Source organism: Azonexus caeni, assembly GCF_048146105.1.
Taxonomy (GTDB): domain Bacteria; phylum Pseudomonadota; class Gammaproteobacteria; order Burkholderiales; family Rhodocyclaceae; genus Azonexus; species Azonexus aromaticus_B.
On sequence record NZ_JBKJAD010000012.1, the window covers coordinates 1 to 108,866 of the forward strand.

Sequence of the window (108,866 nt, forward strand, 5' to 3'; positions counted from 1 at the left end):
CCGCATATTCCAGTTCAGAAAAGCTCGCTTGCTTTGTCATCTCGCCTACCCGCTGTCACGCTTTCAGCATTTTCTCATCCCAACGCTATCGTCGTTCCGAAAATCGGAATAAATCAGCGTCTCCTTAGAGCACCGCCAGCGCAGCGGCGTAGTCCGGTTCCTGCTTGATCTCCGGCACCAGTTCGGCGTGCAGCACGCGATCGTTCTCGTCGAGAACGACGACGGCGCGGGCGGCGAGACCGGCGAGCGGGCCGCTGCCGATGGCGACGCCGTAGGCTTCGAGGAATTCACGACCGCGCAGCGTGGACAGCGTTTTCACCTGGTCGAGGCCTTCGGCGCCGCAAAAGCGGCCTTGCGCGAACGGCAGGTCGGCCGAGATGCAGAGGACGACGGTGTTGGGCAGCGACGACGCCTGGGCGTTGAAGCGGCGGACCGAGGTGGCGCAGGTCGGCGTGTCGATGCTCGGGAAGATGTTGAGGATCTTGCGCTGGCCGCTGAACTGCGCCAGCGCCATGTCGGCGAGGTCGGCACCGACCAGGGTGAAGGCGGGCGCGGTTTCGCCGGCTTGCGGGAAATGGCCGGCAACGGCGATCGGGTTGCCGGCGAGGGTGACGGTCTGGCTCATGCGTTTTTCCTGGCGTTGTTGTGGAGCGGGTCAGACGCCGCAGCTGCCGATTGGTTCAGCGCGGCACGCTCAGAAGTTGTCGGGCAGCGTGGCCAGCACGTCGATGCCCGATTCCCAGTTGACGAATTCCTCGAACCAGCGATCGATGAAACGCGAAATCATGATGACCTCCCGCAAACGCGATTGAGCCGCCAGGGCCCGATGGCTGCAGTCTAGGCGGTGGCCGGCGGGCGATCCAATCGGCAAGATTGATCGCGACGATGCGGGCTGGCTATCGTCAGGCTTTCTTCTTGCTGCCGATCTTCGATTCCTGGCCGGCCATCAGGCGTTGCAGATTGGGCCAGTGCTTGGCGATGAGGGCCAGGGCGATGGCCATGATGACGGCGAAGTGGCCGTCGGCGCCGTGCAGCAGCACCATGTAGAGCGGCGCCGAAACGGCGGCGATCAAGGCCGCCAGCGACGAATAGCGCGAGACGTAGGCAACCAGCAACCAGGTGGCGAGCACCGCCAGGCCGAGCAGCGGGTCGAGCGCGAGCAGCACGCCGGCGGCGGTGGCGACGCCCTTGCCGCCCTTGAAGCCGAGGAAGACCGGGAACAGGTGGCCGAAGAAGACGGCCAGCGCGACCAGGCCGACCGCCAGCGGGGAAAGCCCCGCCTGCTGGGCGACGAAAACGGCGACCCAGCCCTTGAGCGCATCGCCGATCAGCGTGAACAGCGCCGCCTTCTTGTTGCCGGTGCGCAGCACGTTGGTCGCGCCCGGATTGCCCGAGCCGAAGGTGCGCGGGTCGGCCAGCCCGAACAGCTTGGCGGCGATCATCGCGAAAGGAACGGAGCCGAGCAGGTAGGCGGCGACGATGGCGGACAGGATGAGCATGGGCGTGGACGGTCTCAAAGGGTACAATCGCGGCGGATTTTAACCCCGGGCCGGGCTTGGCTGCCAAATGGACATCATATTCATCGAAGAACTGCGCGCCGCAACCTGGATTGGCATCTATCCGCGCGAGAAGGCGGTGGCGCAGACGGTCGAGATTTCGCTGCAGATCGGCGTGTCGACCACGTCCGCCGGAGCCAGCGACGACATCCGCGACACCGTGGACTACGCAGTCGTCGTCGAGCGGCTGCGCGCCGACCTGGCCGCCAGCCACTTCAACCTGCTGGAAAAGCTGACCGAGCACATCGCCACCTTCCTGCTCGAGAACTTCGCCGCGCAATGGGTCCGCGTTTCGGTCGCCAAGCTCGGCATGATGCCTGGCGTCAAACGCGTCGGCGTCGTCATCGAACGCTCGATCTAAGTTTCAGCGACGGCGCCATAGGCCGCCAGCGCCCGGGCGCCGGCCGGCGACAGATTTTCCTCGCGCGGTCGGCGTAGCGCTTCCGGCGCGGCGGAGGCGGCTTCGACGACGACCTCGTCGCTCAGGCTGACCCGGTACGACTCCTGGATTTCCGGGCGGTCGATGCGTTCGTCGCGGGCCGGCCGCTCGCCGCGCAGCATCGCTTCGCGCAGGTAGTCGGGGCGCGTCAGGCGGCCAGCGGGCGGCAGTGGCAGGAAGCTGATCGGCATCCGGATTCTCCTCGGGCGGTCTCCCTGCCGGATGAGACCGGCCGGCCGCCGCCCGGTTCGTTACCGTTGGTATCAGATTGCGACGGCGAGCGTCGTCATCACCGCGAAACCGGCGAGCAGGCCGGCGGTGCCGGCGGCTTCGCGGCCCGCCCGGTGCGAGGCCGGGATCAGTTCGTGGCTGACCACCCAGAGCATGGCGCCGGTCGCAGCGGCGAGCGCGAGCGGCAGGGTGGCGCCGGCGAGGCTGCTGGCAATCACCCCGAACAGGCCGCCGACCGGCTCGACGAGACCGGTCGCCAAGGCCATCAGCGCGGCGCGCCAGGGGCCGGCGCCAAGCACGAGCATGGCGCTGGCGACGATCCAGCCTTCCGGCACGTTCTGGATGGCAATGCCGAGCGACATTCCGTGATCGACGCCGGACGCCGCAGCAACGCCGACGGCGAGGCCCTCCGGGACGTTGTGCAGGGCGATCGCGGCGACCACCAGGCCGATCCGCGGCAAGTCCTGGCGACTGTCGATGTCCTCGACATGGGCGTGCGCGGTGCGCCGGTCGATGCCATGCATGATGGCGGCGCCGGCAAGCAGGGCGAGCGCGGTGAGGCAGCCGAGCGTCCACGGCGCGCCACTGGCGGCGACCGTCTCGACCGCCGGCACGAGCAGCGAAAAGAGGCTGGCGGCTAGCATCATGCCGGCAGCGAGGCCGAGCATTGGCGCCATCAGGCCTTCGTTCGGGCGGCGCAGGAAGAGTACCGGCAGCGCCCCGATTCCGGTGGCGAGACCGGCCAGCAGGCTGGCCTGAAGGCCGTGCCAGGCCATCGGGTGGGCGGCAAACCAGGTGATGGCCTGATCGATGCCGAACGCCAGGGCGCCAGCGGCGAGCGCGACGCCGGCCAACCAGCGGCGGCGGAGGCCGGGATGGGCAAGGTGACGGGCGACGAGTTGGGCCATGGCAGTTCTCCGGTGGCTGACGGAAGAACTTTATGGCCGGCGCGACTATAGTTCCAATCGATTGCTTAAATCGTTTTGATAGCTAGGGCGTGTTCACAGTAATCTGCGGGACGGCGTTTGCCGTGGCGGGAAGGGCGCCAAGGCGCGAGGCGCTGGGAATGGTTGTTCCATTCCCGAGCCGAGTAACGCCGGCGACCGCCCGCCACGGCAAACCCGAAGGGCAAGGGGTTGGCGGGGCGCATTGCCGCGTTGCCGCTCGCTTGTGCAGATCACTGCACGGCGCGACCGGCGCCTTGCACTGCCTCCCCGCCAACCCCTTGCGCCGCCCGCTGCTTACTGTGAACACGCCCTAAAAATCAATCGACGAGGGCGGCCTCGACGCACTTCGGGTGCAGCGTGCGCAGGATCTCCCGCGGGTCGAGGGCAACCAGGAAGCCGCGGCGACCGCCGTTGATGTAGATCAGCGGCAGGTCGAGGATGCTCTTCTCGATGAACACCGGCATCGCCTTCTTGGTGCCGAAAGGGCTGGTGCCGCCGACCAGGAAACCGGTGTGGCGGTTGGCCACCTCGGGCTTGCACGGCTCGACCTTCTTGCACGGAATCTGCCGTGCCAGTTCCTTGGTCGATACCTTGCAGTCGCCGTGCATCAGCACGATCAGCGGCTTGCCGTTCTCGTCCTCGAAGATCAGCGTCTTCACCACGGCGTGCTCGTCGACGCCGAGTTCGCGGGCCGAGACGCGGGTGCCGCCGTGTTCCTCGTAGGCGTAGAGATGTGGCGCGTAGGCCACCTTGTTCGCCTTGAGGAACTGAGTGGCCTGGGTTTCGGGGGCGTGGGCGGCTTTGCTCATCGGATTGCGCTTCGGGTCGGGAGGCGCAATTTTAGCGCGGCCGGCGGGCCGGCGCTCTTTACCCGCTTTTACCCGCCGATGGCACAAGCTGCGCTCGCCGGTGCCGTAAATGTAGACAGGAAAATGACACAGGGAGAACATCATGGCATCGATCAGTGCGGTCGGCGGCACGACGGCTGTCAGCGCCAGCGTCGCCAGTTCGGGGAATGCTTCGGCGTCGCGCATCGCAGCGCTGCAGAAACAGTTGTCGGCGCTGCAGAAGGAATTGAGTCAGTTGCTCAAGGATCCGTCCGAGGAAACCGAAAAGCAGGCCGAAATCCTGCAGGCGCAGATCGCCGCCCTGCAAGCGCAGATCGCCCAGTTGCAGGCGCAGGAGGCGCGGGAAGCCGCCGAGGCCCAGAGCGAACAAGCGAAGAGCGAACCGGCTGGCGCGGAAACGGGGGCGGCGGCGAGTAGCGACGACATCCTCGGCACGCAGGTCGATCTCTACGTCTGAGGCGGCGTTTCTGCGTCTTCCGGCAGCCAGCGCAGCAGCGTGGCGAACAGCCGGTCGGGGTCGATCGGCTTGCTGATGTGGTCGTTCATGCCGGCGGCCAGGCAGGTCTGGCGATCCTCGTCGAAGGCGTTGGCGGTCATCGCCAGGATCGGTGTCTGCGCGTGCTGCGGCAAGCGGCGGATGGCGCGGGTGGCGTCGAGGCCATTCATTTTTGGCATCTGGATGTCCATCAGGATCAGCGCGTAGGCGTTCTTGCCGGCCAGGGCCAGCGCCTGTTCGCCGTCCTCAGCGACATCGACGGCGAGCGCGGCGTCTTCGAGCAGCGCCAGCGAGACCTCGCGGTTGATCGGTTCATCCTCGGCGAGCAGGATGCGGGCGCGCTGGTGCCGCTGTCGAAGTTTTTCCTCGGGAGCTTCAAGCGCCTTGGGGGCGGCGTCCACTCCTGGCGCCCCCGTTTCGAGGTCGACGCTGAACCAGAAGGTGCTGCCGACGCCCGGCGTGCTGTCCACCCCGAACTGGCCGTCCATCATTTCGATCAGCCGCTTGCTGATCGCCAGGCCGAGTCCGGTGCCGCCGTACTTGCGGGTGGTCGAGTTGTCGGCCTGCTCGAAGGCGGTGAACAGGCGCTGCTGCGCCTCGGGCGAGATGCCGATGCCGGTGTCGATGACGGCGAAGCGCAGTCTGGCCATGTCGTCCCGCGCGGCGAGGGCTTCGACTTTGATCCGGACTTCGCCGTGTTCGGTGAATTTGACGGCATTGCCGGCGAAATTGAGCAGGATCTGTTCGAGGCGCAGGGCATCGCCCAGGAATTCGCGGCGGGTCAGTTCCGGCGCCGCCTCGCTGACCAGGCGCAGCCCCTTGCTGGCGGCGCGCTGGCCGATCAGGCTGCAGACGTTTTCCAGCACGCCGCCCAGACGGAACGGCGCACGGGCGATTTCCAGACGGTTGGCCTCGATCTTGGAGAGATCGAGGATGTCGTTGATGACGTGCAGCAGGTGGCGCGACGCCTGATCGATCTTGCCCAGTTGCTCCTTGAGCGCCGGGTCGTGGCTGCGGCGCAGGAGGACGCCGGTCATGCCCATGATCGCGTTCATCGGCGTCCGCAGTTCGTGGCTCATGTTGGCCAGGAAGGTACTCTTGGCGCGGCTCGCCGCTTCCGCCGCATCGCGCGCCTGCGAGAGGTCGAAGGTGCGCTGCCGGACTTCCGCTTCGAGGGTTTCCTTGTGGCGGGCGAGCAGCAGTTCGGCCTGCTTGCGTTCGCTGATGTCGGTGGAAATGCCGCACAGCGCGTAGATGTTTCCCCGTTCGTCGCGCAGCGGCAGTTTGACCGTCCAGTAGATGGTGTGCCGCCCGCTCAGCAGGTCGACATTGTCCTCTTCGGTACGAATCGTCTCGCCGTCGCGCAGGGCACGGGCATCGTTCTGCCTGATCTGTTCGACGGTCGCGGCATCGAAGAATCGGCTGTCGTCGTTGCCGACCAGTTCGTCGAGCGAGCACTTGAACAGTTCGCGGACCGGGCGGTTGGCGTAGAGGTAGCGGCCCTCGATGTCTTTCAGGTAGATGCAGGCGCTGACGTTGTCGAGGATGGTCGCGTGGCGCGTTTCGCTGCCGCGCAACTCCTCGGCGCGGCTGGCCAGCGCGTCGAGCATGGCATTGACGGCGTCGCCCAGGCGAGCCGCTTCGTCGCTGCCGGCGAGTTCGACGCGGGTTTGCGTGTCGCCGCGCTGGACGGCATCGGCGACCCGCTGGATGGCGTGCAGACGGCGGGTCAGGTAGCGCGCGCCGAGGGTTGCGAAGGCGCTGGCGAGAAGGATGGCGAACAGCGTATAGAGCAGACCGTCGCGCCGGATGCGGGAGATTTCGCCGGCCAGCGCCGGATCGCTGATGCCCAGGCGCAGCCAGCCGACGCTCTTGTCCTGGAGCAGGATCGGCGTTGCCAGGTCGACGGCGAGGCGGGTCTGGCGCAGCACGGCGGCGGCGGGCCGGGGCGGCAGGTCGTCAAGGTAGAGGCCGCGTTTGTCGGGTTCGTTGTGGGCGAGGATCTGTCCGCGCAGGTCGACGATGATGGCGTGCTGCAGCCCGGGATAATCGGCCAGGCCGTCTACGATCTCCTGCAGGCCGGCGAAGTCGCGAGCCGCCACCCAGAGCGCCGCCGAGGCGGCGATGCTGCGCGCCAGCGCAACACTCCGCACCCGGTGCTGCTCGATCGCGAAATTCTCCTGGCGACTGCTCGTTTCGAGGATGAACAGGGTCATGATCAGGGCGACCAGGACGGCGACGCCGACCGCCAGTTGCCGGCGCAAGTTGCCGAGCAGCCGATGGCGAAGCTGCTTCATCGCTGTTCCACCGGACGCACTTCCTGCTCGAAACGCCGGATGTAGGCATCAACCACCTGATAAGTCGTGTCATCCGCGAAATGGAAGCGGGCGGTGGCCATTGCCGCCAGGACCAGTTGGCCGCTGTCGCTGTCCTCCAGCTTGAGCAGGATGTTACGTACCGCCTGGACGATGGGCTCGGGGACATTGTTACGCACCATGACCGAATTGTTGAGCAGCGGTTCGGTTTCCCAAAGCACGCGCAGTTGCGCGGCCTCGGCCGGATGGTCGCGCAGGAACAGGCGCCAGGGCGGCGGCCAGGTGGCGGCGACCGCGGTATGGCCGAGATAGGCGCTCATGATCGCCGACTCCTGCGAGCCGACGTAGCTGTTTTCGATGTCATGATTGATGTCGATGCCGTTCTCGTGCAGGAAGTACTGCGGCATGATGCAGGCGGCGAGCGCGGTCGGCGACGGATAGCCGACGCGCTTGTCCTTGAGGTCCGCCGGATGGCGGATCGGGCTGTCGCGACGGACGATGAAGAGGCCGCGAAAATCCTCGGCGTCGCCGGCCATGGCGATGACGCGGTAGCCCAGTTTCATCGCCTGCAGCGACTGCCAGGGGTTGGGGAGCAGGAATTCCGGGCCGCGGGCGCGGTATTTCGCCTCGTAGGCCTGGTAGTCACGCGATGCCTCGAGTTCGAAGCGGGCTTCCGGAATGCTGGCGTTGAGCAGGTCGATCAGCGGCTGGTAGGCTTCGGCGAGCTTGTTCGGGTTATGCAGCGGATGCACCGCAAAGCGGTAGAGCGGGGTGGTTTCGGCCGTTGGCGTCGTCCGGTAGTCCAGCGGCAGGGCGGCGTCTTGCGGGCGATCGCAGGCGGCGAGCAGCGCGCACAGCGTCAGTGCCAGCAGGCGAAGCAGGCCCATCGATCTCCCTCCGTGTTTTTCTGCCAGTCAAGGTAGCGCCAAACGTCGGACCCGGCAAGCCCGGCAAAACCCCGGTGCTGCCTACTCGATGGCGTATTCGATGGTGACGACGACGCGCGCCTTCTTGTCCACCGTCGTCTTGTCATAGACCCCGCCGTAATCGCTGGCCTCCTCTTCGCTGCCGTTGGCCGGCAGGATGTAGAAAGCGCCCTGCGACGCCGAGCGCATGGCGCCGACCCGGGCGTCGCCGACCTTGGCGAATTCTTCGGCACGCTGCCGGGCGTTGCGGGTCGCCGCGCCGATCAAGGACATCTTGACGCTTTCCAGGTCGTTGATCAGGTAGCGCGGATCGTCATAGACGATGGGCTTGCCCTGCGCCTTGAGTTCGATGATCGCGCTGTGCGCCTTGGCGATGGTATCGAGCGCGGTGGAACGGACGACGAACAGTTGCTTGCCGTCGAAGCCGCGCTGCACCTGGCGCGAGCCGCCTTGCGGCAGGGGTTCGTACTCGTGGTGCGGGCTCACCGATTCCGGGCCGGCGCTGGTGCTGTCGGCGGCGAAACCCTGCTCCGTGAGGAAGCCGTCGATGATCGGCCGCGCCAGACGTAGCGCGTTCAGGGTGGCGGCGAAATCGGCGCCGTGCACGGCAATGCCGATGCTCCATTCGGCGGAGTCGGCCTTGACCGGTTTCTCGGCCAGCCCCTTGACCGAAATGCTCTGCTTGGGCGCGCCCAGGGTCTTGAAATGCTTCGCCAGCACCGTCGCGCCGCCGATCAGGCCAAAGGCGAGGAGGAGGCCAAGGCCGAGCAGCGGCCAGGAATTGCGATTGTCCATGAGCTTCGTTCTCGAGAGGAAAAACGGCATCGTAGCGGCGGATGCTGTCCATGCCAATGGCAATCCGGCTTTCAGCCACGCGGATGATGGATGGCGTGCAGCGCTTTCAGGCGTTCGCGGGCGACATGGGTGTAGATCTGCGTCGTCGAGATGTCGGCATGGCCGAGCAGCAACTGGACCACACGCAGGTCGGCGCCGTGGTTGAGCAGGTGGGTGGCGAAGGCGTGGCGCAGCACGTGCGGCGACAGCTTCGCCGGGTCGATGCCGGCCAGCAGCGCGTAGCGCTTGATCAGGTGCCAGAAGGCGTGACGGGTCATGGCGCCGCCGCGGGCGGTGACGAACAAGGCGTCGCTCTGCCGGGCGCCGAGGATGTCGGCGCGGCTTTCGCGCAGGTAGCGGGCAATCCAGTCGATCGCCTGCTCGCCGAGCGGCACCAGGCGTTCCTTGCTGCCCTTGCCGAAGGCGCGCAGCACGCCGTCGTTGAGGCTGATCGAATGCAGTTGCAGGCCAACCAGTTCGGAAACGCGCAGGCCGGTCGCGTACAGCGTCTCCAGCATGGCGCGGTCGCGCAAGCCGAGCGGCGTCTCCAGGTCAGGGGCGGCGAGCAGGGCGCCGACCTGGGCTTCCGACATCACCTTGGGCAGGCGGGCGGGCAGGCTGGGGTTCGCTAGCTGCAGCGTTGGATCGACGACGATGCGGCCGCGGCTGACCTGCCAGCGATAGAAGCGACGCAAGGTGGAAAGATAACGCGCCTGCGAACTGGCGCGCGTGCTGCGCGACAATTCGGCGACGAAGCCGGCCAGCGTGCTCTCGCGCAGGTCGAGCAGGGCCTCGTGGCCGTGTCCGGCGAGCCAGCCAGCGAGCCGGCCGAGGTCGCTGCGGTAGCTGGCGAGCGTCGCCTTGGCCAGGCCGTCTTCCAGCCACAGCGCGTCGCAGAACTGGTCGATTTCGGCGAGGTCGGCCGTTCTAGCGGCCAAAACCGGCGTTTTCATGCTGCAACAGCCAGCGTTTGATCGAGAGCAGGAAACCGCCGCGCTCGCGGGCGAAGCCGCCGAGTCCGCCATGGCTGGCGACGACCCGGTGACAGGGCACGACCAGCGGGTAGGGATTGGCGCCGCAGGCCTGGCCGACGGCGCGCGGCGCGTTGTGCAGCGCTCGCGCCAGCTCGCCGTAGGTCTGCGTGCGGCCGCCGGGAATTGCCGCGATCTGCGCCCACACCCGGCGCTGGAACGCGGTGCCGGCCGGGCGTAGCGGCAGGCCGAAAACAAAATTCGGGTCGGCCAGGTAGGCTTCCAGCTGGCGCACCGCCTCGGCGGCGAGCGGCGTTGCCGGCGCTTGCGCCGCCCGTGGTTCGAGGAAGTCGATGGCGGTGATCTCGTCGTCGCTGCAGCGGATGCCGAGCGCGAAGCCGGGGGCGGCGACGATGGCTTGATGGTCGGACATGCGGGTTCCTGGTCGGCGGGTCGGCGAAGTGTATAACGTGCCGTGCGCGGTGTGCTCATTGCGAAGCGGGCGGCGGTTTTGGGGGATAATTGCCGGCTATTCGAAAAATCACCTTTTCCAGGAGTTCACGCATGCATCCGCGCCTTTCCTCCCTGTTCGCCGCGCTCGCCGCCACCACCCTGATCGCCGCCTGCGGCCAGCAGGAAGCGCCGTCGGCGCAGAGCGCCGCGCCGGCGCCGGCCGCCAAGATCGTCGTCGGCCTCGACGACAACTTCCCGCCGATGGGTTTCCGCGACGCCAAGAACGAACTGGTCGGTTTCGACATCGACCTCGCCCGCGAAGCGGCCAAGCGCCTCGGCGTCGAAGTCGAGTTCAAGCCGATCGACTGGAACGCCAAGGAAGCCGAACTGAGCGGCAAGCGCGTTGACGTGTTGTGGAACGGCCTGACCATCACCGAACAGCGCAAGCAGCAGATCGCCTTCACCGCGCCCTACCTGGAAAACCACCAGATCGTCGTCGTCGCCGCCAATTCGCCGGTCAAGGCCAAGGCCGATCTGGCGGGCAAGGTGGTCGGCGTCCAGGAAGGCAGCAGCGCCGTCGAAGCCATCGAGAAGGATGCGTCCGCCAAGACCTTCAAGGAACTGAAGAAGTTCGGCGACAACGTTGCCGCGCTGATGGACCTGAGCACCGGCCGCCTCGACGCCGTCGTCCTCGACGAGATCGTCGGCCGCTATTACGTGGCCAAGAAGCCGGGCGATTACGTCATCCTCGACGACAACTTCGGTACCGAGGAATACGGCGTCGGCGTGCGCAAGGACGACGCCGAGCTGCTCGGCAAGCTGCAGCAGGCGATGGATGAAATGAAGAAGGACGGCGCCGCCGCCCGTATCTCGACGCAATGGTTCGGCAAGGACATCGTCAAGTAAGCCCTGCTTGAACCCGGGCCGGCCTGCCGGCCCGTTCTTTCATCACTCCCATGGCGCCCGCCTGACGGGCTGACAGCATGGACTATTTCTTCCAGATTCTCGGCCCGCTGCTCGATGGCACCGCGGTGACGCTGCAGGTCTTCCTGCTCACCCTGGTCCTCGCCGTGCCGCTCGGGCTGGCGCTGGCCCTGGTCCGCGTCTCGCACTTCCGCACCGCCGCCGGCCTGGTCGGCGGCTACATCTGGCTGATGCGCGGCACGCCGCTGATGCTGCAGATGCTCTTCATCTACTTTGCGCTGCCCTTCGTGCCGGTGATCGGCGTCCGCCTGCCCGACTTTCCGGCGGCCATCGTCGCCTTCACGCTGAACTACGCCGCCTATTTCGCCGAGATCTTCCGCTCCGGCATCCAGTCGGTCGGCCGCGGCCAGTACGAGGCGGCGCGCGTGCTCGGCATGAGCTACGGCCAGACCATGCGGCGCATCATCCTGCCGCAGGTGGTCAAGCGCATCCTGCCGCCGATGAGCAACGAGACCATCACCCTGGTCAAGGACACCTCGCTGATCTACGTGCTGGCCATGAACGACCTGCTGCGCGCGGCGCGCGGCATCGTCCAGCGCGATTTCACGACCATGCCCTTCGCCGTCGCCGCCGCCTTCTACCTGATCATGACCCTGGTCCTGACCTGGGGCTTCATGCGCCTGGAAAAACGCTATGCCGTCTATGAAGACTGAAGCCGTGCCGATGATCGCGGCGCGCGACATCCGCAAGCACTTCCATGGCACCGAGGTGCTCAAGGGCGTCTCGCTCGACATCGGCAAGGGCGAGGTGATCGCCGTGATCGGCCCGTCCGGTTCCGGCAAGAGCACCTTTTTGCGCTGTCTCAACCACCTGGAAACGATCGACGCCGGCAGCATCGTCATCGAGGGCGAGACGCTGGTCGAAACGGACGCCGCCGGCCATTGCCGCTACGCGCCGGAAGCCGAGGCGCGGCGCATCTGCCGCAAGATGGGCATGGTCTTCCAGCAGTTCAACCTGTTTCCGCACCTGACCGTGCTGCAGAACGTCATCGAGGCGCCGCTCACGGTCAAGGGGCTGAGCCGCGACGCGATCGTGCCGCGCGCCGAGGAGTTGCTGCGCAAGGTCGGCCTGCTCGCCAAGTGCGGCGCCTATCCGTCGCAGCTATCGGGCGGCCAGAAGCAGCGCGTGGCAATCGCCCGGGCGTTGGCGATGGAGCCGGACATCATGCTGTTCGACGAACCGACCTCGGCGCTCGATCCCGAACTGACCGGCGAAGTCCTGCGCACGATGCGCCAGTTGGCCGAGGAGCACATGACCATGCTCGTCGTCACGCACGAGATGAGCTTCGCCCGCGACGTATCGACCGAAGTCATTTTCATGGATCACGGCGAGATCGTCGAGGCGCGGCCGGCCGCCGAAATGTTCGCCGACCCGCGCCAGCCGCGCACCCGCGCCTTCCTCGATCACATGCTCTGAGCTGCCGGCTCAGAAGGCCGAAATGCCGGTCTGGGCGCGGCCGAGGATCAGCGCGTGGATGTCGTGCGTGCCCTCGTAGGTGTTGACCACTTCCAGATTGACCAGGTGGCGGATGACGCCGAACTCGTCGGAAATGCCGTTGCCGCCCAGCATGTCGCGCGCCGTGCGGGCGATGTCGAGGGCCTTGCCGCAGGAGTTGCGCTTCATCAGCGAAACGATTTCCGGCGTCGCGCTGCCGTCGTCCATCATCCGGCCGAGGCGTAGTGCGCCCTGGATGCCCAGCGCGATCTCGGTCTGCATGTCGGCGAGCTTTTTCTGGATCAACTGGTTGGCGGCGAGCGGCCGGTCGAACTGCTTGCGCTCCAGCGTGTATTGCCGCGCCGTGTGCCAGCAGGCTTCGGCAGCGCCCAGCGCGCCCCAGGCGATGCCGTAGCGCGCCGAGTTGAGGCAGGTGAACGGACCTTTCAGGCCGCCGACGTCAAGGCGGTTTTCGCTCGGCACGAAGACCTCGTCCATGACGATGTCGCCGGTGACCGAGGCGCGCAGCCCGACCTTGCCGGCAATCGTCGGCGCGCTCAGGCCGGCCATACCCTTTTCCAGGACGAAACCGCGCAGCACGCCTTCGTCGTCCTTGGCCCAGACGACGAAGACGTCGGCGATCGGCGCGTTGCTGATCCAGCGCTTGACGCCGGACAGCCGCCAGCCGCCGGCGACGGCTCGCGCCCGGCTACGCGCGCTGGCCGGGTCGGAACCGGAGTCCGGCTCGGTCAGCCCGAAACAGCCGATCAGTTCGCCGCGCCCCAGTCCCTTCAGGTATTTCTCTTTCTGCGTTTCGCTGCCGAAGGCGAAGATCGGCAGCATGACCAGCGACGACTGCACGCTGAGCATCGTCCGGTAGGCCGAATCGACCGCTTCGATTTCCCGGGCGATCAGGCCGTAGGAAACGTAGTTCAGCCCGGCGCCGCCGTACTGCGGCGGCAGCGTGGCGCCGAGCAGACCCATTTCGCCCATCTCGCGAAACACCGCGCGATCGACCGTCTCCTGGCGGAAGGCGTCGCGGATGCGCGGCGCCAGCGCCTGGCGGGCGAAGGTCTGCGCCGCGTTGCGCACCTGCCGCTCGTCGGCGGCGAGCTGGCTGTCGAGACGGAAAGGATCGTCCCAGGCGAAACCGCTCATCGGCCGAACAAGCGGCTCAGCCAGCCGCCCGCCTTCTTTTCCTCGACCGGGGCCGCCGCCACCGGCGTCATGCTGGCGCGCACCGAGGCGACGTAGTCGGCGTCGTCGCGCTTGATGTGGTTGACCAGCCAGCGGGCGAGCATGCCGTGCAGTTCCTCGGCGATGTCGTCGCCCAGCTCCATGCGTTGCTGGTACTCGGCGACCTTGCGCGTGAACAGTTCATGCACCTTCTTGTGCGGTTTGCAGTAGGGGTAGCCGGCCTCTTCCTGCATGCTCTCCTCGAAGGCGAAGTGCGACAGCGTGTAGTCAATGCAGTCGTAGATCACCTGCTTGATCTTCTCCTGATTGCCGAGCACCTGCGCCGCTTCGAGATCGTTGATGAAATCGACGATGCGACGGTGTTGCTGGTCGATGACCGGAATGCCGGTGTCGAGGTCCGAAGTCCAGTTGATGGGCATGCTGTTGACTCCCCGTGATGGTATTTGTTGTTCAGCCGCGGACGTGGCCGTCGCCGAGCACGACCCACTTCTGGCTGGTCAGCCCTTCGAGGCCGACCGGGCCGCGGGCGTGGATCTTGTCGGTCGAGATGCCGATCTCGGCACCCAGGCCATATTCGAAGCCGTCGGCGAAGCGGGTCGAGGCGTTGACCATGACCGACGCCGAATCAACTTCGCGCAGGAAGCGCATCGCCTTCGGATGGTTGTCGGTGACGATGGCCTCGGTGTGCTTCGACGAATACTGGTTGATGTGGGCGATCGCCTCGTCGATGCCGGACACCACCTTGACCGAGATGATCGGCGCGAGGAATTCGGCGTAGTAGTCGTCTTCGCTGGCGGGCACGGCGTTCGGGACGATGGCGCAGGTTTCGGCGCAGCCGCGGATCTCGACGCCCTTGGCGGTTAGCATGTGGGCGATCGGCGGCAGCAGCATGGCGGCCACCGAGCGGTCGACGAGCAGCGATTCGGCGGTGTTGCAGGTGCCGTAGCGCTGGGTCTTGGCGTTCTCGACGATTTTCAGCGCCTTGTTCGGATCGGCGTCCTCGTCCAGGTAGACGTGGCAGTTGCCGTCCAGGTGCTGGATCATCGGCACCCGGGATTCGGCGAGCAGGCGGGCGATCAGCCCCTTGCCACCGCGCGGCACGATGACGTCGACGAACTCGCGCATGGTGATCAGCTCGCCGACCGCGGCGCGGTCGGTGGTCTCGATCACCTGCACGCAGTCGCCGGGCAGTCCGGCGACTTCAAGGCCTTCCTTGACCAGCGCGGCAATCGCCTGGTTGCAGCGGATCGCCTCCGAGCCGCCGCGCAGGATCGCCGCGTTGCCGGATTTCAGGCAGAGGGCGGCGGCGTCGGCGGTGACGTTGGGGCGCGCCTCGTAGATGATGCCGATGACGCCGAGCGGCACGCGCATCTTGCCGACCTGGATGCCGGACGGCCGGAACTTGAACTCGCCCATCTCGCCGATCGGATCGGGCAGCTTGGCGACCTGTTCGACGCCTTCGGCCATGTTGTCCACGCCCTTCTCGGTCAGCGTCAGGCGGTCGAGCATCGCCGGCTCCAGCCCGGCGGCGCGGGCGGCCGCGACATCCGCGGCGTTGGCGGTGAGCAGCGCCGCTTTTTCCCGGCGGATGGCGTCGGCGATCGCCTGCAGGGCGGCGTTCTTTTCGGCGGTGCTGGCGGTGGCGAGGCGGCGCGAGGCGGCGCGCGCCCGGCGGCCGATCGCCTGCATGGTTTCCTTGATGTCCATGATGCGTGTCGTTCGAAGCAAAAGGCCATTATAGCCAGACAAATCACAGGGAACTTCCGGAAGCGGGTAAACTCTTACCCGCATTGATTACGGGGCTTTCCATCGAGGACATGATGGGCGAAAAACTGATACTACCGGCCGAGGTCAAGGTCTGCGCGACTTGCAGCTACTGGGACGGCGAACGCCAGGTGGACGAAGAGATGAAACTGGTGGTGGTCGCCGATGAGTGCAAGGGCCAGTGCCTGGTCCAGGAGACCGACAAGCCGGCCCTGCACGACGTGCGCCGGGAGTGCGACTGCATCTGGGAAGACCTCGGGCCCGACGAGTTGCCGCCGACCGCCGACAAGGCCTGAACGGCCCCCGGGGCGCATCGCGCCAAGCCCCGATCAGTTTTCCTGCCAGACCACCCGGTTGCGCCCCTCGCGTTTGGCGACGTAAAGGGCAGCGTCCGCACCGTCGAACAGTTCAGGCAGGACCTGCCCGCCCTTCGGAACCAGGGTCATGCCGCCGATGCTGACCGTGACCACCGGTGCCACCGGGGAGTGCGGATGGGGAATGTGCAGGTCCTCGATTCGGCCGCGCAGTTCTTCCGCCATCAGCCGCGCCGCATGGCGCTCGGTCAGCGGCAGCAGGACGGCGAATTCCTCGCCGCCGTAACGGGCGACCAGGTCGCCCGGGCGGCCGACCTGGCCGCTCATGGTGAGGGCGATACTGCGCAGGATCTGGTCGCCGGCGGCGTGGCCGAAATTGTCGTTGTAGGCCTTGAAATGATCGACGTCGATGATCATCAGCGACAACGGCGAGCCGCTGCGCGCGCAGCGCCGCCATTCGCTTTCGAGTTGCGTATCGTAGCGGCGGCGATTGGCGATCTCGGTCAGGCTGTCGATCATCGCCAGGTTTTCCAGCAGGCGCCGGTGGTGTACCGAAAGCAGGTGGTTGCGCACGCGCTTGCGGACGATCGGCGGATGGAAGGGCTTGGCGATGTAATCGACGGCACCCAGGTCGAGTCCGCGTTCCTCGTCGCTCGGCGAATCGAGCGCCGAAACGAAGATCACCGGGATATGGCGGGTGCGGTCGTCGTTCTTCAGCCGCTGGATGACCTCGAAGCCGTTCATGTCCGGCATCAACACGTCGAGCAGGATCAGGTCGGGTTGCTGTTCGCTGGCGCGTTCCAGTGCCTGGAATCCGTTCTTGGCCAGGATGACGCGGCACTCGTCGTGCAGCAGTTCGGTGAGCAGTTCGCGATTCTGTTTTTCGTCGTCGACGACGAGAACGCAGTGCGGTGCGGTCATGCGAGCGATTTCCTCCACGCTTCGCGCAGGCCTTGCAGCCTGACGCAAGCCGTATCGTATTCGACATCGTCGATCAGCCAGCCGATTTCTTCAAGCAACTTCGCCATGTCGATGTCCTGGCCCGGCAAGTGCTCCGGCAGCGCCGCTGCCAGATGATCGAAACAGCTTCGGCTGCCGGCCTCGCCGGCCTTCAGGCTGTCGTGCAGTCGGCAAAACAGCGCTTCCAGCGTGGCCGGCGCCAGCTTTGCAGTCTGCTTCCGCGACTCGGGGAGAGGCGGCAGGCCGGACAGCGCCGCCAGCAGGCGCTGGTGTTCGCGGGCCAGCGCGGCGAAGTTCCCCGCCGTGGCGGGGGCCGGCATATCGCCGCTAAGCGTTTGCTCGAGCGCCCGCGCCACTTCCGCCAGTTCCCGGGCGCCGAGCGAGGCGGCGACCGATTTCAGCGAGTGCGCCAGGCGCCGCGCACTCGCCTGGTCGCCGGCCTGCAGCGCGGCATCGATCTGCTGGTCGAAATTGGCGAAATCCTGGCGGAAGGCGTGCAGCGACTTCAGGTAGAAGTCGTTGCGCTGCAGGTGCAGGGCCATCCCCTGCGCCGTGTCGATGCCGGGGATGGCCGCCAGCGCCGGCCCCGCGCTGCCCGTTTCGGTCGCTGCCTCGGCGCTCCCCGAGGGGGGCAGCCAGCGGGCGATTGCCTCGTACAGCACGGCGGGGATGATCGGTTTGGTGAGATGGGCGTTGATCCCGGCGGCGCGCGACTGCTCGCTGTCCTCGCGCGTCGCGTGAGCGGTCATCGCCAGTACCGGCAGGTCGCGCAGGCGGGGATCGGCGCGGATCAGGCGGGTCGCGGTCAGGCCGTCCATCACCGGCATCTGGATGTCCATCAGGACCAGCCGGTAATCCTCGCGCGCCAGGGCGTCGAGTGCCTGCTGGCCGTCGCCGGCGATGTCGACCTGGAGGCCGACCTTCTGCAGCAGGGCGATGGCGATCTTGCGATTGAGCGGGATGTCCTCGACCAACAGGATTTTCTCGCCCTGCCAGCGCGGCGTGACGCGCGGGCCGGCCGGGGCCGGCGCGGGTGGGCTGGCGGGAGCGGTTTCCAGGCTGGCGGTGAAGCGGAACACGCTACCCTGGCCCGGGGTGCTGGCGACATCGATTTCGCCGTCCATCAGGGTGACCAGCTGGCGGCAGATCGACAGGCCCAGCCCGGTGCCGCCAAAGCGCCGGGTGATGCTGCTGTCGGCCTGGGTGAAGGGCGAGAACAGGCGTTCGAGTTGCTCGCGCTCGATCCCCATGCCGCTGTCGGCGACCGTGAATTCCAGGCGCACCCGCTCGGTGCTGCCGGCCAGCCGGCGTACGCCGACCCGGATGCTGCCACGTTCGGTGAACTTGATGGCGTTGCCGACCAGGTTGATCAGGATCTGGCTCAGGCGCAGGGCGTCGCCGAGCAGGCGTTCGGGAATCGCTTCGGCACCGCTGAATTGCAGCGTCAGTCCCTTGTCGCGCGCTTTCAGGGCGAAGAGGGCGGCGACCGAGTGGAAGACGCCGGCGATTTCCAGGGGTTGCCGCTCGAGCGTCAGGCTGCCGGCTTCGATCTTCGAGTAGTCGAGGATGTCGTTGATGATGCCGAGCAGGGCTTCCGAGGACTGCACGATCTGCTCGAGGAATTCCCGTTGCTCGCGTGCCAGCGGCGTTTCGCTGAGCATGTGGCCGAGGCCGATGATGGCATTCATCGGGGTGCGAATCTCGTGGCTCATGCGGGCGAGGAAGTCCGACTTGGCGCGGTTGGCGTCGCGGGCTTCGGCAATCGCCTGCTGCAGTTCGGCAGTGCGCTGCGACACCATGCTTTCCAACGATTCGCGGTAACGCGCCAGTTCCCGGTCGCGCGCCTGCAGCGAGTCGAGCATGCGGTCGAAGCTCTGACCAAGGCTGCCGATCTCGTCGTTGCGCCGGGTGGCGATGCGTTCGTCGAGCTGGGCGTCTTGCGAAATGCGGTTGGCCAGGCGGTCGAGTTTTTCCAGCGGTGCCATCAGGCGGCCGACGACGAAGCGGGTCAGCGCCAGCGCCAGCACCAAGGCGACGCAGAGCGCCAGCGAGGTTTCGCGGATCGTCCGTTGCAGCGTCAGGTGGTACTGCTCCAGTGAAACCAGCAGTTCGACGTGGGCCGCCGCCGGTTGGTCTTCGTCAAGGAGGATCGGCGTGCGCACGACCAGGACGTCGTCGAGGAAGCGGGAGCCGCCGGCGTTTTCCGGGAAGGCTGGGATGCTGCGGTTGGCGGCCCGGTAAGCGCCGAGCTGTTTGCCGTCGGCGAGGACCAGGCGGGCGGCAAGCACCGTCGGATTGACCGCCAGCGAGTCGAGCAGGCGGCTGGCCTCCCGGTCGTCGGCGAAAGCGACCGCCGCCTGCAGGTTGCTGGCCAGCAGGCGGGCTTGCGCGGTCATCGAATCGTTCCATTGCGCCTGCAGTTGCTGGCGCTGCTGGGTGAAGACGAGGAGGAAGACGAGGCCGACGGCGAACAGCAGGAAGGCGAAGGACAGCGCAACCAGCTTGTTGCGGATGGTCGGCGCCGGCAGCAGGCGATTCAGGGGCGACCGGCTCATGGTTCGACCACCCGCGCCAGGCGCAGCAACTGGGCGTTGAATTCAAAGCCGCGGGCGAGGGCGGCGCGCCGGTTGACGACGATGCCGATGCGGCTGCCTTCGAGCGGCAGTTCGACCATGCCGCCGCCGCGGGCAAAGCCGGCGATGTCGGAAACCGTCAGCAGCGGCCGGTTGGCGGTGCGCGCCAGCCAGACCGGCAGGGCCGCCGCCTCGGCGCGGGGAATGAAGAGCAGGTGGCAGCCGGCGAGGTCGCCGCTGGTGGTACGCATCTCGACCGTCGGGTTGCCCTTGTCGATCTGGGCGAGCGCGTCGCCGAACGGATTGTCGTCACCGGCGACGCAGAACACGGTCGGTTTCGGTACGCCGTTCTGGCCGGGCCAGTAGACGAATTGCGACAGACGGAAAAACAGCACTGCCTTCATCCCGTATTCGGAGACCGGCTGCTGCGCCATGGCGGCGGCGCAGCACAGCGCAAGCAGCAGCGCCCAGCAGCGACGGTGGGGGGCGGGGCGAAGGTGCGGGAAGCGCGGCACGCCGGGCTCAGAAGCGGTATTCGACCGTTGCCATCACGGTTCGTGGTTGCTGCGGCACGGCCTGCATGACGGCGCTCGACGACGAGGTGTGGGCGGCGTAGTAACGCTTGTCGAAGAGGTTGTAGATGTCCAGATAGAGCGACAGGCGGTCGTCGGCCAGCTTGTGGATGCCGAGGTGCAGGCTGGCCACCGTATAGGCGTCGGTCTTGCGCACCCGGTCGTTGGTCGGCCGGTTGATCGCGCCGGTCGTCGTCTCGCCGATCCATTGCAGGCGCGGCGTGATCGTCAGCCAGTCCTGGTAGCGCAGGGTGACGCCGAGCTTGAGCTTGTGCTGGGCGATGTTGATCTGCTTCAGGCTGGGGCCGTCGTCGGTTTCGCGGAAGTGGCCGTCGACGTAGCTGTAGCTGCCCCAGGCGTCGGCGCTCCAGGCGCCGCCCAGATGGACCTGCCATTGCGGCATCAGGTCGAAGCCGCTGTAACGGTCGCTGCCGCTGTTCTGCTTCGATTCCGTGGCGCTGAGGACGACGCCGGGAATGTACTGGATCGGCACGTCGTTGCGGCGGGTCAGGATGACGTTGTCGACCTCGGTCAGGTAGGCATTGGCGACCAGGTTGAAGCGCCGGGTCGGCCGCCAGTCCCAGGTCAGCGACCAGGTCTTCGATTTTTCCGGGAGCAGGTTGGCGTTGGGGGCGCGGAAAGTGCCGATCGGGTTGCCGGCGTTGTTGAAGCTGCCGAAGGCGCTATAGCTCTCTTCCGGCGATGGCGCGCGGAAGGCCTCGCCATAGGCGAGTTTCAGGAAATGCCCGGGTAGCGCCTGCCAGACGGCGCCGAGGCGCGGATTGGTGGTGTTGCCGTAGGTCGAATACCAGTCGTGGCGCAAGCCGGCGACCGTCGAGAAGCGCGGGTTCCATTGCGCCTGCCACTGCAGGTAGCCCGACCAGGCGCGGTAGTTGGCCTCGTAGACCTGCAGCGGCAGACTGGTGTTGGGATAGCTCATGCCCTGATTGCCGGGCGACTTCGAGGTGTCGTAGGGATGCGGCAGGTCGGGCGTCTCGATCGCCCGGTAGTCGCGGTAACCGAGACCGGCGAGGACGGTGTGGCGGTCGTTCGGGCGCCAGGCGAGGTTCTGCTCGATGCCGGTGCGACGGCCGTAGGCGTAGTCGTAGCCGTGATCCTCGAAGTTGGTGAAGGTGTTGATGTAGCGGCTTTGCGGATCGACTTCGTAGCGTGAGTGGTCGATCAGGGTTTCGCTGCTCAGGGTCGGCGACAGCTCGAACTTGTAGCGCGCCTGCCAGGTTTCGATGGTGGTGTCCCAGTAGGCGTCATCGAGGAAGTAGACGGCGCTGGAGCGGTCGCCGGTACTGCTCAGGCTGCGGAAGCGGTTCTGGTAGTAGCCGACGCTGAGGCGCTCGCCGACATCGAGGCGGGCATAGAAACTGCGGCTGCCGATGTCGCCGACGTAATCCTCGCGTTCGGCGGCAGTCTTGGCGCCGGCCGCCACTTTCGGGAAATCCTTGCGGTAGTACTCGTCGAGCGGGGCGCGGTCGCTTTTCTGGTAGTGGGCGCCGGCGGTCAGGCCGATGCCTTCGCCGAAGCGGCCGCTGGCCAGGAAATTGCCCTCGAGCGAGCCATAGCTGCCGGCGCCGGCGGAGATCTTGCTGCCGGCTTCGCCGCCGCGGTCGGTGATGATGTTGATGACGCCGGCGACGGCATCGGCGCCGTAGAGGGCGGCAGCGGGGCCATAGAGGATTTCGACCTGACGCGCGAAGTAGAGCGAGAAATTCTCGGCGACCGGAATCTTGCCGCCGGCCGGGTGATCGATGCGGACGCCGTCGAGCAGGATCAAGAGCTTGTTGTTGCTTACGTTGCCCTGGAAGACGAAATGGTTGAACTGCGTTGACCGTGTGCCGCGCTGGAAGTCTACGCCGGGCAGATCCTCGAGCAGGTCGGCGAGGTTCTTGTAGCGGCGGTCGCGCATCTGCTCGCGGGTGATGACGATGATGTGGGCGGGCGTCCGTTCACGTGCTTCGGCGTGGCGTGAGGCGGTGGTGACCGGGGTTGCCAGCAGTTCGTCGAGCGACAGCGGCAGCAGTGGCAACACGTTGTCGTCGGCCTGGGCCGCGCTGCCCGCCAGGAGCAGGGCGAGCGCGATGGCGCCATGGGCGGCGTGTGGCATGGAATTCCCCCGAAACATGTGGTTTCGTGGAAGCTTAACCGGGAATCCTTGCGTCGAGCTTACCCTGGCCGCAGATGCGCAGGCCTAGGCGCAGGCATTCCTCCCACAGGTTGCCCTGGCCGATGCCCTTGATCAGCGCGTCGATGCGTCCGGCGTGGCGCAGCGCCGCCTCGAGCGCGCCGCTGTCCAGGCGTTGCACGGCCCGCCTGACGGCGTTCTGGCGCGCTCCCCAGACCTTGGCTTCCTTGAGCAATTGGTCGACCGGGCGGCCGCTGTCGAGGCCGGCGCGGATCGCCGTCAGGCTGCGGATTTCCTCGCTCATCGCCCAGAGCACCAGTGGCGGCGCCTCGCCCTCCTGCATCAGGCCGTCGAGGGTGCGGGCCAGACGGCCGACATCGCCGGCGAGCAGGGCTTCACGCAGGCCGTCGATGTCGTAGCGGGCGACGTTGAGCACGGCGTCGCGGATCTGTGCATCACTCAGCTTGCCGGCCGGGTAAAGCAGGGCCAGTTTCTGGATTTCCTGGTGCGCGGCAAGCAGGTTGCCCTCGACGCGTTCGGCGATGAACTTCAGGCTTTCCGGATCGGCGCTCTGCTGCTGCCGGCGCAGCCGGCCGGCGATCCAGCCGGGCAGTTCGGCGAGCGGCGGGGCGTTGAGCTTGACGGCGACGCCGGCGTTGGCGAGCGTCGTGAACCAGGCTGCCTTCTCCTCGCGCCAGTCGAGTTCGGGCAGGGTGGCCAGCAGCAGGTTGTCGGGCGACAGGTGCTGGCACCACTGCTGCAGCGCGGCGCCGCCTTCCTTGCCCGGCTTGCCGGTGGGGATGCGCAGGTCGATCAGTTTCTTGTCGCCGAACAGCGAGAGGTTGCCGCCGGCAGCGAGTAACTGGCCCCAGTCGAACTGCGGCAGGACGGTCAGTACCTCTCGCTCGCTGTAACCGGCGCCGCGCGCCCGGGCGCGGATGGCGTCGGCGGCTTCCAGCACGAGCAGCGGCTCGTCGCCGTAGAGGACGTAGAGCGGGCGCAGTTCGCGTTCGAGATGGGCGGCCAGTTGTTCGGCCTTGAGCAGCATCAGTCGGTTTCCCGGCTCGGGTCCCTGGGCTTGACGATGCTCAGGCGGCGCATGATCTGGTTCACCAGATCGCTGCTCATGTCGCGCCAGAGCAGGCGTTCTTCGACATCCTTGGCGAGCACCTGCGAGTCGTCAAAACTGAAATCGCGGCTCAGGCTGAGTTCGTTCGGAGCGACGATCTCGTCGCCCTTGGCGTTGACCAGCCGGAAACGGTAGGTCAGCTGCAGGCGGTATTCACGCACCCGGCCCTGGGCGTTGACGCTGAGGATGGTTTTCTGGCGGTTGTCCTCAAGTTGCTGGAAGACCGCCTCCGCCGCTTTCGGATCGGCGACGATTTCGGTGCCGCTACCGCGGATGTGGCGTTCGAGCCAGATCCGGACATCGGCGGTTTCCGGCAGCGCGATGGCCATCGTCTTGTAGGGTAGCGTGTTGCCGCCCGCGCCGCGCAGATGGAAGCCGCAGCCGGCGAGGGCGGCGACGAGGATCAGGGCGAACAGCGGGCGCAGCAGGCGCATGGCGTTTTCCTCAAGCGACGATGTTGACCAGGCGGCCGGGGACGACGATGACCTTCTTCGCCGGCTTGCCTTCCATGAATTTGACGGCGCCCTCGCAAGCCAGCGCGGCGGCTTCGATGCTCGCCTTGTCGGCTGTGGCGGCGACGCGGATCGAACCGCGCAGCTTGCCGTTGACCTGCACCATCAGCTCGATCTCGTCCTGCTTCAGCGCCGCCGGGTCGGCCTTCGGGAAAGCGGCAAGGCCGGCGTCGGCACCCGGCTTCAGTTCGGCGTAGAGCGCCTGGCCGATGTGCGGGACGATGGGGAAGAGCAGCAGCACGGCGCTTTCCAGGACTTCCTGGGCGAGCGCGCGGCCGGCGGCGTCGGCGAGATCGCACTTGTCGTAGGCGTTGAGCAACTCCATCACCGCGGCGATGGCGGTGTTGAACTGCTTGCGCCGGCCGTAGTCGTCGGCGACCTTGCCCATGGTCTGGTGCAGCTTGCGCCGCAGGTCGGCCTGCGCGGAAGAGAGGCCGTCGTTGCCGGTGCAGGCGGCGACGAGGCCGGTCTGCACGTGGTCATAAACGGTTTTCCACAGGCGGCGCAGGAAGCGGAAGGCGCCTTCGACGCCGGCATCCGACCATTCCAGCGACTGATCGGGCGGCGAAGCGAACATGATGAACAGGCGCGCCGTGTCGGCGCCGTACTGGTCGATCAGCGCTTGCGGATCGACGCCATTGTTCTTCGACTTCGACATCTTCTCGGTGCCTCCGATCACCACCGGCAGGCCGTCGGCCTTCAGCGTGGCGCCGGTCGGGCGGCCGCGTTCGTCGGTGACGACATCGACGTCGGCCGGGTTGATCCACTGCTTCTTGCCGCCGTCGAGCTCACGGTAGAAGGTCGGCGCGACGACCATGCCCTGGGTCAGCAGGTTGGCGAAGGGCTCGCCAAGGTCGCCGATCAGGCCGACGTCGCGCATCAGCTTGGTGAAGAAGCGCGAATAGAGCAAATGCAGGATGGCGTGCTCGATGCCGCCGATGTACTGGTCGATGCCGCCCTTGCACCAGTAGGCGACGCGCTCGTCGACCATGGCCGTGGCGTTGTCCGGGCAGGCGTAGCGCAGGAAATACCAGGACGACTCGAAGAAGGTGTCCATGGTGTCGGTTTCGCGGCGGGCAGCACCGCCGCACTTCGGACACTTGCACTCGTAGAATTCGGGCATCTTGGCCAGCGGCGAACCGGCGCCGGTGATCTCGACGTTTTCCGGCAGCACCACCGGCAACTGCTCGTCGGGCACCGGCACGTCGCCGCAGCTCGGGCAGTGGATGATCGGGATCGGGCAGCCCCAGTAGCGCTGGCGGGAAATGCCCCAGTCGCGCAGGCGGAACTGGGTTTTCTTCTCGCCCAGGTCCTTGGCGGCGAGGTCGGCGGCGATGGCGTCGACCGCGGCTTCGTAGCCGAGGCCGTCGTATTTGCCGGAATTGACCAGCTTGCCCTTGACCTTGTCGGCGTACCACTCGGCCCATTGCTGGTTGCTGAAGCTTTCTCCGTCGACGGTGACGACCTGCTTGATCGGCAAGTTGTATTTCAGCGCAAACGCGAAATCGCGCTCGTCGTGCGCCGGCACGGCCATCACGGCGCCGTCGCCATAGCTCATCAGCACGTAGTTGCCGACCCAGACTTCGACTTGGTCGCCGGTCAGCGGATGGCTGACGTAGATGCCGGTCGGCATCCCCTTCTTTTCCATGGTTGCCAGATCGGCCTCGGCGACGCCGCCCTGCTTGCATTCCTCGATGAAGGCGGCGAGTGCCGGGTTGTTGGCGGCGGCGCGGCTGGCCAGCGGGTGTTCGGCGGCGACGGCAACGAAGGTGACGCCCATGATGGTGTCGGCGCGGGTAGTGAACACCCACAGCTTTTCGTCGGCGTTATCCGCCAGCGGGAAGGCGAAGCGCACGCCGGTGCTCTTGCCGATCCAGTTCTTCTGCATCAGGCGCACCTGTTCCGGCCAGCCCGGCAGGTTGTCGAGCTCGGCGAGCAGCTCTTCGGCGTAGGCGGTGATCTTCATGTAGTACATGGGGATCTCGCGCTTTTCGACGACGGCGCCGGAGCGCCAGCCCTTGCCGTCGATGACCTGTTCGTTGGCGAGCACGGTGTGGTCGACCGGGTCCCAGTTCACGGTGCCGAGCTTCTTGTACACCAGGCCCTTTTCGTAGAGGCGGGTGAACAGCCACTGCTCCCAGCGGTAGTACTCGGGCGTGCAGGTGGCGAATTCGCGCTGCCAGTCGATGGCGAAGCCGAGCGACTTGAGCTGCGAACGCATGTAATCGATGTTGGAGTAGGTCCACCCGGCCGGCGCGACGTTGTTCTGCATGGCCGCGTTTTCCGCCGGCATGCCGAAGGCGTCCCAGCCCATCGGTTGCAGCACGTTGTAGCCCTGCATCTTGTGGAAGCGGGTCAGCACGTCGCCGATCGTGTAGTTGCGCACATGGCCCATGTGCAGTTTCCCGGACGGATACGGGAACATCGACAGGCAGTAGTACTTGGGTTTGCTGGCGTCTTCGACGGCGCGGGCGGCGCCGGTTTCATCCCAGTGTTGCTGGGCGGCGCGTTCGAGGTCGGCCGGGGTGTATTTTTCCTGCATGGGCGTGTGAGCTGAATGAGCGTCGATCAAACCGCGAATTATAGCGGTTGCGCGCCCCGGTATCGGCGCCGGTTTTCAGCATTTCCCGCGCGCGCAGGGCGTGACGTGCCGGGCGGTCCCCCGTCACGCCGCCGGCTCGCGGCGCAACGGGCCGAACGTCAGCGACGTCCGGTCAGGCGGCTTTTTTTTGGCCGACCATGTCGTTCCAGGTGTTCTGCCAGAACTGGTAGGTATTCTGCGCGGCCATCAGCGACAGCAGCGACATCCGGGTCTGGTGACGCCAGAGCCAGCTCAGTTGCGGGGCCGGCGACAGCTTGGCGGCGGACTGGGTGTCGGCTTCGTCTTCGACGATGGCCAGGAAGCGCTCGATGGCCAGGCCGGAGAACTCGGCGCCGGACGATTGGCCGGTCAGGGTTTCGGCTTCGCCGACGGCGCGACGCCACAGCTTGAGCGCCAGTTCTTCACTGATGCCGGCGCGCTTGGCGATCCAGGGGAGGATTTTCGGTGATTGCATGTTGTTCATTTGCTGCTCCTTGTCGGTCACGGTGGTGACCCCATTCCATTCGACTGCCTCGTGGGCAAATAGTTTTGTGCACTGCAATATATTTGCTGCCAGTATACTTTTGGCACCCCGGCTGGCGTGTAACAAATTGTCGGGTTTGTGTTGTTGCGTTGCACAATTGCAACAAAGTGGTTTGACCACTTGCCCAACAAAGCGCGGCCGGCATTGTACACTGTCCGCCCCTCTCCGTAATCCCCTGCCGCCATGTCCGACCTGCTCGCCAACCTCAATCCTCCCCAACTGCAGGCCGTGACGCTGCCGCCGGTGCATGCGCTGATCCTGGCCGGCGCCGGCAGCGGCAAGACGCGGGTACTGACGACGCGCATCGCCTGGTTGATCTCGACCGGTCAGGTCGGACCACATGGGGTGATGGCGGTGACCTTCACCAACAAGGCGGCCAAGGAAATGACTGCGCGCCTGTCGGCGCTGGTGCCGATCAACGTGCGCGGGATGTGGATCGGCACCTTCCACGGCCTGTGCAACCGGCTGCTGCGCGCGCACTACCGCGAGGCCGGCCTGCCGCAGACCTTCCAGATCCTCGATTCGGCCGACCAGTTGGCGATGGTCAAGCGCCTCCTGAAGAACCTCAACATCGACGACGAGAAGTACCCGCCGCGCGAGCTCTGTCATTTCATCAACGCGCACAAGGAGCAGGGCGTGCGTGCCGGTCAGGCCGAGGTGTACGACCACTACACGCAGAAGCGCGTCGAGATTTATGCCGAGTACGAAACCCAGTGCAATCGCGAGGGCGTCTGCGATTTCGCCGAGCTGCTGCTGCGCTGTTTCGAGCTGCTGCAGCGCAACGAGCCGCTGCGCACGCATTACCAGCAGCGTTTCCGGCACATCCTGGTCGATGAGTTCCAGGATACCAACAAGTTGCAGTACGCCTGGCTGCAATTGCTCGCTGGCGGTGGCGCCAAGCTCTTCGCGGTCGGCGACGACGATCAGTCGATCTACCGCTTTCGTGGCGCCGAGGTCGGCAACATGCGCGACTTCGAACGCGACTACTGCGCCGACAACATCATCCGCCTCGAGCAGAACTACCGCTCGCACGGCAACATCCTGGCCGCTGCCAACGCGATCATCAAGTACAACCGCGAGCGCCTCGGCAAGAACCTGTGGACCGACGCCGGCGACGGCGAGCCGATCCGCGCCTTCGAAGCCTATTCGGACATCGACGAGGCGCGCTTCATCGTCGACGAGATCCGCGAACTGGTCCGCGACGGCGTGCCGGCGACGCAATGCGCCATCCTCTACCGTTCGAACGCCCAGTCGCGCGTGCTCGAACACGAGCTGTTCACCAAGGGCGTGCCGTACAAGGTCTATGGTGGCCTGCGCTTCTTCGAGCGCCAGGAAGTCAAGCACGCGCTCGCCTACCTGCGCCTGCTGGGCAACCCGGACGACGACACCGCCTTCCTGCGCGTCGTGAACTTCCCGACCCGCGGCATCGGCGCCCGCTCGCTGGAAAACCTGCAGGCCGCCGCGCACCAGATGAACTCCAGCCTCTACAACGCCGCCGCCTCGCTGACCGGCAAGGCCGGCCAGGCGGTCGGCGCCTTCATCCGGCTGATCGAGACGCTGCGCCAGGAAACCGAGAAGCTGCCGCTGCCCGAGATCATCGAGCATGTCGTCGAGAAGTCCGGCCTCGCCCAGCATTACCGGCTGGAGAAGGAAGGCCAGGAGCGCCTGGAGAACCTCGACGAACTGATCAACGCCGCTGCCAGCTTCGTCGATGACGAAGGGGCGGTCGGCGAGGGCGGGGCGCTCGCTTCCTTCCTCGCCCACGCCTCGCTCGAATCCGGCGAGCACCAGGCCGGTGAGGGCCAGGAAGCGGTCCAGCTGATGTCGGTGCACGCGGCCAAGGGGCTGGAGTTCGACGTCGTCTTCATCAGCGGCCTCGAGCAGGGCCTGTTCCCGCACGAGAACGCGGTTAACGAAGGGCGCGACGGCCTGGAGGAAGAGCGCCGGCTGATGTACGTCGCCGTCACCCGCGCCCGTCAACGGCTTTACCTGTCCTGCGCGCAGACGCGGATGCTGCACGGGCAGACGCGCTATTGCACGGCCTCGTCCTTTTTCGACGAGATTCCGGAGGAACTGCTGCTCAAGCTCAACAAGAAGGCCGCGGCACCGGCGCCGACCTGGGGCGGCTACGCCGCCGCCAGCAGCGAGCCGGTCGCTGGCGGCCTGCGCATCGGGCAGAACGTCGAGCATGCCAAGTTCGGTTTCGGCGTCATCGTCGCCACCGAAGGGCGCGGTGCCGATGCGCGGGTCCAGGTCAACTTCGGCGGCGGCGCCGGCATGAAATGGCTGGCGCTGGAGTACGCCAAGCTGACGCCGGTATGACGTCGTCAGCGCCGGCCGCGCGCTAGATCGCAAGCGCTGCTGGTGTTACCCTCGCAGTCTCGACGACGACAGGGTTTTCCCGAGCACGCATGATGGCGAAAATCAAGGCTGGACTTATCTCGCTGCGCGACCTGTTCGCGACGGCCTGGTGGATCTTTTTGATCGCCGGCATCGGTTTCGTCGTCGCCTTCCAGTTCGTCGAGCCGGCGCCGCCGCGCCACGTGGTGATGACCAGCGGCGGCGAGAGCGGCGCCTACTACCAGTTTGCCAAGCGCTACGCGGCGATCCTGGCGCGCTCGGGGATCACGCTTGAGGTGCGGACCTCCGAGGGCTCGGTGCAGAACCTCGAAAGGCTCAGGAGCGGCGAAGCGCAGATCGGCTTCGTCCAGGGCGGCGTCATCGAACCGGTGGACGAGAGCCGGATCGACGAGGAACCGGAAAACTGGGGCCTGCTGTCGCTCGGCAGCATGTTCTACGAGCCGGTCTGGGTCTTCTATCAGGGTGAGACGATCGAGCGCCTGAGCGAGTTGCGCGGCAAGCGCATCGCCATCGGCCAGGAAGGCTCCGGCATCCGGCAACTGGCGCAGCGCCTGCTGGAGGACAACGATGTCGATTTTCGCCAGAACACGCTGCCGATTTCCGGGCTGGATGCCGCCGAGGAGTTGCAGCAAGGGCGCATCGATGCCGCCTTCATCATCGCCGCCGAGCATGCGCCGGTGGTCCAGGTGCTGTTGCGTTCGCCCGGCATCAAGCTGATGAATTTTTCCCAGTCCTTCGCCTACGAGCGGCGTTATCCCTTCCTGACCCGGCTGACCATGCCGCAGGGCGTGGCCGATCTGGTCCTCGACATCCCTCCGGCCGACACCCGGGTGCTGGCGCCGACCGCCAGCCTGGTGGTGCGCGACGACCTGCATCCGGCACTGCAGAACCTGCTGCTGCAGGCGGCGCGGCAGATTCACGGCAAGCCGGGTTTCTTCCAGACAGCCAACGAGTTTCCCTCGTACATGGACGGCATGCTGCCGCTGTCGTCGGAGGCCGAGCGTTTCTTCAAATCCGGTCCGCCTTTCCTGCAGCGCTACCTGCCTTTCTGGCTGGCCGTTCTGGTCGACCGGCTGATCGTCCTGCTGGTGCCGGTGATCGCTCTGCTCATCCCGCTGTTGCGGGTGGCGCCGGCGCTCTATAGCTGGCGGGTGAAATCCAAGGTCTTCCGTTGCTACGGCGAGCTGAAGTTCCTCGAGGACGACCTGAAGAACCATTACGACCCGGCGCGTCTGGCGGAATACCGGCAGCGGCTCGACGCGCTCGACGAAGAGGCGGCCGAACTGCATGTGCCGCTCGGTTTCACCGATCTGGTCTATACGCTGCGCGAGCACGTCAACCTGGTACGCAGCATCCTCGACAAGAAGGAAAGGGAATGAAAGGCTTCCTCGTCGCCAATCCCAAGGGCGGTTCCGGCAAGAGCACGCTGGCCACCAACCTGGCCGGCTATTTCGCCAGTCGCGGCCATGATGTGATGCTCGGCGACATCGACCGCCAGCAGTCGGCGCGCGAATGGCTGGCGACGCGCCCGTTCGCATTGCCGACGATCGAAACCTGGGAAATCGGTCCCGATCGCATCGCGCGGCCGCCCAAGGGCACCTCGCACGTCGTCCTCGATACCCCGGCCGGCCTGCACGGCAAACAGCTCGACAAGGTGCTGAAGCTGTCGACGCGGGTGATCGTGCCGGTCCAGCCCTCGCTGTTCGACATGCGCGCCACCCGCCACTTCCTCGAAGCCCTGCTCGACGAGAAGGCCGTGCGCAAGGGCAAGGCCGACGTCGCCGTGATCGGCATGCGGGTCGATGGACGGACGCGCGCCGCCGCCGAACTGGAACGTTTCTTCGCCAGCTTCGAGCTGCCGGTGCTGGCCTACCTGCGCGACACCCAGGTCTATGTCCAGGCCGCGGCCGCCGGGCTGACCCTGTTCGACCTGCCGCGCTCGCGCGCCGAGCGCGACCTCGAGCAATGGCAGGCGATCATCGACTGGGTCGAAAAGCCCGGCCAGGCCGGGTGAAATGCTGAAATACCTTCTGCTGCTCGCGCTCGGCGCGCTTCTCTGGTGGCACTGGCGCAAGGGCCGGGATGGCGCCGTGCCGCCATCGGAGACGCCACGGCCGGTCGAGCGCATGGTGCGTTGCGCCCATTGCGGCGTACATCTGCCGGAAAGCGACGCTCTGGCCGACGGTGCTCGTCACTACTGCAACGCGGCGCATCGCGACGCCGCCCGGCGCGCCGGGGGCTGAGGTGCAGGGCTGGCTGAACGACACCTGGGTGCCGAACTGGCGCTCCTTCCAGTATTTCGTCCTCTATCGCCTGCTGCTCGGCAGTCTGGCGCTGCTGGCGCTGCTTTTTCCCGGCGACTGGAACCTGCGCCTCAACATGATGCCCTCGCTGCTCACCTTCTCGCTGGTCGGCGCGCATCTGGTATGTACCGCCGGCGGTCTGGCGCTGGCGCGCTTCTGGCAGCAACACTTCAACTTCCAGCTTTCGTTCCAGGTCATCGTCGACATCGTCGTCCTCGCCGCCTTGATGCTGATCGCCGGCGGCGTCAGCAGCGGCTTCGGCTTGATCCTGCTGATCTCTCTGGCGGCGGCCAGTCTGGTCGGCCAGGGGCGCCTGGTTCTCCTGTACGCGGCGCTGGCGACCTTGGCGGCGCTGGTGTCGCAGACGCTGGGGGTTTTTCTGCTCGATTTCGAGCAGAGCGGCCTGGTCCAGGCCGGCTTCATCTCGGCCGGTTATTTCGCGACGGCAATTCTTGCCCGTCTGCTCGGCCAGCGAGTGATGGTCAACGAAGACCTCGCCCGTCGGCGCGGCATCGCCCTCAACAACCAGATTCGCATCAACCAGCGCGTCGTCGAGCGGATGCAGGATGGCGTCTTGATCGTCACCCGCGACGGCGAGATTGTCCGCCACAACCCGATGGCGATGCGTCTGCTCGGTCTGCCGCCAAGTGGCGGCAACCTGGCGGTGCATGCGCCGACCCTGGGCGCGGCGCTGACCCATTGGCTGGCCGGCAGCAGCAACGACAGCGTGCTGCTTTCCGGTGTCGGCAACGCCGAACTGGGCGCGCGTTTCGAATCGACTGCCAGTTCCGACGGCGAGGTGCTGGTCTTCATCGAGGATGTCGGCCGCATCAAGGAACAGGCCAAGCAGCTCAAGCTGGCGGCGCTCGGGCGGCTGACGGCGAGCATCGCCCATGAAATCCGCAACCCGCTGTCGGCGATCAGCCACGCCTCGGAACTGCTGCGCGAGGAGCGGCGCGGCGACCTCTACGAGCGCCTGCTGCGCATCATCGGCGACAATACCGCGCGCCTCGACCGCATCGTCGGCGACGTGCTCGAACTCGGCCGGCAGAAGCAAGCGCAGGTCGAGGTGATCTCGCTGCGCGAGTTCCTTGGCAATTTCGCGGTAGACCTGCTGAGCAACGAAAACCTGCCGCCGACCACCATCGCCCTCGACTTGCCGGCCGGGCTGGTGATCTGCTTCGATCGTTCGCACCTGCACCAGGTGCTGTGGAACCTGGTTGGCAACGCGCTGCGTCATTCGACGCGCGGCAGTGCGGCGGTTCGGGTTCAGGCGATTTCCGCCGCTGGTCAGGGCTGGGTAGAATTGCACGTCATCGACGATGGTCCCGGCGTGCCGCCAGAATTGCGCGACCAGGTGTTCGAACCCTTTTTCACCACCCATACCCTGGGTACCGGCCTCGGCCTGTTCATCGCCCGCGAGTTGTGCGTCGCCAACGGCGGCGCGCTGACCCTGAAGGCCGATGCCGGCGGTGGCCATTTCATTGTTTCCGGGAGGAGTGATTCGTGTCCGTTACCCGTAGCGAGCGACGCCCGCGCGGCGAGTTGAACCGGGTCCTCGTCGTCGACGACGAGGCCGACATCCGTGAACTGATCGACCTGACCCTGGCCCGCATGGGCTTGGCGGCCGAGTGCGCCGGGTCGGTCGGCGAGGCGAAGGCGGCGCTGGCGGCCGGCGATTTCCAGTTGTGTCTGACCGACATGCGCCTGCCCGACGGCGAGGGGCTGGAAATCGTCCGCTACATCGCCGAGAACCACCCGCGTTTGCCGGTTGCCGTGATCACCGCCTGGGGCAGCGCCGAGAACGCCGTCGCGGCGCTCAAGGCCGGCGCCTTCGATTACCTGTCGAAGCCGGTCGGCCTCGAGCAATTGCGGGCGCTGATCCGTTCCGCTTTGCGCCTGCCCGGCAACGGTGCCGAGAACGACGCGCTGCGCGCGCTCACCGGCGAATCGGCGAGCATGCAGCAGGTGCGGGCGATGATCGAGAAGATGGCGCGCAGCCAGGCGCCGATCTACATCTCCGGCGAGTCCGGCTCCGGCAAGGAACTGGCGGCGCGCCTGATCCACGCCCGCAGCGCGCGCAGCGCCGGCCCCTTCGTCCCGGTCAACTGCGGGGCGATCCCCGAGAACCTGATGGAGAGCGAGTTCTTCGGCTATCGCAAGGGCGCCTTCACCGGTGCCGACAGCGACCGCGACGGCTTCTTCCAGGCCGCCAGCGGCGGCACGCTGTTCCTCGACGAGGTCGCCGACCTGCCGCTGGCGATGCAGGTCAAGCTGCTGCGGGCGATCCAGGAAAAACGCGTGCGCAAGGTCGGCTGCGTCACCGAAGAGTCGGTCGACCTGCGCATCATCTGCGCTACCCACCGCAATCTGCGCGAGCGGGTCGATCAGGGCAGCTTCCGTCAGGATCTCTATTACCGGCTGAACGTCATCGAACTGCGCATGCCGCCCCTGCGCGAGCGCATGGAAGACATTGCGCCGCTGGTCGACAGCATCCTCAACAAACTGTGCGGCGAGGCGCATCCGCGGCTGTCGCCGGCGGCGATCAAGGCGCTGCAGCTCTACTCCTTCCCCGGCAACGTGCGCGAACTGGAGAACATCCTCGAGCGGGCGACCGCGCTCTGCGCCGGCGAGCTGATCGAGCCCGACGATCTTCACCTCGAGCCCGAGGAAGGCGCCGGCAGCGATCTCCAGGGACGCGGCAGCGAGACGCTCGACGACTACCTCAACCGCCTCGAACGTCAGGCCATCCTCGAAGCGCTGCAGAAGACCGAGGGCAACCGCACGGCGGCGGCGCGCCTGCTCGGCGTCACCTTCCGTTCGCTGCGCTACCGGCTGGAACGGCTGGGCATCGAATGAACTGGCTGGCCGATGGCTGGCTGGACACGGCCGAACACCGGGAATCGCCGAACTTCGGCGAACGCCCGGCCGGCGCCGCGGTCTCGCTGGTGGTCGTGCATAACATCAGCCTGCCGCCCGGCGAGTTCGGCGGCGACTGGGTCGAGGATTTCTTCCTCAACCGGCTCGATCCCGCGGCCCACCCCTATTTTGCAGAAATCGCCGACATGCAGGTTTCGGCGCATTTCTACGTCCGCCGCGATGGCCACGTCGTCCAGTTCGTCGGCTGCGACCGGCGCGCCTGGCATGCCGGCCGATCAACCTGGTGCGGACGCGACAACTGCAACGACTACTCGGTCGGTATCGAACTCGAGGGCTGCGACGAGCAAGCCTTCACCGACGCCCAGTATGCGGCGCTGTGGCGCCTGATCGACGCCTTGCGCCAGCGCTATCCGATCGCCGCCATTGCTGGGCACAGCGACATCGCGCCCGGGCGCAAGAGCGATCCCGGGCCGTATTTCGACTGGGCGGCGCTCGCCGCCCGCTACCCCGACCTCGGCTTACCGCCCGCAGTGACGGCGTAGGCGCTCGACCGCCTCGGCCAGCCGGTCGACACCGGTGGTGTAGGCGAAACGGATGTACTTCTCCGGCGCGTTGGCGCCGAAATCCAGACCCGGCGTTGCCGCGACGCCGGCGTCTTCGAGCAGTTTGCGCGCCAGTGCAAAGCTGTCGGCAGCGACCGCCGAGCAGTTGCAGTACAGGTAGAAGGCGCCTTCCGGGCGGGCGACGACGGAGAGGCCGATGGCTTCCAGTGCCGGTGCGAGAAAGTCGCGGCGGCGGCGGAACTCGGCCCGCCGTTCCTCGAGGATGGCGATGGTTTCCGGCCGGAAGGCGGCGAGCGCCGCGTACTGCGCCGGTGTCGACGGGCAGAGGACGAGGTTCTGCGCCAGCTTTTCGACGTCGCGCACGAAGGCTTCCGGAATCACCATCCAGCCCAGCCGCCAGCCGGTCATCTGGAAATACTTGGAAAAGCTGTTGATCACCCAGATGTCGTCGCCGGCTGCGCAGGCGGTCGGCGCGTCGCATTCGTAGGTGAGGCCGTGGTAGATCTCATCGACCAGGAAATGGCCGTCGCGGGCGCGGCAGACCTCGGCCAGCGCGGCGATCTCGGGCAGCGTCAACAAGGTGCCGGTCGGGTTGGCTGGCGAGGCGACGAGCAGCCCGGCGGTGTGCTCGTTCCAGGCCGCGCCGACCTGCGCCGGGGTCGGCTGGAAATTGCTCTCGGGTCCGACCGGAATGGAAACCGGCCGCCCTTCGTAGGTGCGCAGGATGTGCCGGTTGCACGGGTAGCCGGGATCGGCGAGCAACCATTCGCGGCCGGGATCGGCAAGGCAGGCAAAGGCCAGGTTGAGCGCGCCGGACGCGCCGTTGGTGACGGCGATGCGCGATGCCGGCACGGCGACGCCGTAGCGGTGGCGGTAGAAATCGCTGATTGCCTGGCGCAACTCGGGCAGTCCGAGCGCCTGGGTGTACAGCGTTTTTCCGCTATTTAGCGCGTCGACCGCAGCCGCGACAATCGGTGCCGGCGTCGCGAAATCCGGCTCGCCGACTTCCATGTGGATGATGTCACGCCCCGCCGCTTCAAGCTCGCGGGCACGGGTCAGCAGTTCGACGACGTGGAAGGGAGCAATGTCGGCGAGACGGGCAGCGGAACGGGGCATTTCATACTCCAGAAAGACGAAGGCCACCGAAATGATCGGTGGCCGTCGCAGGTTCAGTTCATTCCATGGTCAGGAATGGCCCGAAAACCGTAGCGAGCGGTTCGAGGCCGGTCCGAGAAGCGCAGCCGTACTTTGGTACGGTGAGCATCGCAGGGCCGGGATCGGACCGCGCAGTAGGTTTGCGGGCTATTGCTTAGGCGGCGTCCTTGAAGATGCCCATTTCGAACAGTTCGCGCTTCAACACCAGTTCGCGCGGCATCTTCTCGCCCATCTTGTCGAACCACTCCTTGTGGCCGGCCAGTTCGGCCTTCCAGGCGTCGGCGTCGATCGTCGTCAGGGCTTCGAAGTCTTCGGGCTTGATGTCGAGGCCGGTCCAGTCGATGTCCTCGAACTTCGGCATCCAGCCGAGCGTGGTTTCCTTGGCGGCAACCTTGCCCTTGCAGCGGTCGACGATCCACTTCAGGACGCGCATGTTGTCGCCGAAGCCCGGCCACATGAAGTTGCCGTCCTTGTCCATGCGGAACCAGTTGACGCAGAAGATCTTCGGCGTTGCATCGACGGCCTTGCCCATGCGCAGCCAGTGGTTGAAGTAGTCGCCCATGTGGTAGCCGCAGAAGGGCAGCATGGCGAACGGGTCGCGGCGCACGACGCCCTGCTGGCCGAAGGCGGCAGCGGTGGTTTCGGAACCGAGGGTGGCGGCCATGTAGACGCCGTAGTTCCAGTTGAAGGCCTGGTAGACCAGCGGCACGGTGGTGGCGCGACGGCCGCCGAAGATGAAGGCCGAGATCGGCACGCCGGCGGGATCTTCCCAGGCCGGGTCAACCGACGGGCACTGGTTGGCCGGGGCGGTGAAGCGCGAGTTGGCGTGCGCCGCCTTGCGACCGTTCTTGCCGTCTTCCGGCGTCCAGTCCTTGCCTTGCCAGTCGATCAGGTGGGCCGGGGCTTCCTTGGTCATGCCTTCCCACCAGACGTCACCGTCGTCGGTCAGCGCGACATTGGTGAAGATGATGTTTTCCTTCAGCGTGGCCAAGGCGTTGTAGTTGGTCTTTTCCGAGGTGCCCGGGGCGACGCCGAAGAAGCCGGCTTCCGGGTTGATGGCGTAGAAGCGGGTGACGCCGTCGGCATCGACGCGCGGCTTGATCCAGGCGATGTCGTCGCCGATGGTGGTGATTTTCCAGCCGCCCAGGGTCTTCGGCGGGATCAGCATGGCGAAGTTGGTCTTGCCGCAAGCCGACGGGAAAGCGGCGGCGACGTAGGTCTTTTCCCCTTCCGGCGATTCGACGCCGAGGATCAGCATGTGTTCGGCCAGCCAGCCTTGTTCGCGCGCCATGTTGGAAGCGATGCGCAGGGCGAAGCACTTCTTGCCGAGCAGGGCGTTGCCGCCGTAACCGGAACCGTAGGACCAGATTTCGCGGGTTTCCGGGTAATGCACGATGTACTTGACGGTCGGGTTGCACGGCCAGGCGACATCCTTCTGGCCAGCTTCGAGCGGGGCGCCGACGGTGTGGATGCAGGGGACGAATTCGCCATCGCTGCCGAGTACGTCAAAGACGGCCTTGCCCATGCGGGTCATCGTCTTCATGTTGGTGACGACGTAGGCGGAGTCGGTGATTTCGAAACCGATGTGGGCGATCGGCGAACCGAGCGGGCCCATCGAGAACGGGATGACGTACATCGTACGACCCTTCATGCAGCCCTTGAACAGGCCGTTCAGGGTCTCGCGCATCTTGGCCGGTTCTTCCCAGTTGTTGGTCGGGCCGGCGTCTTCCTTCTTTTCGGAGCAGATGTAGGTGCGGTCTTCGACGCGGGCGACGTCGGACGGGTCGGAGAAGGCGAGGTAGGAGTTCGGGCGCTTTTCCGGATTGAGCTTGATCAGCGTGCCGGCTGCAACCATTTCCGCGCACAGACGGTCGTATTCTTCCTGCGAGCCGTCACACCAGTGGATCTGGTCGGGTTGAGTCAGTTCGGCAATCTCGGCGACCCACTTCTTGAGGGCTTCGTGGTTGACGTACTCTGGTGCGTTCAGCGCTACGGTCATGGCGGTGTCTCTCTAATAAGTTACTGAAATAACTGATTTTTCACGCCAGTCGCCGGGTGCTGCCACCAAGACATCTGCGCGGCGAGGGGCCGTCGGCTGGGAAGCCCGTAATTATGCCTCAGGCAGGGGGAAATATCTACTTGACTTTGCCTGCTAAGTGATGTCCGAAATATCGCTGTCAAATGTTGTGTGCTATAGTTTTCCGCATCTCAAAAACAATTTTCATAATATAAAACGGAGGCGACATGGATCCCAGGCAATTGCGCGAAGCCGCGCTGTTCTATCACCGTAGTCCGAAACCCGGCAAGATCGCGGTCACGCCGATCAAGCAGCTCACCAACCAGTACGACCTGTCGATGGCTTATTCGCCGGGCGTTGCCTTCGCCTGCGAGGAAATCGTCGCCGATCCGGCCGAGGCGAGCACGCTGACCGCCCGCGCCAACCTGGTCGGTGTCATCACCAACGGCACCGCCGTCCTCGGTCTTGGGCCGATCGGCCCGCTCGCCGCCAAGCCGGTGATGGAAGGCAAGGGCGTGCTGTTCAAGAAGTTCGCCAACATCGACGTCTTCGACCTCGAGATCGACGAGCGCGATCCGGACAAGCTGATCGAGACGATCGCCTCGCTGGAGCCGACTTTCGGCGGCATCAACCTCGAAGACATCAAGGCGCCCGAGTGCTTCTACATCGAGAAGAAGCTGCGCGAGCGGATGAAGATCCCGGTCTTCCACGATGACCAGCACGGCACGGCGATTGTCGTCGGCGCCGCCATCCTCAACGGTCTGCACCTGATCGGCAAGGATCTGTCCAAGGTCAAGATCGTCACTTCCGGTGCTGGTGCCGCCGCGCTCGCCTGTCTCGACCTGCTGGTCATGCTCGGCGCGCCGGTGGAGAACATCTGGGTCACCGACATCAAGGGCCTGGTCTATGAAGGCCGGGTCGAGGAAATGGACGAGATCAAGGCGCGCTACGCCAAGAAGACCGAGCAGCGCACGCTCGGCGAGGCGATTGCCGATGCCGACGTTTTCCTGGGGCTCTCGGCCGGCGGCGTACTGAAGCCGGAAATGGTCGCCAAGATGGCCGCCAGGCCGCTGATCATGGCGCTCGCCAACCCGACGCCGGAAATCACGCCCGAGCTGGTCAAGTCGGTACGCGACGACGCCATCATGTGCACTGGCCGTTCGGATTACCCGAACCAGGTCAATAACGTGCTCTGCTTTCCTTTCATTTTCCGTGGCGCGCTCGATGTCGGCGCGACGACGATTACCGAGGAAATGAAAATGGCGGCGGTGAAAGCGATCGCCGAGCTGGCCCGCGCCGAGCAGTCGGAAGTCGTCGCTTCCGCCTATGGTGAGCGGATTTCCGGCTTTGGTCCGGAATACCTGATTCCGAAACCCTTCGATCCGCGGCTGATCGTCAAGATTGCGCCGGCAGTGGCGCAGGCAGGCATGGATTCGGGCGTCGCGACGCGGCCGATTCAGGACTGGGACGCCTATCTGCAGGGCTTGAACGAATTCGTCTATCACTCCGGCCTGATCATGAAGCCGGTGTTCTCGCAGGCCAGGCTGGCGCCCAAGCGCATCGTCTTCGCCGAGGGCGAGGACGAGCGCGTGCTGCGCGCGGTGCAGGTGGTGCGCGACGAGGGCATCGCCTGGCCGATCCTGATCGGCCGCCACGCCGAGATCAAGCGCCGGATCGAGGCGGCCGGCCTGCGCATCCGCGAGGGCGAGGACTTCGAGGTCATCCACTCCGACAACAGCGCCTTCTTCGACGAGCATTACGAGGAATTCTGGACCACCTACCACCGCATCATGGAGCGCAAGGGCGTGTCGCCCGACTACGCGCGCCGGGAGGTGCGCCGCCGCAACACGCTGTACGGTGCGCTGATGGTCCGTCTCGGCTACGCCGACGGCCTGATCTGCGGTACCTTCGGTCGCCATGAGACGCATCGTGAATACGTGCAGAGCGTCATCGGCACCCGTGCCGAGCATGACCGCTACTACGCGATGAACCTGTTGCTGCTGCCGGGGCGCACCGTCTTCATTGCCGACACCTACGTCAATTACGACCCGAGCGCCGAACAGCTGGTCGATATGACGCTGATGGCGGCCGAGGAAATCCGCAATTTCGGCATCGTGCCGAAGGTCGCGCTGCTCTCGCACTCCACTTTCGGGACCGAGAACACGCCGACGGCGATCAAGATGCGCGAGGTGCTGGCCGAACTCAACCGGCGCGCGCCGGAGCTCGAGGTCGAAGGCGAAATGCACGGCGACGCGGCGCTCGACGAGAAGATCCGCCAGACCGCCTTCCCGAATTCGCGGCTCAAGGGGCAGGCCAACCTGTTGGTCATGCCGACCCTGGATGCGGCGAACATCTCGTTCAATCTGCTCAAGGTGGCGGCCGGCGACAACCTGACGGTCGGGCCGATCCTGCTCGGCGCGGCGAAGCCGGTCAATATCCTGACGCCGACGGCGACGGTGCGCCGCATCGTCAACATGACGGCGCTCACCGTTGTCGACGCTTCCTGAGTAAGTGCCTGAATATCCGGTTCTATCTTGCTGCTTTGATTGTAATTTTGGATTTGAATCATAAACTCGGATAGAATCGGCGCTTGCTTCGGGAGTGCCTCCATGCGTCGAAAATTACTTGTCCTGCTCGCGTCCTTGTCGCTGATCGTCGGCGTGTCGCCGGTCGAGGCAGCAAAACGGGAAGCGACAACCAAGAAGCCGGTGTCGCATAAATCGGCGAAGAAAACGCATAAGGCACAGAAGAAGTTGGTGGCGGCGCGCAGCACCAAACCGGTGAAGCGTGTCGCCCTCAACGAAGATCCGGCGCAACTGGCGATCCGTTCGTCGGCTGCGCTGGTCATCGACCAGAGCAGCAATCGCGTGGTGATCGAGAAACAGCCGGACGCCGTGCTGCCGATCGCCTCGATATCCAAGCTGATGACGGCGATGGTCGTGCTCGATGCCGGGCTCGACATGCATGAGGTGATCAGCATCGGTGCCGAGGACATCGACGACCTGAAGGGGACGCGCTCGCGTCTGCCGGTGGGGACGACGATGACCCGTGAGACGGCGATGCTGCTGGCGCTGATGTCTTCCGAGAATCGGGCGGCGCACGCCCTCGGGCGCCACTATCCTGGCGGCATGCGCGCCTTCGTCGACGCGATGAACCGCAAGTCGCGCGCGCTCGGCATGTTCGACACCCGTTTCGAGGAGCCGACCGGCCTCTCCAGCAACAACGTTTCCACCGCCCACGACCTGGCGCGCATGGTCGCCGCCGCGGTCCGTTACCCGCAGATTCGCATGTTCTCGACGACGGCCGAGGCCAAGGTTGAACTGAACGGTCGCATCCAGCAGTTCGGTAACACCAATTCGCTGGTGCGCAGCGACAACTGGCAGATCGGTCTGTCGAAGACCGGTTACATCTCGGAAGCCGGGCGCTGTCTGGTGATGCAGGCCTGGGTTGCCGGCAAGCCGGTGGTCATCGTGCTGCTCGATTCGCAGGGCAAGGCGACCCGGGTTGGCGACGCCAACCGGATCAAGCGCTGGATGGAAAGCGCCTGAGCTTTTATTCTCCGGGATAAGCAGAAAGGCGGCCGCTGGCCGCCTTTTTCATTGGCGCGGCTTGATGTAGCCGAGAGCGCGCGAGACCTCCTCGGCCGTCTCCTTGACCTGCCGGCCCCATTCCGGGTCGTGGCGGTCGGCCGGGGCCGATACCGAGAGGGCTGCGACGACGTTGCCCTCGTCGTCGTGGATCGGCGCCGCGACGCATTTCAGCCCGAGTTCGGCTTCCTCGTCGTCGTAGGCGATGCCGTGCCGGCGCACCTTGTCGAGTTCCTTCTCGAGGGCGAGCAAGGTGGTCAGCGAGTGCGGCGTCTTGCCAGGGAGGCCGGTGCGGCGGGCGTAGTCGCGAACTTTCTGGGCGCTTTCGGCGGCCAGGAAGAGCTTGCCGAGCGAGGTCAGGTGCAGGGGGGCGCGACCGCCAACCAAGTAGACGACGCGGACCAGCGAGCGGCCGGACGAGGTGCGTTCGAGGTAGACGATGTCGTCGTCGTGGCGGGCGCCGAGGTTGATCGCTTCGCCGATTTTCTCATGCAATGCCTGCATGAAAGGCAGGGCGACCTCGCGCAGGTTGATGCGCGACTTGACGATGTTGCCAAGTTCGAGCAGCCGGATGCCGAGGCGGTAGTTGCCGGCATCCTGGCGTTCGACGAAGCGGGCGTTGCACATCGCGGCGAGGATGCGATGCGCCGTCGATGGGTGCAGTTCGGTAACGGCGGCCAGGTGTTTCAGACTGGCGGCGTCCGGGGCTTCGGCAAGCGCGTCAAGCAAGGACATCATGCGCTCGATGACCTGGATCGAACCAGGCGTCCGGGTGGCGCCGTCGGCAACTTCTGACAACTGGATTCCTTTATTCGCGGGGTTTGAGTAGCATTGGCCACTTTGCCTTGTGGTGCGGCGCAATATTAACATGCGGATCGCCTTATACGTTACTTGCCTGGTGGACCTGATGCGTCCGGCGGTGGGCTTTGCCGCCCTGCGCCTGCTCGAAGCAACCGGCAACGACGTCGTCGTGCCGCCAGCGCAGACCTGCTGCGGTCAACCGGCCTGGAGTGCCGGTAACCGGCCGCTTGCAGCGGTGCTGGCGCAGAAGGCGATTGCCGAACTGGAGAATTACGACGTCGTCGTCGTTCCTTCCGGTTCCTGTGCCGAGCAGATTCGCCTGAGCTATCCCAAGCTGTTCGCCGATGACGCCGTCTGGGGCTCGCGCGCCCGGGCGCTTGCGGCGCGTACCCAGGAACTGAGCGAGTTCCTCGCCGCGCAGGGCGAGTCCTTCGCAGCGCTCGGCGAGTTCGCCGGCAGCGTCACCTATCACGATTCCTGCAAGGGCCTGCGCGGTCTCGGCATCAAGGCGCAGCCGCGCGCCCTGCTTGGCCGTGTGCGCGGGCTGAACCTGAAGGAAATGGCCGACTGCGAGGAATGCTGCGGCTTCGGCGGCGCCTTCGCCGAGAACTACGCCGACGTCTCGGCGCGCATCGTCGACCGCAAGTGCGAGTCGATAGCCGCTGCCGGCGCCGATGCGGTGGTTGGGGGCGATCTCGGCTGCCTCCTCAACATCGAGGGCCGGCTGCGCCGACGTGGCGACGAGACGACGCGGGTGCTGCACTTCGCCGAAGTGCTGGCCGGGGAAACGAAGCCATGAACGGCAATGCCCGTCACTCGCAGGCGATGCATTTCACCGCCCGCGCCGCCGACAAGGTGCGCAATCCGGTGCTGCAGCAAGCGCTGCAGAAGGCCAAGCCGCTGTTTTCCGGCAAGCGCGCCAAGGCCATGGCGGCGCTGCCCGACGACGGCCTCGAATTCGAAGCCTTGCGCGAAGCCTGCGCCGGCATCCGCGACCGGGTGCTCAACGACCTCGACGTGTGGCTGGAAATCTTCGAGGAAAACGCCCGCGCGCGCGGTGCCGAAGTGTTGTGGGCGCGCGACGGCAGCGAAATCTGCGATCTGGTGATCGACGTCGCCCGCCGTCATGGCGTGAAGAAGGTGACCAAGTCGAAGTCGATGCTGTCCGAAGAGGCGCAGCTCAACGACGCGCTGGCCGCTGCCGGCATCGAGCCGGTCGAGACCGACCTCGGCGAGTACATCATCCAGCTCGCCGGCGAGGCGCCGTCGCACATCATCGCGCCGGCGGTGCACAAGACCTTGCAGGAAGTCGAGGCGCTGTTCGCCGAAAAGCATGGACGGCCGCTCGAAGCGCGGACTTCCGCCGACATCCCGGCGCTCGCCCGCGAGGCGCGCGGCGTCTTGCGCCAACACTTCCTGTCGGCCGACATGGGCATTTCCGGCGCCAATTTCCTGATCGCCGAAACCGGTACCGCGGCGCTGGTCACCAACGAGGGCAACGGCCGCATGGTGACGACGCTGCCGCGCGTCCATGTGGTGATCACCGGCATCGAAAAGGTGGTGCCGACGCTGCAGGATTTCGCGACCTTGATGCGCCTGCTGCCGCGTTCGGCGACCGGCCAGACGATCTCCAACTACGTCTCGCTGCTGACCGGCACGCGCGCCGACGACGAAAGCGAAGGACCGACCAAGACCGTCTTCATCCTCGTCGATAACGGCCGCGCCGACGTCGTCGGATCGCACTACCAGGACATCCTGCGCTGCATCCGTTGCGGCGCCTGCATGAACCACTGCCCGGTGTATTTCTCGCTCGGCGGCCATGCCTACGGCTGGGTCTATCCCGGGCCGATGGGTTCGGTGCTGACGCCGCTCTACACCGGCATCGAGAACGCGCTCGACCTGCCGCACGCGTCGACCGGCTGCCGCCAGTGTTCGAGCGTCTGTCCGGTGCGCATTCCGCTGCCCGAGCTGATGCACGGCCTGCGCCAGGAGCAGTGGCGGCGCGGCCTGCGCCCCTGGGGCGAGCGCCTCGGCCTGCGCGCCTGGGCCTGGGTCGCCGGCCGGCCGAAACTGTACCGGGCGCTGACCCGGATCGCCGCGCGCTACCTGAACTGGCTGGCCGACGGCGCGGGCCGCATCCGCATCTTCGGGGTCGCCCCGGGCTGGACGACGGCGCGCGATCTGCCGGTGGCGGCCGGCGGCAAGACCTTTTTCGAACAATACGCAGCAAGAAAGCGAGACTGACGATGGAATTCGCACCCGAAGGCCCGATGGCCATTCCCCTCTGGATCAACGGCCGCCCCTATCTGACGGTGGGCGACAGTTTCTTCGACGTGGTCAATCCGGCGACCGGGCAGGCGCACCACCGGGTGCCGATGTGCGGCGCCGAGGAAGCGGCCGAGGCGGTGGCGGCGGCGCGCGACGCGCAGGCCGCCTGGGCGGGGCTCGGCCTGGCCGGGCGCCAGGAATGTCTGGCCAGGCTCGCCGACGCCCTGGACAAGTACGCTGGCCATTTTGCCAAGTTGCTGGTGCAGGAGAGCGCCTGCCCGGAAGCTCAGGCGGAAGCCGAGGTGGCGGCCGCGATTGCCGCGTTGCGCGAGGCGAGCGTTGGCGAAACCGGCGTCGCCGCGCTGGTCGTCGCCGCCGGCCAGCCGCTGGCGGGCCTGGCGGCAGCAGCGGCGCCCGCCTTGCTGGCGGGAGCGACGCTGGTCGTCAAACCGAGCCCGCAAGCGCCGGCGGCTGCCTTCGCGCTGTGCGAACTGGCAACGCGCAGCGACTGGCCGGCCGGGGTGCTCAACCTGGTGCATGGCGACGGGCCGGCGATCGAAGGCCTGTGCTCGGCCGGCGTCGATCGCCTGATCTACAGCGGTGACGCTGCGCTTGGCGCCAAGGTTGGCGAGCTGGCGGCGGCGCACGGCACGCCTTTCGTCAGCGCGCCTTGATGCAGCGCATCGTCCATCTCGATCGGGCGTCGGTGGTCGCCGACTTCCGCCGGCCGGCCTTCGCCCACGACTGGATCGATTACCCGCAGACCGCACCGCAGCAGGTCGTCGAACGCCTGCGCGGCGCCAGCATCGCCATCGTCAACAAGGTGCCGCTGCCGGCTGCCGTGATCGACGCGCTGCCCGAACTGCGGATGATCGCAGTTGCCGCCACCGGCACCAACATCGTCGACCTAGACGCCTGTCGGCGGCGCGGCATCGTCGTCAGCAACATCCGCGGCTACGCCCAACATACCGTGCCCGAGCATGTCTTCGCGCTGCTGCTGGCGCTGTCGCGCAACCTCTTCGCCTGGCGCGCGACGATCCAGGCCGGCGCCTGGCAGGCCGCCGAACAGTTCTGCCTGTTCGACCACCCGATCCGCGACCTGCACGGCGCGACGCTCGGCGTCATCGGCGCCGGCAGCCTCGGCAACGGTGTCGTCCGCCTCGGCGCAGCCTTCGGCATGCGCGTGCTGCGCGCCGAACGCAAGGATGCCGCCAGCGTGCGCCCCGGTTACACCGCTTTCGCCGAGGTGCTGGCGGCGGCCGACGCGATCAGCCTGCATTGCCCGCTCAGCGACGCCACCCGCCACCTGATCGGCGAGGCCGAACTGCGGGCGATGAAATCTTCGGCGCTGCTGATCAACACGGCGCGCGGCGGCATCGTCGACGAAGCCGCGCTGGCCCGGGCGCTGCGCGAAGGCTGGATCGCCGGCGCCGGCTTCGACGTGCTGAGCGTCGAACCGCCGCCGGACGATCAGCCACTGCTCGATCCGGCCTTGCTGGCGCAACCCAATTTCCTGCTGACGCCGCATGTCGCTTGGTCGAGCCGGCCGGCGATGCAGATGCTGGCCGACCAGTTGGTGGACAACCTTGAAGCCTTCGTCGCCGGCGCGCCGAGGAATGTCGTGACATGAGCGCGCGCGACGAGATCCTCGCCCGCGTCCGTGCCGGGCTCGCCAAAGGCGATGCCGGTGCGCGCCGCACCGCCGCCCTGGCCTACCTGCAGGCGGCGCCGCCGGGGCCGCAGCCGACGCTGGCCGGCGACCTGCTGACGCGCTTCAGTGACAAGGCGGGTAGCCTGGCGAGCACGGTCGAGCGGGTCGCCGACTATGCCGCGGTACCGGCGCGCGTTGCCGCCTACCTGGCCGCACATGATCTGCCGGCGCGGGCGGTGACCGCGCTCGACGTCGCCGGCCTCGACTGGGCCGCCGCCGGTATCGTCAGCCACAGCGGCAGTGCGGTGGATGCCGATCCGGTCGGCATCACCGGCTGCTTCTGCGCCATCGCCGAAACCGGCACCTTGCTGTTGCTGTCCGGCCCGGCAACGCCGGCGTCGGCCAGCCTGCTGCCGGAAACCCACATCGCGCTGGTGCCGGCGGCACGGGTGGTGGCGACGATGGAAGACGCCTTCGCGCTGCTGCACCGCGAGCGCGGGCAGTTGCCGCGGGCGGCCAACTTCGTTTCCGGGCCGTCGCGCACCGGTGACATCGAACAAACCATCGTCCTCGGCGCCCACGGGCCGTGCCGGGTGCACCTGATCATCATCGAGGAAGAATCATGAGTCTCAATTTTGCCGTCCGCGGCGAGCACATCCAGCTCGACCAGTTGCTCAAGGCGACCGGTCTTTGCGAATCGGGCGGCGCCGCGCATGCGGCGATCGCCGACGGACAGGTCCGCGTCGATGGCGTCGTCGATACCCGCAAGCGGGCCAAGATCCGGCCCGGGCAGCAGGTCGATTTCGCCGGTCAGACGGTTCTCGTTACCGGCGAGTAGCGCTCAGCACATCTTGACGACGATGTCGTGCAGCGTGTTGGCGCAGTGCGCCATGCGGTCGGCGGCGTTGGAAAGATGGCGGTAGATTTCCCGGCGCTTGAACATGTGGATGTAGTCGTCGCCCTGGAAGAGGTCGGCGATCGCCCGCCGGTAGGCCTTTTCGACGCGGCGCTCGGCCTTGCGCGCGATGTCGGCGTCGGCGGCCGCCTGTGCCGGCTCCCTGGCCAGCCGGGTGAAGCCCTGGAGCAGGGCGTCGGTGCCCAGCTTGATGTGCATCGCCATTTCCAGGCAATGCTTGTCAGGGTCGAGCTGCAGGACTTCCATCTCGCTGACCGTGGTCTTGCAGTAATTGACGACTTCGTCGAGGTCCATGATCGCCCGATAAAGGTCCTCGCGGTCGATCGGCGTCGAGAAGGCCTCGTTCAGCGCGTGCAGGTTGTGGATCTTGACCCGGTCGGCTTCGTGCTCGTCCTTGCGGATCTGCCGGCCGATGTCGGGGGCGGCGGTTTCCATGAACTCGACCAGCAGGCCGGCGGTCTGCGCGACATGCCGGCATTGCAGGGTGAGCATGGCGAAAAAGTCGGGCATCTTGGGAAAGACGCGCTCGATCAACCGGCGGAACAGCGAGGGCGAACCGGTGTTGTCGCTCATGATGGGACTCCGATGAACAGGTGGAGCAGGGCGTAGGCCTGGATGGCGACCAGGGCGGCGCCAGGGATGGTGATCACCCAGGTGGTCGCGATGTCCTTGGCCTTGGCCCAGCGGACCGCACGCGGCCGTTCCGAGGCGCCAATGCCCATGATCGAGGTGGCGACGACATGCGTTGTCGACACCGGGGCGCCGGCCAGCGATGCGCCCATGATCACTAGCGCTGAGGTCAGTTGCGAATCCAGCGCGTGGATCGGCCGCACCCGGTAGATGGCGAAGCCGAGCGTACGGACGATGCGCCAGCCGCCGGAAATGATGCCGAGGGTGATCGCCGAGGCACAGGCGAGCATGACCCAGAACGGGACTTCGAAGCTGGGGATGAAGCCGCCCAGCAGCAGGACCAGGGTCAGGATGCCCATGCTCTTCTGGGCGTCGTTGGCACCGTGCGAAAACGCCAAGCCGGCGGCAGTGAAGAACTGGGCATAACGCAGTCGGGTGTTGGCGGCGGTACTGGCGCTGCGTAGCAGGGCGTTCATCAGGCGATGGATCAGGAAGCCGGCCCAGAAGCCGATCAGCGGGGACAGGACGAGGGCGGCCAGAACCTTGATGATGCCGGTCAGGTGGCCGTCGGCAAGCTCGCGGAAGCCCCAGACGACATGATCGCTGCCGACGCTGACGACGATGGCGCCGATCAGTCCGCCGACCAGCGCGTGCGAAGACGACGAGGGAATGCCGAAATACCAGGTCGCCAGGTTCCAGACGATGGCACCGATCAGTCCGCAAAGCAGGATCGACAGCGAGAGCAGCGGTACGACGCCGTCGAGGCTGACGAACTTGCCGATCGTGTTGGCGACTGCGGTGCCGCCGAGCAGCGGGCCGAGGAATTCAAAGAAACCGACAACGATCACCGCCTGCACCGGAGTCATCGCCCGGGAGGCGATGACTGTTGCAACGATGTTGGCGGCATCGTGGAAACCGTTGGTGTAGTCGAAGAGCAGGACGACGATGACGGTTGCCAGTGCGAGCAGGAATAGAACATCCATGCACGTTGCCCGCGGGCGGGCCTCCTCCGGATTCGTTATGTCTCGTTTCCCGCCAGTATAGCCCGCTCTTCTTGCCGGAGGGGCGGGAAACGAGGGGCTGCCTTATTCCGGAACGCAGATCTCGCCGCGCAGCATGGCCCGGCTCGTATTGAACAGCAGCACGACGATCAGGATGCTCAGCAAGCCCAGCAGCACCGGGGTCAGAATGGCAAAAAAGGTGCCGCCGACCTTTTCGAGCATGATGCTGGAGGCGATGGTCATCGCCGCCAGCGGGAAGGAATAGGCCCACCAGGGAAGGGCGAACGAGAGGCGGGCAAAGTGGCGCCACTGGAAGAACAGCAGCAGGGTGATGAAAAGACCGAAGTAGTAGAGGATGCGCGCCACGTCATCGAGCACGCCGTGGTGCAGCTTGAACCAGGCGATGCAGCCGACTGCCGGCGGGGCGATCAGGATGAACAGTGTCGGCAGCAGCTTGGCCGGGACCATCGGATGGAAGAAGAAGCGGTTGAACAGCACCGCCAGCAGCGGCGTCCACATCATCAGGCCGACGCTGAAGTAGAACCAGGAAATTTCCGGAAAACCGAGCGGTACGCCGGCGACCGGCACCAGGATGTTGCCGACGATGGGAATGAACCAGGCCGGGTTGCTGTGCTGGACCTGGTAGCGTTCGTGATGAATCCAGGTCGAGAGGATGAGCAGGGTGAACAGCAGTTGGGTGATGCTGCCGACCGCCCACAGGGCGAGCGCGATCGTCGGGCTGTATTGCAGTATGGCGATGGCGAGCAGGAGGAGGCCGATCGACATGGTCGGGAAGAAGCTGATGCGGATCGGATGGTTGAACTCGCCGATCACTTCGCTGCGGTAGCGCAGGAACTTGCTCAGGTAGGCGAAGGCAATCAGCCCGTAAATGCCGGCGCTGAGGATCAGCAGCAGGGTCGAGGGATGGATCGTCCAGGACCAGAGGTGCTCGATCCGTTCAAAAGCGATGGTGGTACCGGAAAGGCCCATGACGATCGCGAAAAGCGAGATCGGCATGTGCGCCAGACGACTGTGGGGCGCATGTTGGGAAGCGGCGCTGTTCATGAATACTCCTGATTATCGTGAGGTATAGTAGTAATTGCTTATTTTACTGCTGTTGGGGGTGTCGCCGCCATGTGGCGCGGCATTGAATTTATGTGAACCCGGGTCGGGGGCGCTCCTGATGGCTTTGAGAATGTCATGCCAATGAACCTGCAATCCTGTTTGCCTTTGACCCCGACGCAGCGCTCTGTTTCGGCGCGCGATGGTTCGTGGCGTCGGCAATGAGCATCTGGGGCTGGCTGGCCCTGCCACCACTCGCCGTGCTTCTGCTCAACCGGGCCATTCGCCGCAGTCTGCGGGCGCCGCGGGTTCCCCGTGAGGCACAGCCAGACGGGTTGTCGTGGCAGTCGGTCGAGGTGCCGACCAGCAATGGCAAGCGCCTGCGCGCCTGGTACATTCCGGCCGGGCCTCGCGCCTTGGTCGTCATGCACGGCTGGGGCGGCAATGCGGCGAATTTTCTGCCCGTCGCGCGCCACCTGCAGCAAGCCGGCTATTCGCTGTTGCTGCTCGATGCCCGTTGCCACGGGGAAAGCGACGACGACAGCTTTGCCTCCCTGCCGCGCTTCGCCGAGGATATCGAAGCCGGCATGGCCTGGCTGGTCGGCATCGCCGGTATCGAGCGCGATGCCCTGGCGGTGATCGGTCATTCGGTGGGGGGCGGGGCGGCGCTGCTGGTTGCCAGTCGCCGTCGGGAAATCCGCGGCGTCATCAGTCTCTCCGCCTTTGCCCATCCGGCGGCCATGATGCGGCGCTGGCTGGATGCCAAGCACATTCCGTACTGGCCGCTGGGAGCTTACGTATTGCGTTATGTGCAGCGGGTCATCGGTTACCGTTTCGACGATATCGCGCCGATCCATACGATAGCCCGGGTGCGCTGTCCGGTGTTGCTGGTGCACGGCCGGGACGATGCCATGGTGCCGCTTGCCGAGGCGCGGGCGATCCGTGCTGCGGCAGGGCATGCCGACGTCGACTTGCTCGAGTTGGTCGGGAACCACGAAGAGTTTGGCGATGTGGACGGGCATGTGCCGAAATTGCTGGGGTTTCTTGAGCAGGCGTTTGCGCGCCGGCCGTGACAAATAAAAAAAGGCGGGAGACAAGCTCCCGCCCAAGCGGAGTCTGCCCTGTTTGGCGTCAGGGCAGGAGGAAAGAGGCTTTCTCCCGCAGGGTGATGTCTGGGTTGCCCTCTGCGGTGATGGTGAAATGAATCGGATTCGAGCCGCGCTTGCCGGATTCCGGCGGAGCGGCGAGCACGACGTTGAACGAGGTCAGGCCGGCAGCCTTGGCATCGACACTGTCGTCACCGACGATCTTCAGCCCGTCCAGGCCTTCGGCCGTCAGCTTGTAGTGCTGCGGCGATTCCGAGGTGTTCATGATCTGCAGCATGAAGACGTTCTCGATGCTGCCGTCGTCGGCTTCGCGGGCCAGGGTGGAGCGGTCGCGGATGATGTCGACCTTGAGCGGAATGCGGTTGACCAGGAAGTAGCCGGCAATGATGCTGATCAGGATCAGGATTGCCGTGTACAGCAGGATGCGGGGGCGGATGATGTGCGACATGATGCTCTTGTGATCGAGCTTCTGCTGCATCGCGTTTTCCGTCGAGTAACGGACCAGGCCACGCGGCAGGCCGACTTTGTCCATCACCTGGTCGCAGACGTCGATGCAGGCGGCACAGCCGATGCACTCATATTGCAGGCCATTGCGGATGTCAATGCCGGTCGGGCAAACCACGACGCATTGCCCGCAGTCGACGCAGTCGCCCAGCTTGCTGGTGTCGGCGCCTTTCTTGCGCAGCCCGCGCGGCTCGCCGCGATCCGGGTCGTAGGTGATGATCAGCGTGTCCGGGTCGAACATCACGCTCTGGAAGCGTGCATAGGGGCACATGTACTTGCACACCTGTTCCCGCATGAAGCCGGCAAAGAGGAAGGTGAAGCCGCCATACAGGAAAATCCAAAGCATTTCCCAGGGGCCGAGGTTGTTGGTCAGGACGTTGTTGATCAACTCGCTCATCGGAGTGAAATAGCCGACCAGCGTAAAACCGGTCCATAGCGACAGAATGCCCCAGAGCGCGAACTTGGTGGACTTGATGCGCAGCTTGCGCGCATCCATCGGCCCCTTGTCCATCTTCAGACGCGCGTTGCGATCACCTTCGACCCAGTTCTCGATCCACATGAACAGCTGCGTATATACCGTCTGCGGACAGGCGTAACCGCAGAACAGGCGTCCGGCCACGGCAGTGACGAGGAACAGTGCGTAGGCGGAGATGATCAACAGGATGGCCAGGTAGATGACATCCTGAGGCCAGAACACCAGGCCGAAGATGTAGAACTTGCGCTCGACCAGATGAAAGAGCACGGCTTGCCGGTCGTTCCATTGAATCCAGGGAGTGCCGTAGAAAATGACCTGGGTCAGTAGAACCAGCGCGATGCGCCAGTTGTCGAAGAAGCCCCGGACACGCTTGGCGTAGATTTTCTTCCGTTTTTCGTAAAAAGAGACTGCAGTCGGTTCTGTCTGCTTCTTCTGGTCTGCCGCTTGGTTCATTGTTGTTGTTACCCCGTTGATCGTTATGGTTGGAAACCGGGGTGGCTTTCTGTCTGCCGGCTGGTTGCATGAAGCAAGCCTGCGGGGCGAACTAAGGGGGATATGCGCCCAGCCGGTCAGCGCCTGCAGCTCGATATTTTCCAGGAAAGCGCATCGTGCTGCGGGAGGTGTCCCCGGTTTCCGGTATCTCTATTAACAAGTTGTGTGCCAGCCTATGTCTTTCGTTTGCTGGTATTTAAATCAACGGGTTGTGATGTTTCTCATGCATTTCTTTAACACTGGCTGTTTTGCTGTGTCAGAATCGGCAGCATCTATTGGCGGGAGTGTCAATTTTGACGTCGCATTTTCTGAGTGAGTTGATTTCCTTCCTCGACGGTTTGCCAGAGCCGCGCATTGTAATGAGCGCGGATTACCGGATCATTGCCGCCAATGCGGCCTACACCCGTGAGTTCGGCGGTGGTCGGGAACTGGCGGGGCGCAGTTGCTATGAGGTCTCACACCATTTCGATCTGCCTTGCGATCAAGCGGGGGAGTCTTGCCCGCTCAAGCTCAGCCTCGACTCCGGTGAGCCGCAACGGGTTCTGCATCTGCATCACACGGCGCGCGGCGAGGAGCACGTTGCCGTCGAAACGGTGCCGATCCGGGACGAAAATGGTGATATCGCCTACTTCGTCGAGACCATGCGTATCGTCCGCCAGGCCAGCAGCCGGGCGGCGGCGCGTGGCCTGGTCGGGCGTTCGCCGGCGTTCGTCGATATGTTGGACAAGATGATGCGGGTTGCGCCTTCCAGCGCAGCGGTTTTACTGCTTGGTGAAACGGGAACCGGAAAGGAATTGGTCGCGCATGCGATCCACGAAGCCAGTCAGCGTTCCGACGGGCCCTTCGTCGCGGTCGATTGCGCGGGCATGACGGAAACGCTATTCGAGGCAGAGTTGTTTGGTTATGAAAAGGGGGCCTTTACCGGTGCGACTCATCGCAAGCAGGGCTTGGTCGAAGCAGCATCCGGCGGGACCCTTTTTCTCGACGAAATCGGTGAGCTGCCCCTGAGCTTGCAGATCAAGCTGCTGCGCCTCTTGGAGACCGGGACCTATCGTCGGGTTGGTGGGCTCGACTGGTTGCCGGCGGATTTCCGTCTGGTGACGGCGACGCACCGCGATCTGGCGGCGATGGTTCAGGCAGAAACCTTTCGCCGGGACCTCTACTTTCGTATAAACACTTTTCCGATCCGGACTCCAGCCTTGCACGAGCGCAGCGGCGATATCGCGCTACTCGCGGAATCCCTGCTCGAACGGGTTGATCACAAGCAAGGGCGTCGTTTTACCAAGGCAGCCCTGGAATGGCTGGCGGGGCAGCGCTTCAGCGGCAACATTCGCGAGTTGCGAAACCTGATCGAAAGGGCGACCTTGCTGGCGGATGGTGATAGCATCGACCTGTCGCATCTGGTGGAGATGGCTGACTCGCCACCGCCGTTGGCAGTCGGTGCGCCAGTTCAGCAGGGCTTCGGCGTTGATCGAATCGTCGAGTTGGAGGAGTTGGAGCGGCGGTATCTGCGTTGGGCGCGGCAGAACCATCAAGGGGAAATGGACGGATTGGCTCGTTGCCTGGGGGTGAGTACGCGGACCCTCTATCGCAAACTGGAAAGGATTGCGCTTTCCTGAAAGGAGGTGTGCTTGTCGGATAATCATGACAATGATATATTTTTCCGCTGTTGCCGAGGTTTTGTTTTTTACCAAACCTTACAATCTGGAATGATTATTCACCTAAAATCGGGATCGGCTATATGATAAGTATTCCGTTCCCCAAAGAGATTCCTTGTGTCGTCTCGGTCTCCGGGCTTTCGGCATGAGGTTGAATCGGTTCATTGCGAGTCCCTCATGAAAATCAAAACCATCACATTGTTACTGGCGACCGCGGTTTTTTCCACCGCCGGTTTCGCTCAGGATTCTGCTCCGACGGAAGTTCAACAGGCGCTGCGTCAGGTCGCCCAGCAGGCGGTGCAGAAAAGCCCGGAAGTGACCATCAAGTGGCGCAACTACAAGGCCGCCGAAGAAGAAGTCGGCGTCGCCCGCGGCGGCTACTTCCCGAAACTCGATCTGACGGCCGGGGCCGGTCGCGAGAGCCTGGAAGTGCCGGGTTCCGCCAAGGACACCTACACCCGGCGCGGTTACGCGCTGACCTTGAGCCAGATGCTGTTCGACGGCTTCGCGACGCGCAGCGAAGTGCGCAAGCTGGGCAAGGCCAAGCTGGTGCGCTACTACGAGTTGCTCGAAGCCTCGGAAAACGTCGCCCTCGAAGCCAGCAAGGCCTACGTCGACGTGCTGCGCTACCGCTCGTTGGTCGCGCTGGCCGAAGACAACTACGTGCGCCACAAAGCGACCCATGACCAGATCAAGGCACGCACCGCCTCCGGCGTCGGCCGCCGGGTCGATCTCGATCAGGCGGCCAGCCGGCTGGCGCTGGCCGAGGTCAACCTGACCACCGAGACCGCCAACCTGCATGATGTGATGGCGCGCTACCAGCGTCTGGTCGGCGAACTGCCGGCCGGCACGCTGACGCCGCAGCAACTGACCGGCGCGGCGTTGCCGGCGAGCCCGAAGGCGGCGCTCGACGTGCTCTACAAGCGCAACCCGACGCTGCTGGCAGCGGTCGAGAACATCGAAGCGGCGCAATACGACGTCGAAGGCCGGCGCGCCGCCTACATGCCGCGCGTCGATCTGCGGGCGCGCACCGAGACGACCAAGAACTACCAGGGCGTCAGCGGCGACCGCGACCAGAACGTCGCCGAAGTCGTGATGTCGTGGAACCTGTTCAACGGCGGCTCGGACACGGCGCGCGAACGGCAATACGTCGAGCGCAAGCACATGGCGCTGGAAATGCGCGAGAAGGCTTGCCGCGACACCCGGCAGACGCTGTTGATCGCCTACAACGACGTGCAGCGCCTGCGCGACCAGAAGGAAGACCTGACGACGCAGGTGGCACTGCTCGAGAAGACGCGCGACGCCTACCGCGAACAGTTCAACATCGGCCAGCGCACGCTGCTCGACCTGCTCGATACCGAAAACGAACTGCTGGCGGCGAAGCGCTCGCTGGTCAATGCCGATACCGACCTGACGCTGGCCTACCTGCGCAGCCAGGCCGGGATGGGTTCGTTGCTCGAGTTCATGGGCCTGCAGAAGCTGGAGACGGCGACGCCGGAAACTGGCGAACTGGCCGACGTCGACGCGGCGACGCTGTGCCCGCCGGAGCCGGTGGCGCTGACCGGTACGCCGCGCGCCGATCTCGATGCCCGGGCGCAGGACATGATGGGCAAGAAACTGCCCGTGGTGACGCCGCCAGTGGAGGGGGCTGATGTTCAGGCGCGGGTTCGTTCCTGGGCGCAGGCTTGGTCGGCAAAGGATTACGCGGCTTACACCGCCTTCTATGCGCCGACCTTCACGCCGGATGGTGGTTTGTCGCGTGAAGACTGGAACCAGTTGCGCCGCCAGCGCATCATGCCGCGCGAGGCGATCTCGGTGACGGTGGATAAGCTGAATGTGCAGATGCACGGCGAGGACAGGGCGACGGCGAAATTCGAGCAGACCTATCGTTCGAACATTTTCAACGATCGCGTCCTGAAGACTCTCGAAATGATCCGCAAGGATGGCAAGTGGTTGATCAACGGTGAGAGTTCGACGCCTTGCGTGGGCAACACCGTCGGCGGTTGCCAGTAAGCAGTCTCGTTCATGATCCCCTCCCGTAAGGGGGGGCAGCAAAAAGCCGGAGCGACGCTCCGGCTTTTTGTCGTTTGAGCAAATTCCCGCAGTCAGGCGTGTTCGACGGGAGCGACGAAAACATAGCCCTGCGAGCGCAGGGTTTTGATGAAGCCCGAACCGTCAGGCTGATTGCCCAGAATGCGGCGAATCTGGCTGACGTGGACGTCGATGATGCGGTCGTAAGGGATGTACTCCCTCTTGAGAACCCGGGACAACTGCTCGCGTGACAAGGGCTCGAACGGATGTTCGAGGAAGGCCATCAGCAGCGCAAATCCCGAGACGCCGATGGAAACCGGAGAGCCTTTGCCGTCGGTCAGTTCCCGCGAGGCAGTGTCGAGTGTCCAGTGGCCGAAGCGGAAGCGTCGTAGCTCTCCCTTGGGCTGCGGGATGCTGGGGCGCGTCTGGCAGCGTCGTAACAGTCTGCGGGTCCGGGCGAGCAATTCCCGCATGTTGCAGGGTTTGGGAAGGAAATCGTCGGCGCCGATCTCGATGCCGATGATGCGCTCGATTTCGTCCGAGCGCGTCGAGTGGATGAGCACCGGGATTTCGGATTGTTGTCGCAACTGGCGCAGCAGTTCGAGTCCGTCCGCATCGGGAAGGCTCAGATCCAGGATGACGATGTCGGGCCTTTTTCCTAGCTGAAGCCACATGGCGGCGCCGTTTTCAGCGAAAATGCTGCCGATGCCTGCGGAGGCGAAGGTTGCAGACAGCACGTGACGTGTTCCGGGGTCGTCTTCGACAATCAGGGCGGTCTGGTTCATGGACAGGATGGTTATGCTTGGTGGGTGCATTGTATTTCATTGTAAAAGGAAGTGCTTGCACTAAGCGGCATGCCAGTGCTGGCGGGAATCCGCTTTTTACCAATCTTCAACCTTATTGGCCGGCGATCGCGGGAGAATCTTACGGTATTCAACCAGGACGATGCGAATGGAAAGATGCTGATACCCAGGGAGTTGGAGGGATTCGATGTGGCGGCTGCGGTCGAGCGCATGCTCGACCGACCCGAGCTCTGGTGGCAGGCTGTTGGTCTGTTTGTCATGCATTTTTCGGATTGGCTGTCGCGCTGGCAGGGTGCTCTGGGTGAAGATGCCGCGGAGCGCAAGCAAGTCCACGCCTTGCGCAGTGCCGCCGAGAATATCGGAGCGGTGAGGCTCGCCGCTGCAGCGGCAAGTCTCGAAGCAGCGTTGCTCGGGCGGCTGGCAGGTCGGGAGGTGGCGATCAGCGACGACTGTCGTGCCGAACTGACGGCAGCGTATCTCGCCACCATGGCGGTGCTTGCCAAGGGGGGGGCTGGCCCGGTGGGGAAGGCGTGAATCGGGAGCCCGAGCAGGCGACTTTCGGCCAGCATCTGGTCCGGATCAATCTGCAGGTTCTCCTGCCGGTGTTTCTCGGGCTGCTGTTCTTCATCCTGATCCTCAGCGCCTGGCTTGATGTACGCAACCTGATCGAGGAAGGTCAAGCCAGGATGTTCCTGCTCGGCGACGTCGTTGCCGAGAGTCTGGTGCGGGATGATGTCGCGTTGGCCAGGGGGCCGGCAGAGTCGCTCCGCGATGTCATCGATTTTCGCCGTCTGCTGATCTACCGTACCGACGGCAGCGTGTTCTTCGAATTGCGCGCCGCCACGGCGACGCCCTTTATGGCGGGGTATCCGCACGAAACGGGGGATGGTTACCTCCTCTCCTGGGACAGGATAGATTTTTTTCGGCGTATCTGGCACCGGGGGAGCGATCTTGGCCTGGTGCAGGTGAGTATCGGATTCGATGGCCTGTATCGGCAATTGCTCGGTAACGCGGCACTGATTCTGGTCGTGTTCGCTGCGGGGCTCTGGGTGATTCTTCGCCGTCTGGGAGCTCGGGTCGAAAGCAGCTTGCGGCCGCTCGACCTGCTCGACGAGACAATGGCGGAAATCTCGATTGGTCATCTCGATATTCGTGCGGCACCGTCCGAAATCATGGAGTTCAACCGCCTGAGCGATGGTTTCAACCAGATGATTGCGCAGATCCGCGAGCGCGATCACTGGTTGGCGACCCACTTGGGCAATCTCGAGCAGATCGTCGAACAGCGCACCCGCGAATTGCGCCAGGCGAAGGAGGTCGCGGAAGCTGGCAGCCACGCCAAAAGCGAGTTTCTGGCGATGATGAGTCACGAGATACGGACGCCGATGAACGGTGTGCTGGGGATGACCGAGTTGTTGCTCAATACCGACCTGACGCCGACGCAGCGTCAGTTTGTCGAAGCGGTGGATCGCTCGGGGCGACATCTGCTGACGATCATCAACGACGTCCTCGATTTTTCGAAGATCGAGGCCGGTCATCTCGAACTGGAGGTGCAGGATTTTGATCTGCGCGCCCTGCTTGAAGAGTCGGTGGAATTGTTCTCCCAGCCGGCAAGCAAGAAGGGGCTCGCCCTGATGATCGAGTTACCGGCCGGGCGCAGCCTGAAGCTGCGCGGCGACGCCCTGCGCTTGCGCCAGGTGGTCGCCAACCTGCTCAACAACGCGATCAAATTCACCGACGAAGGCGAGATCGTCGTCAGTCTGCTCCTGTTGTCCGGCGAAGCCGGGAGTGTGGCTTTCGAACTCAAGGTCCGGGACAGCGGCATTGGCATCCCGCAGGACGCGCAGGCCCGGATTTTCGAGCATTTTGCCCAGGCTGACGGGTCGACCTCGCGGCGCTTCGGTGGTACCGGTCTGGGCTTGACCATCTGTCGCCAACTGATCGAAATGATGGGGGGGCGGATCAGCGTCGACAGCCGGCCTGGTCATGGCTCCTGTTTTACCGTGGCCCTGAGCTTGCCGATAGCGGAAACCCCTGAACTGTCGGCCGATCAGGCGAATGAAGAGACGACGCTGCGTCGGGTGGCGCTACCCTCGCTCGACGAGCAATACTTGCCGGCGCGTTTGCGCGGACGTGTGCTGTTGGCCGAAGACAACGAAAGCAACCAGATCGTCGCCCGTACCCATCTCGAGCGCTTCGGCCTGCAGGTTCTGCTGGTCGGTAACGGCCAGCAGGCACTCGATCTACTGGAGAGTGAACCCTTCGATCTGGTGTTGATGGATTGCCAGATGCCGGTGGTGGATGGCTTTGCCGCTTGTGCCGAGTTACGCCGCCGCGAACAACGCGCCGGTTTGCCGCGGGTGCCGGTAGTCGCGCTCACCGCCAATGCCATGCGCGACGACCGCAAGCGCTGTCTGGCGGCAGGCATGGACGATTATCTGGCCAAGCCTTACCGTGGCGACGAAATGCTCGCCGTGCTCGAGCGCTGGTTGCCGCGCGAGCGGCGCAAATCGAGCGGGCCGAGCGTGCCGAACGGCGGGGTCGAGGCGTCGGCCGGCTTGCCGATCGATCCGGCCGCTTTCGACCAGCTCCGTGCCTTGGCGCCGAACGGCGCGAGCGCCCTGATCCGGCAACTGATCGACGCTTATCTGCGCGGCGCCAGGAAGCATTGGGAAGCGTGCGAGAAGGCCGTTGCCGGAGGCGATCTGGAATTGCTGGCGCAGTCCTGTCATGCCTTGAAGTCGAGTAGCTTCAATGTCGGCGCCCTGCGCTTTGCCGGTTTGTGCCGGGAAATCGAATCGTTAAGCCAGGAAGCGGCGCGCGATGAAGTGCAGGCGCTTTATCCTGGCCTGCAGGCCGAATGGCATGCGGTGAGCGACGCCCTGGGCGTCATGTTGGCGGGGGATGCGTCATGAGTCAGCGGTGTTTGCGGGTATTGGCGGCGGACGACGATCCGACGATGGCGATCCTGTTACGGGCGGTGCTGCAGGCGCCGGCATTCGAACTCGTCGTTGCCGGCAATGGCGCGGATGCCTTGCGCGCCGCCAGCGCTCAGGATGCCTTCGATATCGCCTTGCTCGATGTCGAGATGCCGGAGGTCGATGGCTTGCAAGTGGCAGCGCAGTTGCGTCGGCAGTTTGGTGAGCGTCTGTGCATCGTGCTGCTGACCGGACGCGAGGATGCGGCCTTCGTTGCCGCACAACAGAGTTTGCGGGCGCAATATCTGCCGAAACCGGTAGACTGGACGCAACTGCCGCAACGCCTGCGCGATTGGTCGGCCGAGCGCTGATCCCGTTTTGGCCGCTGGGCGCCGAAGCGGGTACACTGCGAAAAAAGCGATTGTGAACAGATGGAGGGGAAAATGAAAAAGAGTGTGTTGTTGCTGGCGGGACTGTTTGTTGCCATTTCGGCGCAGGCTTCGGAAGATCTGGCCAAGGCCAAGAACTGCATGACCTGTCATGCCCTGCAGAAGAAGATCGTCGGTCCGTCCTACAAGGACATTGCCGCCAAGCGGGCGGCTGAAAAAGGGGCGGAGGCGGCGCTTGCCGCCAAGATCAAGAACGGTAGCAAGGATGAGTGGGGCCAGGTACCGATGCCGGCCAACGCGGTCACCGACGCCGAGGCGAAGACCCTCGCCAAGTGGGTGCTGACGATCAAGTAAGCACGCCGCTCGCGTGATCCCAGGCGCCCGCAGAGGCGCCTTCAAATACAAATCGAGGAGACTGCATGGGACCGTTGACGCCCGAACAGAGGCGGCGGCGCTGGCTGGCGCTCGCCGTCGTCGCCGTTGCCTACATCCTGTCGTTTTTCCAGCGCTTCGCGCCGGCCGGCATCGCTCAGGACCTGGCGGCGACTTTTCAGACCTCGGCGGCGTCGCTTGGGGTACTGGCGGCGACCTATTTCTACATCTACACGCTGATGCAGATTCCCACCGGGATTCTCGCCGACACCCTCGGGCCACGGCGCATCCTGGCGCTGGGCGGCCTGGTCGGCGGTATCGGCAGCCTGCTCTTCGGCTTCGCGCCCAGCCTCGATCTGGCGCTCGCCGGTCGGACGCTGGTTGGGCTCGGCGTCTCGGTGACCTTCATCGCCATGCTCAAGCTGATCGCCGTCTGGTTCGAGGAAAGCCGCTTCGCGACCATGGTCGGCATCTGCATGCTGGTCGGCAATCTCGGCTCGGTTCTTGCCGGTGCGCCCTTGTCGGCGATGGCCCAGGCGACCGGCTGGCGCGGCGTGTTCATCGGCGTTGGCGGCCTGTCGCTGGTGCTGGCGGCACTGTGCTGGCTGATCGTGCGCGATGCGCCGGGCACCGGCCAGTCGGCGCCGCGTCCCCGCTTCGATCGCACCGTCGTCCTCTCCGGCCTGCTCGCGGTCCTGCGCAACCGCTCGACCTGGCCGGCGGCGCTGGTCAATACCGGCATGTCGGGCGCCTTCTTCACCTTCGCCGGCTTGTGGGCGACGCCTTACCTGATGCAGGTGCATGGCATGGCGCGGGCGGTCGCGGCCAACCACCTGTCGCTATGGTTCGGCGGCTTCGCCGTTGGCTGCCTGTTCATCGGCGGCCTGTCCGATCGTCTCGGCCGGCGCAAGCCGGTGATGATCGCCGTCTCGCACGTCTATGTGGCGATCTGGCTGGTCCTGCTGTCCTGCGCGACGATGCCGTTGCCGCTGTCCTATGCGCTGTTCGCGCTGCTCGGTCTGAGCACCGCCGGCTTCAGCCTGACCTGGGCCTGCGCCAAGGAAGTCAATCCGCCGTTGCTTTCCGGGATGTCCACCAGCATCGCCAACATGGGCGGTTTCCTCTGCGCGGCGATCATGCAGCCGGTCGTCGGCTGGATCATGGATCTCGGCTGGCAGGGCGAGATGGTCGGCGGCGCCCGCGTCTACGACCTTGCCACCTGGCAGCACGGCGTGCTGGCTGCAACCTTGTGTGCCGTCCTGGGGGCAGCGGCCAGTTGGCGCATCCGGGAAACCCGCTGTCGCAATATCTGGCAAGCCAACTGAAACGCACCGCCTGAGCAGGGTGGTCGTACAATGGAGACGCCTTGCTTCGGGGTTGTAAATTAGCGTATGCTTATATTTATGAAACCGTTCCTCCTGCGCTCCCTTGTCCTCGCCTGCCTGCTTGCCGCTACCGGCGTGCGAGCCGCGGATTCCCTGCCCGTCGTCACTGTCGCGCCGCACGCGGTCGACTTGGCGTTCCCTGCCGAAGCCGTCGTGGAGGCGGTGCAGCAGGCGACGGTCGGCACGCAGATTGCCGGCCGCGTCCTCGAAGTCCATGCCGACGCCGGCCAGTCGGTAGCCAAGGGCACCCTGCTGATGCGCATCGACGGCCGCGAGGCGGCGGAGGCGGCGCGCGCCGCCGAAGCGCAGTACGCGATGGCCAAGCTCAATTACGAACGGCAGCGCCAGCTCAAGGAACAGAAATTCGTCAGCCAGGCGGCGGTGGACAAGGCCAAGGCCGATTTCGACGCCGCCGCCGCCAACCGTAGCGCCGCCGGCGCCAGCCAGAGCCACGCCAGCATCGTCGCGCCGATGGCCGGCATCGTCGCCCGTCGGCATGCCGAGCCGGGCGACATGGCGATGCCAGGCGCGCCGCTGTTCACCCTCTACCAGCCGGGCAGTCTGCGCGTCACGGCGAGCATTCCGCAACACCGTCTGCCGGCGATGCGTGGCGTGACGACGGCGCGCGTCGAATTCCCGGAGCTCGGTAAATGGGTCGATGCGACGACGATCCAGTTGCTGCCGACGGCCGATGCGGCAACCCATGTCAGCACCGTGCGCGTCGGCCTGCCGGCGCTGCCCGATGTCGTTCCCGGCATGTTCGCGCGGGTGCATTTCGTCACCGGCCAGGCCCAGAAACTGACCGTGCCGGCCGCCGCCGTCGTCCGCCGCGGCGAGGTCGCGGCGGTCTATGTGCAGGCCGCCGACGGTCGTCTGCTGCTGCGCCAGTTGCGCCTCGGCGAAGCCGTCGGCAAGGGCGAGATCGAAGTGCTGGCCGGCCTCGCCAGCGGCGACAAGGTGGTCGTCGATCCGGTCAAGGCGGCGATTTCCCTGAAGTCGGGCAAGTAGCATGGCGACCGACCAGACGACGCTCGGCCTTTCCGGGCGCATCGCCGCCGCCTTCCAGTCATCGCGCATGACGCCGCTGCTGGCGCTGGTCGCCTTCCTGCTCGGTCTCTTTGCGACGCTGGTGACGCCGCGCGAGGAAGAACCGCAGATCGACGTGACGATGGCCGACGTGCTGGTCGCCTGGCCGGGCGCATCGGCGAGCGACGTCGAAAATCTGGTGGCGACGCCGGGCGAGCAGGTGCTGTCGCGCATGCACGGCGTCGAGCACGTCTATTCGATGGCGCGCCCGGGCATGGCGGTGATCACCGTGCAGTTCAAGGTTGGCGTCAAATACAACGACGCCGTGCTGCGCCTGCACGACACGGTGATGGCGCACCGCGACTGGCTGCCGCCCAGCCTCGGCGTGCGCGACCCGGTGATCAAGCCGCGCGGCATCGACGACGTGCCGATCGTCTCGCTGACCTTCCATACCAGCGATCCGGCGCGCTCGGCCTACGACCTGCAGCAGGTCGCCCGCGCCGTCGAGATCGAACTGAAACGGATCAAGGGCACGCGCGACGTGTCCACGCTCGGCGGTCCCGACCATGCCGTGCGCGTCCTGCTCGACGCCGAGCGCATGAACGCCTTCGGCGTCACGCCGCAGGACATCGCCGGCGCGCTGACCGTCTCCAACGACCTGCAGTCGTCGGGCAGCCTGATCGCCGGCAACCGCGACATCCTGGTGCAGACCGGCACCTACCTCGAATCGGCGGCCGACGTCCGGCGCCTGGTGGTTGCCGTCGTCGACCGCAAGCCGATCTACCTCGGCGACGTCGCCCGCGTCGAGGACGGTCCCGACCAGCCGAAGCGCTACGCCTGGTTCGGCAGCAGCGCCGGCGAGTTCCCGGCGGTCACCATCCAGCTCTCCAAGCAGCCCGGCGTCAATGCCGCCGACATCGCCGACGCGGCGATCGCCCGCATCGACAGCCTGAAGAATGTCGTCATCCCGGACGGCGTCGAGGTCACGGTCACCCGCAACTACGGCCAGACGGCGACCGAGAAGGCGCAGAAGCTGATCGGCAAGCTGGTCTTTGCCACCGCCTTCGTCGTCGCCCTGGTCTTCTTCGCGCTCGGCCGGCGCGAGGCGGTGATCGTCGGCGTCGCCGTGACGCTGACCCTGGCGGCGACGCTGTTCGCTTCCTGGGCCTGGGGCTTCACGCTGAACCGGGTGTCGCTGTTCGCGTTGATCTTCTCGATCGGCATCCTGGTCGACGACGCCATCGTCGTCGTCGAGAACATCCACCGCTGGCAGGCGCTGCACCCGGACAAGGGGCTGCTGGAGATCATCCCCGGCGCCGTCGATGAAGTCGGCGGGCCGACCATCCTGGCGACCTTGACGGTGATCGCCGCGCTGCTGCCGATGGCCTTTGTCTCCGGCCTGATGGGCCCGTACATGAGCCCGATCCCGATCAACTCGTCGATGGGCATGGCGCTGTCGCTGGCCATTGCCTTCGTCGTCACGCCGTGGCTGGCGGCGCGGCTGATGAAGGCGCACGGCCCCACCGCCGGCAGCCACGCCCCGTCGAAGCTCGACGCGACGCTGGACCGCACTTTCCGCCGCTTGCTGACGCCCTTCCTCGATCCGGCGAAGGGCGCTGCCGCCCGCCTCAAGCTCGGGCTGGCCGTCGTCCTGCTGATCGCCGGTTCGGTGTCGCTCGCCTACTTCCAGCTGGTCGTCCTGAAGATGCTGCCTTTCGACAACAAGAGCGAATTCCAGGTCGTTGTCGACATGCCGGCCGGGACGCCGGTCGAGGAAACGGCGCGGGTGCTGCAGGAGATCGGCGGCGAACTGGCCAAGGTGCCGGAAGTCGTCAATTACCAGGCCTACGCCGGCACCGCCAGCCCGATCAACTTCAACGGCCTGGTCCGCCAGTACTACCTGCGCGCGGCGCCGGAAAAGGGCGACATCCAGGTCAACCTGGTCGACAAGCATGAGCGCTCCCGGCAGAGCCACGAGATCGCCGTCTCCGTGCGCGACGCCATTGAAGCCGTCGGCAAGCGCAACGGCGGGGTCGCCAAGGTGGTCGAAGTGCCGCCCGGGCCGCCGGTGATGTCGCCGATCGTCGCTGAAATCTACGGTCCCGATTACGCCGGCCAGATCGCCGTCGCCCGCCAGGTGCGCCAGGCTTTCGCGGCGACCGCCGACATCGTCGCCATCGACGACTACATCGACGCCGACGCCCGCAAGTTCGTCCTCCACGTGCTGCAGGCGAAGGCCGCGCAGCTCGGCGTCGCCCAGCGCGACATCGTCGACGTCGTCGGCATGGGGCTGTCCGGCCTCGACGTGACGCCGGTGCGCAACACCGAATCGAAGTTCGCGGTGCCGGTGCGCATCGTCCTGCCGCCCGAGCAACTCTCCTCGCTCGACAGTCTGCTCAAGCTCCGCGTCCGTTCGCGCGAAGGCCGTCTGGTGCCGGTTTCGGAACTGGTCGAAGTGCGCGAGCTGGCGCGCGAGAAGACCATCTACCACAAGGACCTGCTGCCGGTCGTCTATGTCGTCGGCGACATGGGCGGCAAGCTCGATTCGCCGCTCTACGGCATGTTCGACATCCGCAGCAGGATCAACGGCATGGCACTGAAGGAAGGCGGCACGCTCGGCGAATGGTTCATCCGCCAGCCGGGCGACCCCTACGCCGGCTACAGCGTCAAGTGGGACGGCGAATGGCAGGTCACCTACGAAACCTTCCGCGACATGGGGCTGGCCTACGCGGTCGGCCTGATCCTGATCTACCTGCTGGTCGTCGCCCATTTCGGTTCGTATCTGGTGCCGCTCATCATCATGGCGCCGATCCCGCTCACCATCATCGGCGTCATGCCCGGCCACGCGCTGTTCGGCGCTCAATTCACGGCGACCTCGATGATCGGCATGATCGCGCTGGCCGGCATCATCGTCCGTAATTCGATCCTGCTGGTCGATTTCATCAAGCTGCAGGTCGCCGCCGGCATGGATTTCCACGACGCGGTGATCCAGTCGGCGGCGGTACGGGCCAAGCCGATCGCCCTCACCGCGCTGGCCGCCATGCTCGGCGCCATGTTCATCCTCGACGACCCGATCTTCAACGGCCTGGCCCTGGCGCTGATCTTCGGCATCCTGGTGTCGACGCTGCTGACCCTGGTCGTCATCCCCGTCCTCTACTTCGCCGCTTTCCGCAAGGAGCATCACTCATGACCACCGAACGCTACATCCGCATCATGGCCGGCTTTTTCGTCATGCTGTCGCTCGCCCTCGGCTGGCAGGGATCGCCGATCTTCGTCTCGGAATGGTTCCTCGCCTTCACCGCCTTTGTCGGCCTCAACCTGTTCCAGAGCGGCTTCACCGGCTTCTGTCCGCCGGAAAAGCTGCTCAGGAAGCTCGGCGTCAAATCCGGCGGCAGCGGCTGCGGCTGCTGAACTGCTCAGTGCGTCGTATATTCGGCGCTGAAGCCGGCGTCGGTGATCGCCTGCAGGATTTCCTCCGGGCAGACGAAGTTGCCGTGCTCGACATCGGTGATGCCGCTTGCCGGCTCGATCTCGAGATGCTCGATACCCGGTAGGTCCTGAATCGCGTTGGCCAGCGCCCGCACGCATTGCGCGTCGCGCAGGCCGGCGACCTTGAATGACTGTCTGTGCATGATGCCCTCCGCGCTGCCTGTGGGGATGTCCCTTAGGCAGCGCCGCGGGCAGCAAGTTCACTCCTCGGCGTGGTGCTTGCCGCCGAGTTTGTCCATGACCGCGTAGAGCACGCCGGAAATGACGAAAGTCATGTGGATGCCGACCTTCCAGGCCAGTTGTTCGTTGCTGTGCGAGCCGACGTGCATGAAGGCCTTGAGCAGTTCGATCCCGGAAATGGCGACGATCGAGCCGATCAGCTTCATCTTCAGGTCGGCGAAGCCGACATGGCCCATCCAGTTCGGGCGGTCCTCGTTGTCGCCGGTGTTGATCTTCGAGACGAAGTTCTCGTAGCCGGCAAAGACGATGATGATCAGCAGGTTGGCGATCATCACGACGTCGATCAGCGTCAGGATGCCGATGATGATGTCGCTGCCGTCGGCGCTGAAGACCTGCGGCGCGAGCTTGAAGAACTCCTTGACGAACTTGATCAGCAGGATGCCGATGGCGAGGATCAGCCCGATATAGAAGGGGGCGAGCAGCCAGCGGCTGTTGAACATCAGGACTTCGAGCTTGTGTTCGAGCGATTTCATGGTTTTCTCCGTAGGGATGGGGTGCGTTATTGTGCAATGCCGCATGCGGCAAATCCATTTCCGGCAAGGGGTGGGGGCAGTGATGCGCATGCTTTTGCTGCGTGAGCAAATGGAGGCCGGAGGCGTCAAGGCGGGGCTTGGGGCGGCGTTGCCATGACTTTGGCAAGCGCCGGGCTTTCTTCGAGCAAAGACTTCGGTTTTATCGATCGGTCGGCGCCGGCGAGGCGGGCGGCGGACGATGGCAAGCGTCGCCGAATTGCGGCATGATCCGCTCTGTCCGCAACTCAAGAAAGGCTGGGCGGCGCCCTCTGGGGCCGCAGCATGAAGCATTCTCCCGTTTTACCGAGCATCGCAATTTCCTTGTTTGCCGTTGGCGGAGGCTACTGACATGGAAATCTTTCTACTGGTCGCGCTGATCGTCCTCAACGGCGTGTTCGCGATGTCCGAAATCGCCCTCGTCACCGCCCGTCGCGCCCGTCTTGCCAAGCTGGCCGAAGATGGCGACGGTGCCGCCGCGGTAGCAATGCAGTTGGGCGAAGACCCGACCCGCTTCCTGTCCACGATCCAGATCGGCATCACCTCGATCGGCATCCTCAACGGCATCGTCGGCGAGGCCGCGCTCGCCGGGCCGCTCGCCGTCTGGTTGCAAGGCTGGGGGGCCGATCGGGACCTCAGCGAAATCGGCGCCACGGTGCTGGTCGTCGTCGTCATCACCTATGTCTCGATCGTCGTCGGCGAACTGGTGCCGAAGCGGATCGGCCAGATCAACCCCGAGGGCATCGCCCGCCTGGTGGCACGGCCGATGAACTGGTTGGCCATCCTGTCGCGGCCTTTCGTCCTCTTCCTGTCGAATTCGACGGCCCTCTTGCTGCGCTTGCTCGGGCAGCGGGAAAGCCGCGGCCCGAGCGTCACCGAGGAAGAAATCCACGCCATGTTGGTCGAAGGCTCGGCCGCTGGCGTCATCGAGAAGAACGAGCACGACATGGTGCGCAACGTCTTCCGCCTCGACGACCGACAGCTCGGTTCGCTGATGGTGCCGCGCTCGGAAATCGTCTGGCTCGACATCAAGCGCCCGCTCGACGAGAACCTGGCAATCATCACCGAATCCGACCACGCCCGTTTCCCGGTCTGCCGCGATGGGCTGGAGAACATCATCGGCGTCCTCAATGCCCGCCAGTTGCTCGGCAAGACGCTGCGCGGCAGTACGCCCGGACTCGATGAAAAGCTGCAGCCGGCGGTCTATGTGCCGGAGTCGCTGACCGGCATGGAACTGCTCGAACAGTTCCGCAGTTCCGGCACCCACCTCGTATTCGTCGTCGATGAATACGGCGAGGTGCAGGGCATGGTGACGCTGCAGGACCTGGTCGAGTCGGTGACCGGCGAGTTTGTCCCGAAGAACAAGGAAGACGCCTGGGCGGTGCAGCGCGAGGATGGCTCCTGGCTGCTCGACGGCCTGATCCCGGTGCTCGAACTGAAGGACACGCTCGGCTTGAAGAGCGTTCCGGAAGAGGAGAAAGGCCGCTACCACACCTTGTCCGGCATGCTGATGCTGCTCCTCGGCCGTCTTGCCGAGACCGGCGACCGCCAGGTCTGGGAAGGCTGGACACTGGAAGTCGTCGATCTCGACGGCAAGCGGATCGACAAGGTGCTGGCAACGCCGTTGCCGGAAGTGCCGCCGGCGACCGCGAGCGAGGCGGAGCCGACGCCGTGAACGGCGTTGCCGCGGCTACCCCCGGGGGCGGTTTCTTCGCGCCGCGCTGGCGTGGCCAGGTGGCCTTGCGCCGTCTGTTCTGGTGGGACCTGCTCGCCGTCGGCACGCTGCTCAACGCCGGTTTCGCGGTCTTCGCGCTGATCCTGCTGACGCAGGGGCTGGCCGGAGGGGCCTGGTTCGCGCTGCAGGCGCTGATCCTGCCCTACAACCTGTTCCTGGTGGCGACCGTCTGGCGCCATCCGCAGACCTCGACCGCGGCGCGCTCGGTCGCCCTGACCTGGTTGGGGGTCTGCCTGCTGGTCTGAAGCCTTACTCGTGGCGCAGCGCCTCGATCGGATCGAGGCGTGCCGCACGGCGCGCCGGCATGTAGCCGAAGAGGACGCCGATCGCCGCCGAGAAGCCGAAAGCGGTCAGGTTGATCGCCGGTGAGAACAGGAAGGGCATGTTCATCAGCGCGGTCAGGCCGAGGCAGGCGACGAAGGCGAGGGCGATGCCGAGCAGGCCGCCGAAGGCGGAGAGCGCCACCGCCTCGATCAGGAACTGCAGCAGCACTTCCTTCTCCAGCGCGCCGATGGCCAGCCGGATGCCGATTTCCCGCGTCCGTTCGGTGACCGAGACCAGCATGATGTTCATGATGCCGATGCCGCCGACCAGCAGGCTGACCGCGGCAACTGCGCCGAGCAGCGCGGTCATCGTGCCGATGGTGCCGGACAGCGTTTCGGCAATCTGCTTGGTGTCCATCACGTTGAAATTGTCGTCGGCGTTTTCGGCCAGCTTGCGCCGCTCGCGCAGCAGGCTGCGCAACTGGGCGATCGCCACTTTCGAGTCGCTGCCGTCCTTGAGCGAGACCATGATGCCGCCGATGTCCAGGCTGCCGGTCAGACGGCGCTGCGCGGTCCGTAGCGGCAGCAGCACGGTATCGTCCTGGTCCTGGCCCATGCCGCCCTGGCCCTTGGCGGCGAGCAGGCCGATCACCTCGCAGTCGAAGGACTTGACGCGGATGCTGTTGCCGAGCGGGCTGGCGTTGCCGAACAGCTCCTTGCGCACGGTCTGGCCGATGATGCAGACGGCCTTGCCGGCGCTTTCCTCGTCGTCGGCGAAACGGCGGCCGCTGGCCAGCTTCCAGTTGCCGGCGATGAAATAATCGTTGCTCGTGCCGTTGACCGTCGACGACCAGTTGCGGGTGCCGGCGACCAGCGTCACCGCGCTGCCGACGGTCGGCGCTACCGCCTGCAGGCCGCCGACCTGCTGGCGGATCGCCTCGATGTCGGCAATCCGGAATTTCGGCGCGCCGGCGCTGTCGCGCCCGGGACCGAGGCGCTGGCCGGGCATAACCATCAGCAGGTTGCTGCCGAGGCTGGAAATCTGCTCGGCGACCATGCGCGTCGCGCCGTTGCCCAGCGTCACCATGGTGATTACCGCGGCGACGCCGATGACGATGCCGAGCACGGTCAGGAAGGAGCGCAGCAGGTTGCGGCGGATTTCGCGCAGGGCGAGCAGCAGGGCGTTCAGGAGCATGATGTCTGGCGGGTGTCGCAGTCGACGCGGCCGTCGACGAAATGCACGCTGCGGCTGGCGTAGGCCGCCATGTCCGGTTCGTGGGTGACCATGACGATGGTGATGCCCTGTTCGCGGTTGAGCGCCACCAGCAGTTCCATGATCTCGTGGCTGCGCTGGCTGTCGAGGTTGCCGGTCGGCTCGTCGGCGAGCAGCAGCAGCGGATTGGTGACGATGGCGCGGGCGATCGCCACGCGCTGCTGCTGGCCGCCGGAAAGTTCGGCCGGCGTGTGCTCCTCGCGTTCGGCCAGGCCGACCCGTTGCAACGCGGCGCGCGCCGCCGCATGGCGCTGGGCGACCGGTTCGCCGCGGTAGAGCAGCGGCAGTTCGACGTTTTCCAGCGCCGTCGTGCGCGCCAGCAGGTTGAAGCCCTGGAAGACGAAACCCAGGCAGTGGCGGCGCAGCAGCGCGCGCTGGTTGCGGTCGAGTTCTTCGACGGCGATGCCCTGGAAGCGGTAGGAGCCGCTGCTCGGCGTATCGAGGCAGCCGAGCAGGTTCATCGCCGTCGATTTGCCGGAACCGCTCGGCCCCATGACGGCGACGAACTCGCCGGCGGCGATCGCGAGGTCGATGCCGCGCAGCGCCTGGAAGGCGATGTCGCCGCTGCCGTAGGTCTTGGTGATGGCGCGCAGTTCGATCAGCGGCGCGGTCGTTTCACTCACGGCTTGCCCGCCTGGTATTCGGTGATCACCGCCATGCCGGGCTGCAGTTCGCCGCCGGTGATCTCGGTCTGCCGGCCGTTGCTGACGCCGGTAACGACCGCGACCGGGCGTGGCTGGCCGTCGACCAGCACCCAGACCTGGCTGCCGCTGCCGTTGGCGGAAGCCGGACGGTTCTTCGGCGCATCCGGCGGTCTCGGCATCAAGCGCCGGAGGATGCTGCCGCTCGGCGCCGCTGCCGCGCTGGCGGCCGGCGTGTAGCGCAGCGCGGCGTTCGGCACCAGCAGCGCGTCGGCGCGTTCGGCGGTGACGATGGTGGCGCTCGCCGTCATGCCCGGGCGCAGCGCCAGATCGTCGTTGGCGACGTCGAGCACGGTCTTGTAGGTGACGACGTTGTCGGTCGTCGTCGAGCCCAGGCCGACGCGCCGGATGCTCGCCGGAAAGTGCCGCCCCGACCAGGCCGAGACGGTGAAGCTGGCCGGTTGCCCGGGTTTGACGCTGGCGACGTCGGCTTCATCGACCTTGACCTGCAGTTCCATGCGCGTCAGATCTTCGGCCAGGACGAACAGGACCGGCGTCGTCATCTGCGCGGCGACGGTCTGTCCGGGTTCGACCTTGCGCGTCAGGACGACGCCGTCGACCGGCGAGCGGATCGTCGCCTTGGTCAGGTTGGTCTCGTCGGTCTTCAGCGCCGCCCGCGCCTGCGCCACCTGCGCCAGGGCGCTGGCTTCGCTGGCGACGGCGCGCTGCACGGCGGCCTCGGCGGTGTCGAGTTCGCTGGGCGCCGGCACCTTGCCGCCGGACAACTCGGCGACCCGCCGCATGCGCGCCAGCGCCGCCCGGTTCTCGGCCAGCGTCGCCCGCGCCTCGGCGACGCTGGCTTCGGCCGCGGCGACGGCGGCGCGCGACTTGATCACCGCGTCGTCGAGCTTGGCCGGGTCGAGGCGGGCGAGCAACTGGCCTTTCCTGACGACGTCGTTTTCCTGGACCAGCACTTCGGCCAGCGTGCCCGACAGTTCGCTGCCGACATCGACCGACTTGGTCGGCTGCAGGGTGCCGCTGGCGCTGGCGGTGACGACCAGTTTGCCGCGCGCGGCGGGTTCGGTCAGATACTGTCCCGGCGCTTCGCCTTTGCTGCCGAGGGCCAGCCAGCCGACCAGGAGGAGCAGGGCGGCGCCGCCACCGGCCAGCCACCAGCGGCGGCGGGAAGCGGTCTGGCCGCGCTGGGCACCGGCCAGCAACTGGCGCAGCGCATCGGGAGTTCCGTTGGTTCTTTCGCTCATGGTGTTTCCGTGGCCGGCGCGGCAGCATCGTCCCAACCGCCGCCCAGCGCCTTGTAAAGTTTGATCAGTGTCGTCAGTTGCAGCGCCTCGGCGTTCGCCAGGCTGTCCTCGGCGCTGAGCCGGGTGCGTTCGCCGTCGAGCACGTCGCGGAAGTCGGTGAGGCCGGATTCGTAGAGCTGGCGGGCGAGCGTCGCCGCGTTGCGCGCCGCCTCCGCTGCCTGACGTCGGGCGACGATGCGCTGGCGGGCGGCGGCATGCGCGTAGAGGGCATTCTCGACCTCCTCCAGGGCGCCGAGCACGCTCTCCTCGTAGGCGTGCAGCGCTTCCTCGCGGCGCGCGTCCTGCGCGTCCACGGCGGCACGCAGGCGGCCGCCGTCGAACAGCGTCGCCGCCAGCGAGCCGGCCAGCGTGCGCAGCAGCGTGTCGCTACCGCCGAGCGCGCCCAGGCTGTAGGCCTGCCAGCCGAAACTGCCGCTCAGCGTCAGGCTGGGAAAGCGCGCCGCGAGCTTCTGCCCGGTGCGCGCGGTTTCCGCCGCCAGCGTGCGCTCGGCGGCGATCAGGTCGGGACGGCGGGTGAGGACGCGGGCCGGGATGTCGACCGCGAGGTCGGCCGGCACCTCCGGCAAGCCGTCGGCGGCGGCCAGCGAGGGATCAAGCGCGCCGGGCGCGGCGCCGAGGAGGACGGCGAGGCGGTTGCTTGCCTCGCGGGCGGCAATCTCCAGGTCGGGCAGGCTGGCCCGGGTCTGTTCGCGGTTGGCCACCGCCTGCTCGACGTCGAGACTGCCGGCCAGCCCGGCCTGCCGTCGCCAGTCGGCGATGCGCGCGCTCTCCTCCTGGGTGGCCAGGTTGTCGCGGGCGATTGCCAGGCGCTGCCGGGCACTGCGCAGATCGACGTAGTTCTGCGCCACCTCGGCGACCAGGGTGACGCGCACCTGTTCGAGGCTGGCCGCGGCCGCTGCGGCGTCGGCGTCGGCCGCTTCGACGGCACGGCGCTGGCCGCCGAAGAGGTCGATTTCCCAACGCGCGTCGAAGCCAGCATCGTACAACGTGCTGCTCGTCCCGGCGGCGTGGCTGCGGGTCTTGCCGGCGCTCGCCGAGAGCGTCGGCAATTGATCGCCGATGGCCTGGCGGCGCAGCGCCCGCGCCTGGCGCAGGCGGGCCTCGGCCTGCTTGAGGTCGAGGTTGGCGGTCAGGGCGCGGGCGATCAGGCTGTCCAGCGTTGCGTCGTCGAGTTGCTGCCACCAGCGGCGCAGCAGCGGGTCGATATCGCTGGTCGTCGCTACGGCCGGCTGGCTGTGCCATAGCGTTGGCAGCTTCAGCGCCGGCAAGCGGTAATCCGGGCCGACCGCCGGCAAGGAAGTGCAGGCGGCGAGCACGGCGCAGGCGAGCGCGGCGAGCACCTGGCGCGGTCGGAGGAGGGGGCTGGCTTCGGTCATGGCCGAATGATCCCCCGCCGCCTTGTTAAGTGCCGTTAAGAAGCGGTATGCGTTTGCTTCCGCCCTGGCCGCGGATGGCTCGCTATAATCCGCTGACCGCTTTCCCGAGTCCCTTGTCATGAAGCTGCCTATTCTCCTTCCCCTGTTCTTCGTCGGCTGTCTGCCAGCGCTGGCCGCGTCGAACGCGCCAGTCAGCCGGGTCGTGCTCTATCCGGGCAGCGCCTTGATCGAGCGTACCGCGAATGTGCGCGCCGGTGCTCAGGAATTGCAGATCGCCGGCCTGCCCGCCAGTTTCGACGTGGACAGCGTGCAGATCGAGGCCGATGCCGGGATCGAGATCGGCGAGCTGGTCTGGCGCGACAGCGCGCGCAGCGCGCCGCTCAACGCCGAGGAGGCGCGGCTGGAAAAGCTGGTCCGCCAGTTGAGCGAGCGCGTGGCGCAGCTTGACGGCGAGCGGCTGGCGGCGGAGCGCACGCTGAAGTATCTCGACGCGCTGGCTTCGCCCGGCGACGCCATCCACGACGGCAACCCGCAGCGTGTGCTCGACGCCCTGCGCCTGGGCGGCGTCCAGGCGCAGCGGCGCATCCTCGAGATCGACTCGGAAAAGCGCGACCTCGAACGCGAACTGCAGGCCCGCCAGCGCGACCTCGAACGCGTCCGCCCGGCGGTCGCCGCCGTCCGTCAGCTCGACCTGCGCCTGAACGCGCGGCGTGATGGCCGCGTCCGCCTGCGCTACCTGTTCGCCGAGGCCGGCTGGCGGCCGGCTTACCGCGCCAAGCTCGACAGCGACGGACGGCGGGTCGAGATCGAGCGTCTGGCACAGATCGCCCAGCGCAGCGGCGAGGACTGGAGCAAGGTCGAACTCGCGCTATCCACCGGCCAGCCGCAGCAGCGCGTCGCCGGTCCGCTGCCCGATCCCTGGAACCTCTCGCTGCGTCCAGAAGTGCGCCCCGAAGCGCGCGCCGTGATGCCGATGATGGCGGCCGCCCCGGCGCCCATGGCGAAACGTGGCGTGGCGGCGGACCAGGCTGCCGAGCCTTTGTTCGAGGTGGCGGTGACGCAGAGCGAATTCGCCACCGAATACGCGATTCCCGGCCGCATCGACCTGCCGGCCGACGGGCGCAAGGTGGCGGTGGCGCTGGGCAGCCTGCAGGTGCCGGTGGAGCTGCACGCGCAGGTGGCGCCGCGCCAGGACAAGGCCGCCTACCTGGTTGCCCGCGGCGCGCTGCCGGAAGGCGTCTGGCCTGCCGGTCCGCTGCAGATCTACCGCAACGGCGCCTACGTCGGCCAGACCACCTGGGATCCGGCGCAGGAAACGCGCTTGGAGCTGCCCTTCGGGCGTGACGAGAAGATCAAGGTGGCGGTGCGCAACCTGGCCGCCGACCAGGCGCGCGCCGGTTTCGTCGGCCAGCAGGCGGAACGGCGTCTCGCCGACGTGTTCACGGTGACCAACCAGCACGCGCGGCCGGTCGACATCCGCGTCATCGATGCCAGCCCGGTCGCCCGCGACAGCCAGATCGAGGTCGAGGCCAGCTTCCAGCCGCCGGTCACCGATAAAGACTGGGACGACCGGCCGGGCGTCGTCGCCTGGGAACAGCGTCTCGATGCCGGCGCGGCGGCCAGCTTCACCGCCGATTACCGCATCCGCTGGCCGAAAGAACGCAAAGTCATCGGCCTGCCCTGAACCCCAAACGAACGGAGATAACAAAATGAAGATCGGATTCATCGGCCTTGGCATCATGGGCCGCCCGATGGCCCTCAACCTGCTCAAGGGCGGCCACCAGGTCAGCGTCTGGGCGCGCCGTGCCGAATCGATGCAGCCCTTGCTCGACGCTGGCGCCAGCGGCGCCGCGTCGCCCGCCGAGGTGGCGCGCGGCCAGGAACTGGTGATTTCGATGGTCGCCGACGCGCCGGATGTCGCCGAAGTCATGCGCGGCGTCGCCAGCGCCGGCACGGCCGGGCTGGTCGCCGTCGACATGAGCACCATCGCGCCGGCAGCAGCCAAGGCCATCCACGCCGAACTGGCGGCGGCCGGCGTCGATTTCGTCGATGCGCCAGTGTCCGGCGGGGAAGTCGGGGCGATTGCCGGGACGCTTTCGATCATGGCCGGCGGTTCCGACGCCGCTTTTGCCCGCGCCGAGCCGGCATTTGCCTGCATGGGCAAGAACATCGTCCATGTCGGCGGCCCGGGGGCCGGGCAGGTGACCAAGGCAGCCAACCAGATCGTCACCGGCATGGGCGTGCTGGCGGTCGCCGAGGCGATGGCCTTCGCATCGAAAAACGGCGTCGACCGCGCCAAGGTGCGCGAGGCGCTGCTCGGCGGCTTCGCCTACTCGAAGATCCTGGAAAACCACGGCCAGCGCATGCTTGACCGCAACTTCAAGCCGGGCTTCAAGAGCTGGATGCATGAGAAGGACTTGAACATCGTCATGCAGACGGCGCACGAACTCGGTCTGTGCCTGCCCGGTTCGGCGGCAACCGCGCAGATGTTCAACGCGATGGTCGGCTCGGGGCTGGGCGAGGAGGATTCGATCGCCGTGCTGAAGCTGCTGGAAAGCCTGTCGGGGCAGGCATGAAGGTCGGTTTCATCGGCCTGGGCGCGATGGGGCGCCCGATGGCCTTGCACCTGCAGGCGGCCGGTCACGAGCTGCACGTCTGGGTGCGCCGCCCGGCCAGCGCCGACGGCCTGCCGGCCACCGTGCACCCGACGCCGGCCGCGCTCGGCGCGGCGTGCGAGGTGGTGTTCACTGTCATCACTTCCAGCGCCGACGTCGAAGGTGTGGCGCTTGGCGACAACGGCCTGATCCACGGCATGGCGCCGGGCAGCGTGCTGGTCGATTGCTCGACCATCGCTCCCGACGTTGCCCGGCGCATCGCCGGCCAACTGGCGGAGAAGGGCATCCACATGCTCGACGCGCCGGTCTCCGGCGGTGAGCAGGGGGCGATTGCCGCGACGCTGGCGATCATGGCCGGCGGCGACGCAGCGGTGCTCGAACGGGTGCGCCCGCTGCTCGAAAGACTCGGCCAGCGCATCGTCCATATCGGCCCCAACGGCGCCGGCCAGGTCGCCAAGGCCTGCAACCAGATGATCATGGTCGCCGCCATCGAGGCAGCCGCCGAAGCGATGCACCTGGCCAGGGCCGCCGGCGTCGATCCGGCCAAGGTGAAACAGGCGCTGGCCGGCGGTTCGGCCGGCTCGCGCGTGCTCGACATCATGGGCCAGCGCATGGTCGACCGCGATTTTTCGGCCGGCATCGAGGCCCGCCTGCACCACAAGGACTACGGGCTGGTCCTCGCAGCGGCGCGTCAGAGCGGCGTGCCGGTGGTGCTGACGGCGAGCGTCGCACAGCAATTGAACGCGCTGATGGCACTGGGTTTCGGCAAGGACGACACGAGTTCGCTGCTGCGCGTGCTGGAGGCGGGCCGGCCGGGCGTTTCAAGCATTGAGTAAATTTACTCAGGACTTGAAACGGTCTCCTGCTGCCCCGCGCAGCGCGGGCAGACCGCGCTGATTTCGACTTCCGGGCTGTCCAGGCGGTGGCCGGCGGCTTGCAGGCTGGCGAAGAGGCGGGCCGAGACGTCGGGGTCGCGCAGTTCGCTGACGCCGTTGCAGCGCGGGCAGAGCAGGAATAGCGCCGGCGACGGGTGGCTGCTGTGGCGGCAGGCGACGAACAGGTTGAGGCGGCCGATGCGGTGCGCCAGGCCCTGGGCGATCAGGAAATCGAGGGCGCGGTAGACGGTGGGAGGGGCGGCGTTGGGGCGGGTCTGCCGCATCTGTTCGAGGAGGTCGTAGGCCTTGATGCCGTTCGGCTGGCGACCGAGCAGCGCCAGTACTTCGCGGCGGATCGCGGTGAGGCTGGCGCCCTGTTGCCGGCAGCGGGTTTCGGCGCGCTCGAGCAACTCGGCTTCGGCATCGGGTTCAATCATTCTCGAAGTCGACTTGGTGGTGGGGATGCGATGTTATAACATCGCCCGTCCGCAATCGATAGCGTTGCGGTCGGGTGCGCAGCGTCGGTTCGGGTTGGCCGTGCCGGTTGCGGGCATGCCGCAGACGTCCCATGACGAACAAGGAAAGATCGATGTCACGATCCACTGCAAAACCGGGGTTGCCGAGCGAGGCCGAGCTGCTGTCAGCATCGGAAGATGAATACATGTCGCCGACCCAGCTGGCTTTCTTCCGCCAGCGCCTGCTCGACGAGGAGGCGGCGCTGCGCGGTGCTGCCGAAGAGACTACGCATCACCTGCAGGAGACGGCGGCCGAGCCTGATCCCAACGATCGCGCCAGCGCCGAAGAGGAACATGCGCTGGAACTGCGCGTGCGCGATCGCGAGCGCAAACTGTTGAAGAAGATCGACCAGGCGCTGAAGCGCATCGATGACGGCAGCTATGGCTGGTGCGAGGATACCGGCGAGCCGATCGGCATCGCCCGCCTGCTGGCGCGGCCGACCGCCAGCCTGTGCCTGGAGGCGCAGGAACGGCACGAACAGAGGCGGCGCCAGTTCGGCGGTTGAGGCCGGCGGTTGGTCCGCGGAGCAGCGTTTCGAACCAGGGAGGAATAGCCGATGAAGAAATCACCTCTATTGCTGCTTGCCCTGCTTGCGCTGCAAGCGGCGGCGCATGAGCAGCATGCCCACCAGCATGGGCTCGGCCAGCTTGGCATCGTCGTCGAAGGGGCGCAGCTGACGCTGTTGCTGGAGGCGCCGCAGCACGATCTGGTCGGTTTCGAGCGGGCGGCACGGAGCCCACGCGAACAACTGGCCGCCCAGGCGGCGCTGGAGAAGCTGCGCGCGCCGGCGCAGCTTTTCGTACCGACAGCGGCCGCGCAGTGCGCCTTGAGCGAACAGAAGGTCACTGCCCCGCTGCTTGACGGGCAAGGCGGCGGCGATGGTCACGGCGATATCGAAGCGCGCTATGTCTATCTTTGTGCCAACCCGCTGGCGCTCGATGGCCTGCGGGTCCAGGTCGGCGAGGCATTCCCGCGCCTGCGCGCGCTCGAAGTCAGTTTTGCCGGCCCGAAGGGGCAGAAGGCCGGTCGCGTGGATATCCGGCAGCCGGTCTTCTCCTGGTAGGCATGGCGATCCGCATCGACGATCTGCTGTTTCGCTGGCGCGCCGCCGCGCCGCCAGCCGTTCGTCTCGAACACCTGGCCGTCGCCGCCGGTCGCAGTTTGTTCCTGCACGGGCCGAGCGGCGCCGGCAAGAGCACCTTGCTCAACCTGATCGGCGGCGTCCTGCAGCCCGAGCGCGGCCGCATCGAATTGCTCGGCCAAGCGCTCGGCGCGCTGTCGGCGGCGCGGCGCGACGCTTTCCGCGCCGACCATCTCGGTTTCATCTTCCAGCAGTTCAACCTGCTGCCCTGGCTGTCGGCGCGCGACAACGTGCTGCTGCCCTGCCGCTTTTCGCGGCGTCGCCGGCAGCGCGCCGACGATCCGGCGGCCGCGGCGGCGCGCCTGCTGGCGGCGCTCGACCTGGAGCCCGCGGCGACGGCGGCGCCCGCCGGCGAACTGTCGGTCGGCCAGCAGCAGCGCGTCGCCGCGGCGCGCGCGCTGATCGGCCGGCCGGAAATCATCGTCGCCGACGAGCCGACCTCGGCGCTCGACGCCGCCCGCCAGGATGCCTTCATCGAGCTGTTGCTGGGTGAGGCGAGGGCGGCCGGCAGCGCGCTCGTCTTCGTCAGCCACGATCTGCGGTTGGCCAGGCATTTCGACGACAGCCTCGCCCTGGCCGGAGGCGAGGCATGAACGCACTCTGGCGGCTGGCCCTGGCCAGCGCCTGGAACCGTCGCCTCAGCCTGGGGCTGACGCTGCTCGCCGTGCTCCTGGCGACGACCCTGCTGCTCTCGGTCGAACGCATCCGCCAGGCGGCGCGCGACGGTTTCGCGCAGTCGGTTTCCGGTACCGACCTGGTCGTCGGCGCCCGCAGCAGCCCGGTGCAACTGGTGCTGTATTCGGTGTTCCGGCTCGGTGAGGCGACCAACAACCTGAGCTGGGACAGCTATCGGAAGATCGCCGCCGACCCGGCGATCGCCTGGAGCGTGCCGCTGGCGCTCGGCGACTCGCACCGCGGTTTCCCGGTGCTCGGCACGACGCCGGCCTATTTCGACCATTACCGCTACGGCGACCGCCAGCCGCTGCGCTTCGCCAGCGGCCAGGTTTTCTCCGGCATCTTCGACGCCGTGCTCGGCGCCGAGGTGGCGCAGCGCCTGGGCTACCGCATTGGCGACCAGATCACGCTGACGCACGGCGACGGCGGCCTGGCCGGCATGGAACACGCCGACAAGCCGTTCAGTGTGGTCGGCATCCTGGCGCCGACCGGGACGCCGGTCGATCGCACGGTGCATATCGGGCTCGCCGCCATTGAGGCGATCCATCTCGACTGGGTGGGCGGCGCGCCGCTGCCGGGTTTCTCGGTCGGCGCCGACGTGGTGCAGAAGTTCGACCTGACGCCGCAGTCGATCACCGCTTTCCTCGTCGGCCTGCACCGGCGCGTCGAAGTTTTCCGCCTGCAGCGCAATATCAACCAATTCGCCGGTGAGCCGCTGCTCGCCGTGCTCCCCGGCGTCGCCCTCGACCAGTTGTGGCAGACCGTCGGCATCGTCGAGCAGGCCCTGCAGGCGGTGTCCTGGCTGGTGCTGGCGGTCGGTCTGGCCGGGCTGATGGCGACGCTGCTCGCCGGCCTCAACGAGCGGCGGCGCGAAATGGCGATCCTGCGCTCGCTGGGCGCCGGACCGCGCCATATCCTTGGCCTGTTGCTGCTCGAAAGCGGCTTGGTCAGCCTGCTCGGCGCGTTCTGCGGCCTCGGCCTGCTCAGCCTGTTCGCCGCCAGCGGCGACGGGCTGCTGCTGCGCTTCGGCCTGGCGGCGCTGCCGCTGGCGCCGAGCCCCGCCGAATGGCGCCTGCTCGGCCTGGTGCTGGCTTGCGGCACGCTGGTCGGCCTGCTGCCGGCCTGGCGCGCCTACCGCCTGTCGCTCGCCGACGGCCTGACGCCGCGCTCCTGAAGGACCTCGTGATGCAACGATTACTGCTCCTCCTGCTACTCTTGCCGCTCACCCTGTCGGCTGCCGATTACCGCGTCGGCGAGCGTCTGGCCGCGGGCAAGGGCAACCTCCAGGGCTTCCGCGAACTGATGTGGGACGACCTGATGCCGGCCGACTGGGACCCGATGGCGGTGTTCAAGGGCGTCGATCTGAAGCGGCTGCAGGATGCCGATCCCAAGGCCAGTGAACTGCTCGCCAAGGTGCGCAAGGAATGGGACAAGGCGCCGGTCGAGCGCAGCCTGAACGGCCAGCGCATCCGCATCCCCGGGTTCGTCGTGCCGCTCGAACGCAAGGGCGACGACATCCTCGAATTCCTGCTTGTGCCGTATTTCGGCGCCTGCGTCCATGTTCCGCCGCCACCGTCGAACCAGGTCATCCTGGTGGTGCCGGCCAAACCGGTGCGCGGCATGCGCACCATGGAGACCTTTACGGTCAGCGGCACCCTGACGCTGCAGGGCGGCGACAGCGGCATGGGCATTTACGCCTACCGTCTCGCCGCCGAGCGGGTCGAACCCTATCAGGTCCCACAAGGAAAGAAGAAATGACTACCCTGAGCATGATCCTCGTCGCCTGCCTCGCCGGCGGGCTGATCAGCATGGCCGCCGCGGCGCTGGTGGTGTTCCGCCTGTCGCGGCAATCGACGGCGATCCTCGTTGCCTTTGCCGCCGGCGTCATGTTGTCGTCGGCCTTCCTGCACGTTCTGCCGGAAGCCTTCAATGCCTTGCCGCCGGTCGATATCCATGCCGGCCACGACCATGCGCCCGACGACCAGGCGGCAATCGCCGCCGAGGCCGCCGCCGACCATGAGCACGAGCACGAGGGGCACGACCACGGCGGTCCGTTCGCAACGCTGTTCGCGCTGATGCTGGGCACGCTGTTCGCGTTTTTCGCCCTGGAGCGTCTGGCGCTGTGGCGGCATTCGCACGGGGATTGCGCCGACCATGAGGGACACCACGCGACGACCACGGCGCCGCCGCTGATCCTGATCGGCGATGCCTTCCACAACTTCGTCGATGGCGTGCTGATCGCCGCCGCCTTCATCGCCGACCCGATGCTCGGCGTGACCACGACGGTCGCCATCATTGCTCACGAGGTGCCGCAGGAAATGGGCGATTTCGTGCTCCTGCGCAACGCTGGCTGGAGCAACACCAAGGCCTTCGTCGCCAACGCCGGCTCCAGCCTGAGTTCGCTGCTCGGCGGAGCGCTCGGTTTCTTCGCGCTGTCCACCGCCGATTTCGTGCTGCCTTACGTGCTGGTGATCGGCGCCTCGAGCTTCATCTACGTCGCGCTGGCCGACCTCTTTCCGCTGCTGCACAAGCAGGGCGAGAGTTTTTTCCGGCAGATCCTGCTGATCGCCGCTGGCGTCGCCGTCGTGCCGCTGGTCGGGATGTTTGCCCACTGAAGCCCAAGCGTCACATAGACGTTATCCAGCTTTAACGGCTTTGTCACCGAGCCTGCCGACAATAGCTCCGCACGTCCCACCGGGACAAATTCAGGAGCGAAAACGGCATGAACGGCAATTCCGGCTGTGTCATCTGGACCATCACCGACGGCAAGCCCGGCCATCTGCAGCAGATTCGGGGCTTGCTCAAGGCGCTGCGCCAGCAGTTGCCGGTGCGCGAGATCGAACTGCGCGCGCTGCCGCCGCTGCAGGCGCTGGCCCATCTGGCCGGCGGCAGCTTTCCGCCCGGTGAAGGGCTGCCGGTCCCCGACCTGATCGTCGGCGCCGGCCACGCCACCCACCTCAACATCCTCGCCGCCAAGCGCGCCTACGGCGGCAAGACGGTGGTGCTGATGAAGCCCAGCCTGCCGCGCCAACTTTTCGACCTCTGCCTGATCCCGCAGCACGACGGCGTCGCGCCGTCGAAGCAGGTGATCCTCACCCAGGGCGCGCTCAACACCATGCAGCGCTCGGTCGCCGCCGACCCCAACGTTGGCCTGATCCTGCTCGGCGGCATTTCGCGCCACTACGTCTGGCAGGACGATGAAATCCTGGCGGCGGTCGGCAAGCTGGTCGCCGCCACGCCGCAGGTCCATTGGACGCTGACCACCTCGCCGCGCACGCCGGCCTCGCTGCTCGACGGCCTGCAAGGGCTGGCGCATGCCAATCTCGAGGTCGTCCCCTTCGCGCGGACCACGCAAGGCTGGCTGCACGAGGTGCTGGGCTGCGCCGGCCAGGTCTGGGTAACGCCGGACAGCGTGTCGATGGTCTATGAGGCGCTGACCTCGGGCACTGGCGTCGGCGTTTTCGACTTGCCGACGCGCCATTCCAGCCGCGTCGTGCGCGGTCTCGAACGGCTGGCGCAGAGCGGTTGGGTGACGCGCTTCCAGCACTGGCAGGCCGGCCAGTCGCTGCCCCATCTGAACGGCCAACTCGACGAAGCCGCGCGTTGCGCGAAGTGGATCAAGCAATTTTGGTATCCCAACGCCTGACCGTCCTGCAAGTCCTGCCGGCGCTGGAAAGCGGCGGCGTCGAACGCGGCACCCTGGAAGTGGCGGACCACCTGGTCCGCCAGGGCCATCGTTCGCTGGTCATGTCGGCCGGCGGGCGGCTGGTTGACCGGCTGATCGGCGAGGGCTCCGAACATTTCGCCTGGCCGGTCGGGCGCAAGTCGCCGCTCACCCTGCGCCTGATCGGTCCGCTGCGCCGCTTCCTCGCCGAACAGAGGGTGGACGTGCTGCACGTGCGTTCCCGTCTGCCGGCCTGGATCTGCCGGCTGGCCTGGCAGGGCATGCCGGCCGCGACACGGCCGCGCCTGGTGACGACGGTGCATGGCTATTACTCGGTCGGCGCCTATAGCGCGGTGATGACGCGCGGCGAGGCGGTGATCGCGGTGTCGGATTCGATCGCCGCCTACCTGCGTGCCAATTACCCGGCCTGCGACCCGGCGACCGTGAAGGTCATTCCGCGCGGCATCGATCCGGCGCTCTATCGCCCGGATTACCGGCCGTCGCCGCAGTGGCTGGACGACTGGCGGGCGGCCTGGCCGCAATTTGCCGGCAAGCGCCTGCTCGTGCTCGCCGGCCGCATCACGCGGCTCAAGGGGCACCACGACTTCATCGCCCTGATCGCCGCGCTCAAGGCCAGCCACCCGGACATCCACGGCGTCGTCGTCGGCGAGGCCGACGCCCGCCATCTGCCTTACCTGGCCGAGCTGCAGGCGGCGGCGAAGGCGCAGGGTGTTGCCGATCACCTCACGTTCACCGGCCACCGTGGCGACCTGCGCGAGATCTTCAGCGTCAGCGCGCTGGTGCTGTCGCTATCCACACAGCCGGAAGCCTTCGGGCGTACGGTGCTGGAAGCGCTGGCGCTCGGCGTGCCGGTCGTCGCCTACGCCCATGGCGGCGTTGCCGAACTGCTCGCGGCGATGTTCCCGGCCGGCCAGGTGGCTCCGGGCGAGCGCGACGAACTGATCGAAACCTGCCGGCGCGTTCTTGCCGGCGATCACCGTCCGGCGCCACTGCCGGACTCACTGGAGCTGCAACACATGCTGCAAGATACCCTGGCGACTTACCAGGAACTGGTCGCCGCGCGCGAGAAAGGCGGGCAACTTGCATACGCTCGCTGACGCCCGCATCGCCATCATCGGCCTCGGCTACGTCGGTCTGCCGCTGGCCGTCGAGTTCGGCCGCTATCTGCCGACGCTGGGCTTCGACATCTGTCCGCGCCGGGTAGGCGAACTCGGCGAAGCGCACGACCGCACGCTGGAGCTGACCGCCGACGAACTGCGGCAGGCGACGCAGCTACGCTTTTCCTGCGACGCCGCAGCGCTGCGCGACTGCAACACCTACATCGTCACCGTGCCGACCCCGGTCGACGCCAGCAACCGGCCCGACATGGGCCCGCTGCTGCGCGCCAGCGAGGCCATCGGCGCGGTCATCGCGCCCGGCGCCGTGGTCATCTACGAATCGACCGTCTATCCCGGCGCCACCGAGGAAGTCTGCATTCCGGCCATCGAGCGCGTTTCCGGGCTGGTCTATAACCGCGACTTCTACGCCGGCTACAGCCCGGAGCGCATCAACCCCGGCGACAAGCAGCACCGGCTGACCAACACGATCAAGGTCACCGCCGGTTCGACGCCGGCCGCCGCCGCTTACGTCGATGCCCTCTACGCCAGCATCGTCAGCGCCGGCACGCACCGCGTCGACAGCATCCGCGTCGCCGAGGCGGCGAAGGTGATCGAGAACACGCAGCGCGACATCAACATCGCGCTGGTCAACGAACTGGCGCTGATCTTCAACCGCCTCGACATCGACACCGAGGCGGTGCTGCGCGCCGCCGGCACCAAGTGGAACTTCCTGCCTTTCCGCCCCGGCCTGGTCGGCGGTCACTGCATCGGCGTCGATCCCTACTACCTGACGCACAAGGCCGAAGCCGTCGGCTACCACCCGCAGGTGATCCTCGCCGGCCGCCGCATCAACGATGGCATGGGCACCTACGTCGCCGAGAGCGTCGTCCGCCTGATGCTGCGCCGGCGGATCAACGTCGTCGGTGCGCGTGTCCTGGTCCTCGGCCTCAGCTTCAAGGAAAACTGCCCGGACCTGCGCAACACCAAGGTGGTCGATATCGTCCGTACCTTGGCCGGGCTCAACGCCGAGGTCGATGTCTACGACCCCTGGGTCGATGCCGACGAGGCGCAGGCGGAATACGGCATCACGCCGGTCGGGCAGCCCGCCGGCCCCTACGATGCGGTGGTCGTCGCTGTCGCCCACCGCCAGTTCGCGGCCCTGGGCATCGCCGCGATCCGCGCGCTGTGCCGGCCGCAGGCGGTGATCTACGACGTCAAGCACCTGTTCCCGCGCGAGGCTGTCGATGGCCGCCTGTGAGGAAGCGCTCAACGTCGTCTGCCTGAAATGGGGGACGAAGTACGGGCCGGAATACGTCAATCGCCTGTACCGCATGGTCGCGCGTCACTTGCAACGACCGTTCCGCTTTCATTGCCTGACCGAATTCCCGCAGGGGCTCGACCCCGCCGTCGTCGTGCTGCCGCTCGACTGCACGCCGGGGCTGAGCGGCTGGTGGTACAAGCTTTCCCTGTTCGCGCCGGAATTCCACGGCCTTTGCGGGCCGCTGCTCTATCTCGACCTCGACCTGGTGATTGTCGGCAACATCGATTTCCTGGCCGATCAGCCGGGCGATTTCGTCATCCTGCGCAACTGGTCGCTCAACCCGATGTGGAACAGTTCGGTGATGCGCTTCACGGTCGGCGCCCATGCGCAGGTCTGGGAACGCTTCCAGGCCGACGCCGACGGCGTCATGGCGAGCTGCAACGGCGACCAGGAGTGGATTTACGAATGTCTGCCGGATGCCGCCAACTGGCCGGCGGAGAAGATCGTCTCGTACAAGAAAAGCCTCGACTCGCGCGCCTTCCCCTGGCTCGCCAAGCTGGGCGGCGAGCGGCTCGGGCTGCGCGCGCCGGGCTGGCTCGATACGCCGTTGCCGGCGACGGCGGCGATCGTCGTCTTTCACGGCAAGCCCGATCCGGCGGACGTGGCATGGCGCGCCTATGGTTTCTGGAAGCGGGCGTCCTTCGTCGCTCGCCATTGGGTTTGAGCCCATCACAAATAAAGGCAGGCAAGGTGAAACAGGTACTCTGCATGAAATGGGGCCAGCTCTACGGCCCGGAATACGTCAACCGGTTGTACGCGATGGTGCGCGCCAACATCGCCGGGCCCTTGCGCTTCGTCTGTCTGACCGACGAGCGCGCCGGCATCCGGCCCGAGGTCGAATGCCACGATTGCCCGGAAATCGCCTTGCCAGCGCCGTACAACCGGCGCGGCTGGCGCAAGCTGACGACTTACGCCGCCAGCGAACAATTGTTCGGTTTCAGCGGCCAGTGGCTGTTCCTCGACCTCGACGTGGTAATCCTCGGCAGCCTCGACGATTTCTTCACCTACCAGCCGGAGAAAAGCTTCGTCGTCATGCGCAACTGGACGCAGCCCGGGCGCAACATCGGCAACACCTCGGTCTACCGCTTCACCGTCGGCGCCGACGAATACCTGCTCACCCGCCTGCTTGCCGAGCAGGACGCGATTCTGGCCACCTTCCGCAACTCGCAGACCTACATCTCGCGCACCGTGCGCGAACTGGTCTTCTGGCCCGACGCCTGGTGCGTGCTGTTCAAGACGCACTGCGTGCCGCCCTGGCCGCTGCGTTTCTGGAAGACGCCGACGCACCCGGCCGACGCGCGGGTGGTCGCCTTTCCCGGCGTGCCCAACCCGCACGAGGCGGTCGACGGCCGTTGGCCGGCACCGGCCTGGAAGAAGAGCTACAAGTTCATCCGCCCGGCGCCGTGGATTCGCGCCGCCTGGGACCATGCCGAAGCGCGCGCGGCGGAGCGGGCGCTTGACTGAAGTCTCCCGCATCCTGGTCATCGACGAAGGCAGTCCCGGTCACCTGGTGCAATCGCGCGGGCTGGCCCGGGCGCTGGCGGCGCATTGCCGGGCCGATCTGGTCGAATACCGGGTCCGCCTGACCCTGCGCGGTTTTCTGCGTCCGCTGTTGCGTCTGGCCGGCACGCTGGCCCGGCGTGGCCTGTCCGACCGCCTGCTGCGCCTCGCCTACCAGCTGCCCGCCGAGCCACCGCCGCCGGCCGGGGTGATCGTCGTCAGCGGCGGGCGCGGCTTCCACTATGCGGTCAGCCTGGCCCGGCGCAGCGGTGCGAGGCTCGTCTATTGCGGCGATCCGGCGCCGCTGCCGGCGCGCTGGTGCGATGTCGTGCTCAGTCCGCAGGTCGTGCCCGGCCACCCGCGCAGCATCGCCAGCGGCCTGTTGCTCACCGACATCGCGCCGGGCGAAATCGCCGGTGCCGGCGCCGGGCTGCGCGCGGCCTTCGCTCAAGGCGGCGGGGCGCGGCTGGCGGCGCTGCTGATCGGCGGCGATTCGCGCAGCCATCGTTACACGGCGGCCGACTGGACGCAGTTGGTCGAGGCGGTCAACCGGCTTGGCGAGCAGGGCTGGCGCTGGCTGCTGACGACTTCGCGGCGTACGCCGCCCGAGGTCGAAGCTCGCCTGCGCCGCGAAATCAGGGCCGACTGGCTGGTCGGCGCCGTCTGGTGGCACGCCGCACCGGAACGCCTGCTGCCGGCTTTCCTCGATGCGGCAGAGATCGTGCTGGTCACCCGCGACAGCCTGAGCATGCTCAGCGAGGCGGTCGCCGCCGGCAAGCCGGCCGTCGCACTACGCCCGCAGACGGTCAGTCCGGCGCCGGTGATCGATGCGGCACTGCGCCAGGCGGGGCGCGAGCGCAGCATGCGCGAGGTGGCGTTTGCCGATCTCGCCACGCGGCTGCAGGGGCCGGACAGTGCACCGGAAAATTACGCTTTGCCGGCCGTCGACCTCAGGCTTGCGCTGGCCCGTGCGACGGCCCGCCTGCTTGCGGTCAACCCGCCGCCGACGGAAAAAACGCCGGTCTTCGGCATCGTCGTGCCGACCTGCAACCGGCCGGCCCACCTGATCGAAGCGATCCGTTCGCTGCACGCGCAGACCTATCCGCACTGGAAGATGCTGATCTGCGACGACGCTTCGCGCGTCGATTACGCGCCGGTGCTGCCCTGGCTCGCCGACCGCCGCCTGCGCATGATGCGCCTCGAAAGCAACGGCGGCCCGAACCGGGCGCGCAACCTGTGCATCGACCGCGCCTGGCGCGAAGGCTGCGATCACATTGTCTTCATGGACGACGAGGACCGCCTCGAACCGCGTGCGCTGGAGGTCGCGGCAGCGATGCTGGCGGCGCATCCCGAGGCCGGTTGGCTGATCTCCAACACCTGCGGCGACAGCGAGCCCGGGCAGCGCGCGATCACGGCGGAAGGGCGGGTGGACTGGTTTGCCGATTACGTTTACGGGCGCCGACTGTACGGTGCCAAGACCCACGTGATCGCCCTCGAGCGGCTGGCCGGCATCCGTTTCGACGACATCCTGCGCGGCGAAACCTGGCACTTCTTCCAGCCGCTGGCGGCGCGCACGCGAGCCTGGGCCTATCCCTTCCCGAGCCGGCGCATCCGCTATCGGGACGACGGGACCACGCAGACCAACACGCGCCATCCGCAAAGCTGGCGCGAAATCCATTCGCGCTATGCGCGCCATCTGCAGGCGATCCGCCTGCGTCCGCAATGTTCGGCCGCCTACCGTCACACCCTGCTCGAACTGCTCAAGACGCCGCAGCGTCTCCTGCGCCTTGTCCTGGCGGCGACGGGCAGGGGGCCGGTCGGGCGGACGGAATCTCCGAAAGGTACGTCATGAACGACCGCAAAGTCCTTTGCATCAAGTGGGGCACGCGCTACGGCCCGGAATACGTCAATCGCCTGTATGGCATGGTGGCGCGCCAGCTCACGCCGCCCTTCGATTTCGTCTGCTTCACCGACGACCAGCACGGTATCCGCCCCGAGGTGATCTGCCACGACCTGCCCGACCTCGGTTGTCCGGTGCCGACCAACGCGCCTGGCAAGTTTCGCAAGCTCGCATTGTGGAACGCCGACCTCGCCGGCCTGCGCGGCACCGCGCTCTTCCTCGACCTCGACGTGGTGGTCACCGGCCCGCTCGACGAACTGTTCGCCGTCGGCCAGCCCGACGAGGTGATCCTCGCGCGCAACTGGATCAAGCCACTCGAACGCCTGGGCCAGACTTCGGTCTTCCGCTTCCCGATCGGCGGCCATGCCTACCTGCTCGAAGAATTCCGCGCCGACCCGGAAGGTTTGGCCGGGAAATTCCAGTTCGAGCAGCGCTACGTGACCAAACGCGTGCGCGGCGGGGTCCGCTTTTTCCCGTCCGCCTGGGTGCGCCATTTCCGCCTCGACTGCCTCGGCCCGTGGCCGCTGCGCTACCTGCGCCCGGCGCGCCTGCCGCGCGATGCGCGCATCGTCATGTTCCCCGGCAAACCCGACCCGGCCGACGCGATCGCCGGCCGCTGGTCGGATGCCGTCGCGCATGCGCCACCGTTGGCCCACCTGGCCGGCCTGTTCGACGCGCAGCGCGGGCAGCCGCTTGGCCGTCACCTGAAACGCTATTTGCGGCCGGTCGACTGGGTCGCCGAACATTGGCGGGAGTGAGCATCAGCAGCGCCAATCGGCCGTCCCGCTGCGCGGAAAATCACCAAGGGATGCGCTGATCGGGGAATCGGCGGTTGCCAGGCGGTCGGGTTTGTGCGATTTTCCGGGGTGATGACAAGGGCACATGCCGGCGCGGGCGCGCCGCGGCCACGAACCCTCTGGCGGCGCAAGGCTGCCGCGGGCGTGGTCGATCTTCTTTGCCGTCGTCACGCAACGAAAGCTCCGTCATGCTCGATCACCTGATCATCCTGGTCTATCTGTCCATCGTGCTGTACATGGGTTATGCCAGCCGCAAACTCGGCAGTTTCCGCGAGTTCGCCGTGTCGCACGGTAATTACGGCTGGCTCGCCATCTTCTGCACGCTTTCCGCGTCCTTCATCGGCGGCGGCTTTTCCACCGGCAACGCGGCCAAGGTCTTTTCCAGCGGCCTGGCCTATCCCCTGGCGCTGATGGGCTTCAGCCTGCAGATCATGCTCGTCGCCTGCTTCGTCGCCCCCCGCATGCACCGCTTCCCCGGCGCCATCTCGGTCGGCGACCTGATGGAGCCGGCCTACGGACGGCGGGCCAGAGTCATCACCGGCATATTCTCGATGCTCATCTGCGCCGGCATCCTGGGCGCGCAGATTGGCGCCATGGGCGCCATCTTCAAGGTCTTCCTCGGCATTCCGCCCTTGCTCGGCATCCTGGTCGGCGCCGGCATCGTCTTCTTCTATTCGACGCTGGGCGGCATGGCGGCTGTGGTCAGGACCGACATCCTGCAATTCTGGCTGATCATCCTCGGCATTCCCCTGGTGTTCATTTTCGGGGTGGCCGAAGTCGGGGGCTGGGCCGCCTTCGTCGCCGGCATTCCGGCCTCCCACCTGGAGATCATCGGCGAACAGCGCTCGCTGCTTTCCTTCCTCTCCCTGTTCCTCGTCTTCATGTTCGGCGAGACGCTCGTGCCGCCCTATCTGCAGCGTCTGCTGCTCGGCCGTAGCGCGTCGGATACCGCCAAGGGCAATTTCTGGAGCGCCGTCGTTTCCGTGCCCTTCTTCCTGATCGCCGGGGCCATCGGTCTGGTGGCATTGCAACTCGATCCCGGCCTGCAGGCCAACCTGGCGCTGCCCGAAGTGGTGCGGCGAGTGATGCCGGTCGGCCTGGCCGGGCTGATCATCGCCGGCGTGCTGTCGATCGTCATGTCGTCGGCCGATTCCTTCCTCAACGCCTCGTCGGTGGCTCTCGTGCAGGACGTCACGCGTCCGTTGCGGCGGACGCCGCTCGACGAACGGCAGGCGCTCAACATCGCCCGCCTGGGCAATCTGCTGACCGGCGTGCTCGCCCTGTTGTTCGCCCTGCTGATTCCCAATGTGCTGGATATCCTGGTGGCGGCTTACGACTACTGGGCGCCTTCGATCCTGGTGCCGCTGGTGGCGGTGCTGATGGGCTGGCGCACGACGCCGGCCGCCTTCTACGCGGCGGTGGCGGCCGGGGTCGCCGGTACCCTGGTCTGGCAGTACGTGTTGCAGAGTCCCGGCCAGATCCAGGGCTTTGTCGTCGGCACCGTGCTCAATCTCGTGGTCTTCACCCTGGCGACACGCTTCGGCGCGCTTCCGGCTACCCAGCCGGCACGCAGTGGCGGCGAATGAGGCGGCGTAGCGCGCATTCGCGGTGAGTTCGTGTGCGACAATTTGTCGCATCATCTGCCCTCGCGGAGTCGCTACCATCGCGGCCATGTCTTCTCTTTTCCAACTGGCCGGCGGGGCGAGCCGGTGTCCGTGCCTGCCACGGTCGTCCGCTCGGGGCGCGCGCGCATGAAACGTCATCATTTCCTGTTCGCCATCGCCGCGGCGTTAGCGATTTTCCTTGCTGCCGCCCTGTTCCTGGTCGACCGCGAGGCACCGGCCAGCAAGCTGCCGGCGGGCGGCGACTTCGTCCTGCACGCGGTCGACGGCCCCTTCGATACGAAAACCCTGCGCGGCAAGGTGCTGCTGGTCTACTTCGGCTATACCAGTTGTCCCGACATCTGCCCGACCACCCTGTCGACCGGCGCCCAGGCGCTCCGGCTGTTGACCGCAGAGGAGCGTGCGCGCGTCCGCATGGTGATGATTTCCGTCGATCCGGAACGCGACAGTCTCGCCCATCTGGCGCAATACGCGACTTTCTTCCATCCCGCGCTGCTCGGCGTCAGCGGCTCGCCGGAGGAGGTGGCGGCGGTGCTGCGCCAGTTCGGGGCGAACTATCGCAAGGGGCCGGTACAGCCCGATGGCAGCTATGCCATCGACCACACGACGGCGACCTATGTCGTCGATGCCGAGGGCAAGCTGGTGTCCACGCTCAATTTCGGCAGCACGCCGGAGCAGGTCGTCGCTGCCGTGCGCCAGTACCTGTGACATGGTGCGCCACTTTCCCGCCGTGTGCCGCTGATGCGTTCCTGGCTTGACCGGCAACTGCATCTGATCGATTTCACGCTGGGCTCGCTGGCCCGGCGCAAGGCGCGCAATCTCGGCCTGCTCGCCGTCTATACGCTGCTGGTTTTCGTGCTGGCGTCGCTGAGTCTGTTTGCCAGCGCGCTGCGCAGCGAAGCTACCCATGTCCTTGCCGGTTCGCCGGAAGTCGTCCTGCAGCGCCTGGTCGCCGGCCGGCACGATCTGATTCCGCCGGGTTATCTGGAAAGCATCGGGCGGGTGCGCGGGGTCCAGAAAAAGGAAGCCCGGCTCTGGGCTTACTATCGCGACCCGCGATCCGGCAGCCAGCTCGTCTTCATGGCGCGTCCCGACGCGGAAGTGGCGGTCGGCAGCGTCATGCTCGGCACGCGGCTGGCCGCCGCCGCCAAGCTGAAGGTCGGCGACACGCTCGCCTTCCCCGATTATCGCGGGCAGCCCTATCCCTTGCGCGTCGCCAGCCTGCTGACGCCGGATTCCGAACTCCAGTCGGCGACTCTGGTGTTGCTCGCGGAAGCCGATTTCCGCGCCTTCTTCGCGTATCCGGCCGGGCATTACACCGATATCGCGCTGTCGGTGCGCAATCCGCTCGAAGTCGGCAACGTCGCCAGCAAACTGGCGGCAGCGCTGCCCGACTCGCGGCCGATCCTGCGCGACGAGATGCTGCGTACCTACGAGCACATCTTCGACTGGCGCGAAGGCATCCTGCTCACCGTACTGGTTGGCGTCATCCTCACCTTCGCCATCTTCGCCTGGGAAAAGGCGGCCGGGCTGTCGGCCGAGGAAAAGCGCGAAATCGGCATCCTCAAGGCAATCGGCTGGGAAACCAGCGACGTGATCCGGATGAAGGTGTGGGAAGGTCTGGTGGTTTCGCTGACCGCCTTCGCGAGCGGATTCCTGGCCGCCTGGGTGCATGTCTTCCATTTCGGCGCGCCGCTCTTCGCGCCAGTACTCAAGGGCTGGTCGGTGGTCTACCCGGAATTCGCGCTGTTCCCCGCCGTCGACGGCCTGCAGGTCGCCACCCTGTTCTTCTTCACGGTCTTCCCCTATACGGCTGCCGTCCTGGTGCCGATCTGGCGGGCGGCCATCACCGACCCCGACACTGTGATGCGATGATCGAAATCTCCGCCGTCCACAAGGCCTTCAACCAGGGCCAGCACAACGAGTACTGGGCCCTGCAGGGCATCGACCTGCGTATCGAAGCCGGCAAGGTGACGGCTTTTCGTGGTCCCAGCGGTTCCGGCAAGACGACGCTGCTGACCATCGTCGGTTGCCTGGCGCGGCCGACCAGCGGTCGGGTCCGTCTGCGCGGCGAAGAGGTTTCCGGCTTGCCGGAACGCTTCCTGACCGAAATCCGGCGGCGCAGCTTCGGCTTCGTATTCCAGCAGTTCAACCTGATCCGCGGCCTCTCGGCGCTGGAAAACATCATCCTGCCGGCGCTGCCGACCGGGCGTCCGCGCGCGCAACTGGTCGCGGCGGCGATGGCGCTCCTCGAACAGTTGCAACTGACCCAGCGCGCCCAGGCCAAAGTTGAATGGCTGTCCGGCGGCGAGCAGCAGCGGGTGGCGATCGCCCGCGCGCTGATCAACGATCCCGAGGTGATCATCGCCGACGAGCCGACCGCCAACCTGGACAGCACGCTGGCCGGCGAGTTCATGGGGCTGCTCGCCAGTTTCACGGCGGCCGGCAAGACCGTGCTGCTGACCAGCCACGACCCGCTGGTCGTCGAATCGGCCGCCGTCCATCGCGTCGTCGCGATGCGCGACGGCAAGCTCATCGAGGCCTGAGACCCGGATGCTGTTCCAGCCCGCGATCATCGCCCTGCTGCTGGCCGCTGCCGTTGCCGTGCTGATGCTGGCGGCGGCGGCGCCCTTCGCGCTGAGCGTGCTCAGGGAATGGGACATCGGCAGCGGTTCGGAGCGGCAACTGGTGCTTGAACGGCGCACCTACCTGTTCTCGACGCTGGTCTCCTTCGTCATGGCGATCCAGCTCGCCACCCTGCTGCTCTTCGTGTTCAACGCCGATCGCCTGGCGGTGATGTTCGTCGGCGCGATGTGCGCGGTCGGCACGCTCAACGTCAACGCTTGGGGCTTCCCGGCGCTGATCGTGCAGATGCTGGTGTTTTTCAGCGCCCTGGTCTGGCTGGCGATCAACCATGTGGACAACCTGGCGCGCGACTATCCGCTGGTGCGCGCCAAGTACGGCCTGTTGCTCCTGCTGCTGCCACTGCTGATGCTGAATTTCTGGCTGCAGTACCGCTATTTCTCCGGCCTGCGCGCCAACGTCATCACCTCCTGCTGCGGCAGCCTGTTTTCTGAGGAAGCCGAAACCCTGACCGCCGAAGTCTCCAGCCTCGAACCGCGCGCCGCGCTGTGGCTGTTCTACGCCGGCATGAGCGTCGCCGTCGCCAGCGGCCTCTTGCACTGGCGCCGCCGCGGCCGGCTCGACGGCGGCTGGCTTGGCATCGCCGCCGCCGCCGGTTTCGTGATCGCGCTGACTGGCGTGATTTCCTTCATTTCCCTTTACATCTACGAGCATCCGCACCATCACTGCCCGTTCTGCATCCTCAAGACCGAGTACGACTATCGCGGCTATGCCCTCTACCTGCCGCTGTTCGGCGGCGCGGCGGCGGGCATGGCGGCCGGGGCGCTGCAGTTCTTTGCCGCCGTGCCCAGCCTGCGCGCCGTATTGCCGCGGGTTTCGGCGCGGCTGGCGCTGCTCAGCGGCGCGGGCTTCCTGATGTTCACGCTGCTTGCCACATGGTTTGTCGTCAACTCGAAGCTGATCCTGATCGAATCCTGAAAGTTCCCTGGTGCGGCAATATGCCGCAGCTTGCGCGCACGGCGGACCATTAACATGCAAAGCTTATTTACCGTCCCTCGAGGAGCCAAGATGAAACGTCGTGAAATGCTCAAACTGTCCGCGCTGGCCGGCCTTGCCTCGGCCGCCCTGCCTTCGGTGGCGCATGCCGAAAGCTGCCAGACCGACGGCACGCCCAACCAGTTCATCCCGAAAAAGGCGGCCGATGCCAACCCGCTCGACAAGGACATCGAGAAGTACCCGAAGTGCCCGTACTGCGGCATGGACCGCAAGGAACACAACAAGACCCGGATGCTGGTCCAGTATTCCGACGACCTGGCCGACGGCGTCTGCTCGATCCACTGTCTGGCGCTCAGCCTGAGCCTGAACATCGACCGCGAACCGAAGGAAATCTGGGGCCCGGACTTCGCCGCCAGCGCCGAGCCGCGGCCGCTGCTGCCGGTCGATAAGCTGACCTATCTGCTCGGTGCCGACCTCAAGCACGCGATGACCAAGAAGAGCAAGCATTCCTTCGCTTCCGCCGATGTCGCCAGGGAATTCCAGGCCAAACACGGCGGTACGCTGGTCAGCTTCAACGACGCGCTGCGTGAGAGCTATCTCGGCATGGCCGACGACGTCATGATGATTCGCAAGAACCGCGCCGAACGTCGCCGTCGCGCCATGGAAATGAAGCACGGATGATCAATCGGCGCCGCTTCATCGCGCTGGCCCCGGCTTTCTGGGTGGGGACGAGCTTCGCCCAGAAGGTGCCGATGCCGGGCAAGATGGACCTTTGCCCGGTGTGCGGCATGGTCGTTTCGAAGTACCCGAACTGGATCGCCGTCGTCACCTGGAAGGACGGGCATGCCCATTTCTTCGACGGCGCCAAGGACATGTTCAAGTTCCTGTTCGACCTGCCGAAGTACGCGCCCGGCCACCGGTCGCAGGAGATCGCCGCCATCCACGTCACCGATTTCTATAATCTGGAACGGATCGACGGCCGCCGGGCGCTCTACGTCATCGGTTCGGATGTTTACGGGCCGATGGGGCACGAGTTCGTGCCGCTGGCGACGGCGGAAGACGCCGCCGACTTCCTCAAGGAACACAAGGGGAAGAAGATCCTGCGTTTCGACCAGGTCACCGCGAAACTGCCGTTCCGGCTCGACGACGGCAAGTTCGACTAAGCCGCCAGGCTGAGGCGTGCCCTGAGGCCGCCGAGCGGCGAATCGAGCAGTTCGAGGCGGCCGCCGTAGAGGCCGGCCAGTTCGTCGACGATCGCCAGTCCGAGACCGCTGCCCGGCACTCTTTCGTCACCGCGTTGGCCGCGTTGCAGAAGCAGCGCCCGGTCGGCGGCGGCGATGCCCGGGCCGTCGTCGTCGATGTCGATGGACAGCGTTGCCCCGTCGCTGGCACAAGTTACCTCGACCCGGCGATTGGCCCACTTGCCGGCATTGTCGAGCAGGTTGCCGAGCATTTCCTGGAGATCCTGGGCTTCGCCGCGGAACTGCAGCTTGCCGCCGCCAGCGAATGAAAATTCTAGCCCTCGTTCCGCGTGGATGTGTTGCATCGCCCGCAACAGGCCTTCGATCACCGATCCGACCGCGCAGCGCTGTCCCTTGCCCTGGGCGGCCGCGGCGACGCGGGCGCGGGCCAGGTGGTGGTCGATCTGGGCGCGGGCGGTGCCAACCTGGGTGCGCACCAGTTCGGCCAGTTCGCCGGTTTCGTCGGCGGCGGCGTTGGCCATCACCGCCAGCGGCGTCTTCACCGCGTGCGCCAGGTTGCCGGCCTGGCTGCGGGCGCGCTCGACGAATTCGGCATTGCGTTGCAGCAGCGAATTCAGTTCGTCGACCAGCGGCTGCACTTCGCTCGGATGCTTGCTGCCCAGACTGGCCTGTTCGCCGTCGCGCAATCGGGTCAGTTCGTCGCGCAGGCGCTTGAGCGGGCGTAACCCGGCCTGGACCTGAATCACCGCGGCAATTGCCAGGCCGCCGGCGAGCAGGGCGAGGGCGGCCAGCAGCAGGCCGCGGAAGCGCTCCACCGGTTCAGCGAGCAATGCTTCGTCGGCGGCGACGATCAGGCGCAAGGTCATTTCCGGGCGCTCGGCCGGCTGCAGGACCTGTTCGATCATGCGCAGCCTTGCGCCTTGCGGCCCGCTCACCCGGTGTTCGTGCCGTTCGCCATCGGCGAGCTGGTCGCCGGGGACGCTCAGTTCGGCGTCCCACAACGAGCGCGAGCGCAACTCGCCGCGCTTGCCACTGTCACCGCCTTCGGGCATCCGGTCGACCTGCCAGTACAGGCCAGCGTAGGGGCGCTCGAGGCGCGGGTCGCTGAGCGGCCGGGCCAGCGTCGGTCGGCCGTCGGGCGTCAGTTCGAGATTCGCCGCCAACTGGTTGAGATGGATCGTCAGCTCGGCGCGGAACTGGTTGGCCAGGTGTTCCTCGAACATCCCTTGCAGCCACCAGCCGGCGAGGGCGACGGTGGCCAGCATCCAGGTCAGGGTACCGGCGAGCAGGCGAAACCGCAGCGAGGCGCCGGGCTGGCTCATGGCGTGTCGTTCATCCGGTAGCCGAGGCCGCGCAGGGTTTCGATCATGCCGGACGGCAGCTTCTTGCGCAGGCGGCCGACGAAGACCTCGATGGTGTTGGAGTCGCGCTCGCTGTCCAGCGGATAGACATGCTCGGACAGTTCGCCGCGGGTGACGGCCTGGCCGCGCCGCTGCATCAGGTAGGCGAGGACGCGGAATTCGTGGCTGGTCAGCGTCAGCGGCTGGCCGTCCAGGCAGACGCGGGCGCCGCGCAGGTCCAGGCTGAGCGGCCCGCAACGCAGTTCGTTGTCGGCCTGGCCGGCGGCGCGGCGGATCAGCGCGCGCAGGCGGGCGGCCAGTTCTTCCATGTGGAAGGGCTTGACCAGGTAATCGTCGGCGCCGGCGTCGATGCCGGCGACGCGCTCGTGCCAGTCGCCGCGTGCTGTGAGGATCAGCACCGGCATGCCGCGACCGTTGGCGCGCCAGCGCTTGAGCACCGAGATGCCGTCGAGCAGCGGCAGGCCAAGGTCGAGCACGACCGCGTCGAAATCTTCCTCGTTGCCCAGGTGCAGCGCGTCGCGACCATTGACGGCAACTTCGACGATGTAGCCCTCAGCACGCAGGCTGCGGCCGATCTGCAGGTTCAGCGTCGGTTCGTCCTCGACCAGCAGGATGCGCATCAGTGCCGTCCTCCCCGGCGCCCGTGGCGGCCCTTGACTTCAAGCAGACGGCCGTCGCGGGCGTCGACGATCAGTTTGTTGACGCCGCCGTCGCGGCGCAGCATCTTCACCTCGTAGATCCAGCGGTTGTCGTCGTGTTCCAGTTCGACTTCGAGGACTTCGCCGCCGTGTTCGCGGCCGACCCGTTCGAGGACGACGCCGAGTGGCAGGATTTCGCCGGCCGCCAGCGCCCGCCGCGCCACTTCGTGGTCCTGGCGGCCATCGCCGATGGCCGGCGCGATCAGCGTCAGGGCGAGGGCGAACCCAAGCAGGGCGTGGCGGCAGGCGGCAGGCATGGACACTTACTGGCGACCCTGGCCAGCGCCCATGCCGCGACCGGGGCCCTGGCCGCGACGACCGCCGGCCTGCTGCGGTCCCTGCGGATTGACCGGGACCAGCACCTTGCCTTGCGCCGCGGCGCGTTCGCTCATGAGCTGGTGGTTGTCGGCGCGGATTGCGGCGCGTTCCTCTTCGGTCTTGGCGGCGCGCATCTTGTTGCGCTGTTCGGCGCGTTCTTCCTGCGTCATCAACTGCTCGGCATTGACGGTGGCCGGATCGGCGGCCTGGGCGAGGTTGCTGGCGAGGCACAAAAGGGCGGCCAGCAGGGCGGTACGGAAATTACGTTCGGACATGATGCACTCCTTCACGATCAGAATGATGTCACGCGGGCGGCGTGCCCGCCATGAGCGGATACAGGCTTTCTTCATTCCCCGCCTGTCGTTCTACGCCGGGCAAGCTGAATCCCGCCTGAACGCCGCTCAGTCGTCATCGTCATCGTGCCAGCGCCGATGCCGGTGGTGCTCGGCCGGTGCTGGCGCGCGCTCGCCGAAGCCGGCGCGATAGACCTCGTCGCGGGTGAAGCGGCATTCCTGGTGGCTGCCGACTTCCTTGAGCAGGACACTGTCGGGTTGGCTGAGGACGCCGCTCTGGGCGGCGATGCGGGCGCGGATGGCGGGGCAGGGGTCGCCGCTGGCGGAAGCGGTTGCCGGATCGGCGGCGTCGGCGGCACAGGCGCCGGCAGTGGCGAACAGCAGCAGGAAGAAGAGAGGCTTGGACATGAAGGGCTCCGGGGTGGCGATGGCGCTCATCGTCGGCGGTGGGCGATGAATCCTGCCTGAATGCTGCCTTCAGCTTTCATTCAGGCGGCATCGGGCACAGTGCGCTGCATCGTCACCGATTCAGGAGTATTGCCAGATGTCCCGCCGTCTCATCCTCTCGCTCATCGTCGCCGCCCTGCCGCTGGCCGCCAGCGCCGGCGCCCTCGAAGACCAGCTGGCCCGCTACGCCACCGCCGCCAAGGCGGAAACCCCGGGCTTCTCCGGCTTCTCCGCCGGCCGCGGCGAGAAGCTGTATTTCACCGAATTCGGCCTCGGCAAGCCCGATACGCCGGCCTGCGCCACCTGCCACGGCAAGGACCCGCGCGCCGCCGGCCAGGCGCGCAGCGGCAAGCGCATCGATCCGATGGCGCTGTCGGTATCGCCGGGGCGTTACGCCGACCCGGCCAAGGTCGAGAAATGGTTCAAGCGCAACTGCGACGAAGTCCTCGGTCGCGCCTGCACCGCCCAGGAAAAGGGCGACTGGCTGAGCTTCGTCGCCAGTCGCTGATCGTCAGGAGAACGCCATGAAATTTCCCCTTCGTCCCTTCGCGCTGTCCTTGCTGGCGCTCGGCTTTTCCGCCCTGGTCTATACCAGCGCGCAGGCCGGCGGCGGCCATTACTACCCGCCGGTCAAGGACCCCGTGGTCAAGGAAGAGTGCGGCAGCTGCCACCTCGCCTTCCCGGCGGCGATGCTGCCGGCGGCCTCGTGGCAGAAGATGATGGGCGAGCTCGACCGCCACTTCGGCGACAACGCCAGTGTCGACCCGGCCATCGCCAAGAAGATCGCCGCCTACCTGGTGGCCAACGCCGCCGATACCGGCGGCAGCCGCTACGGCGCCAAGCTGATGCGCGGCGTCGACCCGGCCAGCGCACCGCAGCGCATCACCAAGCTGCCCAAGTGGGTGCGCGAGCACCGCGAGGTGCCGGACTGGGAATGGCGCCACAAGGACGTGCGGACCAAGGCCAATTGCGTGGCTTGCCACGCCGACGCCGAACTCGGCTACTACGAGGATTGACCGGCAACCGCCGGCGATCCGTAAGGAGAAATCATGCAGATCAGCAAATTTCCGCGCCGCCTCGTGCTGGCGCTGACCCTGGGTTGCGTTGTCGTTGGCAACGCACTGGCCGACGACCACCGCGACCGTCGCAGCGAACGTAGCGACGCCGGCTGGTTGCCCATCCCGGCGCTGGTCAGCCGCCTGGAAGCGGCCGGCTACCGCAATGTCGAGGAAATCGAGCGCGAGCACGGCCGTTACGAAGTGCGCGTCACCGACCGCAACGGCGAGCGGCGCAAACTCTATTTCGATGGCCGCAGCGGCGAACCGCTCGGCGCCGGCCGCGCCGAAGGCGTGCCGCGCGAGCGGGTGGTGCAGCCGGCCGACGGCCGCGAATGCAACCAGCGGCGCTGCCGCGACGACCTGCCGGCAACGCCGGCCGGAGGCGCCAAGCCATGAAGCTACTGCTCGCCGTCCTGCTCTCCGCTCTCGGCCTCGCCTGGGGCTGGGACGTCTATAACGCCGCGCCGACCGACGCCCATCCGTGGTGGGTGGCGCGTCAGGAACTGCTCTATCTGAGCGGCGTCCTCGCCATCGGCCTGATGTCGCTCGCCACCTACCTGGCGAGCCGGCCGGCCTGGCTGGAAACGCCGCTCGGCGGCATGGACCGCGTCTATCGCACGCACAAGTGGGCGGGCATCCTCGGCGGCAGCTTCGCCGTCATGCACTGGTTGGTGGAGATGTCCGACGACATCCTGAAATCGTCGATCGGGCGCAGCGGGCGGGTGCCCAAGGAGGAGTTCGGCAACGTTCTCGACCGCCTCCGCGATCTGGCCGAGGACCTCGGCGAATGGGGCTTCTACATCGTCATCGCGCTGATCGTGCTGACCCTGTGGCAACGCTTTCCCTACCGTCCGTGGCGTTTCCTGCACCGGGCGATGCCGGTCATCTACCTGGCGCTCGCCTTCCACGCCGTGCTGCTGGCGCCCGCCGACTACTGGACGCAGCCGCTCGGCCTGCTGCTCGCGCCGCTCGTCGCCGCCGGCTGCTACGGCGCACTGCGCGCCCTGCTCGCCAACATCGGCCGGGAGCGCCGGGTGAGCGGCAAAGTGGCCGAACTTGAGCCGCTCGGCAGCGACCTGCTGCGCGTGCGCTGCCAGCTTGATGCCGGCTGGCCGGGGCACCGGGCCGGGCAGTTCGCGCTGGTCACCTTCGATGAAAGCGAAGGCCCGCATCCCTTCACCATCGCCAGCGCCGATCGTGGCGACGGCAGTGTCGAGTTCTGCATCAAGGCGCTCGGCGACTACACCCGCCGCCTGCGGGCGACGCTGCTGGTCGGCGCGCCGGTGCTCATCGAAGGCCCCTACGGCCGCTTCGACCTCGCCCGCCGGCGACCGCAGGCGCGCCAGTTGTGGGTGGCCGGCGGCATCGGCGTCACCCCCTTCCTGGCCTGGCTGGAAGCTCAGCGCGAGGCAGCGGAACCGGTGCAGGCCGAACTGCACTACTGCACCCGCGACCGCAGCAGCGACCCGCTGGTCGACCGCCTGCAAGCGCTGTGCGCCGGCTTGCCCGGCATCCGCCTGCACCTGCACGGCGCAGCCCAGGGCGAAACGCTCGACGCAGCCCGCCTGCTGGCCGGCGGCGAGAGCAAGGCCGACGTCTGGTTCTGCGGCCCGGCCGGCCTCGGCCAGGCGCTACGCCAGGGGTTGCAGGGGGCTGGCCTGCGCTTTCATCAGGAAGCGTTTCAGATGCGCTGAGGCGGGAGAGGCGACGGGCGGCGAGAGTCGCGCCCGGTCCATCGGGCCTGACTCAATCTCGCAGCGCCATCGCCCGCAGCAACGCGTCGATCTGCCCGAACGCGTCCTGCTGCCATTGTTCGGGCGTGCGATCACCCAGCGCCTGGGTGTCTTCGACGAAGCGCCGCACGCAGCTAGGGCCATATCCGTCGAAGCTGTCGAACTTCTCGGCGATGTGCCGGAAGCCGCGTTCGCCGCTGGCATGCCCCAGCAGTTGGCGACATTCCTGCGCCAGCGCCGCGATCCCCTGGGGGTAGTTGCGCACGCAGTAGTAGATGTCGTAGGCGTCCTTCTGCTTGTAGCGGCCGGCCAGCGCATGGCCCTTCATCGCCAGCAGAGCGGGGATCGAGCAGACCGCGATTTCGACGCGGTTCGTCCCGCCGTCGGGCATCGGTCCGGCCACCGCCACCAACTGATAGAAGCGCATCGCCAGGTCGGCGCCATCGGCGCGTTGCACGGCGAAATCGCTGATCAAGGGGGGATCGTTCCTGACGATTTCCGCGTCGCGCGGCATCAGGAAATCGACCACGATATCGATCGCCTGCCCGTCATCGCGGGCGGCAACCCGGCGGACCAGTTGAAAACGTCGCAGCCCCTCGCGCTGGACATAGCCATGGCCTTGCAGCGCGCCGATCAGGGTGGCGTATTCGCCATCGCCGAGCGCTGCCGCGTCCAAGCCGACGTCCACGTCGAGCGTGCCGACGTGGGGCATGTCCTCGTTGGCCAGCAGCAGCCAGGGAACCGCGCCGCCGATGATGGCGAATTTGCCCCGGAAGCTGCCCAGTATCTGGCCGATCTCGATCAGCACCGACTTCACGGCGGCGCTGGTGCGGTCGTCGTAATCGGCCGCCGACTGCGGTTCCCGGGGTGGTATCAGCGGGACCATGAGAATTGCGCCTGGCGCAGGTGCGCGGCGGCCTCGGCGCCGCGCTCGCCGGCCATGGACAGGTCGAGGTAGGTTTGCAGCGGACTCGTGCAGACCGCGCCTGGCGCCGGCTCGACGGTGTCGGCGAGCAGCCCGGGGTCCTTTGGTACGGTGACGACCACGTTTTCCCCTTTCGCGACGGGGGTCAGCTCCAATGCGGCCCGGAGTTTGCGCAGGCCTTCGTCGTCGGCGAAAAAGTAGCTGGTGCCGGTGCGCCCGTAGGGAGAAAGCCATTGCGCCGCCGAGAATGAAGCGAAGGCGGCACGCCCGGGCGCATCGTCGGCGCGCAGCGCGCCGCGTGCCGCATCTTCGAAGGCGCTGCCATGCAGCGGCGTGTAGAAGCGCAGGCGTTCGCCCGGCGGCGCGCTGTAGCTGTCGCGCCAGGCGTCCAGGAGCGCATCCGGCGCCGCAAGGACCAGGCCCTCGTCCGAAGCGCGCGCCCATTCGCGATCGATCAGGCCGGTACGCACATTGCTGACGTGCCCGAGGCTCACCCCGGCGATTTCCGACAACTCGGTGACCCGCCACGCGCGGCCGGGTTCGCGCAGCATGGCGCGCAGCACCTGGGCGGATTTCGGCCGGAACAGCGACTTCAGTTCGCGCTGTGCGGCCACCGGCTTGTCCGTCACCTGACGCTCGATGAAAACGCCGCCAAAGGCAATCCGGGCGTTGCCTTCGAGGTCGAGGAAGCTGACGCCGTTCTCTGTGCACAACTGCCTCACCGCCGGTGAGAGGTAGGGGGCGATGAAAACGGGCGTTGCCAGGGGCGCCCGGTGCGCGATGTGGTTCCGCAACTCCAGCAGTGCGGAGCGGGCATGCCGCGGTTGCCCGTTCGATTTGACCTCGCAGACGAGCTGGTGCGCTCGTCCGTCCACCAGCAGCCGGACGATCCAGTCGGGTTCCCGGTCGCCGGATGCGAGGCCGGCATCGATGCCTTCAATGTGAAGGATCGGAATCTTTTCAAGCAAGCCGCGCAGCGCTTCATGGGCGCGGGCTTCTTCGGGTTTCAGGTTTTTGGCGGATTTCAGCATTTGCTGAAAGTAGCACGTTCAGTGAAATTTTGGGGAATTTCATTCCTGGGGGTGGTTTCAGCGATTGTTGAAATCATCATCGAACTTGAAATGCCCGGATGCCGTAGGGGCATCGTCAGTCAGGGGGCAGCCTTGCGCCAGGGGCTGCAAGGTGCAGGCCGGCGCTTTCATCAGGAAGCGTTTCAGATGCGCTGAACCAGCGCCCTCAGCTTGTTCCCGCCGGTATGCCGATTGCCCGTCGCGTGCGCGCTGCGCTCGGCAATCGGGCCGGGCGGTAGAGGGTGAAGCGATAGACGAGCAGGCAGATGCTCCAGTCGAGCAGCAGGGTCCACAGGTTGTGCGACAGGAAATGGGCGCCCTGCATCATGCGCCCGGCAGCAAGCAGACTGCCGAAGGCGAGGGCACCGGCCAGCAGGCCTCGGGCCAGGCGCGGTCGGCGGTCGCGCAGGGCGAAGAACAGCGCGATCAGGGAAAAACCCGTGGCCGCGTGACCACCCGGCCAGCAGCGTCCGGGATGCTCGGTTGGCGGTCGGGGCGCCAACAGCGGTGAAAAAGTCTCGCTGCCGCCAAAGTCGCTGAGGTCCCAAGGACACTGCACGGCGCTGACCACCTTGAGCGGCGGCACGACTGCAGTTGAAAGAGTGATTGCCAGCAGCGCGTAGGCGAGCGGGCCGCGCCAGGAGCGCAAGGCGGCCAGGCGGGTGCTGGCGACAAGGGTGGCGGCCAGGGCCAGCGCGAGAACGATGACCGCCGTTTTCGCCCGGTCGTGCAGGACGGTTTCCAGCCAGTAGTTGTCGCGGGCAACGAAGCCGCTGCCCGGAACATGGAAATGGCCGGTGATCCAGAAGTCGAGCGGCGCCGGGTCGACGAGCAGCAATAGCCCCATCGCCGCCAGCGGCAGAGCCAGCCAGAACCCGAAGGCGAAGGGGCGGGACGGCGGGGGGTCAGCGGCCGGTCGCATCGCCAGCGGTGCTCAGCGGCCGCCAGGCGAGCAGGCCGTTACGGAAGGCATGGCTCGCCCCCTGGTAGTAGGCGATGTCGCGGCGGAGCAGCGGGTCGTCTGCGTTACTGCGGCTTTCTTGGCTTTCGCCGAGCGCGTCGTCGTGGCGGCGCATGCCGCGGCGCGGGCTGAGGATGGCGAGGTCCTTGCCGTCGAACAGGCCGAGGTGCTGGTAGTTGCCGATCACCGCGCGGCCCGGGCGCTGCGGGTCGAGGAGCAGGTTGCGGCCGTAGAAGGTCGATTCGTAATCGATGCCGAGCAGGCCGAGCAGGGTTGGCGCCAGGTCGATCTGGCTGGCCAGCCCGGTCATTTCGCGTGGTTTGATGAAGCCCGGCGCGTAGATGAACAGGGGGATGTGGTAGTTGGCCACCGGCAGGTCCTCGTAGCCGGCGCTGCCGGCGGTGTGGTCGGCGACGAAGACGAAAATGGTGTCGGCAAACCACGGCTTGCTGCGGGCCTGTTCGAGGAACTGGCCGATGGCGTGGTCGGTGTATTTGACGGCGCCCTCGCGGCCGTCACCCGAGGGAATGTCGATGCGGCCGTCCGGGTAGGTGTAGGGGCGGTGGTTGGAGGTGGTCATCAGCTGCAGGAAGAAGGGCTTGCCGGCGGCGTGGTCCTGGTCGCCGATCTTCAGCGCCTGCCGGTAGATGTCCTCGTCGGCCATGCCCCAGGCGTTCTGGAAGGACATTTCGTTTTCCGGGACGCTGCTCTGGTCGACGATGCGGTAACCGTTGCCGCTGAAGAAGGCGTTCATGTTGTCGAAGTAGCCGCGTCCGCCATAGACGAAGACGCTGTCGTAGCCGCGCGCGGTGAGTTGCTGGCCGAGGCTGGCGTAGCCGCTTTCGCGGCCCTGACGTTTGACGATGGAGCGGCCGGGGGTGGGCGGCATCGACAGGGTGATCGCTTCCAGGCCGCGGTCGGTGCGCGTGCCGGTCGCCCGGAAATTGCTGAAGAACAGGCTTTCGCCGCGCAAGCGGTCGAGGTTCGGGGTCAATCCGCGTTGGTCGCCGAAGCTGCCGAGGTACTTGGCGCTGAGGCTCTCGATGGTGACGAGGACGATGTTGTGGCGGCGTTCCGGGCCCGGGTTGTCGATGGCGCGGCGGATGTCGAGCGGGTGGTCGCCGAGGAAACGGGCGTTGGGCTCGGCGACTTCGGCGCGCAGCAGGGCGCCGGCCTCGGCGTCGGGCAGGGTGGCGTAGAACTGGCGGTAGTCGAGTTCGTTGTTGCGGAAGGCGGCGAAGAACTGGAAGGGGCCGTTGCTCGCCAGTTCGCGCTGGTAGACGTTGCCGCCCTCGCCGTGCGGGAAGGACTGGCCGACCACGGCGAGGTTGAGGCCGGCGGCCAGCAGCAGGCCGGCGAAGCCCAGCAAGGCCTGGCGGCGCGGCAGCGACGGCGCGTCGAAGCTGGCGATGAGCTGGCGCTTCAAGGCCAGCGTGGCGACGCCGGCGACGATGGCGAGCACGCCGAGCAGGCGATAGACCGGGTAGGACTCGACGATGTTGTCGACGACTTCCTTGGAATAGACCAGGTAGTCGACGGCGATGAAGTTGAAGCGGACGCCGAATTCGTCCCAGAACAGCCACTCGGCGGCGGCGACGAAGAGCATGGCGAAGAAGCCGATGCCGGTGAGGACGAGCAGGAAGGCGCGGTGGCCGCGACTGCGCCACAGGCGTTCCGGGCAGAGCAGCAGGTAGAGGGCGAGCGGCAGCGCGGCGTAAACCAGGAAAGCCAGGTCGTACACGGTGCCGACCGCGAACAGGCGCAGGATCGCCAGGAAACCGGCGTCGGCTTCGGCGAAATGGGTGGCGAGCAGGATGCCGCGGACGGCGAAGAAAACCAGCAACCAGCAGGCGAGGACGAGCGTGAGGAAGCGGGGCTGGGCGTAACGGGAAAAGGGCATCGGTGGCGCGGAGAATCTGTGACGGTGCGCAGTCTGCGATCGGGAACGTCAATGGCGCGTGAACGGATTGTCAAAAAAACGTCAAGAAACCTCGCGCTTCCGGCAGACGGGCGATTAAGCTGCGATTCAGCCGCCATCGCTATACTCTCTATTTCGCAACCGGAAGTTCCAAGCGCATGCGTCTGCTGATCGTCGAAGACAATTCCGACATCCTCGCCAACATCATCGACTACCTCGAAGCCGCCGGCCATGTCGTCGATTGCGCGCGTAACGGGCCGGGCGGACTGCATCTGGCGCTGACCGGGCATTACGACCTGATCGTCCTCGACATCATGCTGCCCGGCATGGACGGCTATCAGCTCTGTCGCAGCCTGCGCGACGCCGGCTGCCAGGTGCCGGTGATCATGCTCACCGCCCGCGATGCCCTCGACGACCGCCTGCAGGGCTTGCGCAGCGGCGCCGACGACTACCTGGTGAAGCCTTTTGCGCTGGCCGAACTCGATGCGCGCATCGAGGCGATCCTGCGCCGTACGCGCGGCGCCAGCCAGCGCCTGCAGGTTGCCGACCTGGTGCTTGATCTCGACACCTGGCGGGCGACCCGCGCCGGCCAGCCGCTGCGTCTCAACCCGGCCTGCCTCAAGCTGCTCGAGACGCTGATGCGCAAGAGTCCCGGCGTCGTCCGCCGGGAAGCGCTGGAAACCGCGTTGTGGGGCGACGATCCGCCGGCCAGCGACAGCCTGCGCAGCCACCTGCACCTGTTGCGCCAGGCGGTGGACAAGCCCTTCCCGCGGCCGTTGCTGCATACCGTGCATGGCGTCGGCTATCGTCTCGGGGAAGAGGCCCATGGCTGACCGGCAGCCGCTCGCCCGCCGCATCCTGCTCTCCTTCATGCTGCTGACGGCGCTGATCGCCGGCATCAACGCCTGGGCGATCATCGCCGTCGTCCAGGTGGTCGAGGAAGACCTGATCGGCGACGAAATGCGCCAAGAGATGGAAATGGTCGAGACGGTCTACCTGACCGAGGGGCGGATTCCCGACCTCACCGGCGGCAGCGCGCTCTACGTGCCGACGCTGAAGGCGCAGCCCCTGCCGGCGGCGTTTGCCGGGCTGCATCCGGGCTTCCAGGAAGTGGTCGGCGAAAACGGCGCCTGGCATGTGCTGGAAACCAGCATCGAAGGGCATCGCTTCATCCTTGCCCGCGACCAGGGGGCTTTCGAAGCGCGCGAGCAGGTGCTGTACAAGGTGGTGATCGGCGGCTTCCTGCTGGCGGTCGCGCTGGCCTGGCTGATCGGCCGGCTGACCGTGCGCCGGGTGATCGACCCGGTGATCCGCCTCGCCGGGCAGGTGCGCGGGCGCGACCAGATGGTGGCATTGGCGCCGCCGCTGGCCGCCGATTACGGCGACGACGAACTCGGCCAGCTGGCGATGGCCTTCGATCTCGCCTTCAGTCAGTTGCGCCTGGCGATCGACCGCGAGCGTCTGTTCACCAGCGACGTCAGTCACGAACTGCGCACGCCGTTGATGATCGTCGGCACTTCGGCCGAACTGCTGCTGCGCGGCGACTTGTCCGAACGCGCCCGCCGTCAGGTCGAACGGATTGCCCGGGCGGCGGCGGAAATGCGCTCGCTGATCGAAGTCTTTCTCGAACTGGCGCGCGCCCA

General features: G+C 66.4%; 109 protein-coding genes (1 of these 109 running past the window's edge). 64 read left to right on the forward strand and 45 right to left on the reverse strand.

The window, feature by feature from the left end; translation table 11 throughout:
- Nucleotides 1–124: 124 nt before the first annotated feature.
- Together tpx and plsY are read right to left on the reverse strand one after the other, a co-directional pair.
- Complete coding sequence (tpx, locus tag ACLIIZ_RS12295) at nt 125–625, reverse strand: thiol peroxidase (protein WP_416692461.1); 501 nt, start codon at nt 623–625, stop codon at nt 125–127.
- 277 nt (nt 626–902) lie between these two features.
- Nucleotides 903–1,499, reverse strand: coding sequence for a glycerol-3-phosphate 1-O-acyltransferase PlsY (plsY, locus tag ACLIIZ_RS12300; protein ID WP_416692463.1), 597 nt, complete (start codon nt 1,497–1,499; stop codon nt 903–905).
- 67 nt (nt 1,500–1,566) lie between these two features.
- Between plsY and ACLIIZ_RS12305 the strand changes: the two genes are divergently transcribed.
- The gene (locus ACLIIZ_RS12305; RefSeq protein WP_416692465.1) at nt 1,567–1,917 is read left to right on the forward strand and encodes a dihydroneopterin aldolase; all 351 of its coding nucleotides are present in this window, start codon (nt 1,567–1,569) and stop codon (nt 1,915–1,917) included.
- Here ACLIIZ_RS12305 and ACLIIZ_RS12310 read toward each other — a convergent pair.
- The 3 genes from ACLIIZ_RS12310 to ybaK all read right to left on the reverse strand — a co-directional run bounded on the left by ACLIIZ_RS12310 (nt 1,914) and on the right by ybaK (nt 3,982).
- The gene (locus ACLIIZ_RS12310) at nt 1,914–2,186 is read right to left on the reverse strand and encodes a hypothetical protein (protein ID WP_416692466.1); all 273 of its coding nucleotides are present in this window, start codon (nt 2,184–2,186) and stop codon (nt 1,914–1,916) included. The two genes, ACLIIZ_RS12305 and ACLIIZ_RS12310, sit on opposite strands and share 4 nt — an antisense overlap.
- Nucleotides 2,187–2,258: 72 nt before the next feature.
- Entirely contained in the window at nt 2,259–3,134 is an 876-nt protein-coding gene (locus tag ACLIIZ_RS12315; protein ID WP_416692467.1) for a ZIP family metal transporter, read from the reverse strand.
- A gap of 356 nt (nt 3,135–3,490) precedes the next feature.
- Nucleotides 3,491–3,982, reverse strand: coding sequence for a Cys-tRNA(Pro) deacylase (gene ybaK, locus ACLIIZ_RS12320; RefSeq protein WP_416692468.1), 492 nt, complete (start codon nt 3,980–3,982; stop codon nt 3,491–3,493).
- A gap of 142 nt (nt 3,983–4,124) precedes the next feature.
- Between ybaK and ACLIIZ_RS12325 the strand changes: the two genes are divergently transcribed.
- The gene (locus ACLIIZ_RS12325) at nt 4,125–4,478 is read left to right on the forward strand and encodes a FlxA-like family protein (protein WP_416692470.1); all 354 of its coding nucleotides are present in this window, start codon (nt 4,125–4,127) and stop codon (nt 4,476–4,478) included.
- On the opposite strand, the gene ACLIIZ_RS12330 is transcribed toward ACLIIZ_RS12325, so the two are convergent.
- From ACLIIZ_RS12330 to ACLIIZ_RS12350, 5 genes are all read right to left on the reverse strand, one after another.
- On the reverse strand, nt 4,469–6,814 hold the full coding sequence (locus ACLIIZ_RS12330) for an ATP-binding protein (RefSeq protein ID WP_416692472.1): 2,346 nt from the start codon (nt 6,812–6,814) through the stop codon (nt 4,469–4,471). The genes ACLIIZ_RS12325 and ACLIIZ_RS12330 overlap by 10 nt on opposite strands.
- Complete coding sequence (locus ACLIIZ_RS12335) at nt 6,811–7,719, reverse strand: PhnD/SsuA/transferrin family substrate-binding protein (RefSeq protein WP_416692473.1); 909 nt, start codon at nt 7,717–7,719, stop codon at nt 6,811–6,813. Before ACLIIZ_RS12335 ends, ACLIIZ_RS12330 begins: the two co-directional genes overlap by 4 nt.
- An 81-nt stretch (nt 7,720–7,800) precedes the next feature.
- Nucleotides 7,801–8,553, reverse strand: coding sequence for an SIMPL domain-containing protein (locus ACLIIZ_RS12340; protein ID WP_416692474.1), 753 nt, complete (start codon nt 8,551–8,553; stop codon nt 7,801–7,803).
- 71 nt (nt 8,554–8,624) lie between these two features.
- Entirely contained in the window at nt 8,625–9,545 is a 921-nt protein-coding gene (gene xerD / locus ACLIIZ_RS12345; RefSeq protein ID WP_416692476.1) for a site-specific tyrosine recombinase XerD, read from the reverse strand.
- Complete coding sequence (locus ACLIIZ_RS12350) at nt 9,520–9,996, reverse strand: methylated-DNA--[protein]-cysteine S-methyltransferase (protein ID WP_416692477.1); 477 nt, start codon at nt 9,994–9,996, stop codon at nt 9,520–9,522. Before ACLIIZ_RS12350 ends, xerD begins: the two co-directional genes overlap by 26 nt.
- Before the next feature lie 131 nt (nt 9,997–10,127).
- Between ACLIIZ_RS12350 and ACLIIZ_RS12355 the strand changes: the two genes are divergently transcribed.
- From ACLIIZ_RS12355 to ACLIIZ_RS12365, 3 genes are all read left to right on the forward strand, one after another.
- Nucleotides 10,128–10,922 (forward strand): amino acid ABC transporter substrate-binding protein, encoded by a 795-nt coding sequence (locus tag ACLIIZ_RS12355; RefSeq protein ID WP_416692479.1) that lies wholly within the window; start codon nt 10,128–10,130, stop codon nt 10,920–10,922.
- Between the two features lie 77 nt (nt 10,923–10,999).
- Nucleotides 11,000–11,653, forward strand: coding sequence for an amino acid ABC transporter permease (locus tag ACLIIZ_RS12360; RefSeq protein WP_416692481.1), 654 nt, complete (start codon nt 11,000–11,002; stop codon nt 11,651–11,653).
- A 10-nt stretch (nt 11,654–11,663) separates the two neighbouring features.
- On the forward strand, nt 11,664–12,416 hold the full coding sequence (locus tag ACLIIZ_RS12365) for an amino acid ABC transporter ATP-binding protein (RefSeq protein ID WP_416692686.1): 753 nt from the start codon (nt 11,664–11,666) through the stop codon (nt 12,414–12,416).
- Between the two features lie 9 nt (nt 12,417–12,425).
- Here the strand turns inward: ACLIIZ_RS12365 and ACLIIZ_RS12370 are convergent, their stop codons facing one another.
- Genes ACLIIZ_RS12370 through ACLIIZ_RS12380 form a run of 3 tightly spaced genes read right to left on the reverse strand, consistent with a single transcriptional unit; the run spans nt 12,426 to nt 15,338 of the window.
- The gene (locus ACLIIZ_RS12370) at nt 12,426–13,592 is read right to left on the reverse strand and encodes an acyl-CoA dehydrogenase (protein WP_416692483.1); all 1,167 of its coding nucleotides are present in this window, start codon (nt 13,590–13,592) and stop codon (nt 12,426–12,428) included.
- Nucleotides 13,589–14,050: a bacteriohemerythrin gene (locus ACLIIZ_RS12375; RefSeq protein ID WP_416692486.1), complete on the reverse strand. Its 462-nt coding sequence runs from the start codon at nt 14,048–14,050 to the stop codon at nt 13,589–13,591. Before ACLIIZ_RS12375 ends, ACLIIZ_RS12370 begins: the two co-directional genes overlap by 4 nt.
- A 31-nt stretch (nt 14,051–14,081) precedes the next feature.
- Nucleotides 14,082–15,338 carry a glutamate-5-semialdehyde dehydrogenase gene (locus ACLIIZ_RS12380; RefSeq protein ID WP_416692488.1) on the reverse strand — a complete coding sequence of 419 codons (1,257 nt, stop codon included), beginning with the start codon at nt 15,336–15,338 and terminating at the stop codon, nt 14,082–14,084.
- 113 nt (nt 15,339–15,451) lie between these two features.
- On the opposite strand from ACLIIZ_RS12380, the gene ACLIIZ_RS12385 reads away from it, so the two are divergent.
- Nucleotides 15,452–15,691, forward strand: coding sequence for a hypothetical protein (locus tag ACLIIZ_RS12385; protein WP_416692490.1), 240 nt, complete (start codon nt 15,452–15,454; stop codon nt 15,689–15,691).
- Nucleotides 15,692–15,724: 33 nt separating this feature from the next.
- Here ACLIIZ_RS12385 and ACLIIZ_RS12390 read toward each other — a convergent pair whose 3' ends face one another.
- The 8 genes from ACLIIZ_RS12390 to ACLIIZ_RS12425 form a co-directional block, all read right to left on the reverse strand.
- Nucleotides 15,725–16,630 (reverse strand): diguanylate cyclase, encoded by a 906-nt coding sequence (locus tag ACLIIZ_RS12390; RefSeq protein ID WP_416692491.1) that lies wholly within the window; start codon nt 16,628–16,630, stop codon nt 15,725–15,727.
- The gene (locus ACLIIZ_RS12395; RefSeq protein ID WP_416692493.1) at nt 16,627–19,224 is read right to left on the reverse strand and encodes an ATP-binding protein; all 2,598 of its coding nucleotides are present in this window, start codon (nt 19,222–19,224) and stop codon (nt 16,627–16,629) included. The genes ACLIIZ_RS12390 and ACLIIZ_RS12395 overlap by 4 nt, the downstream gene beginning before the upstream one ends.
- Nucleotides 19,221–19,757 carry a YfiR family protein gene (locus ACLIIZ_RS12400; protein ID WP_416692495.1) on the reverse strand — a complete coding sequence of 179 codons (537 nt, stop codon included), beginning with the start codon at nt 19,755–19,757 and terminating at the stop codon, nt 19,221–19,223. Before ACLIIZ_RS12400 ends, ACLIIZ_RS12395 begins: the two co-directional genes overlap by 4 nt.
- A 7-nt stretch (nt 19,758–19,764) precedes the next feature.
- Entirely contained in the window at nt 19,765–21,933 is a 2,169-nt protein-coding gene (locus ACLIIZ_RS12405) for a TonB-dependent receptor plug domain-containing protein (RefSeq protein WP_416692498.1), read from the reverse strand.
- Nucleotides 21,934–21,967: 34 nt separating this feature from the next.
- Complete coding sequence (holA, locus tag ACLIIZ_RS12410) at nt 21,968–22,999, reverse strand: DNA polymerase III subunit delta (protein ID WP_416692501.1); 1,032 nt, start codon at nt 22,997–22,999, stop codon at nt 21,968–21,970.
- On the reverse strand, nt 22,999–23,514 hold the full coding sequence (locus tag ACLIIZ_RS12415) for an LPS-assembly lipoprotein LptE (RefSeq protein ID WP_416692503.1): 516 nt from the start codon (nt 23,512–23,514) through the stop codon (nt 22,999–23,001). Before ACLIIZ_RS12415 ends, holA begins: the two co-directional genes overlap by 1 nt.
- A gap of 10 nt (nt 23,515–23,524) precedes the next feature.
- Nucleotides 23,525–26,134 (reverse strand): leucine--tRNA ligase, encoded by a 2,610-nt coding sequence (gene leuS / locus ACLIIZ_RS12420; RefSeq protein ID WP_416692504.1) that lies wholly within the window; start codon nt 26,132–26,134, stop codon nt 23,525–23,527.
- Between the two features lie 172 nt (nt 26,135–26,306).
- Nucleotides 26,307–26,657, reverse strand: coding sequence for a hypothetical protein (locus tag ACLIIZ_RS12425; RefSeq protein ID WP_416692505.1), 351 nt, complete (start codon nt 26,655–26,657; stop codon nt 26,307–26,309).
- Nucleotides 26,658–26,900: 243 nt separating this feature from the next.
- Between ACLIIZ_RS12425 and ACLIIZ_RS12430 the strand changes: the two genes are divergently transcribed.
- From ACLIIZ_RS12430 to ampD, 7 genes are all read left to right on the forward strand, one after another.
- Nucleotides 26,901–29,039 carry a UvrD-helicase domain-containing protein gene (locus ACLIIZ_RS12430; RefSeq protein WP_416692507.1) on the forward strand — a complete coding sequence of 713 codons (2,139 nt, stop codon included), beginning with the start codon at nt 26,901–26,903 and terminating at the stop codon, nt 29,037–29,039.
- Between the two features lie 89 nt (nt 29,040–29,128).
- Nucleotides 29,129–30,457: a TAXI family TRAP transporter solute-binding subunit gene (locus ACLIIZ_RS12435; protein ID WP_416692509.1), complete on the forward strand. Its 1,329-nt coding sequence runs from the start codon at nt 29,129–29,131 to the stop codon at nt 30,455–30,457.
- Complete coding sequence (locus ACLIIZ_RS12440) at nt 30,454–31,092, forward strand: nucleotide-binding protein (RefSeq protein ID WP_416692510.1); 639 nt, start codon at nt 30,454–30,456, stop codon at nt 31,090–31,092. Before ACLIIZ_RS12435 ends, ACLIIZ_RS12440 begins: the two co-directional genes overlap by 4 nt.
- A gap of 1 nt (nt 31,093) precedes the next feature.
- Entirely contained in the window at nt 31,094–31,321 is a 228-nt protein-coding gene (locus ACLIIZ_RS12445) for a PP0621 family protein (RefSeq protein WP_416692513.1), read from the forward strand.
- On the forward strand, nt 31,263–32,930 hold the full coding sequence (locus ACLIIZ_RS12450) for a two-component system sensor histidine kinase NtrB (RefSeq protein ID WP_416692515.1): 1,668 nt from the start codon (nt 31,263–31,265) through the stop codon (nt 32,928–32,930). Before ACLIIZ_RS12445 ends, ACLIIZ_RS12450 begins: the two co-directional genes overlap by 59 nt.
- Complete coding sequence (locus ACLIIZ_RS12455; protein ID WP_416692517.1) at nt 32,888–34,240, forward strand: sigma-54-dependent transcriptional regulator; 1,353 nt, start codon at nt 32,888–32,890, stop codon at nt 34,238–34,240. Before ACLIIZ_RS12450 ends, ACLIIZ_RS12455 begins: the two co-directional genes overlap by 43 nt.
- Complete coding sequence (ampD, locus tag ACLIIZ_RS12460) at nt 34,237–34,803, forward strand: 1,6-anhydro-N-acetylmuramyl-L-alanine amidase AmpD (protein WP_416692519.1); 567 nt, start codon at nt 34,237–34,239, stop codon at nt 34,801–34,803. Before ACLIIZ_RS12455 ends, ampD begins: the two co-directional genes overlap by 4 nt.
- Here the strand turns inward: ampD and ACLIIZ_RS12465 are convergent.
- Nucleotides 34,780–35,940: a pyridoxal phosphate-dependent aminotransferase gene (locus ACLIIZ_RS12465; RefSeq protein ID WP_416692520.1), complete on the reverse strand. Its 1,161-nt coding sequence runs from the start codon at nt 35,938–35,940 to the stop codon at nt 34,780–34,782. The genes ampD and ACLIIZ_RS12465 overlap by 24 nt on opposite strands.
- Before the next feature lie 193 nt (nt 35,941–36,133).
- On the reverse strand, nt 36,134–37,978 hold the full coding sequence (locus ACLIIZ_RS12470) for a phosphoenolpyruvate carboxykinase (GTP) (RefSeq protein ID WP_416692522.1): 1,845 nt from the start codon (nt 37,976–37,978) through the stop codon (nt 36,134–36,136).
- A gap of 245 nt (nt 37,979–38,223) precedes the next feature.
- Between ACLIIZ_RS12470 and ACLIIZ_RS12475 the strand changes: the two genes are divergently transcribed.
- Nucleotides 38,224–40,503, forward strand: coding sequence for an NADP-dependent malic enzyme (locus ACLIIZ_RS12475; protein ID WP_416692524.1), 2,280 nt, complete (start codon nt 38,224–38,226; stop codon nt 40,501–40,503).
- A 102-nt stretch (nt 40,504–40,605) separates the two neighbouring features.
- Nucleotides 40,606–41,544: a D-alanyl-D-alanine endopeptidase gene (gene pbpG / locus ACLIIZ_RS12480; RefSeq protein WP_416692525.1), complete on the forward strand. Its 939-nt coding sequence runs from the start codon at nt 40,606–40,608 to the stop codon at nt 41,542–41,544.
- 48 nt (nt 41,545–41,592) lie between these two features.
- Here pbpG and ACLIIZ_RS12485 read toward each other — a convergent pair whose 3' ends face one another.
- A complete protein-coding gene (locus ACLIIZ_RS12485) occupies nt 41,593–42,321 on the reverse strand; it encodes an IclR family transcriptional regulator (protein WP_416692688.1) in 729 nt (242 codons plus the stop codon).
- Nucleotides 42,322–42,451: 130 nt separating this feature from the next.
- Between ACLIIZ_RS12485 and ACLIIZ_RS12490 the strand changes: the two genes are divergently transcribed.
- From ACLIIZ_RS12490 to ACLIIZ_RS12515, 6 genes are read left to right on the forward strand one after another with little or no spacing between them, the layout of a single operon-like run.
- Nucleotides 42,452–43,183, forward strand: a complete 732-nt coding sequence (locus ACLIIZ_RS12490; protein WP_416692526.1) for a (Fe-S)-binding protein — start codon at nt 42,452–42,454, stop codon at nt 43,181–43,183.
- Nucleotides 43,180–44,628, forward strand: coding sequence for a lactate utilization protein B (locus ACLIIZ_RS12495; protein WP_416692529.1), 1,449 nt, complete (start codon nt 43,180–43,182; stop codon nt 44,626–44,628). Before ACLIIZ_RS12490 ends, ACLIIZ_RS12495 begins: the two co-directional genes overlap by 4 nt.
- Nucleotides 44,629–44,630: 2 nt before the next feature.
- Nucleotides 44,631–45,326 carry an aldehyde dehydrogenase family protein gene (locus ACLIIZ_RS12500; protein WP_416692530.1) on the forward strand — a complete coding sequence of 232 codons (696 nt, stop codon included), beginning with the start codon at nt 44,631–44,633 and terminating at the stop codon, nt 45,324–45,326.
- Entirely contained in the window at nt 45,326–46,282 is a 957-nt protein-coding gene (locus ACLIIZ_RS12505; RefSeq protein ID WP_416692532.1) for a D-2-hydroxyacid dehydrogenase, read from the forward strand. The genes ACLIIZ_RS12500 and ACLIIZ_RS12505 overlap by 1 nt, the downstream gene beginning before the upstream one ends.
- Nucleotides 46,279–46,929 carry a LutC/YkgG family protein gene (locus ACLIIZ_RS12510; RefSeq protein WP_416692533.1) on the forward strand — a complete coding sequence of 217 codons (651 nt, stop codon included), beginning with the start codon at nt 46,279–46,281 and terminating at the stop codon, nt 46,927–46,929. Before ACLIIZ_RS12505 ends, ACLIIZ_RS12510 begins: the two co-directional genes overlap by 4 nt.
- Nucleotides 46,926–47,141 carry an RNA-binding S4 domain-containing protein gene (locus tag ACLIIZ_RS12515; protein ID WP_416692535.1) on the forward strand — a complete coding sequence of 72 codons (216 nt, stop codon included), beginning with the start codon at nt 46,926–46,928 and terminating at the stop codon, nt 47,139–47,141. Before ACLIIZ_RS12510 ends, ACLIIZ_RS12515 begins: the two co-directional genes overlap by 4 nt.
- Before the next feature lie 3 nt (nt 47,142–47,144).
- On the opposite strand, the gene ACLIIZ_RS12520 is transcribed toward ACLIIZ_RS12515, so the two are convergent.
- The 3 genes from ACLIIZ_RS12520 to ACLIIZ_RS12530 all read right to left on the reverse strand — a co-directional run bounded on the left by ACLIIZ_RS12520 (nt 47,145) and on the right by ACLIIZ_RS12530 (nt 49,915).
- On the reverse strand, nt 47,145–47,792 hold the full coding sequence (locus ACLIIZ_RS12520; RefSeq protein ID WP_416692537.1) for a DUF47 domain-containing protein: 648 nt from the start codon (nt 47,790–47,792) through the stop codon (nt 47,145–47,147).
- The gene (locus ACLIIZ_RS12525; RefSeq protein ID WP_416692539.1) at nt 47,789–48,832 is read right to left on the reverse strand and encodes an inorganic phosphate transporter; all 1,044 of its coding nucleotides are present in this window, start codon (nt 48,830–48,832) and stop codon (nt 47,789–47,791) included. The genes ACLIIZ_RS12520 and ACLIIZ_RS12525 overlap by 4 nt, the downstream gene beginning before the upstream one ends.
- Nucleotides 48,833–48,934: 102 nt before the next feature.
- Nucleotides 48,935–49,915 (reverse strand): SLAC1 anion channel family protein, encoded by a 981-nt coding sequence (locus tag ACLIIZ_RS12530; protein ID WP_416692541.1) that lies wholly within the window; start codon nt 49,913–49,915, stop codon nt 48,935–48,937.
- A 218-nt stretch (nt 49,916–50,133) separates the two neighbouring features.
- On the opposite strand from ACLIIZ_RS12530, the gene ACLIIZ_RS12535 reads away from it, so the two are divergent.
- Nucleotides 50,134–50,985, forward strand: coding sequence for an alpha/beta hydrolase (locus tag ACLIIZ_RS12535; RefSeq protein WP_416692544.1), 852 nt, complete (start codon nt 50,134–50,136; stop codon nt 50,983–50,985).
- 58 nt (nt 50,986–51,043) lie between these two features.
- On the opposite strand, the gene ccoG is transcribed toward ACLIIZ_RS12535, so the two are convergent.
- Entirely contained in the window at nt 51,044–52,450 is a 1,407-nt protein-coding gene (gene ccoG / locus ACLIIZ_RS12540) for a cytochrome c oxidase accessory protein CcoG (protein WP_416692546.1), read from the reverse strand.
- 332 nt (nt 52,451–52,782) lie between these two features.
- On the opposite strand from ccoG, the gene ACLIIZ_RS12545 reads away from it, so the two are divergent.
- Both ACLIIZ_RS12545 and ACLIIZ_RS12550 read left to right on the forward strand, forming a co-directional pair.
- A complete protein-coding gene (locus ACLIIZ_RS12545; protein WP_416692548.1) occupies nt 52,783–54,108 on the forward strand; it encodes a sigma-54 interaction domain-containing protein in 1,326 nt (441 codons plus the stop codon).
- Between the two features lie 216 nt (nt 54,109–54,324).
- Nucleotides 54,325–56,160, forward strand: a complete 1,836-nt coding sequence (locus tag ACLIIZ_RS12550; RefSeq protein WP_416692550.1) for a TolC family outer membrane protein — start codon at nt 54,325–54,327, stop codon at nt 56,158–56,160.
- 92 nt (nt 56,161–56,252) lie between these two features.
- Here ACLIIZ_RS12550 and ACLIIZ_RS12555 read toward each other — a convergent pair whose 3' ends face one another.
- A complete protein-coding gene (locus ACLIIZ_RS12555; RefSeq protein ID WP_416692552.1) occupies nt 56,253–56,963 on the reverse strand; it encodes a response regulator transcription factor in 711 nt (236 codons plus the stop codon).
- A 69-nt stretch (nt 56,964–57,032) separates the two neighbouring features.
- Between ACLIIZ_RS12555 and ACLIIZ_RS12560 the strand changes: the two genes are divergently transcribed.
- The 8 genes from ACLIIZ_RS12560 (at nt 57,033) to ACLIIZ_RS12595 (ending at nt 66,479) form a co-directional block, all read left to right on the forward strand.
- Entirely contained in the window at nt 57,033–57,515 is a 483-nt protein-coding gene (locus tag ACLIIZ_RS12560; protein ID WP_416692555.1) for a hypothetical protein, read from the forward strand.
- Entirely contained in the window at nt 57,512–59,893 is a 2,382-nt protein-coding gene (locus ACLIIZ_RS12565) for an ATP-binding protein (protein WP_416692556.1), read from the forward strand. The genes ACLIIZ_RS12560 and ACLIIZ_RS12565 overlap by 4 nt, the downstream gene beginning before the upstream one ends.
- On the forward strand, nt 59,890–60,267 hold the full coding sequence (locus ACLIIZ_RS12570) for a response regulator (RefSeq protein WP_416692558.1): 378 nt from the start codon (nt 59,890–59,892) through the stop codon (nt 60,265–60,267). Before ACLIIZ_RS12565 ends, ACLIIZ_RS12570 begins: the two co-directional genes overlap by 4 nt.
- Before the next feature lie 72 nt (nt 60,268–60,339).
- The gene (locus ACLIIZ_RS12575) at nt 60,340–60,639 is read left to right on the forward strand and encodes a c-type cytochrome (RefSeq protein ID WP_416692560.1); all 300 of its coding nucleotides are present in this window, start codon (nt 60,340–60,342) and stop codon (nt 60,637–60,639) included.
- Nucleotides 60,640–60,704: 65 nt separating this feature from the next.
- Nucleotides 60,705–61,982, forward strand: a complete 1,278-nt coding sequence (locus ACLIIZ_RS12580) for an MFS transporter (protein WP_416692562.1) — start codon at nt 60,705–60,707, stop codon at nt 61,980–61,982.
- 78 nt (nt 61,983–62,060) lie between these two features.
- Nucleotides 62,061–63,050, forward strand: a complete 990-nt coding sequence (locus ACLIIZ_RS12585; protein WP_416692564.1) for an efflux RND transporter periplasmic adaptor subunit — start codon at nt 62,061–62,063, stop codon at nt 63,048–63,050.
- A gap of 1 nt (nt 63,051) precedes the next feature.
- Nucleotides 63,052–66,258: an efflux RND transporter permease subunit gene (locus tag ACLIIZ_RS12590; RefSeq protein WP_416692566.1), complete on the forward strand. Its 3,207-nt coding sequence runs from the start codon at nt 63,052–63,054 to the stop codon at nt 66,256–66,258.
- Nucleotides 66,255–66,479, forward strand: a complete 225-nt coding sequence (locus tag ACLIIZ_RS12595; RefSeq protein ID WP_374323968.1) for a YgaP family membrane protein — start codon at nt 66,255–66,257, stop codon at nt 66,477–66,479. Before ACLIIZ_RS12590 ends, ACLIIZ_RS12595 begins: the two co-directional genes overlap by 4 nt.
- Before the next feature lie 5 nt (nt 66,480–66,484).
- Here the strand turns inward: ACLIIZ_RS12595 and ACLIIZ_RS12600 are convergent, their stop codons facing one another.
- Nucleotides 66,485–66,700 (reverse strand): heavy-metal-associated domain-containing protein, encoded by a 216-nt coding sequence (locus ACLIIZ_RS12600; protein ID WP_416692567.1) that lies wholly within the window; start codon nt 66,698–66,700, stop codon nt 66,485–66,487.
- Nucleotides 66,701–66,757: 57 nt separating this feature from the next.
- Complete coding sequence (locus ACLIIZ_RS12605; protein WP_416692568.1) at nt 66,758–67,270, reverse strand: TIGR00645 family protein; 513 nt, start codon at nt 67,268–67,270, stop codon at nt 66,758–66,760.
- A 388-nt stretch (nt 67,271–67,658) separates the two neighbouring features.
- On the opposite strand from ACLIIZ_RS12605, the gene ACLIIZ_RS12610 reads away from it, so the two are divergent.
- Both ACLIIZ_RS12610 and ACLIIZ_RS12615 read left to right on the forward strand, forming a co-directional pair.
- Entirely contained in the window at nt 67,659–68,981 is a 1,323-nt protein-coding gene (locus ACLIIZ_RS12610) for a hemolysin family protein (protein ID WP_416692570.1), read from the forward strand.
- A complete protein-coding gene (locus ACLIIZ_RS12615; protein ID WP_416692571.1) occupies nt 68,978–69,286 on the forward strand; it encodes a hypothetical protein in 309 nt (102 codons plus the stop codon). Before ACLIIZ_RS12610 ends, ACLIIZ_RS12615 begins: the two co-directional genes overlap by 4 nt.
- 4 nt (nt 69,287–69,290) lie before the next feature.
- Here ACLIIZ_RS12615 and ACLIIZ_RS12620 read toward each other — a convergent pair whose 3' ends face one another.
- The 4 genes from ACLIIZ_RS12620 to ACLIIZ_RS12635 are packed head-to-tail and all read right to left on the reverse strand — an operon-like array spanning nt 69,291 to nt 73,916.
- Nucleotides 69,291–70,499, reverse strand: coding sequence for an ABC transporter permease (locus ACLIIZ_RS12620; RefSeq protein ID WP_416692573.1), 1,209 nt, complete (start codon nt 70,497–70,499; stop codon nt 69,291–69,293).
- On the reverse strand, nt 70,490–71,200 hold the full coding sequence (locus ACLIIZ_RS12625; RefSeq protein WP_416692576.1) for an ABC transporter ATP-binding protein: 711 nt from the start codon (nt 71,198–71,200) through the stop codon (nt 70,490–70,492). The genes ACLIIZ_RS12620 and ACLIIZ_RS12625 overlap by 10 nt, the downstream gene beginning before the upstream one ends.
- Complete coding sequence (locus ACLIIZ_RS12630; RefSeq protein ID WP_416692579.1) at nt 71,197–72,480, reverse strand: efflux RND transporter periplasmic adaptor subunit; 1,284 nt, start codon at nt 72,478–72,480, stop codon at nt 71,197–71,199. The genes ACLIIZ_RS12625 and ACLIIZ_RS12630 overlap by 4 nt, the downstream gene beginning before the upstream one ends.
- Nucleotides 72,477–73,916, reverse strand: coding sequence for an efflux transporter outer membrane subunit (locus ACLIIZ_RS12635; protein WP_416692581.1), 1,440 nt, complete (start codon nt 73,914–73,916; stop codon nt 72,477–72,479). The genes ACLIIZ_RS12630 and ACLIIZ_RS12635 overlap by 4 nt, the downstream gene beginning before the upstream one ends.
- A 118-nt stretch (nt 73,917–74,034) precedes the next feature.
- Between ACLIIZ_RS12635 and ACLIIZ_RS12640 the strand changes: the two genes are divergently transcribed.
- Genes ACLIIZ_RS12640 through ACLIIZ_RS12650 form a run of 3 tightly spaced genes read left to right on the forward strand, consistent with a single transcriptional unit; the run spans nt 74,035 to nt 77,367 of the window.
- A complete protein-coding gene (locus tag ACLIIZ_RS12640; RefSeq protein ID WP_416692584.1) occupies nt 74,035–75,600 on the forward strand; it encodes a DUF4139 domain-containing protein in 1,566 nt (521 codons plus the stop codon).
- 25 nt (nt 75,601–75,625) lie between these two features.
- Nucleotides 75,626–76,492 carry an NAD(P)-dependent oxidoreductase gene (locus tag ACLIIZ_RS12645; protein WP_416692586.1) on the forward strand — a complete coding sequence of 289 codons (867 nt, stop codon included), beginning with the start codon at nt 75,626–75,628 and terminating at the stop codon, nt 76,490–76,492.
- Nucleotides 76,489–77,367, forward strand: coding sequence for an NAD(P)-dependent oxidoreductase (locus tag ACLIIZ_RS12650; protein ID WP_416692588.1), 879 nt, complete (start codon nt 76,489–76,491; stop codon nt 77,365–77,367). The genes ACLIIZ_RS12645 and ACLIIZ_RS12650 overlap by 4 nt, the downstream gene beginning before the upstream one ends.
- Before the next feature lie 2 nt (nt 77,368–77,369).
- On the opposite strand, the gene ACLIIZ_RS12655 is transcribed toward ACLIIZ_RS12650, so the two are convergent.
- A complete protein-coding gene (locus tag ACLIIZ_RS12655; RefSeq protein ID WP_416692590.1) occupies nt 77,370–77,843 on the reverse strand; it encodes a transcriptional repressor in 474 nt (157 codons plus the stop codon).
- A 152-nt stretch (nt 77,844–77,995) separates the two neighbouring features.
- On the opposite strand from ACLIIZ_RS12655, the gene dksA reads away from it, so the two are divergent.
- From dksA to ACLIIZ_RS12755, 20 genes are all read left to right on the forward strand, one after another.
- Entirely contained in the window at nt 77,996–78,427 is a 432-nt protein-coding gene (gene dksA / locus ACLIIZ_RS12660; RefSeq protein ID WP_416692592.1) for an RNA polymerase-binding protein DksA, read from the forward strand.
- Between the two features lie 51 nt (nt 78,428–78,478).
- Nucleotides 78,479–78,985, forward strand: a complete 507-nt coding sequence (locus ACLIIZ_RS12665) for a ZrgA family zinc uptake protein (protein ID WP_416692594.1) — start codon at nt 78,479–78,481, stop codon at nt 78,983–78,985.
- Between the two features lie 2 nt (nt 78,986–78,987).
- Entirely contained in the window at nt 78,988–79,656 is a 669-nt protein-coding gene (locus ACLIIZ_RS12670) for an ATP-binding cassette domain-containing protein (protein ID WP_416692597.1), read from the forward strand.
- Nucleotides 79,653–80,912: an ABC transporter permease gene (locus ACLIIZ_RS12675; RefSeq protein ID WP_416692599.1), complete on the forward strand. Its 1,260-nt coding sequence runs from the start codon at nt 79,653–79,655 to the stop codon at nt 80,910–80,912. The genes ACLIIZ_RS12670 and ACLIIZ_RS12675 overlap by 4 nt, the downstream gene beginning before the upstream one ends.
- An 11-nt stretch (nt 80,913–80,923) precedes the next feature.
- Nucleotides 80,924–81,496, forward strand: a complete 573-nt coding sequence (locus ACLIIZ_RS12680) for a DUF3299 domain-containing protein (RefSeq protein WP_416692601.1) — start codon at nt 80,924–80,926, stop codon at nt 81,494–81,496.
- Complete coding sequence (locus tag ACLIIZ_RS12685; RefSeq protein WP_416692603.1) at nt 81,493–82,353, forward strand: ZIP family metal transporter; 861 nt, start codon at nt 81,493–81,495, stop codon at nt 82,351–82,353. Before ACLIIZ_RS12680 ends, ACLIIZ_RS12685 begins: the two co-directional genes overlap by 4 nt.
- A gap of 107 nt (nt 82,354–82,460) precedes the next feature.
- On the forward strand, nt 82,461–83,384 hold the full coding sequence (locus tag ACLIIZ_RS12690; protein WP_416692605.1) for a mitochondrial fission ELM1 family protein: 924 nt from the start codon (nt 82,461–82,463) through the stop codon (nt 83,382–83,384).
- Complete coding sequence (locus ACLIIZ_RS12695; protein WP_416692607.1) at nt 83,366–84,520, forward strand: glycosyltransferase family 4 protein; 1,155 nt, start codon at nt 83,366–83,368, stop codon at nt 84,518–84,520. The genes ACLIIZ_RS12690 and ACLIIZ_RS12695 overlap by 19 nt, the downstream gene beginning before the upstream one ends.
- Nucleotides 84,504–85,778: a Vi polysaccharide biosynthesis UDP-N-acetylglucosamine C-6 dehydrogenase TviB gene (gene tviB, locus ACLIIZ_RS12700; RefSeq protein WP_416692609.1), complete on the forward strand. Its 1,275-nt coding sequence runs from the start codon at nt 84,504–84,506 to the stop codon at nt 85,776–85,778. Before ACLIIZ_RS12695 ends, tviB begins: the two co-directional genes overlap by 17 nt.
- Nucleotides 85,765–86,505 (forward strand): hypothetical protein, encoded by a 741-nt coding sequence (locus ACLIIZ_RS12705; protein WP_416692611.1) that lies wholly within the window; start codon nt 85,765–85,767, stop codon nt 86,503–86,505. The genes tviB and ACLIIZ_RS12705 overlap by 14 nt, the downstream gene beginning before the upstream one ends.
- A 44-nt stretch (nt 86,506–86,549) precedes the next feature.
- Nucleotides 86,550–87,305: a glycosyl transferase gene (locus ACLIIZ_RS12710; protein WP_416692613.1), complete on the forward strand. Its 756-nt coding sequence runs from the start codon at nt 86,550–86,552 to the stop codon at nt 87,303–87,305.
- On the forward strand, nt 87,298–89,193 hold the full coding sequence (locus tag ACLIIZ_RS12715) for an ELM1/GtrOC1 family putative glycosyltransferase (RefSeq protein WP_416692615.1): 1,896 nt from the start codon (nt 87,298–87,300) through the stop codon (nt 89,191–89,193). The genes ACLIIZ_RS12710 and ACLIIZ_RS12715 overlap by 8 nt, the downstream gene beginning before the upstream one ends.
- Complete coding sequence (locus ACLIIZ_RS12720) at nt 89,190–89,999, forward strand: glycosyl transferase (protein WP_416692617.1); 810 nt, start codon at nt 89,190–89,192, stop codon at nt 89,997–89,999. The genes ACLIIZ_RS12715 and ACLIIZ_RS12720 overlap by 4 nt, the downstream gene beginning before the upstream one ends.
- A gap of 227 nt (nt 90,000–90,226) precedes the next feature.
- The gene (locus ACLIIZ_RS12725; RefSeq protein WP_416692620.1) at nt 90,227–91,624 is read left to right on the forward strand and encodes a sodium:solute symporter family protein; all 1,398 of its coding nucleotides are present in this window, start codon (nt 90,227–90,229) and stop codon (nt 91,622–91,624) included.
- A 165-nt stretch (nt 91,625–91,789) separates the two neighbouring features.
- On the forward strand, nt 91,790–92,368 hold the full coding sequence (locus ACLIIZ_RS12730) for an SCO family protein (RefSeq protein WP_416692622.1): 579 nt from the start codon (nt 91,790–91,792) through the stop codon (nt 92,366–92,368).
- A 33-nt stretch (nt 92,369–92,401) separates the two neighbouring features.
- A complete protein-coding gene (locus ACLIIZ_RS12735; protein ID WP_416692624.1) occupies nt 92,402–93,535 on the forward strand; it encodes an ABC transporter permease in 1,134 nt (377 codons plus the stop codon).
- Nucleotides 93,532–94,206 carry an ABC transporter ATP-binding protein gene (locus ACLIIZ_RS12740; protein ID WP_416692627.1) on the forward strand — a complete coding sequence of 225 codons (675 nt, stop codon included), beginning with the start codon at nt 93,532–93,534 and terminating at the stop codon, nt 94,204–94,206. Before ACLIIZ_RS12735 ends, ACLIIZ_RS12740 begins: the two co-directional genes overlap by 4 nt.
- A gap of 7 nt (nt 94,207–94,213) precedes the next feature.
- Entirely contained in the window at nt 94,214–95,221 is a 1,008-nt protein-coding gene (locus tag ACLIIZ_RS12745) for a hypothetical protein (protein WP_416692629.1), read from the forward strand.
- A gap of 90 nt (nt 95,222–95,311) precedes the next feature.
- Nucleotides 95,312–95,920 carry a nitrous oxide reductase accessory protein NosL gene (locus ACLIIZ_RS12750; RefSeq protein WP_416692631.1) on the forward strand — a complete coding sequence of 203 codons (609 nt, stop codon included), beginning with the start codon at nt 95,312–95,314 and terminating at the stop codon, nt 95,918–95,920.
- On the forward strand, nt 95,917–96,402 hold the full coding sequence (locus ACLIIZ_RS12755; RefSeq protein WP_416692633.1) for a nitrous oxide reductase accessory protein NosL: 486 nt from the start codon (nt 95,917–95,919) through the stop codon (nt 96,400–96,402). The genes ACLIIZ_RS12750 and ACLIIZ_RS12755 overlap by 4 nt, the downstream gene beginning before the upstream one ends.
- On the opposite strand, the gene ACLIIZ_RS12760 is transcribed toward ACLIIZ_RS12755, so the two are convergent.
- The 5 genes from ACLIIZ_RS12760 to ACLIIZ_RS12780 all read right to left on the reverse strand — a co-directional run bounded on the left by ACLIIZ_RS12760 (nt 96,399) and on the right by ACLIIZ_RS12780 (nt 99,519).
- The gene (locus ACLIIZ_RS12760; RefSeq protein ID WP_416692634.1) at nt 96,399–97,763 is read right to left on the reverse strand and encodes a sensor histidine kinase; all 1,365 of its coding nucleotides are present in this window, start codon (nt 97,761–97,763) and stop codon (nt 96,399–96,401) included. The genes ACLIIZ_RS12755 and ACLIIZ_RS12760 overlap by 4 nt on opposite strands.
- Nucleotides 97,760–98,422 carry a response regulator gene (locus ACLIIZ_RS12765; RefSeq protein ID WP_416692636.1) on the reverse strand — a complete coding sequence of 221 codons (663 nt, stop codon included), beginning with the start codon at nt 98,420–98,422 and terminating at the stop codon, nt 97,760–97,762. The genes ACLIIZ_RS12760 and ACLIIZ_RS12765 overlap by 4 nt, the downstream gene beginning before the upstream one ends.
- On the reverse strand, nt 98,422–98,757 hold the full coding sequence (locus ACLIIZ_RS12770) for a PepSY domain-containing protein (RefSeq protein ID WP_416692637.1): 336 nt from the start codon (nt 98,755–98,757) through the stop codon (nt 98,422–98,424). The genes ACLIIZ_RS12765 and ACLIIZ_RS12770 overlap by 1 nt, the downstream gene beginning before the upstream one ends.
- 6 nt (nt 98,758–98,763) lie before the next feature.
- Complete coding sequence (locus tag ACLIIZ_RS12775) at nt 98,764–99,093, reverse strand: hypothetical protein (RefSeq protein WP_416692639.1); 330 nt, start codon at nt 99,091–99,093, stop codon at nt 98,764–98,766.
- Between the two features lie 126 nt (nt 99,094–99,219).
- Entirely contained in the window at nt 99,220–99,519 is a 300-nt protein-coding gene (locus tag ACLIIZ_RS12780) for a hypothetical protein (protein ID WP_416692641.1), read from the reverse strand.
- A gap of 136 nt (nt 99,520–99,655) precedes the next feature.
- Here ACLIIZ_RS12780 and ACLIIZ_RS12785 point away from each other — a divergent pair, with 136 nt between their 5' ends.
- From ACLIIZ_RS12785 to ACLIIZ_RS12800, 4 genes are read left to right on the forward strand one after another with little or no spacing between them, the layout of a single operon-like run.
- Nucleotides 99,656–100,066 carry a DUF1924 domain-containing protein gene (locus ACLIIZ_RS12785; protein ID WP_416692643.1) on the forward strand — a complete coding sequence of 137 codons (411 nt, stop codon included), beginning with the start codon at nt 99,656–99,658 and terminating at the stop codon, nt 100,064–100,066.
- A 16-nt stretch (nt 100,067–100,082) separates the two neighbouring features.
- Nucleotides 100,083–100,574, forward strand: coding sequence for a diheme cytochrome c (locus ACLIIZ_RS12790; protein ID WP_416692645.1), 492 nt, complete (start codon nt 100,083–100,085; stop codon nt 100,572–100,574).
- A gap of 33 nt (nt 100,575–100,607) precedes the next feature.
- Nucleotides 100,608–101,012 carry a PepSY domain-containing protein gene (locus tag ACLIIZ_RS12795; protein WP_416692647.1) on the forward strand — a complete coding sequence of 135 codons (405 nt, stop codon included), beginning with the start codon at nt 100,608–100,610 and terminating at the stop codon, nt 101,010–101,012.
- Entirely contained in the window at nt 101,009–102,310 is a 1,302-nt protein-coding gene (locus ACLIIZ_RS12800; protein WP_416692649.1) for a ferredoxin reductase family protein, read from the forward strand. The genes ACLIIZ_RS12795 and ACLIIZ_RS12800 overlap by 4 nt, the downstream gene beginning before the upstream one ends.
- 52 nt (nt 102,311–102,362) lie before the next feature.
- Here ACLIIZ_RS12800 and ACLIIZ_RS12805 read toward each other — a convergent pair whose 3' ends face one another.
- Both ACLIIZ_RS12805 and ACLIIZ_RS12810 read right to left on the reverse strand, forming a co-directional pair.
- A complete protein-coding gene (locus ACLIIZ_RS12805) occupies nt 102,363–103,235 on the reverse strand; it encodes a nucleotidyl transferase AbiEii/AbiGii toxin family protein (protein WP_416692651.1) in 873 nt (290 codons plus the stop codon).
- On the reverse strand, nt 103,223–103,987 hold the full coding sequence (locus ACLIIZ_RS12810; RefSeq protein ID WP_416692653.1) for a hypothetical protein: 765 nt from the start codon (nt 103,985–103,987) through the stop codon (nt 103,223–103,225). The genes ACLIIZ_RS12805 and ACLIIZ_RS12810 overlap by 13 nt, the downstream gene beginning before the upstream one ends.
- Before the next feature lie 102 nt (nt 103,988–104,089).
- Here ACLIIZ_RS12810 and ACLIIZ_RS12815 point away from each other — a divergent pair, with 102 nt between their 5' ends.
- Complete coding sequence (locus tag ACLIIZ_RS12815) at nt 104,090–104,500, forward strand: hypothetical protein (protein ID WP_416692655.1); 411 nt, start codon at nt 104,090–104,092, stop codon at nt 104,498–104,500.
- Nucleotides 104,501–104,510: 10 nt separating this feature from the next.
- On the opposite strand, the gene ACLIIZ_RS12820 is transcribed toward ACLIIZ_RS12815, so the two are convergent.
- A complete protein-coding gene (locus ACLIIZ_RS12820) occupies nt 104,511–105,266 on the reverse strand; it encodes a phosphatase PAP2 family protein (RefSeq protein ID WP_416692657.1) in 756 nt (251 codons plus the stop codon).
- Nucleotides 105,250–107,205, reverse strand: a complete 1,956-nt coding sequence (locus ACLIIZ_RS12825) for an LTA synthase family protein (protein WP_416692659.1) — start codon at nt 107,203–107,205, stop codon at nt 105,250–105,252. Before ACLIIZ_RS12825 ends, ACLIIZ_RS12820 begins: the two co-directional genes overlap by 17 nt.
- A 176-nt stretch (nt 107,206–107,381) precedes the next feature.
- On the opposite strand from ACLIIZ_RS12825, the gene ACLIIZ_RS12830 reads away from it, so the two are divergent.
- The gene (locus ACLIIZ_RS12830) at nt 107,382–108,056 is read left to right on the forward strand and encodes a response regulator transcription factor (RefSeq protein WP_416692661.1); all 675 of its coding nucleotides are present in this window, start codon (nt 107,382–107,384) and stop codon (nt 108,054–108,056) included.
- On the forward strand, nt 108,049–108,866 hold the 5' portion of the coding sequence (locus ACLIIZ_RS12835; RefSeq protein WP_416692664.1) for a sensor histidine kinase. Its footprint extends 448 nt past the window's final position; 818 of the gene's 1,266 nt are visible here — the first part of the coding sequence; its start codon is at nt 108,049–108,051; its stop codon lies beyond the right edge, outside the window. The genes ACLIIZ_RS12830 and ACLIIZ_RS12835 overlap by 8 nt, the downstream gene beginning before the upstream one ends.

What these genes read in the sequence shown, in the direction of transcription:
- tpx (WP_416692461.1), bottom strand. Translation starts at nt 625, where the DNA reads ATGAGCCAGACCGTCACCCTCGCCGGCAACCCGATCGCCGTTGCCGGC.
- plsY (WP_416692463.1), bottom strand. Translation starts at nt 1,499, where the DNA reads ATGCTCATCCTGTCCGCCATCGTCGCCGCCTACCTGCTCGGCTCCGTT.
- ACLIIZ_RS12305 (WP_416692465.1), top strand. Translation starts at nt 1,567, where the DNA reads ATGGACATCATATTCATCGAAGAACTGCGCGCCGCAACCTGGATTGGC.
- ACLIIZ_RS12310 (WP_416692466.1), bottom strand. Translation starts at nt 2,186, where the DNA reads ATGCCGATCAGCTTCCTGCCACTGCCGCCCGCTGGCCGCCTGACGCGC.
- ACLIIZ_RS12315 (WP_416692467.1), bottom strand. Translation starts at nt 3,134, where the DNA reads ATGGCCCAACTCGTCGCCCGTCACCTTGCCCATCCCGGCCTCCGCCGC.
- ybaK (WP_416692468.1), bottom strand. Translation starts at nt 3,982, where the DNA reads ATGAGCAAAGCCGCCCACGCCCCCGAAACCCAGGCCACTCAGTTCCTC.
- ACLIIZ_RS12325 (WP_416692470.1), top strand. Translation starts at nt 4,125, where the DNA reads ATGGCATCGATCAGTGCGGTCGGCGGCACGACGGCTGTCAGCGCCAGC.
- ACLIIZ_RS12330 (WP_416692472.1), bottom strand. Translation starts at nt 6,814, where the DNA reads ATGAAGCAGCTTCGCCATCGGCTGCTCGGCAACTTGCGCCGGCAACTG.
- ACLIIZ_RS12335 (WP_416692473.1), bottom strand. Translation starts at nt 7,719, where the DNA reads ATGGGCCTGCTTCGCCTGCTGGCACTGACGCTGTGCGCGCTGCTCGCC.
- ACLIIZ_RS12340 (WP_416692474.1), bottom strand. Translation starts at nt 8,553, where the DNA reads ATGGACAATCGCAATTCCTGGCCGCTGCTCGGCCTTGGCCTCCTCCTC.
- xerD (WP_416692476.1), bottom strand. Translation starts at nt 9,545, where the DNA reads ATGAAAACGCCGGTTTTGGCCGCTAGAACGGCCGACCTCGCCGAAATC.
- ACLIIZ_RS12350 (WP_416692477.1), bottom strand. Translation starts at nt 9,996, where the DNA reads ATGTCCGACCATCAAGCCATCGTCGCCGCCCCCGGCTTCGCGCTCGGC.
- ACLIIZ_RS12355 (WP_416692479.1), top strand. Translation starts at nt 10,128, where the DNA reads ATGCATCCGCGCCTTTCCTCCCTGTTCGCCGCGCTCGCCGCCACCACC.
- ACLIIZ_RS12360 (WP_416692481.1), top strand. Translation starts at nt 11,000, where the DNA reads ATGGACTATTTCTTCCAGATTCTCGGCCCGCTGCTCGATGGCACCGCG.
- ACLIIZ_RS12365 (WP_416692686.1), top strand. Translation starts at nt 11,664, where the DNA reads ATGATCGCGGCGCGCGACATCCGCAAGCACTTCCATGGCACCGAGGTG.
- ACLIIZ_RS12370 (WP_416692483.1), bottom strand. Translation starts at nt 13,592, where the DNA reads ATGAGCGGTTTCGCCTGGGACGATCCTTTCCGTCTCGACAGCCAGCTC.
- ACLIIZ_RS12375 (WP_416692486.1), bottom strand. Translation starts at nt 14,050, where the DNA reads ATGCCCATCAACTGGACTTCGGACCTCGACACCGGCATTCCGGTCATC.
- ACLIIZ_RS12380 (WP_416692488.1), bottom strand. Translation starts at nt 15,338, where the DNA reads ATGGACATCAAGGAAACCATGCAGGCGATCGGCCGCCGGGCGCGCGCC.
- ACLIIZ_RS12385 (WP_416692490.1), top strand. Translation starts at nt 15,452, where the DNA reads ATGGGCGAAAAACTGATACTACCGGCCGAGGTCAAGGTCTGCGCGACT.
- ACLIIZ_RS12390 (WP_416692491.1), bottom strand. Translation starts at nt 16,630, where the DNA reads ATGACCGCACCGCACTGCGTTCTCGTCGTCGACGACGAAAAACAGAAT.
- ACLIIZ_RS12395 (WP_416692493.1), bottom strand. Translation starts at nt 19,224, where the DNA reads ATGAGCCGGTCGCCCCTGAATCGCCTGCTGCCGGCGCCGACCATCCGC.
- ACLIIZ_RS12405 (WP_416692498.1), bottom strand. Translation starts at nt 21,933, where the DNA reads ATGCCACACGCCGCCCATGGCGCCATCGCGCTCGCCCTGCTCCTGGCG.
- holA (WP_416692501.1), bottom strand. Translation starts at nt 22,999, where the DNA reads ATGCTGCTCAAGGCCGAACAACTGGCCGCCCATCTCGAACGCGAACTG.
- ACLIIZ_RS12415 (WP_416692503.1), bottom strand. Translation starts at nt 23,514, where the DNA reads ATGCGCCTGCTGCGCCCGCTGTTCGCCCTGATCCTCGTCGCCGCCCTC.
- leuS (WP_416692504.1), bottom strand. Translation starts at nt 26,134, where the DNA reads ATGCAGGAAAAATACACCCCGGCCGACCTCGAACGCGCCGCCCAGCAA.
- ACLIIZ_RS12425 (WP_416692505.1), bottom strand. Translation starts at nt 26,657, where the DNA reads ATGAACAACATGCAATCACCGAAAATCCTCCCCTGGATCGCCAAGCGC.
- ACLIIZ_RS12430 (WP_416692507.1), top strand. Translation starts at nt 26,901, where the DNA reads ATGTCCGACCTGCTCGCCAACCTCAATCCTCCCCAACTGCAGGCCGTG.
- ACLIIZ_RS12435 (WP_416692509.1), top strand. Translation starts at nt 29,129, where the DNA reads ATGATGGCGAAAATCAAGGCTGGACTTATCTCGCTGCGCGACCTGTTC.
- ACLIIZ_RS12440 (WP_416692510.1), top strand. Translation starts at nt 30,454, where the DNA reads ATGAAAGGCTTCCTCGTCGCCAATCCCAAGGGCGGTTCCGGCAAGAGC.
- ACLIIZ_RS12445 (WP_416692513.1), top strand. Translation starts at nt 31,094, where the DNA reads ATGCTGAAATACCTTCTGCTGCTCGCGCTCGGCGCGCTTCTCTGGTGG.
- ampD (WP_416692519.1), top strand. Translation starts at nt 34,237, where the DNA reads ATGAACTGGCTGGCCGATGGCTGGCTGGACACGGCCGAACACCGGGAA.
- ACLIIZ_RS12465 (WP_416692520.1), bottom strand. Translation starts at nt 35,940, where the DNA reads ATGCCCCGTTCCGCTGCCCGTCTCGCCGACATTGCTCCCTTCCACGTC.
- ACLIIZ_RS12470 (WP_416692522.1), bottom strand. Translation starts at nt 37,978, where the DNA reads ATGACCGTAGCGCTGAACGCACCAGAGTACGTCAACCACGAAGCCCTC.
- ACLIIZ_RS12475 (WP_416692524.1), top strand. Translation starts at nt 38,224, where the DNA reads ATGGATCCCAGGCAATTGCGCGAAGCCGCGCTGTTCTATCACCGTAGT.
- pbpG (WP_416692525.1), top strand. Translation starts at nt 40,606, where the DNA reads ATGCGTCGAAAATTACTTGTCCTGCTCGCGTCCTTGTCGCTGATCGTC.
- ACLIIZ_RS12485 (WP_416692688.1), bottom strand. Translation starts at nt 42,321, where the DNA reads ATGATGTCCTTGCTTGACGCGCTTGCCGAAGCCCCGGACGCCGCCAGT.
- ACLIIZ_RS12490 (WP_416692526.1), top strand. Translation starts at nt 42,452, where the DNA reads ATGCGGATCGCCTTATACGTTACTTGCCTGGTGGACCTGATGCGTCCG.
- ACLIIZ_RS12495 (WP_416692529.1), top strand. Translation starts at nt 43,180, where the DNA reads ATGAACGGCAATGCCCGTCACTCGCAGGCGATGCATTTCACCGCCCGC.
- ACLIIZ_RS12500 (WP_416692530.1), top strand. Translation starts at nt 44,631, where the DNA reads ATGGAATTCGCACCCGAAGGCCCGATGGCCATTCCCCTCTGGATCAAC.
- ACLIIZ_RS12505 (WP_416692532.1), top strand. Translation starts at nt 45,326, where the DNA reads ATGCAGCGCATCGTCCATCTCGATCGGGCGTCGGTGGTCGCCGACTTC.
- ACLIIZ_RS12510 (WP_416692533.1), top strand. Translation starts at nt 46,279, where the DNA reads ATGAGCGCGCGCGACGAGATCCTCGCCCGCGTCCGTGCCGGGCTCGCC.
- ACLIIZ_RS12515 (WP_416692535.1), top strand. Translation starts at nt 46,926, where the DNA reads ATGAGTCTCAATTTTGCCGTCCGCGGCGAGCACATCCAGCTCGACCAG.
- ACLIIZ_RS12520 (WP_416692537.1), bottom strand. Translation starts at nt 47,792, where the DNA reads ATGAGCGACAACACCGGTTCGCCCTCGCTGTTCCGCCGGTTGATCGAG.
- ACLIIZ_RS12525 (WP_416692539.1), bottom strand. Translation starts at nt 48,832, where the DNA reads ATGGATGTTCTATTCCTGCTCGCACTGGCAACCGTCATCGTCGTCCTG.
- ACLIIZ_RS12530 (WP_416692541.1), bottom strand. Translation starts at nt 49,915, where the DNA reads ATGAACAGCGCCGCTTCCCAACATGCGCCCCACAGTCGTCTGGCGCAC.
- ACLIIZ_RS12535 (WP_416692544.1), top strand. Translation starts at nt 50,134, where the DNA reads ATGAGCATCTGGGGCTGGCTGGCCCTGCCACCACTCGCCGTGCTTCTG.
- ccoG (WP_416692546.1), bottom strand. Translation starts at nt 52,450, where the DNA reads ATGAACCAAGCGGCAGACCAGAAGAAGCAGACAGAACCGACTGCAGTC.
- ACLIIZ_RS12550 (WP_416692550.1), top strand. Translation starts at nt 54,325, where the DNA reads ATGAAAATCAAAACCATCACATTGTTACTGGCGACCGCGGTTTTTTCC.
- ACLIIZ_RS12555 (WP_416692552.1), bottom strand. Translation starts at nt 56,963, where the DNA reads ATGAACCAGACCGCCCTGATTGTCGAAGACGACCCCGGAACACGTCAC.
- ACLIIZ_RS12560 (WP_416692555.1), top strand. Translation starts at nt 57,033, where the DNA reads ATGCCAGTGCTGGCGGGAATCCGCTTTTTACCAATCTTCAACCTTATT.
- ACLIIZ_RS12570 (WP_416692558.1), top strand. Translation starts at nt 59,890, where the DNA reads ATGAGTCAGCGGTGTTTGCGGGTATTGGCGGCGGACGACGATCCGACG.
- ACLIIZ_RS12575 (WP_416692560.1), top strand. Translation starts at nt 60,340, where the DNA reads ATGAAAAAGAGTGTGTTGTTGCTGGCGGGACTGTTTGTTGCCATTTCG.
- ACLIIZ_RS12580 (WP_416692562.1), top strand. Translation starts at nt 60,705, where the DNA reads ATGGGACCGTTGACGCCCGAACAGAGGCGGCGGCGCTGGCTGGCGCTC.
- ACLIIZ_RS12585 (WP_416692564.1), top strand. Translation starts at nt 62,061, where the DNA reads ATGAAACCGTTCCTCCTGCGCTCCCTTGTCCTCGCCTGCCTGCTTGCC.
- ACLIIZ_RS12590 (WP_416692566.1), top strand. Translation starts at nt 63,052, where the DNA reads ATGGCGACCGACCAGACGACGCTCGGCCTTTCCGGGCGCATCGCCGCC.
- ACLIIZ_RS12595 (WP_374323968.1), top strand. Translation starts at nt 66,255, where the DNA reads ATGACCACCGAACGCTACATCCGCATCATGGCCGGCTTTTTCGTCATG.
- ACLIIZ_RS12600 (WP_416692567.1), bottom strand. Translation starts at nt 66,700, where the DNA reads ATGCACAGACAGTCATTCAAGGTCGCCGGCCTGCGCGACGCGCAATGC.
- ACLIIZ_RS12605 (WP_416692568.1), bottom strand. Translation starts at nt 67,270, where the DNA reads ATGAAATCGCTCGAACACAAGCTCGAAGTCCTGATGTTCAACAGCCGC.
- ACLIIZ_RS12610 (WP_416692570.1), top strand. Translation starts at nt 67,659, where the DNA reads ATGGAAATCTTTCTACTGGTCGCGCTGATCGTCCTCAACGGCGTGTTC.
- ACLIIZ_RS12620 (WP_416692573.1), bottom strand. Translation starts at nt 70,499, where the DNA reads ATGCTCCTGAACGCCCTGCTGCTCGCCCTGCGCGAAATCCGCCGCAAC.
- ACLIIZ_RS12630 (WP_416692579.1), bottom strand. Translation starts at nt 72,480, where the DNA reads ATGAGCGAAAGAACCAACGGAACTCCCGATGCGCTGCGCCAGTTGCTG.
- ACLIIZ_RS12635 (WP_416692581.1), bottom strand. Translation starts at nt 73,916, where the DNA reads ATGACCGAAGCCAGCCCCCTCCTCCGACCGCGCCAGGTGCTCGCCGCG.
- ACLIIZ_RS12640 (WP_416692584.1), top strand. Translation starts at nt 74,035, where the DNA reads ATGAAGCTGCCTATTCTCCTTCCCCTGTTCTTCGTCGGCTGTCTGCCA.
- ACLIIZ_RS12645 (WP_416692586.1), top strand. Translation starts at nt 75,626, where the DNA reads ATGAAGATCGGATTCATCGGCCTTGGCATCATGGGCCGCCCGATGGCC.
- ACLIIZ_RS12650 (WP_416692588.1), top strand. Translation starts at nt 76,489, where the DNA reads ATGAAGGTCGGTTTCATCGGCCTGGGCGCGATGGGGCGCCCGATGGCC.
- ACLIIZ_RS12655 (WP_416692590.1), bottom strand. Translation starts at nt 77,843, where the DNA reads ATGATTGAACCCGATGCCGAAGCCGAGTTGCTCGAGCGCGCCGAAACC.
- dksA (WP_416692592.1), top strand. Translation starts at nt 77,996, where the DNA reads ATGTCACGATCCACTGCAAAACCGGGGTTGCCGAGCGAGGCCGAGCTG.
- ACLIIZ_RS12665 (WP_416692594.1), top strand. Translation starts at nt 78,479, where the DNA reads ATGAAGAAATCACCTCTATTGCTGCTTGCCCTGCTTGCGCTGCAAGCG.
- ACLIIZ_RS12670 (WP_416692597.1), top strand. Translation starts at nt 78,988, where the DNA reads ATGGCGATCCGCATCGACGATCTGCTGTTTCGCTGGCGCGCCGCCGCG.
- ACLIIZ_RS12675 (WP_416692599.1), top strand. Translation starts at nt 79,653, where the DNA reads ATGAACGCACTCTGGCGGCTGGCCCTGGCCAGCGCCTGGAACCGTCGC.
- ACLIIZ_RS12680 (WP_416692601.1), top strand. Translation starts at nt 80,924, where the DNA reads ATGCAACGATTACTGCTCCTCCTGCTACTCTTGCCGCTCACCCTGTCG.
- ACLIIZ_RS12685 (WP_416692603.1), top strand. Translation starts at nt 81,493, where the DNA reads ATGACTACCCTGAGCATGATCCTCGTCGCCTGCCTCGCCGGCGGGCTG.
- ACLIIZ_RS12690 (WP_416692605.1), top strand. Translation starts at nt 82,461, where the DNA reads ATGAACGGCAATTCCGGCTGTGTCATCTGGACCATCACCGACGGCAAG.
- ACLIIZ_RS12705 (WP_416692611.1), top strand. Translation starts at nt 85,765, where the DNA reads ATGGCCGCCTGTGAGGAAGCGCTCAACGTCGTCTGCCTGAAATGGGGG.
- ACLIIZ_RS12710 (WP_416692613.1), top strand. Translation starts at nt 86,550, where the DNA reads ATGAAATGGGGCCAGCTCTACGGCCCGGAATACGTCAACCGGTTGTAC.
- ACLIIZ_RS12720 (WP_416692617.1), top strand. Translation starts at nt 89,190, where the DNA reads ATGAACGACCGCAAAGTCCTTTGCATCAAGTGGGGCACGCGCTACGGC.
- ACLIIZ_RS12725 (WP_416692620.1), top strand. Translation starts at nt 90,227, where the DNA reads ATGCTCGATCACCTGATCATCCTGGTCTATCTGTCCATCGTGCTGTAC.
- ACLIIZ_RS12730 (WP_416692622.1), top strand. Translation starts at nt 91,790, where the DNA reads ATGAAACGTCATCATTTCCTGTTCGCCATCGCCGCGGCGTTAGCGATT.
- ACLIIZ_RS12735 (WP_416692624.1), top strand. Translation starts at nt 92,402, where the DNA reads ATGCGTTCCTGGCTTGACCGGCAACTGCATCTGATCGATTTCACGCTG.
- ACLIIZ_RS12740 (WP_416692627.1), top strand. Translation starts at nt 93,532, where the DNA reads ATGATCGAAATCTCCGCCGTCCACAAGGCCTTCAACCAGGGCCAGCAC.
- ACLIIZ_RS12745 (WP_416692629.1), top strand. Translation starts at nt 94,214, where the DNA reads ATGCTGTTCCAGCCCGCGATCATCGCCCTGCTGCTGGCCGCTGCCGTT.
- ACLIIZ_RS12750 (WP_416692631.1), top strand. Translation starts at nt 95,312, where the DNA reads ATGAAACGTCGTGAAATGCTCAAACTGTCCGCGCTGGCCGGCCTTGCC.
- ACLIIZ_RS12755 (WP_416692633.1), top strand. Translation starts at nt 95,917, where the DNA reads ATGATCAATCGGCGCCGCTTCATCGCGCTGGCCCCGGCTTTCTGGGTG.
- ACLIIZ_RS12760 (WP_416692634.1), bottom strand. Translation starts at nt 97,763, where the DNA reads ATGAGCCAGCCCGGCGCCTCGCTGCGGTTTCGCCTGCTCGCCGGTACC.
- ACLIIZ_RS12765 (WP_416692636.1), bottom strand. Translation starts at nt 98,422, where the DNA reads ATGCGCATCCTGCTGGTCGAGGACGAACCGACGCTGAACCTGCAGATC.
- ACLIIZ_RS12770 (WP_416692637.1), bottom strand. Translation starts at nt 98,757, where the DNA reads ATGCCTGCCGCCTGCCGCCACGCCCTGCTTGGGTTCGCCCTCGCCCTG.
- ACLIIZ_RS12775 (WP_416692639.1), bottom strand. Translation starts at nt 99,093, where the DNA reads ATGTCCGAACGTAATTTCCGTACCGCCCTGCTGGCCGCCCTTTTGTGC.
- ACLIIZ_RS12780 (WP_416692641.1), bottom strand. Translation starts at nt 99,519, where the DNA reads ATGTCCAAGCCTCTCTTCTTCCTGCTGCTGTTCGCCACTGCCGGCGCC.
- ACLIIZ_RS12785 (WP_416692643.1), top strand. Translation starts at nt 99,656, where the DNA reads ATGTCCCGCCGTCTCATCCTCTCGCTCATCGTCGCCGCCCTGCCGCTG.
- ACLIIZ_RS12790 (WP_416692645.1), top strand. Translation starts at nt 100,083, where the DNA reads ATGAAATTTCCCCTTCGTCCCTTCGCGCTGTCCTTGCTGGCGCTCGGC.
- ACLIIZ_RS12795 (WP_416692647.1), top strand. Translation starts at nt 100,608, where the DNA reads ATGCAGATCAGCAAATTTCCGCGCCGCCTCGTGCTGGCGCTGACCCTG.
- ACLIIZ_RS12800 (WP_416692649.1), top strand. Translation starts at nt 101,009, where the DNA reads ATGAAGCTACTGCTCGCCGTCCTGCTCTCCGCTCTCGGCCTCGCCTGG.
- ACLIIZ_RS12805 (WP_416692651.1), bottom strand. Translation starts at nt 103,235, where the DNA reads ATGGTCCCGCTGATACCACCCCGGGAACCGCAGTCGGCGGCCGATTAC.
- ACLIIZ_RS12815 (WP_416692655.1), top strand. Translation starts at nt 104,090, where the DNA reads ATGCCGCGGTTGCCCGTTCGATTTGACCTCGCAGACGAGCTGGTGCGC.
- ACLIIZ_RS12820 (WP_416692657.1), bottom strand. Translation starts at nt 105,266, where the DNA reads ATGCGACCGGCCGCTGACCCCCCGCCGTCCCGCCCCTTCGCCTTCGGG.
- ACLIIZ_RS12825 (WP_416692659.1), bottom strand. Translation starts at nt 107,205, where the DNA reads ATGCCCTTTTCCCGTTACGCCCAGCCCCGCTTCCTCACGCTCGTCCTC.
- ACLIIZ_RS12830 (WP_416692661.1), top strand. Translation starts at nt 107,382, where the DNA reads ATGCGTCTGCTGATCGTCGAAGACAATTCCGACATCCTCGCCAACATC.